Raw genomic sequence first — 109,695 nt, 5'->3', positions numbered from 1 at the left:
GTGACAGCGCTTCCAGGGCTTCGGCGGCCCCTTCCAATATTCTGATCGCCTCGGCCTGTTTTTCAGCCGGCGCATCGACGATGTCACCGAGGGCTGCGCGCAGCCGGTGGCGCACTGCGCGGAATTCGTCGCGCTTTTCCGAACGGCCTCGGCCGCGCCGTCCGCCATCCTCGCCATCGTCGTTCCAGCCGAACCAGTCGCGCGCCTTTGCCATCTTGCGGCCGAAACGCTCGAGATGGTCGAGCACATGGTCGATCATCTCGCGATTGTCGTTGAGATGCGCCTGCCCTGCCTCGGTAATCGAAAACACCTTCTTGTTGCCTTCCGCCGACGAGACGGCATAGCCGGCCTCTTCCAGGAACGTCAGCGTCGGATAGACCACCCCCGGGCTCGGGCTGTAGACGCCGCTGGTGCGCTCCTCCAGCGCCTTGATGATGTCGTAGCCGTGGCGCGGAGCCTCGGCCAGCAGCGACAGCGTGATCAGTTTGAGATCGCCGTCGGCCAGCATGCGTCCGGCGCGGAACATGTCGCCCGGCCCGCCGCGGCCGCCGCCCCTCATGCCGTGGCCAAATGGGCCGAAGCCGCCGCCACGGCCGCCGAACTTGCCGGCCATATGCATGAAAACGCGCTCGGCGCGCTCCCCGAAATGATGATGTCTGTGCATTGTCTGCTCCTTGAGTTATGTCTTACGATATATCTTAATTAGGCGTGTGAGACGATTGAATCAAGATATATCTTACGATGTAACTTAATTCCGCGCCGCAGGATTGAAGGCGCGCATTTGCGGCCCGGAGTCAGTTCCGGCCTTTCGATGAAGGATGTCTGTGCCGGCTACCAGCGACCCTTGCGCCGGTTCCAGGCATAGAGAAGATCGGCGAAGCGATCATAGGCATAGCGCGTCAACGGCAGCGCGACGCGGTTGCCGAACAGCGCCGCCAGCCAGCCATCGCCCGGTGTTGCCAGCCAGACGGCAATTGCGACGTCGGCGCCGACCAGCAGTTTGCCGTCCGCATCGGTTGCATGCAGCCGGCGGCGGATGTCCTCCAGCGACACGCCGTATCCGGCCAGCGCCGACGGCTCGGCATTGATGTCGCGAAACGCTATCCGCCCGGCCTTGATCGCCTCGACCAGCCGCCGCTTCTGCCTGACGATGCCGGCATCGCAAACCGGACAACGGGTGTTGTACCAGATGGTCAGCAGAGGCTTGGGCATGTGTTTAGCGACCTGAAGGGCTGCGCTGACTATCCGGGAAATGTCCTCGCCCCGCAACGTCCGGACCAGCCTGGCCGTGACGCGGCATCTTGCCGACGAATTGCGGTCTGAAAAGTCAGAATTTGTAGCCGAAGCGCTCGAAATCCCTGAAATAGAGCCGTCGCACGATGCTTTTCGCCTCGTCATCGTAGACCGCGCGATAATCGTAAGGTGTATTGACGTTTGACCGGGGAAGCTTCACCTCGCCCGGCAGATCGAGTCGTTCGACCAGCGCATTAAATTGCTCGGCCAGTGTTTCAAACCGCAAAATCTCGTCGATGATGAGGTTTCCGTGCCTGTCCGAAATCCAGCTCGTCTGGTCCACCCGCACAAGCCGGTTCTTGCGTTCGAGATAGCGCAGGAAAGCCTTGAAATCCAAGACCCTGGCTCTGTGCCAGCGCCGGCCGGAGAGATAGTCGCGGCGGAAATAATAGGTCGAGACCGCAAGTTCGAAAGGGTTGCGCACGACGGCGAATTTGTAGGCGCTATCATAGATCTCCGCCGGCAGCTTGTGCTTCACCCAGCTTGCTTTGTCATGCTGCCTGAGGAACGCATTTTGAGGCGTTTCGCGCACGGGAAGATGTGACAGCAGGCGACGCCATTGCGTTCGCTGCGGTCTCAAGCTCCACGGACTTAGCGCACGGGTGAGCGAGGTCCCGGCGGTCTTCGGGATATGGATGAAAATGAAGTTCTTTTCGAGCGAAAGCAGCATTCTTCCTCATGATCGGCGGATCGGGCGCCGTCAAGCGGCGCCCGACCTTCCGATATCAGGAACTCGGCCTTGCGCGGGTCTGTAGCCGCGCAGCGTCTCACCCGAGCGAGGCGATGATCTCGCGATAGGCCAATTCCGGGAAAGCCTTGAGCGTCCGCGTCCTCACGTTACCGCCTGACGCCAGCATCAGCGAGAAACGAGCGAGCACCGCGTCGTCGGGCGCTTCGACGATCGCCACCATATCGCATTCGCCCATGGTGAGATAAAACGCCCTGAATGAGCCGCCCATGTCTCCCAGCAGCTTCTTGGCGGCATCGAGCCGCTTCGGCGACTCGCGCACATTTTTGGCGCCCTGCTCCGTCCAGTTGATCAGCACGATATAGTTCGTCATGCACACCTCCCTCCGGGGCCTCGGAGCACGGCGTCACTGCCGGGGCGGGCATCCGGGTTTGTCGCCCAGAAAATGCATCCGACACGAGATTATCCTCCCACAGCAGGTGTGCTGCAAGAACAACCGCACCGTCTGCGAGACAATCTCTGTGCCGCGAACGAAAAAGGGCGCCGCAGCGCCCTTCAAATTGCTTATCCGGTACCCCGGCATCAGCTGTCGAGGAAGCTCCGCAGCTTGCGCGAGCGGCTCGGGTGCTTGAGCTTGCGCAGCGCCTTGGCTTCGATCTGGCGGATACGCTCGCGGGTCACCGAGAACTGCTGGCCGACTTCTTCCAGCGTGTGGTCGGTGTTCATGCCGATGCCGAAGCGCATTCTGAGCACGCGCTCTTCGCGCGGGGTGAGCGAAGCAAGCACCCGCGTCGTCGTTTCGCGCAGATTGGCCTGGATCGCCGCATCGATCGGCAGGATCGCCATCTTGTCCTCGATGAAATCACCGAGATGCGAATCCTCCTCGTCGCCGACCGGCGTTTCGAGCGAGATCGGCTCCTTGGCGATCTTCAGCACCTTGCGCACTTTTTCCAGCGGCATGGCGAGCTTTTCCGCCAGTTCCTCCGGCGTCGGCTCGCGGCCGATCTCGTGCAGCATCTGGCGCGAGGTGCGTACGATCTTGTTGATCGTCTCGATCATGTGCACCGGAATGCGGATAGTGCGCGCCTGGTCGGCGATCGAACGGGTGATCGCTTGCCGGATCCACCATGTCGCGTAGGTCGAGAACTTGTAACCGCGCCGGTATTCGAATTTGTCGACCGCCTTCATCAAGCCGATATTGCCTTCCTGGATCAGATCGAGGAACTGCAGGCCGCGATTGGTGTATTTCTTGGCGATGGAAATGACGAGGCGCAGATTGGCCTCCACCATTTCCTTCTTGGCGATCGCGGCTTCGCGTTCGCCCTTCTGCACTTGGTTGACGATCTTGCGGAACTCGAGGATCGAGATCGCCGTTTCGGTAGCGAGGTTCTGGATCTCGGCGCGCAGGTCGCGGATCGCATCCTTCTCGTTCTTGGTGAATTCCTTCCAGCCGCGCGAGGTCAGATTGCCGATCGAGCGCGTCCAGTTCGGATCGAGCTCCGAGCCCTGATACTCCTTCAGGAATTCCTCGCGGCGCACGCCATAGCTTTCGGCCAGCCGCAACAGCTTGCCTTCATTCTGCACCAGGCGCTTGTTGATGTCGTAGAGCTGCTCGACCAGCGCCTCGATGCGCGCCGTGTTTAGGGATAGCGACTTCACCGCCTTGATCAGCTGGTCCTTCAGCTCCTTCAGCCGGCGGTCCTGGCTGGGCGACAGCGTGCCGGCTGCGGCCAGCCGGTTCTCGACCTGCTGGTCCTGCAGCTTGCGCAACTTCTTATAGGTGTCGGCGATGACGTCGAGCGTCTCCATCACCTGCGGGCGCAGTTCCGCTTCCATCGCCGCCAGCGACAGGCTGGCCTCGTCCTCGTCTTCCTCGTCGTCATCAGTCAGACCGCGCGTGTCGGCGCCGACATTGGTGATGTCGTCCTCGTCCTCGCGTGAACGGCGCGGCTTTTCCTCGGTCTTGGCTTCCTCAATCCGCTCGACCACCGGCGCCTGCTTGGCCTCCGGACCGGCATAGGTCGCTTCGAGGTCGATGATCTCGCGCAACAGGATCTTCGATTCATTGAGCTCGTCACGCCAGATGATGATGGCCTGGAACGTCAGCGGGCTTTCGCACAGGCCCGCGATCATCGTCTCGCGGCCGGCCTCGATGCGCTTGGCGATCGCGATTTCGCCCTCGCGCGACAGAAGCTCGACCGAGCCCATCTCGCGCAGATACATGCGAACCGGATCGTCGGTGCGATCGGTCGGCTCTTTCTTGGTGGTCGTCGCGGCAACGGCGGTGCCGGTCTGCTCGGCCAGCTCGTTGGCGTCTTCCTCGGCGTCGGCAGCCGCATCGGCGGCTTCGGGCTCCTCGCCCTGCTCGTCGTCCTCGACCACGTTGATGCCCATGTCGGAGAGCATGGCCATCGTGTCCTCGATCTGCTCGGAGGTCACTTCCTCCGAGGGCAGCACCGAATTCAGTTCATCCATGGTGACATAGCCGCGCTTCTTGGCGGCCTTGATCATCTTCTTGACAGCATCGTCGGAAAGGTCGAGCAGAGGGCCATCGGTGGCGCCTTCGCGTTCGGTCTCGACCTCTTCCTTTTCTTTTGTCGCCATTCTTTATTTTCTCCAAGCGGCTAAGTATCAAGCCGCGTAAGCTGCCGTACCGGTTAAATCAGATGCGCTCGCTCTTGAGCGCGCTTCCCCGGGCCAGTAACTGCATCTCTCGTTAAGTCCAGATTAACCCTGGTATCTGTGGCAGGCCGAATGCCTGTCCAGTGACCGGTACCTCACATCGCTGCACTTCCCGTCGACGCCGGCGCGGGTTAACGTTTCGAATCGTCCTGATTCCGTCATTCTGCCAGAAGGTCAAGCGCCTCTCGCATGATTCGCATGAAAAAAGCGAATCAATTACCCGACTTAAAGCGCCCCGGCTGATTCGACGCGCAAGCACGGTCCTGCACTTTCACCCTTTCGTAAGCTTCGACCTACGCCCGCCCGGCCCTGCCCGAGGACACACCGAACCCTTCGATCAGCGCTTCCGTTGCTTGCACGTCACGAAATTGCGCCTGGATCTCGATGAGATGCCGGTAGTTTTCATCCGTGGGATCGCTGGCGAGCGCCGCTTCCGCCTGTTTCAGCTCCTTATGTAAGGTGCGCGCGCTGCGCTGCAAGTGGAGAGCCTGGCTGAAGGCGTCGCGGGCATCATCAAGTCCGGCGGTTTCCAGCGCCGGCCATTGCCGCGCCCGCTTGATCAGCGCCACCGCGCGCGCCCAGATTTCGCCGCAGCCGGCCCGTTCGATCGTCGCGATCACCGCGTTGCGGTCGTTGGCCATGTCATGGGCCATCGCGTCGAGAATGGCCGCGTGCAATCGCTTCAGATCGGCGTTGGCGAGGTCGAGGAACTCGACATGGGCGAAATTCTCGTCGATCAGTGCTGGATGATTGACAAGAGCTGCAATGATCGTCGCCTCGCGCACCGACATTCCCTCGCTGCTGCGCTTGACCAGCGCCGAACGGCCGAGGCTTTCGGTGATCGCGGTACGTCCACCGCCGCCGCGTGCGAACTGTCCGCCAGGAGCTGAGCCCTTGCCCTGAAAGCGCTCGCCGGGCCGCCCATCTTGACGACGCTCTTGGCGCCCGCGCTGGGCACCAAAAAAGCTTAGCACCCGCTCGCGCATTTCCTGTTGGTAGTGGTAGCGCAAGCTCTCGTCGCGGATGCGGCTGGTCAGTTCGCGCAGCGTCTTTTCCAGTTCCGCCCGCCGCTCCGGCGTGTCGAAGATGCCGCCGGCCGTTTCGCGCACCCACAAAAGGTCGGCGAGCGGCCGCGCCTCGGAAAGCACCGCGCGAAACGCGTCCGGCCCATCGGCCTTGACCAGATCGTCGGGGTCCTTGCCTTCGGGCAGAAGAGCAAAGCGCACCGAGCGGCCTGCCTGAACCGCCGGCAGCGCCATATCGGCGGCGCGCCATGCCGCCTTCAGTCCGGCCTGGTCGCCGTCGAAGCACAGCACCGGCTCGCCGGCCATGCGCCACAGGAGCTCGAGCTGGTTTTCGGTCAAAGCGGTGCCGAGCGGCGCCACGACATTTTCGAAACCGGCCTGCGCCAACGCGATCACGTCCATATAACCTTCGACGGCGATGACCGTGCCGCCCTTGGCCAGCGCCCCCTTTGCCAGCGCTTGGCGCGCACGGGCGAAATTGTAGAGCACACTGCCCTTGTGGAAGAGCTCGGTGTCGGGCGAATTCATGTATTTGGCGAGCGCATCGGCTGCCAGCGCCCGCCCGCCAAAGGCGATTATCTTGCCTCTGGAATCCGGGATCGGGAACATGATGCGGTCGCGGAACCAGTCATAGGAAACCGGAACGTCGTCGCCATGGCGCACCAGCCCGCATGCCTCGATGTCGGCTTTGGGCACGCCCTTGGCGGCAAGATGCTCCTTCAGCGCGTTGCGGCTGTCCGGCGCATAGCCGAGCCGGAACGATTGCTGCGTCGCCGGCGTCAGCCCTCGGTCGCGCAGATAGGCGCGGGCTTTTGCGCCTTCCGCGCCCTGCAGCCGCTCCTGGAAGAAGGCGGTCGCCATTTCCATGACATCCGTCAGGCTGGCGCGTTCCTTTTCGCGCCGTTCCTCCTGGGCATCGCGAACCGGCATCGGCACACCGGCCATGTCGGCGATCTTCTCGACCGCTTCGGGAAAGCTCATTCCGTCGAGTTCAGTCAGGAACTTGAAATGGTCGCCCGAAACCGAGCAGCCGAAGCAATGGTAGCGGCCCTTCTTGTCCTCGCAATGGAAGGACGGGCTCTTCTCGCCATGGAAGGGACAGCACGCCCAATAGTCGCCGCGCGGCGCGTTGGTCTTCTTCCTGTCCCACGCCACGCGCTGGCCGATCACCGATGAAATCGGCACGCGGTCGCGTATCTCGTCGAGGAAGGCAGGTGGAAAGCGCATCGGGAACGGCTCGTTTGGCCTCCATATAATCACGCCGGAGAAACCCGACGACTCCTAATGCGGAACCATACCCGGTTTTCACAGGGCACAAAGAAGGCGGCCTCTGCGGGCCGCCTTCTTTTTTTCATGTGTCCGGCACAGCGCCAGTCAGCCGTTCCGCAGTCAGTGCGTAGCGATCGCGCCGAAGATGATGCCGGAGACGACGCTGACCAACAGATAGTCGTTGCCGACGCGGATCCATTCCTGGCCACGGCCCGGACGACGCAGGCCATAGTGGCGATAGTCGCGGATCGGCTGGTGGCGCTTCCAGCTGGAATATTTCTGGCCGTTGCGCCAATGGTTCCTCTTTACGACGACTTTCTTCTTCACCACGACGCGCTTCTTCACGTCGACATGCTTGCCGGGCTTCTGCCAGTCAACCTGGCTGTAGGTCGACTGCGGTGCATTCGGCGTGTTCAGCGGCGCTGCCTGGCCCTGCAGCGACGTGGCAGCCAGCATCGAGAGGGCGACTGCGGAAAGAACGATGCGTTTCATGACGGGTACTCCTTGGTTGTCGATGCCTGAGGAATAGAGCCCGAAGAATGAACCGGAACTGAACGTTCAGATTACGTTTTCGTAATGATTTCTTATATTTAGACTACCTAATTCAACACCCTGCTCAAACTGGATCTGAAGGTGTCGCCTGCTCTTGACCGCGCGGCCGTCCGCAAGCCGGCCGGCAATGCAACCATTTTGCGATCCATCCATTTCCGACACGCCCTGTCGCGCGCCAACAGCCACCCGAATTAGGCAAAATTTATTATCCGGCTAAAAGTAATCGGAGTAGTATCAACCCTTGCAATGTCCTTGATTCGCACCCTCTTTTGCCCCTTTGCCATCACGATGCCCGCATCGCTGGCGCGTCGGATTGCGAGCCTGATATGAGCGGCTCCGTCGTTTTGCTGCATCTTGCCGGCGCGGTGGCGCTGATGCTGTTTGCCACCCGCCTGGTGAAGACAGGTGTCGAGCGCGCCTATGGCGATCTGCTGCGCCACAAGCTGCGCGCCACCATGCGCAATCCTTTCATGGCGGTTCTGGCCGGCTGCGGCTTGGCGATCGCGCTGCAAAGCTCCACCGCCGTCACCTTGCTGGTCGGCTCCTTCGCCGGCGCCGGCATCGTCAGCGGCATGTCGGGCCAGCTTGCCGTGCGCGGCGCCGAGATCGGCTCGGCGCTGGTGGTCAAGCTGCTCACCTTCGATCTGTCGCTGCTCGTGCCGATCTGCCTTGTCGCCGGGACTGTCATGTTCATGGCCACCGAGCGCCGCGACTGGCGCCAGTTCGGCCGTATCCTGGTCGGCATCGGCCTGCTGGTGTTGTCGCTGGAAATGATCGGCCAGGCGTCGGAGCCGCTGCGCCAGAGTTCGCTGATGCCGGTTATCGTCGACTACTTCTCCGGCGACCCGGTCACCGCCTATCTCCTGGCGGCGCTGGTCACCTGGCTGTTCCATTCCTCGATCGCCGCCGTCCTGCTGATGGTGACGCTGGCCGGCCGCGGCTTCATCCCGCCCGAACTCGGCATCGTGCTGGTGCTCGGCGTCAATCTCGGCTCGTCGATCATCGCGCCGCTGCTCACCCGCAACGCGGAACCGGGTGTGCGTGTCGTTCCGATCGGCAATCTCCTGATGCGCGGCATGGGCTCTCTGGCCATGCTGATCCTGTTCCTGTGGTCGAAGCCGCCGGTTGCCTTTCTCGGCGCCACCGTGCCCGACCAGATCGTCAACGCGCATATCCTCTTCAACATCCTGATCCTGGTTGCCGGCCTGCCCCTGGCCGGTCTCGTCTACCGCGCTTCGGAAAAGATCGTGGCGCTCGGCACCAAACCGGCGCCGGCCGACGCGCTCGACGTCGTCGAACTGTCCGCGCTCAACGACAGCGCCCTGGACGTGCCAAGCCAAGCGCTGGCCAACGCCACCCGTGAAGTGGTGCGGGTCTGCGAGACGGTCGAGATCATGTTGAAGCGCATCATCGAGCTCTATGAGAGTGCCGACGCCGACAAGATCAAGGCGCTGGCCGCGCTCGACGACCGCGTCGACAAGAAGCACGCCGCGATAAAGCTCTATCTGGCCAAGGTCACCAAGAACCCGCTGAGCGAAGACGAGGCGCTGCGCTGCCAGGAGCTGATCGGCGCCTGCGTCAAGCTCGAACAGGTCGGCGACATCATCGTGCGCAACATGCTGGTGCATGTCAGGAAGAAGCTCGAGCGCGGACTGGAATTCACGCCCGAGGGCTGGCGCGAGCTTAGCGCCTTCCACGCTTCGGTGCTCGCCAACGCACGGCTTGCCTTCAACGTGCTGGTCTCGCGCGATCCCGAGACCGCCCGCCAGCTGGTGCTGGAAAAGGACCGGCTGCGCGACCGCGAGAAGGAGACCAGCGCCAGCCATTTCGTGCGGCTGCGCGACGGCACCGCCAAGAGTGTCGAGACCAGTTCCATCCATCTCGACACCATCCGCGACTTGAAGCAGATCAACTCGCTGCTCGCTTCGATGGCCTATCCCGTGCTCGAGGAACGCGGCCTGCTCACCGGCTCGCGGCTGAAGGCCGGATAGGCGTTGACGCTGTTTCCTCTCTCCCCTTGTTGTTGGGAGAAGGAAAAACCGCCGCAACCGCCCCCGATCAAGAAAACCTAAAGCGGCGTCGACAATTTCTGGATTGCCGGCGGCTCTCGTTCGTGATTTGAGGCTGTCCCATCCAAGGATCGCCTTCCCGCGCCATGCTTCCCCTCATCGCCCTGTTCATCGCCGCATTCGCGTTCGGCACCACCGAGTTCGTCATCGCCGGTGTGCTGCCGCAGGTGGCGGATGGCCTTGGCGTTTCCATCCCGACTGCCGGCTACCTTGTCTCGGGCTACGCCGGCGGCATCGCAATCGGCGGACCGCTGCTGACGCTCGCCACCAAGGCGATTTCCCGCAAGGCCTTGCTGCTTGGCCTTGCCGCAGCCTTCACCATCGGCCAGGCCGCCTGCGCACTTGCACCCGACTTCGCCTCCATGTTGCTGTTGCGGATTGCGGTGGCCGTGGCGCACGGCGCCTATTTCGGCGTCGCGATGGTGGTGGCGGTCGGCCTGGTCCGCCAGGACCAGCGTGGAATGGCCGTTGCGCTCATCCTGTCGGGCCTGACGGTCTCCAATGTCATCGGCGTGCCGGCCGGCACGGCGATCGGCAATGTCTGGGGGTGGCGCGCGACGTTCTGGGTGATGTGCGCGCTTGGCATGGTATCCATCGCAGCAATCACCGCCCTGCTGCCGCGCAAGACGGGTTCGTCGCGCCAGTCCGTCAGCTTCGGCAGCGAGGTACGCGTGCTCGCACGCCAGCAGGTCTGGACATCGCTGATCCTCATGCTGATGCTGATGATCGGCCAGTTCGGCCTGTTCACCTACATCACACCGACGCTGCTTGAAATCACTGGCCTCGACGAGGACCTGGTGCCCTGGGTGCTCCTGCTCAACGGGGTCGGCGCGACGATCGGCGTCTTTCTTGGCGGGCGGCTCGCCGACTGGAAACTAATGCCGTCGCTCATCACCATGCTTTTCATGCAGGCGGTGACACTTGCCGTCATTTACGCCGTCAGCCCGTACCCGGTGCCGATGGTGGTGGCGATCATTATCTGGGGCGGTCTCAGCTTTGCCATCGGCACGCCGATCCAGACCCGTATCCTGACCTGGACGGCGGATGCCTCCAACCTCGCCTCATCGCTCATCCCGGCCGGCTTCAATGTCGGCATCGCGCTGGCCGCCTCGCTCGGCGCCGCCATGCTCAATGCCGGTTATGGCTATCGCAGCCTGCCGGTGGTTGGCGCCATGGCCATGCTGGTCGCTGTGGTAGTCGCGTTTGCCTCGCATATCCAGGAGTGGCGCAGCAGTGCGACACCACCTCTACCGGCCGCTGCCGAATAGGCGGCGCCACGCCTAGTAGAAGACAAACGTGCCTCGTCAGTTCGTCTCTTTCAGCACATCGATGAAGGCGCGCAGGGCCGGCGGCACGAGGCGATGACCGGGATAGTAGAGGAATAGGCCGGGAATCGCCGGACACCAATCCTCCAACAGACTGACGAGCGCTCCCTGTTCGATGTAAGATTGAGCAGATTTGTCGGAAATATAAGCGACACCCAAACCACCGACCGCTGCCTCAGCCATCAGTTCCATATGGTCGAGCGTAAGCACGCCCGGGACATCGATGGAGATTTCCTGGCCGTGTTTCTCGAATTCCCAGCGGTAGGGCTTGCCACTCGGCAGGCGGAATCGGATGCAGGTGTGATTCCTCAGATCGTCCGGCACCCGAGGAACTTTGCGGGTGGCGAGATAGGTCGGCGAGGCGACGGCAATGAAGCGCGTCGCCCCGCCTAAGCGTACCGCAACCATGTCCTGTGGCACGGCCTCGCCAAGGCGGATGCCTGCGTCGAAGCCTTCGGCCACAATATCGACCAGCCTTCCCTCGGTAACGAGATCGAGCGAAACCTGCGGGTAGCGCGCAAGAAACGCCGGCACCGTGGATTTAAGCAGCAGTCGGGCTGCGATCTCGCTGGAATTGATCCGCAGCGTACCTGCCGGGAGGTTGCGGAAGTTGTCCACCTCCGCAAGAGCCGCATCTATATCCCGCAGCAGCGGCTGCAAGCGCGCGACGAGCCGTGCGCCTGCCTCTGTCGGTGCCACGCTGCGCGTGGTGCGATTGAGCAGGCGCACGCCCATATCCCGTTCCAACGCCCGCATCATGTGACTGAGCGTCGAGGGCGATAGTCCGAGATCGTCCGCCGCCTTGCGAAAGCTGCGGTGGGAGACAATTGCGGCAAGCGCGGTCAGCTCGGGAAGCCCGGGTCCACTCATGGGAAATCTTCATCAGCTCGTGCAAGATTGGGTGGATAGTACCATGAATTGGAAGGGATATCTTGCGTGGAGATAGCCGCGATCACGCGGCTTGGCGAATAAGGACTTCTCCCATGACCAAGATTTCTCCCGCAACCAGGACATGGTTCATCACTGGCACTTCCTCCGGCTTCGGGTGGCTCCTGACGGAAACGCTTCTGGCCCGCGGCGACCGGGTGGCCGCGACTGTGCGCAAGCCGGAGGCGCTTGCCGGCCTGAAGGCAGATTATGGCGATCGCCTTTGGATCGCCTCGCTTGACGTAACCGACACCGGCGCAATGCGGCGGACGATCGACAAGGCTTTTCACGATCTGGGCCGCATCGATGTCATTGTCAGCAATGCGGGCTATGGCCTGTTTGGCGCGGCGGAAGAATTGGACGACGACCAGATCCGCCATCTGATCGATACCAACCTCATCGGCTCGATCCAGCTCATCCGCGCCGTGCTCCCGCATCTAAGAAAACAGAGCGGCGGCCGGATTCTGCAAATCTCCTCGGAAGGCGGACAGATGGCATACCCTGGTTTCAGCCTCTATCACGCCACCAAATGGGGTATCGAAGGCTTTGTCGAATCCGTTCGACAGGAGGTGGCGCCGTTTGACATCACCTTCACCCTTGTCGAGCCAGGGCCGACGCGGACGAACTTTGCAGCCGGTTTGGTTAGTGCCAAGCCTACGGACGCTTATGTGAATACGCCGGTCGGTGACCTCCGCCGGGCTTTTGCCGAAGGCTCCTTCGAGGTAAAGGGCGATGCGCAGAAGATGGTCGAAGCGATGGTAGCCTCAGTCGAACAGAACCTCGCTCCTCCGCGGTTGACGTTCGGCGCCGCCGCCTATGCCTCGATCAGCAGCGCGCTCCAGGGCAGGCTCGCCGAACTCGAAGCCCAGAGGGATACTGCATTGTCGATGGATTTCGACAGCTGACGGATGAGGTCAGGTTGACTTGCCAACGCTGCGGCAGCGTTGGCTGAAAACCTGCGGACCAGATTTTACAAATCGATCCGGTAGCGCAGGCTTTCGGCACCGCCATAGGCAGCGTCCTCGAAGAAACGCCCGACGAGCCGGCCGCCATTGACCAGCACCACCTTCTGCGAGGCGAGATTACCCGGCTTGGCGGTGATCTCGACGAAGGGCAGGCCGAGCGCCCTCGCCTCGCCGAGCATCAGCCGCAGCGCCTCGGTCGCATAGCCGCGCCGCCGCTTCCACGGCACCACCGCGTAGCCGATATGGCCGAGCACATGCGGCGGCAGCTCGGCGGTGCCGCGTTGCCAGCGAAAGCCGATCGAGCCAGCGACTTCGCCGTCCCAGATCCAGCGCCGGAACCCCGGCAGGCGTGGCACTTTCGTCCCATCGGGCAAGGTGATCGGACCAGCCCTGGCCTCGGGGTCGTCGAAACCGGCGAGGAAAGCCACTGGATCCTTTTCGATGGCCGCAAGCTGCTCGCGCACCGCCTCCATCAGCCGCACATTGTCCGGCGACCAGCCGCGCTCAAGGGCGGCCTTGTAGGACGGCAGATGTTCAAGCGCCGGTTTGACGAGTTCGATCATGACGTGCGACCGATCCGCTGGGCGTCCCCAGTCATCCAAGTCGATTCCCTGGCAAGAGCATAGACCGCTCGCCGCCGACAGGCATCCCTCCGCGACGTCTGCTTTTTGGAGGAGAAGCCTCCGCCGCTGCGTGCTTATCGATTTGGGCGGAGATCAATCGGAGTAGGAAGTTGACCTTCAGAGGCAGCTTTCTAAAATCAAGCATTATCGACTAGGTCTACCAATTGGAGTGAACACAATGGCCGGCAACACGTCTGAGAAGTCGGCGAAGGCCGCCGAGCGGGTCGCGACGAAGCCGACCCTCCTCTCGGGCGGCAACCCTCAGATCCCGAAGGGCTACGGCGATGCTCCCGTGCAGGCCTACATCGTGGCCATGCCGGGGTGGAAAAGCGATGTGGGGCGGCGCCTCGACGCGATCATCGTGCGCACCGTCCCCGGCGTGCACAAGGCAGTCAAATGGAACTCGCCTTTTTACGGCATCGAGGGCCAGGGCTGGTTCCTGTCGTTCCATGTCTTCACCCGCTACGTCAAAGTGACCTTCTTCCGAGGCACGTCGCTGCGCCCGGTTCCTTCCGGCGAGTCCAAGCACAAGGAAGTGCGCTACCTCGACGTCTATGAGGACCAACTCGACGACGCTCAGTTCGCGGCCTGGGTGAAGCAAGCCAGCCAATTGCCCGGCGAACGACTGTGAGATGCGAATTGGCCAAGGGCGTCCGCAAGCACCTCATTCAAGCGTTTGAACGCGGTGGACTCGTCTGGCGCGTGGGCCGGATTGACCTCCGTGATGGTCAGGCCGCGCCATCGCGGCAGGGCGGTCAACCGCTTCAGCACGAAGGCGGCTTGCTCCAGTTTGAGACCGTCGCAACGGCGCACATTCTCAGCAATCGGAAAATCGACAAAGGAGAGTACATCGACATCGAAGTGAATGAGCACGCAGTCAAAGCGCGCCGCCCATTCGGCCGCGCGCGTCGCCGCCGCGTCGATATCGCTCAACGCTTCCTCGCGCGATATCGCCTCAATCGCATAATCCCTCATCGTGATGGCTTCGGGCGCAGTGATATTCTCAACACCGAAATAGAGAAGCTGCCGAGGCACGAGCATCGGATGGGTCGGGCCGAGCCTGGCGAGCGCAGGCTCGCATCCGGGAATGTCGAGCAGATGAGCAACACCCGTCCAGTCCAAGGCGCCATCGCTCGTGTCGGGCGTGTTGAGATCGGTGTCGAAGTCTATGTAGACGAGTCCAATCCGCGCGCCGGCGGCGTTCGCTCCGGCGACGGTTCCCAGCTCCACAGTACAATCGCCGCCTAAAACAAGCACGTCTTCCTGCGCTGCGATCGCCGTCGCCACGTGGCTTGCGACCAAATCACAGGCATCGCGCACGGCCTCCAGGTTCATCGCCTGCGGCCGCGAGGGATCCGGCCGCCATCTAAACGATGCAACATCACCATCATCCGTGATGGTTCTGCCTCGGCTCGCAAGCGCCTCTGCAAGCCCGTGCCGCCGAAAGGCCGCGGGGGCTTGTTCCTGCCCCGGCGAATAGGCGCCGGCGCTGGTGGCGGCACCGATAATGTTCAACAAACGCGCTGCCAAATCGAAGCTCCATTTTCGGATGATCCTCGTTGCAAAACGTGCCCGGAGGGAGGAAGGTTCCTGCTCGACGTTGAGAGTTTGGCGCCGGAATTGGCATCAGGCCGAATAGGCCAGGCGTTTCGCGCCGGAATGGCAAACGGCTTGCACGTCGATGCCGTCGAGAGACGCCAGACGCCGAGCCTGCACAAAACCACCGGGACCTAGTACAATCATGACCAAAGCGACAACAGCCATGAAGAAGAGCGGCTCGAAGGAAGGAGAAAACACTCCCTCTCAGTTGATAGAAGCGAGAATCAACGAGCTGAGCGATTGGCGGGGCGAGGTGCTCGCTCGGGTCCGAGCCCTCATCAAGCAGGCCGACCCCGAAGTGGTCGAGGAGTGGAAGTGGAGAGGGGTTCCGGTGTGGGAGCACGCCGGAATAATCTGCACCGGTGAGACGTACAAGAATGTCGTGAAGATGACCTTCGCCAAGGGCGCCTCGCTGGAAGACCCTGCAGGCCTTTTCAACTCCAGCCTCGAAGGCAACACCCGGCGCGCCATCGATATCCATGAGGGCGACAAGATCGATGAAGAGGCGTTGAAGGCGCTCATTCGCGCCGCCGTGGCACTGAACATGTCGGTGCGAGCTACCGCCCGCCCTCAGAAACCAAAGAGCGCTTGAGGATCATCCGCATCCAGCCAGACTCACTCCTCGCGGTCGCCTCCCTCAAGGCCTTACGAGCATCGCTCCAGCGGGAAAAATCCCTACTGCAGCAGTCCCTTGACCATGCCGCTCGCCTTGGAGAAATCCATCTGGCCGGCATATTTCTCCTTGAGCACGGCCATCACCTTGCCCATGTCCTTGACGCCGCTGGCGCCGGTCTCGGCGATGGCGGCGCGGATCGCCGCTTCGGTCTCGGCCTGCCCCAGTTGCATCGGCAGGAAATCGCGGATGATAGCCATCTCGTCGCGCTCCTGCGCGGCAAGCTCCGGCCGCTTGCCGTCGTCGAACGCCTTGGCCGACTCCTCGCGCTGCTTCACCATCTTGGCCAGTATCTGCAGGATCTCGTCATCGCTGGCCGGCTCCTTGCCGGCGCCGCGATTGGCAATGTCGCGATCGTGAATGGCCGCCTGGATCAGCCGCAAGGTCGGCAGCCGGCGCTTGTCCTGCGCCTTCATCGCGCTCTTCAGGGATTCAGCGATTTTGCCGCGCATGATGCTTTCTCCTTCGATCCGGCGCGGACAATAGCCTTGCCCAAAGCCCAAGGCAAATTCGACACCGACCGGCAAATGCCTGATATCGTTCAATGAAATAAATCGATGCCGTTCGGGATGGCCGCATTGACCGCTCTGGCGCCTTATCCTATGTACTGGGCCTTGCATGAGCTGAATTTTTGTTGCGCGCGCTGGCTGCGAAATCGCAGCTGCGCGCGGTTTGCTGCGCAGAGTGGTCCGCCGGACCGATTGAAGGGCGCAGCCTTTTAGGAGTGCCGCCATGGCAACGATGACCGCTGCGTCGACCCCCCCTTGGGCCACCGAAAAGCCGACCGCCTTGCTGGTGCTGGCCGACGGCACCGTCATCGAGGGTCGCGGTCTTGGCGCCACCGGCTCCGCCGTTGCCGAGGTTTGCTTCAATACCGCGCTGACAGGCTATCAGGAAATCCTCACCGATCCGTCCTATGCCGGCCAGATCGTCACCTTCACCTTTCCGCATATCGGCAATATCGGCACCAATGACGAGGACATCGAGGATCTCAACCCGGTTGCCCGCGCCGGCGCCGTCGGCGCCGTATTCAAGGCCGACGTCACCAACCCGTCCAGCTATCGCGCCGCAGCCGGTCTCGACCAGTGGCTGAAGAAACGCGGCATCATAGCGCTTTCAGGCATCGACACCCGCGCGCTTACCGCGCTGATCCGTGAAAAGGGCATGCCCAACGCCGTCATCGCCCACGTGCCTGACGGCATCTTCGACATTGACGATCTGAAGCGCCGTGCCGCCGCCTGGTCCGGCCTGATCGGGCTTGATCTGGCCAAAGACGTCACTTCCGGCCAGTCCTCGGTCTGGCGCGAGACGCCCTGGGTCTGGGACGAGGGCTTTGGCGAACAGATCGATCCGTCCATGCATGTCGTCGCCATCGACTACGGCGTCAAGCGCAACATATTGCGCCTGCTTGCCGGTCTTGGCGCCAAGGTCACCGTGGTGCCGGCCAACACCGGCGCCGAGGAGATCCTCGCCATGCGGCCCGACGGCATCTTTCTCTCCAACGGTCCCGGTGATCCGGAAGCCACCGGCGACTACGCCGTTCCGGTCATCCAGGACCTGCTGAAGACCGACATCCCGGTCTTCGGCATCTGCCTGGGCCACCAGATGCTGGCGCTGGCGCTGGGTGGCAAGACCGCCAAAATGCATCAGGGCCATCACGGCGCCAACCATCCGGTCAAGGATCACACCACCGGCAAGGTCGAGATCGTCTCGATGAATCACGGCTTTGCCGTCGATGCCGACTCGTTGCCGAGCGGCGTCGAAGAAACCCATGTCTCGCTGTTCGACGGCTCGAATTGCGGCATCACTCTGACAGGCAGGCCGGTCTTCTCGGTCCAGCACCATCCCGAAGCCTCGCCCGGCCCACAGGATTCGCACTATCTGTTCCGCCGCTTCGTCAATCTCATCCGCGAAAAGCGCGGCGAGGAATTGCTGGCGGAGCGGGCTTAGCGGCAGACCAGCCAAGCAGTGGAAGGACCGAAGCGCGCGTCGCGCCGTTCAAGCCATGTCAGTCACCGCTTCCTGTGCATGGATGCGCTCGGCTTCCTTCGGCGTCGGTTTGGCCACTTTCGTGATGAAGACGATGAGCGCCAGCGTCAGGAAAATCGCGCCGAGCAGATAGGGCGCGCCGCCGAAGGTCACGGGCGCGTTCGGCCCCGTGAACCAGGAAAAGATCGCCGTATAAAGCAGCGGCGTGATGATCGAGGTGATCGAGAAGATTGAAGTCATCGCGCCCTGGAGTTCGCCTTGCGCCGAAGGCGGCACTTTGGCGGCGGCGAGGCTCCTGAGCGGCGGATCGGCCAACGCTTCGAGGCAGCCGACGACGATCACCGCATAGATCATCCAGCCTTGCCAGGCGAAGGCGTAGCCGAAGGCGCTGAGGGCGGTAAACGCCAGACCGATTACCGCCGTCCTCCACTCGCCAAGCTTGGGGATCACGCGCGGCAGCACCGTCGCCATGACGATCGCCCCGCAGAGGCCGAAGGCGCCAAGCGAGAAGCCGATCTGCTGTTCGCTCCAGCCATAGCGGTAATTGGAAACGAACGACCAGACCGCCGGATACATCATGTGCCCAAGCGTCATCAGGAAGAAGACAAGGCCGATCCAGCCGATGCCTTCGTAATTGCGCATCTGGATGAGCGTGCCAACCGGATTCGCGCGTTTCCAGTCGAAGCGGCGACGGTGCTTGTCATCAAGCGTTTCCGGCAAGAAAAACAGCGCGATCAGGAAGTTAACGAAAGCAAGCCCGGCAGCGAAATAGAACGGCACGCGCGGCCCGAACGTGCCGAGCACCCCGCCCAGGACCGGCCCGATGACGAAGCCGACGCCGAAGGCGATGCCGAGCAGGCCGAAATTCTTCGCCCGGTTCTCATCGGTCGAGATGTCGGCGATGAAGGCGGATGTCGTCGAATAGCTGGCACCGCTGATGCCGGCCAGCACCCGGCCGATGAACAGCATCGGGTAGGACCAGGCGATGGCGCAGATCAGATTGTCGATGGAGAAGGTGAGCACGGAGGCGAGCAGGATCGGCCGTCGCCCGAACCGATCGCTCAACCCGCCCATCACCGGTGCGAAAACGAACTGCATCGCCGCATAGGCGAACAACAGCCAGCCACCTTCGATCGCCGCTTCGCTAACGTCGACGCCAGTCAACTCCCTGAGATAGGCCGGCAGCACCGGCATGATCATGCCGAAGCCGATAATGTCGAGCAGCAGCGTCGTGAAAACGAGCGCAAGACCCCGCTTGGCGGTTCTGGGATCGATCATGATGATATCTCCTCGGGCCGCCCGGGGCGAAGGCACCTTATAGGTGAGTGCATCGCCTGGAACAATAAGGGAACGCCGAGGATGTTTCCATCCTGACATCCCCTGACGGCAATGCCGCCGTCAGATCAGCGAGAAAACCAAGCGCTTCAGATCGGGGTGTTGAACGTATCGCAATCAGAGAGCTTGCCGCTCCTGTAGCCGCGCGCCAGCCAGGTCTGCCGCTGCTGCGACGTGCCATGGTTGAAGCTTTCCGGAATGACATAGCCCTGCATCTTCTTCTGCATCGTGTCGTCGCCGATCTGCTGGGCGGCGTTCAGCGCCTCTTCCATGTCGCCCTGTTCCAGGATGCCTTTTTGCCCGGTGAAATGCGCCCAGACGCCGGCGAAGCAATCGGCCTGAAGCTCGACCTGCACCGACATATGGTTGGCCTGGGCCTCGCCCATCTGCTGGCGCATCTGGTTGAACTTGGGCAGAATGCCGGTGAGGTTCTGCACGTGGTGGCCGACTTCATGCGCGATCACATAGGCCTGGGCGAAATCGCCCGAAGCGCCGAACTGCCGGTCAAGCTGCTGGAAGAAAGTGGTGTCGAGATAGACCTTGTGGTCGCCGGGACAGTAGAACGGACCGGCGGCCGAAGAGGCAAAGCCGCAGGCCGAGCGGATCTGTCCGCTGAACAGAACCAGCTTCGGATCCTCGTAGGTCAGGCCGTTGGCCTGGAAAATGCCGCTCCAGGTATCCTCGGTCTCGGCCAAGACCGTCGAGACGAACTGCTTCATCTCGTCGGAGGCCGGCGCACCTGTGCCCTGCGCGCCGCTGTTGTCGGTGATCTGGCCGCCACCGCCCGGCAGCAGACCGCCGTCGCCGCCGGCCAGGATCTGCAGCGGGTCGATGCCGAAGGCCTTCAGCCCGAAATAGAGGACCACGAGAATGACGATGGTCGACAATGACATTCCGCCGCCGGAGCGGCCGCCGATCGGGATACGGAACCGGCCGGGCCCGCCGCCAGGCAGGCCGCCACCGCTCTGGCTGCGTTCGTCCTGGACATTATCACTCTGACGACGACCCTTCCAGAGCATGGCAACTCCCCGTGGTGCAAATTCCGGTTGATCGGTCTTATCTCGGCCGATCAGACCCAATAACAATTATCCCAACGGTTGCACCAAGTCACAGCATTTTTCGCAAAGGCACCGGCTCCGCAGCGCTGCAGCAGCCAAGGCTGGCGGATCGCAACATCGTGGGTCTTGGCATCAAGCGTAACCGTGAGACGCAGCTCCGGCATCGTGCTCGTGTACAGGTCCATGCCAGCACCGTCGCCATGCTCCCTGCTGCTGCTCGCCGCCTCCCGGCGGTTACGCTCAGATCTTCTGCTTGGTACCCGTGCTCTTGCCGTCCGAGCTTTTCGAGCGCTCCTCGAAGCGGGCCGCACTCTTTTTGAGCGGGCGACCGGTATCCGCTTCCGTCTTGCGCTCGTCCTTCGCCGCAGCTTGCTTCAATCCCTTGGCCGCTTGCTTGCCCTTCGGTGTCGGTGCCTGTTCAACGCCCATCGTATCCTCCTCGGCCTCGCGCCAATCGCGTGGCACGATCTCAAACGCAGCGGCAACGCGGCGGTTCCGGCAGGACTGTCGACAATGGCGGTAGACTTAGCGTGTCGCCGTCATCGCCTTGCGAAACGCTTCAAGCGTCTCGGCGCTGACATGGTGCTCGATGCCCTCGGCATCGATGCGCGCCGTCTCGGCGCTGACCCCGAGCGAGCGCAGGAAGGCTTCCACCGTCTGGTGGCGAATGCGGCTCTCTTCCGCGACCTTCCGACCGGCATCGGTCAGGAACACGCCCCGGTAGGGTTTCCTCGAGACGAGCCCGTCAGCGCACAGTCGCGTCAGCATTTTGGCGACGGTCGGCTGGGCGACGCCGAGGCGCGCCGCGATGTCGACCTGGCGCGCCTCGTTGCCGTCCTCAATCAGGTCGGCGATGAGCTCGACATAGTCTTCGACCAGCGCGCTGCGGCGCGCTTCGCGCGTTTGCCTAAACCCCGCCGAGTGACTTTCGGCGTCAGGCAGCGGCTTTTCGCGTGGAACCGGTCTGTTCTTCAGCGCCAATACGCGCTCCTCCTCGACTGTCTGCGGATAGGCCGGCATTTATACATTCATAGCACGGGCTTCCATTCTTCTGGCCCTTTATTTGCATTCGACGGCAGGCGCAACCAGCCTTTCCGATTCACCCGCGCTTCGCCAGCAGGGGGCACTATTCAAAAGCATAAACAATGAAACATAGCATATTGCATAATGTTCAGCCCTGACATAGATAGGATGGCAACGTAGCCGATCCAGCGGAAATCCCCCCATGTCAGAAGCCGAAGCCGGAACAGCATCCCGAACCATGTGGCGATTTGCCCGGCCGGAAGAGGACGAGCAGCCAAGCCTGCGCGAGGTCAACGCCTCGATCGCGGTACCGCAGTCCGGCGTTTGGTTCCGCAGGCTGTTCGCCTTCATGGGGCCGGGCTACATGGTTTCGGTCGGCTACATGGACCCCGGCAACTGGGCTACCGACCTCGCCGGCGGCGCCCAGTTCGGCTACACCCTGCTCTTCATCATCATGTTGTCGAACCTCATGGCGATCCTGCTGCAGGCGCTCGCCGCCAGGCTCGGCATCGCCACCGGGCGTGACCTCGCCCAGGCCTGCCGTGCCTATTATCCGCGGCCGGTCAATTTCATGCTGTGGATCGCCTGCGAGCTGGCGATCATCGCCTGCGATCTGGCCGAAGTCATCGGCACGGCGATCGCTCTGCAGCTGCTGTTCGGCATTCCGCTGATCGGCGGCGCCGTCTTGACCGCCCTCGACGCTTTCCTCGTTCTGCTGCTGATGAACAGGGGCTTCCGTTACCTCGAGGCCTTCATCGTTGCGCTTTTGATCATCATCTTCGGTTGCTTCGCCATCCAGATCTTCGCCGCCGCTCCCCCGGTCGGCTCGATCCTGCATTCCATGTTCGTGCCGTCGTCGGAGATCGTCACCAACCCGGCGATGCTCTACATCGCCATCGGCATCATCGGTGCCACCGTAATGCCGCATAATCTCTATCTGCACTCCTCGATCGTGCAGACCCGCGCCTATGAACGCACCGAAGCCGGCAAGCGCGATGCCATCAAATGGGCAACGATGGACTCGACCATCGCCTTGATATTGGCGCTGTTCGTCAACGCCTCCATCCTGATCGTCTCGGCGGTGGCTTTCCATGGCACCGGCCATCACGACGTCGCCGAGATCGGCCAGGCCTTCGAGCTTCTCTCGCCGCTGCTCGGCCTCGGCATCGCTTCGATCCTGTTTGCCGTGGCGCTGCTTGCCTCCGGCCTGAATTCCACGGTGACGGCGACGCTCGCCGGCCAGATCGTGATGGAGGGCTTCCTGCGCCTGCGCATCCCGCAATGGGCGCGACGCCTGCTGACGCGCGGCATCGCCATCGTCCCGGTGGTGGTCGTCACCGCGCTCTATGGCGAGAAGGGAACCGGCCAGCTCCTCGTCTTCAGCCAGGTGATCCTGTCGATGCAATTGCCCTTCGCGGTGATCCCACTCGTGCAGTTCGTGTCGGACAAAAAGAAGATGGGCAATCTTGCCATTCCGCGGGGCGTCGCCGCGCTTGCATGGGTGGTCGCCGCTCTCATCCTGGTGCTCAACTTCAAGCTGCTCTACGACACCGTCGCCGGCATTGGCTGAAAGTTTCTCTCAGCCAGGACGGACGCGACAAATCGTCAATCCGCGCTATCTTGCCAGGCCATGACGCGGATTGCCGAAGCCCGAAAATTCTACGCGCGACTGATGGCTGCCAATGCAGGTTCGGCCGATCCGCGTCTCGAAGGCGTGTTCGCCGCGGTCCCGCGCGAAGCCTTTCTCGGCCCTGGGCCGTGGACGGTCGTCGCCGGCAACGGCAAGGTCGAAACGCCGAGCGCCGATCCCGTACACATCTATCAGAACGTGCTGGTAGCGCTTGACGCCGATAAGGGCATCAACAATGGCGAGCCGTTTCTGCACGCCATTTGGATCGGCAAGGTGGCGCCAAAACCCGGCGAGATCGTGACCCATGTCGGCGCAGGCACCGGCTATTACACAGCTCTGCTGGCCCAGTTGATTTCGCCGGGCGGCGCAGTCATAGCCTTCGAACTGGAACCCAGTCTCGCCGACCGCGCGATAAAGAATCTCGAAGCTTATGACGGGGTGACCGTCATCCATGGCGATGCGGTCATAAGCGGCCTGCCACCGTCCGACATCATCTACGTCAATGCCGGCGTCGCGGCACCACCGGCCAAGTGGCTGAAGGCGCTAAAACCCGGCGGCCGCATGATCTTTCCGTGGCGTCCGTCCGAGCGCGTTGGCCTCGCTGTGATGGTGACCCGCACTGAACAGGGTCTTGCCTGCGATCCGTTCATGCGGTCATGGTTCATCCCTTGCATCGGCGCCTCGCTCGCAAGTTCCGCGACGAAAATCCCCAATCGCGAAAAGGCGGCGCGCAGCCGCTCGATCTGGCTGACGGCCGACAAGGCACCGGACCACACCGCCACTGCCGTCATCGGCGACGTCTGGTTCTCGTCGCGGAGCACTGGGCCTTCGTGAAACCGGAATGCCGGAAATTTTTCAGGCTCCTGTCGGACAGACGTCTGCTCGCACGTCCTTTGGCCGAACTCCGGCCCCGACGGCACGGATGATGAAAAAGGGAGAATCCAATGAGGAAGATCATCACTGCGACATTCGTCAGCCTCGACGGCGTCATGCAGGCGCCTGGCGGGCCGGAAGAAGACCCGGTCGGCGGCTTCGAATTCGGTGGCTGGACGTTCCATTACTGGGACGACGTCGGAGGCGCCTTTATTGGTGAGACCTTCGCAAAACCCTTCGCGCTGCTCCTCGGCCGCAAGACCTACGACATCTTCGCCGCGCATTGGCCGTACCAGAAGAGCGGTCCGATCGCCGACAGCTTCAACGCCGCCACCAAATATGTGGCAACGCACCGGCCCGATACGCTGTCGTGGCAAAACAGCCAGTGGCTCGGCGACGACGTCGTGGCCGCACTGCGCCAGCTCAAGCAGGAGGACGGCCCGGACCTGCTCATCCAGGGATCGAGCGAACTCATCCAGACCTTGCTCGCCAATGACTTGATCGACCAGATCAGCCTGCTGACCTTCCCGCTGGTGCTTGGCAAGGGTAAGCGGTTGTTCGGCAGCGGCGCAATTCCGGCGGCCTTCAAGCTGAGCCGCTCACAGGTATCGACCACCGGCGTCATCATGGCGACCTATGAACGTGGCGGTGAGATCAAGACCGGGTCTTTCGCCCAGGAACAGCCGTCCGAAGCCGAGATCGAGAGACGCCGAACCTGGAAATAGACGACCGCGCGCTGCGTTAACAACAAGGGGATGACCGACATCGGCCGTCCCTTTGCCATTTTGCCGATCACGCCGCCTGTTGCCGCCGCGCCAGCCCGTCGCGGATGCACGCGGCAAACTCCCGCGCCGCCGGCCCGACACCATGCTTCGGCAGATGCAAATTGATCGAGAAATTCGGCAAGGCCGGCAGCTCCGGATCGGCGGCCAGGATGTCGAGATCGCCCGGCACGGTGGAGGCCAGCCAGGTCGTGACGGCCAGGTCCGAACGCACAGTCGCCGTCGTCGCGTCGAGGTTGCCGTTCTCGAACACGGTCCGCCATTCCAGCCCATGCTCGTTGAGCGCCGCCAGCACCGCCGGGCGGAAGGCGCAGGTGTCGGCCACCATCGAAACCGGCAAAGGCCGCTTGCGGCGGGCTATGCCGCCTTTGGCGCCAACCCAGACCAGCCGGTCGATGACGAGACATTCGCCGGCTGACGGACCGACCGGTTCCTCGATCACGGCAAGGTCTATCGTGCCAGTCGCCAATGCCGCCGAAAGCTCCGGCGACGAGGCGCAGACCAGCGAAATCTCGACCTGCGGATAGGTCTCGGCATAGGTCTTCAGCACCGGCGCAAGCATGGTGCCGACAAGATCGTACGGCACGCCGAGCCGCACCTCACCAGCGACCGCGCTGGTCGCCATCTCGGCCCAGATCTCGTCGTTCAGGGAGAGCAGGCGCTTGCCCTTGCCGAACAGTCGTTCCCCGGAACGGGTCAGTCTCAGCCCGCGCCGGTCGCGCTCGAACAGGCTGCAGCCGAGAACCTCCTCCAGCCGCTTGATCTGCTGGCTGACGGCGCCCTGCGTCAGATGCAGCGCGTTCGCAGCCGCCGTCATGCTGGCCTTGTCGGCGACGGTGACGAAGGTCCTGACCAAGGCCGTGTCGAGATTGCGGATCATGGTTTGCATTATATTCTCTAATGCCAACCATAGCAAACATTGCATTTACTGATGCATAACAATGCTTAGCATGCTGGATTCTCAACAGAGGAAACAGCATGTTTGAGGCCATCCTTCCGCTCGTCCTGTTTGCGCTGGTCTCGACCTCCACGCCCGGCATGGCCACGACCTTGTCGACAGCGTCGGGGGCGCAGTTCGGCTTTCGCCGCTCGGTTCCGCTGATGGCCGGAAGTGCTGCCGGCCTGGCCACGGTGGCCGCGGCAGGTGCGGCCGGGCTCGCCGGCCTGCTGGCGGCGGCTCCGTCCCTGCAGCTGGCGATGAAGATAGCCGGATCGCTCTATCTGATCTGGCTCGCCGTCAAGATCGGCCGCAGCGGTCCACCCAATCTGGACGTGACCATGGCAAAGCCGAACAGCTTTTTCGGTGGCGCCGGCCTGCAATGGATGAACCCCAAGGGCTGGGCGATGGGATTGGGGGCGGCGGCATCTTTTGCCGCGCTCGCCAATGGACCGCTGCAGCTTGCCCTGCTACTCGGCGCGGTCTTCGGCCTGGCAGCGGCGCTGTCACTGTCGGCGTGGTGCGTGGCCGGCGCGCTGCTCGCCCGGTTGCTCAGAACCGAGCGGCAGTGGCGAATGCTCAACATCATGCTCGGCCTGCTGCTCGCCGCCTCGATCATCCCGATGTGGCGAACAGCCTAAACGCCTGAGTTCCTCTCCCCACCTCCGTGGGGGCGAGGAACCCAAATTTTGCGAGGGCGCCTATCCCTCCTCGGCTCTCAAGCCGCGTAGCGTGCCGCCGGTTTGTCAGCATGCAAGCTGCCATAGAAGGCTTGCCGAGCGCCAAGGAAGATGTCCAGCTTGGCCGCATCGGCAAGCGCCGGTGCGGTGACGGCTTCACCCCTGGCAAGGCCGACGAGTGCTGCATCCACCAGATCGTCGGCCGTCATGATGATCTCCTTCGGGAGGCTGTCGATATCGCTGCCCGCAAGTTCCCAGAACTCGGTTCGCGTGGCCCCTGGCAGCACCACCTGCGCCTTCACCCCGGTGCCGGTGACTTCGCGCTGCAAGGCTTCGGTGAAGTTGACGACATAGGCCTTGGTGCCGCTGTAGATACCGCCGAACGAGGTGTCGAAGGCCAGCACCGAGGCGATGTTGACGATGGCGCCGCGGTTGCGCGACAGCAGTCCCGGCAGCACCGCGCGCGTCAGCCGGGTCAGCGCCACGACATTGACCTTGATCATCCGCTCGGCCACGTCGGCGTCGGCCGTTGCCACGAGTTGCGCACCGCCAAGGCCGGCATTATTGACCAGTAGCGTCACGCTGTCGTCGGCCGATATCACCTGCTCGACGCGGCGCACATCGTTGTCGTCGGCAAGATCGGCGCTGATCACGCCGACCTTGCGGCCGTATTCGGCGCGCAGCTTGCCGGCCAGTTCCTCCAGCCGCTCGGCGCGCCGCGCCACCAGCACCAGATCATAGCCCTGCCCCGCCAACCGGTCCGCATAAACAGCGCCGATGCCCGACGAGGCGCCGGTGACAACCGCCGTGCCCTTGTTGTTCTGTCCACTCATTGTCCTGTTCCTTTTTTCGGTTGATCTGCTTCGCTTCGAACCGGTGCAGGCACTGTGGGGACCGCCCTCGCCTTGCCGGCAAAGCCGTGCGATTCAATTAGTGGCGTATGCCACTTTCTGCGAAGTAGGTATATGCCACTATCTTGTCAATGATTGACGCGGGGATTATTTGTGAGGCAGCGAACGGACATCATGTTGCCGTCGCCAAGGACCCATCATGTCGAAAGACGCCCTTCCCGGCCTGACCCTTTGCAACAACGCCGTGCTGCGCCGCGCGACGCGCAAGCTTGGTCAGTTCTACGACGATGTGGTCGCCCCGTCGGGCCTGAAGGCCACTCAGCAAGGCCTGCTCTACCAGATCCATATCGGCGACGAGCCGGCCATGGGCGCCATTGCCGCGGCCCTCGTCATGGACCTGTCGGCGCTCGGCCATACGCTGAAGCCGCTAATCCGCGACGGTTATGTCGAGACTTTCACTGATCCGGATGACCGCCGCATCAAGCGCGTGCGGCTGACGCCTCAGGGCCTGATCAAGCTCGAAGAGGCCATGAAGCTGTGGCGCGTCGCCCAGCAGCGTTTTGAGGACATGGTCGGCAAGGAGCAGGCGGCAATGTTGCGCGCGGCGCTGGACGACATCGCCGCGCTGGATTTCGGTATACCGCCGGCAGCGCAATCAGCCTAAGGCCGCATTCGCTAGGAGTCTGCAAGCAGATTCCCAGACTTTATTCCGCCGGCATGGCCACCGCCCGGGCGGCACGGTGGCCGGCCAGCATGACGCCAAGACCCAGGATCGGGAACACTGCTGCGACCAGGCCGAGATCGACCGGCGCGCCATAGCGCAGCACCGCGCCGCCGACCACGGCGCCCAGCGCCACGCCGAGATAGAGCGCCGAGCCGTTGAGCGACAGCACGATGGGTGCTGCGTCGGGCGCCAGCCTGATGATGCGGCTCGCCTGCGCCGGCGGGAACGCCCAGCCGACGATACCCCACGGCACCATCATCGCCATCAGCGCCGGCCCGGCAATGCTGTGCGGCAGGAATGCCGGGATGACCGAAAGCATGACCAGCATGACCGCGCTCAGCGCCAGCGACCAGCTGACGGTGCGCGTCGCGCCGAAGCGGTCGGCCGCCTGCCCGCCGGCAATGTTGCCGATGACGGCGCCGACACCGAAGGCAAGCAGCATGCCGGACAGCGCGATCGGGCTCAAGCCCCCGCCTTCGATGGCTAGCGGCGCGACAAAGGCAAAGACCGTGAAGGCGCCGGTGAGCGCCAAGAGCGTGGTCAGCAGGATCGATGGCACGCCGGGGCGAAGGGTTGCGGCCAGCCGCTGCCTGAGCGGCAGCTTGGTGCCGACGATGCCGCGCGGCAGCCGGTACCACAGGATGGCGCCGGCCAGGGCGCCGAGCCCGGCGATGGCAAAGAACGTGCCGCGCCAGCCGGCAACTGTCGCGACAAGCGCGCCGAGCGGCGCGCCGACCGCCACCGCCACCGTGGTGCCGCCGACGACGACGGCAATGGCGCGGGCGCGGTGATGATCATCGACAAGCGCCACGGCCGTCCCTTGCGCCGTTGCCGCGAACAGGCCGGACGACAACGCCATGACGATGCGCGCGATCAGCAGTAATTCGAACGACGAACTCAGCGCCGCCGCCAGATTGCCCAGCACGAAAAACACCAGCGTCCACAAGATGACGCGCCGCCGGTCCCATTCGCCGGTGAGCGTCGCCAGGATCGGCGTGCCGAGCGCATAGGCGAGCGCGAAGGCGGTGATCAGCGTCCCGGCGAGTGGAACGGAGATGGCGGCATCGGCTGCGATGTCCGGCAACAGGCTTGAGATGACGAAGCCTTCGGTCGCGATCGTGAATGATCCGAGCGCAAGCCAGATGAGGCGCTTGTCCATAGCAACAATCCTTAGTTCAAAAGTTATTGAACAATTGAACATAACAGGGCATGATGTCAATGAGTTCTCGCATACTAATCGAAGCCTGCTGACAGCCCGATGTCAGGACAGGCATGAATGGCGTCAAAAACCGCCTAGCCCGCCAAGGAGGAGACGCGTTGAAATCAACCCCGATTGCGCTTAATTCCTGGGCATGACTTTGCCCCATCCCACCGCCGACCAGATCAGCCTGCCGAACGTGCTTGCCGTGCTCGGCGATCCCACGCGGCTGGCCATCGTGCGCTATCTCGCCAGCAAGGAAGGCGTGCCGCTGAACTGCAGCCAATTCCTCGATCTCGGCTCGAAGACCAATCTGAGCTATCATTTGGCCAAGCTGCGGGAGGCCGGCGTTACCCGCGCCGAGGTGGTCGGCACCAGCCGGCTGATTACACTGCGCCGCGACGACCTCGATGCCCGTTTTCCGGGCCTGCTCGACAGCGTCATTGCGGCTACCGTCAACGATACGGCGCTGCCCGCAGTCGGCGCCAACGAGACCAAAATCCAAGCATAGCCGTCTCCCGGCACCCGCCAGTACCGAGCACAACTCGCCAGGATTGGTTGGTGTCGTGGCAGTCCTCCTGCTATGCCGTGCTTCGACCCAACGGAGTTTCCCATGCGCATTGCCGTCCTCGCCGATATCCACGGCAACGTCCTCGCCCTGGACGCAGTGCTCGACGATCTGCGGCAACGCGGCGGCGCCGACCTCGTCGTCAATCTCGGCGATTGCGTCTCCGGCCCGCTCTGGCCGCGCGAAACCATGGAGCGGCTAGAAGCGCTCGCCCTGCCGACGGTGCGCGGCAATCACGATCGCCGCGTCGCCCGCGACACCGCCGATGAAACCATGTGGCCGTCCGACCGCTACGCGCAGGAACGGCTGACATCGGCGCAGCGCGAGGCGCTGTTCGCCTTGCCCCTCACGCTGGAGATCACCCCTGGCGTGATCGCCTTCCATGCCCGGCCCGACCATGACGAAAAATATCTTACCGATACGATAGCCGATGGCCGGCTGGTGCGCGCACCGATGGCCGCCATCAAGCGACGGCTGACCGCGCTCGATCCCGCTTGCCGCATCGTGCTGTGCGGCCACAGCCACCGCAGCGAACTGATCCGTATCCCCGACGGCCCGGTCGTCTTCAATCCGGGCAGCGTCGGCTGTCCCGCTTATGGCGACGACACCCCGCCGGCGCATGTTTCCGAGCAAGGCTCCCCGCACGCACGCTACGGCATCGTAGAACTGGGCGAGCCGGGCCGCCCCGACCGCTTCGAGGCCATCGCCGTTGACTATGATCACGAGGCGGCGGCGCGGCAGGCCGAACAGGCGGGACGGCCGGAATGGGCCCACGCGCTACGCACCGGATTTATGCCAGGCTGAACGCGGAACGCGTTCATGCCTCAGGCTGAGCGAGGCACGAGCTCATGCCCGGCTGAACCGTCTTCATGCCAGGGTCGCATTTTCGGGCTTACATAGCGCCATGTCGTCCCTTATAAAATCGAGCTGGCGTCCGGTGGCGTTTCCGTACCTGGCCGCGCCTTCGGTAATGCATCTATCGCCCACGGCCAAAATGATGAGGCGCACAGTTACGCTCCGAACGACGCTGTACGCGCTGATTGCCGCCTCTCTCCTGCCGGCGGCGCTGCCGGCCACGGCCGAGGAGGCGCCGGTCGTTTCCATCGTGACCGACCTCGCTCCAGGCGATCTCCTAAACGTCCGCGCCACGGCATCGGCGATGGGCAAGATCAAGGCTCGACTGCCGAATGGTACGAGCGTGAACAATCTCGGCTGCAACGACGTCAATGGTTACCGCTGGTGCAAGGTCGCCGAAATCGACAACCCGCAACTAACCGGATGGGCTCCCGCGCGCTACCTGAACCCCGAGAATCCTGCGGCCGTTGCGGATGCCGATACCGAAACGGCCGGCGAAGGCACGGCCCCTGCATCCGAGGCCTCGAACCCGGCAACTGCAGATCAGCCGCTGCCAGACCTGACAGCGCGCCTGGGCGCGGCCGGTCAGGAAACCACGATGACGGCGGCTGAGGCAATCGGCAGGGCCGCCATAGAGGATGCCTTGGCGCTCGCTGCCAGCGGAAATCCTTCGACGGGGGAGATGCAGGTGTCCGCAGCGGCGGAGCCCGTCCAGAGCCGCGCCGCCAATACGGCGCCTCCGGCCGACGCCCAAACCGTTGCGCGGCTGCAGCCGCCAGGGCCGCCAGTCCCTGGTGCCCGCAACGAGATTCCTTGCGCGCGCTATGTCGGCCAGCCGATGACCAGATGCGGAGCCAATGTCGAGCGGCTGGCCGACGGCAAAGCCAATGTGACGGTGACCTGGCCCGACGGCGGCACGCGCGTCATCAGCTTCGCCTCCGGCCTGCCGACCAGTTCCGATGCATCAGGCGAATTCCGCTACACCCGCGAGGGCAGCCTGAACCTGATCCGTGTCGGCGTCTCCGAACGCTTCGAGATTCCTGATGCTTTGGCGACCGGAGGCTAGGCAGATTCGAAACGCTGGAGGGACAGCGCCCCCCTCTGTCCTGCCGGACATCTCCCCCACGAGGGGGGAGATTGGCTGTTTCGCCGACAGCGCCTCTTTTTCGAGGTTGGCTGTTGGCGAAATCAAAGATGAGGCCGATCTCCCCCCGTGTGGGGGAGATGTCCGGCAGGACAGAGGGGGGCGCGAAGGAATGAGGCACTTGTTTGCTCGGTTGGAGCAAGCCGCGCTTAAACCCGCATTTTAGGGGGTTACATCAGGCAAAACTCTTCCCTATAAGGCCCTCCTAGCCTGATACCAGAATCGCGAGCACAACCGGCCGGGTCTTCCCGTCCGGTTTTTCGTGCAAAGCCGCCTGCCGAACGGACCCTCGATATGCCAAGACGCACCGACATCAAGTCGATCCTGATCATCGGGGCCGGCCCCATCGTCATCGGTCAGGCCTGCGAGTTCGACTATTCCGGCACCCAGGCCTGCAAGGCGCTCAAGGAAGAGGGTTTTCGCGTCATCCTGGTCAATTCCAATCCGGCCACCATCATGACCGACCCGGAGCTGGCCGACGCCACCTATATCGAGCCGATCACGCCGGAAGTGGTGGCCAAGATCATCGCCAAGGAGCGGCCCGACGCGCTGCTGCCGACCATGGGCGGCCAGACTGCGCTCAACACCGCATTGTCGCTGCGCCGCATGGGCGTGCTCGAACGCTACAATGTCGAGATGATCGGCGCCGACGCCACGGCAATAGACAAGGCCGAGGACCGCGCGCTGTTTCGCGAGGCGATGAAGAAGATCGGCCTGGAAACGCCGAAATCGATGCTGGCCAACGCCACCGACGTCAAGAACGCCGACCGCAAGACGCACGAGGCCGAACGCGCCGCGCTGAAGGCCGAGAAGCCCGAAAACCTCGACGCAGCGCTCGACGCGCTGGAAACGCGCTGGAACCTCGGCGAGGGCGACCGCAAGCAGCGCTACATCAGCCACGGCATGGCTATCGCCGCGCAGGCGCTCGACCATGTCGGCCTGCCCGCCATCATCCGCCCGTCCTTCACCATGGGCGGCACCGGCGGTGGCATCGCCTACAACCGTGCCGAATTCTACGAGATCGTCCAGTCCGGCCTCGACGCCTCGCCGACCACCGAAGTGCTGATCGAGGAGAGCGTGCTCGGCTGGAAGGAGTATGAGATGGAGGTTGTTCGCGACAAGGCCGACAACTGCATCATTGTCTGCTCGATCGAGAACATCGACCCGATGGGCGTGCACACGGGAGACTCGATCACCGTCGCCCCTGCCCTGACGCTGACCGACAAAGAGTATCAGATGATGCGCAACGCCTCGATCGCGGTGCTGCGCGAGATCGGCGTCGAGACCGGCGGCTCCAACGTGCAGTTCGCCGTCAACCCGGCCGACGGTCGCCTGGTGGTGATCGAGATGAACCCGCGCGTCTCGCGCTCGTCGGCTCTCGCCTCCAAGGCGACCGGCTTCCCCATCGCCAAGATCGCGGCAAAACTCGCCGTCGGCTACACGCTAGACGAGCTGGAGAACGACATCACCGGTGGCGCGACACCGGCCTCCTTCGAGCCGTCGATCGATTACGTCGTCACAAAAATCCCGCGCTTTGCCTTCGAGAAATTTCCCGGCGCCGAGCCGACGCTGACCACGGCAATGAAGTCGGTCGGCGAGGTCATGGCCATCGGCCGAACGTTCCAGGAATCGCTGCAGAAGGCGTTGCGTGGGCTTGAAACCGGCCTGACCGGTCTGGACGAGATCGAGATCCCCGGCATCGCGCACGGCGCGGCCAGCCACGCCGACGACCGCAACGCCATCCGCGCCGCGCTGGGCACGCCGACGCCCGACCGGCTGCGCATGGTGGCGCAGGCGATCCGCATGGGCACCTCGCTGGAAGACGTGCATGCCATGTGCAAGATCGACCCGTGGTTCCTCGAACAGATCGCCGGCATCCTGGCCATGGAGGACCGCATCCGCGAGCACGGCATTCCTGAGGACCCCGCCAATCTGCGAATGCTGAAGGCGATGGGTTTTTCGGATGCCCGCCTCGCCTCCCTGGTCAGGAAGGACGTCGAAGAGATCCAGAAGATACGCGACAAGCTCGACGTTCATCCGGTTTATAAGCGCATCGACACCTGTGCGGCCGAGTTCGCCTCGCCCACCGCCTATATGTACTCGACCTATGAGGTGCCCTTCGCCGGCGCGCTCGCCAACGAGGCGCAGGTCTCGTCGCGGAAAAAAGTCGTCATCCTCGGCGGCGGCCCGAACCGCATCGGCCAGGGCATCGAGTTCGACTATTGCTGCTGCCACGCCGCCTTTGCGCTGCGCGACGCCGGCTTCGAGGCGATCATGGTCAACTGTAACCCGGAAACCGTGTCGACCGACTACGACACGTCGGACCGGCTCTATTTCGAGCCGCTGACGCCGGAGGATGTGCTGGAGATACTACGCGCCGAACAGGCCTCAGGCGAGCTGGTCGGCGTCATCGTCCAATTCGGCGGCCAGACGCCGCTGAAGCTGGCGGATGCGCTGGAGAAGGCCGGCATTCCGATCCTCGGCACCTCGCCCGACATGATCGATCTGGCCGAAGACCGTGACCGCTTCCAGAAACTCTTGCACAAGCTCGGCCTCAGCCAGCCGAAGAACGGCATCGCCTATTCGGTCGAGCAGGCCCGCCTCGTCGCCGGCGAGCTCGGCTTCCCGCTGGTGGTGCGCCCGTCCTATGTGCTCGGCGGCCGCGCCATGCAGATCATCCACGACGAGAGCATGCTGCAATCCTACCTGCTCGACACCGTGCCCGGCCTGGTGCCGGAGGACATCAAGCAGAAATACCCCAACGACAAGACAGGCCAGATCAACACGCTGCTCGGCAAGAACCCGCTGCTGTTCGACACCTATCTCTCGGGCGCCATCGAGGTCGACGTCGATTGCCTGTGCGACGGCAAGTCGACCTTCGTCTCCGGCATCCTGGAACATATCGAAGAGGCCGGCATCCATTCGGGCGACAGCGCCTGCTCGCTGCCGGTGCACTCGCTGCCCTCGGAGCTTGTCGACGAGTTGGAGCGCCAGACGGCGGCGCTTGCCCGCGCGCTTAACGTCGGCGGCCTGATGAACGTGCAGTACGCGATCAAGGACGGCACCGTCTACGTGCTGGAGGTCAACCCGCGGGCATCGCGCACCGTGCCTTTCGTCGCCAAGACCATCGGGCGTCCGATCGCGAAGATTGCCGCCCGCATCATGGCCGGCGAGAAGCTGGAAGACGCCTTCGCCCATTACGGCGCCATGCCCGACCCCAGAAATCCCGGCCACATCGCGGTCAAGGAAGCAGTCTTCCCCTTCGCCCGCTTCCCCGGCGTCGACATATTGCTCGGCCCGGAAATGCGCTCGACCGGCGAGGTCATGGGCCTCGACCGCGACTTCGCGCTTGCCTTCGCTAAGAGCCAGTTAGGGGCGGGTGTCGATCTCCCCCGCGCGGGCACGCTGTTCGTCTCGGTGCGCGACGAGGACAAGAAGGGCATCCTGCCGGCGGTCAAGCGCCTTGCCGGCCAGGGTTTTAAAGTGCTGGCCACATCAGGCACCGCGCGCTTCCTCGCCGAAAACGGCGTCGCCGCAGAGAAAATAAACAAGGTGCTGGAAGGCCGCCCGCACATCGAGGACGCCATCCGCAACCGCCAGGTACAGATCGTCTTCAACACCACGGACGGCCAGAAGGCGGTATCGGACTCAAAGTCGCTGCGCCGCGCGACGCTGATGCAGAAAGTGCCGTATTACACGACGTTGTCTGGCGCGGCTGCGGTGGCGGAGGCGATTGCAGCGTTGAGAGCGGGGAGTTTGGAAGTCAGGCCGCTGCAGGAGTATTTTGCGTAGGCGATTAGCCAATCTCCCTCCTTGTGGGGGAGATGGCCGGCAGGCCAGAGGGGGGCGCTGTCCCGCCGACGCTGCGATCCCTATAGCACCTTGGTTCTTTCGTGCCGATCCGCCTTCCCCGAGAGGGTGAAGAGGCGTCCTTGCCCGCCCGAGATTGACCGCAAAACAGCTAACGTTGCTGTCGCTCGGCTCAGTTGAGAAACCCAATAAACCGTCCCGCGAACAGCACCGACGTCCACAGCACCAGCGAAAGCACCGCGAGGATGGTGACGGTCCCGCCGGCCGGCTCGTCACCGCCTTTTGCGCGGCGCATGAAGACGAGGAAGTTGGCGCCGGCGAGGAGGATGAGTGTCATCTTGGCGAGGAAAATCGGCATCGCCGCATACTCCCTCGCCCTGACTGAAAAGAGCAGCGATCCCGTGACAAGCGCGCCGGCGAACGCGGTAAATGCGGTGCAGCGCAGCAACGCGACGAACGCCGCCTGCGGCAGTGAGCGGAAGGCGCCGAGGACTCTGAGGTCCATGAGCCAGACGCTGGTCAGCAGCGCGCCGATCGACATGATGTGGAGCGCATTGACTATGGGGTAGGCGACGAATGAGGCCTTCAATGCCCGCACGAAGGCGAGTTGTTCGATGCCGGCGAGGAACTCGTCCATTCAAGCCGGCGGCACACGGTCGGGATAGACGTCATAAGCCTTACCGTTGACAATGACGCGGGCTGCTTTCATGCGCTTTTCGGCCTCGTCGAGCGAGCGGTGGCCGATCGCGGTCACCTCGTCGCCGATCTTGGCAACCTCCTCCGTGAAGCCGGCGGCAATGGTTCGGGACGGCGGCGCCATCTCCACCCTCCAGACCTCTCCCTCTGCGTCGACATCCAGCGTGGCGTGCGGATTGCCGATATAGATGGCCGTGATTTTGCCCCGGAGTTCGAAAAACCCGTCCTCGGTCCACGACCAGCCGTGATGGGCGTAAGCCGCGGTGCCGGCGGCAAGGATCACTGCCGCTGCCAGCGTGACGTTCCGAATCCCGTTGAAAGGTGACTGCATCGCTCGCCTCCTCGGCTCATCCCGTCAGTATTCGAGAGTAGGTCGCGGCGCGGTAACGTCAAATCACATCGGTGCGAAGGGCAGTTGGCGGAGCTGCCGATCTCCGGGGAGATGCCCGGCAGGACAGAGGGGGGTGCTGTCCCTCCGGCCTGTCAGCCCATCGCAGCCAAGCCCTCCGGCTGATTCCCGGCTGGGAATGGCTGAAGTTGGAGATCCGTCCCACCCCCCTCTGTCCTGCCGGACATCTCCCCCGCAAGGGGGGAGATCGGATGTGAGGGCGCAGCGCCAACCTGGAAGCGATTGTCCCGCGGAATGAACGGTCCGGTCTTGCTTATGACGTATATGCACGCCATGTTCGGCCCGCCGCTCTTCTTCTCCATCGGATGAAGGTCGGAGACTTAACACCTGAACGAGGCAAACCATGAGCAGTATTAGAGACCGTCAGGAAGGCTTCGAAAAGAAGTTTGCGATGGACGAGGAGACGAAGTTCAAGGCCATGGCGCGCCGTAACAAGCTGCTCGGCCTATGGGCCGCCGAAAAGCTCGGCAAGACCGGCGAGGACGCCGACGCCTATGCGAAAGAGGTGGTGCGCGCGGACTTCGAAGAGGCCGGGGACGACGACGTGTTCCGCAAGATACGCGCCGATCTCGACGCAGCCGGCGTCGCCCAGTCGGACCATCAGATTCGCAGCGCCATGGCCGAACTGTTGGTGACTGCGGTCGAGCAGATCAAAACCAGCTGAACAGCGTCAACTTAAAGCGCGTCGCGACGCGCTTTAAGTTCTTGTTTTATGCATGTCGTTATCCCAAAACCGCTGCGCACTTTTGGGCGACATGCACTAGCTGTGGGCGGCCACCAAATCCTTTATGCGCTCTTCGTGCATCCGCAGCGTCGGTAGCGTCTTCTTGGCGAATTCCTTCAGCGCCGGGTCTTCGCCTGACCGCGCATAGGTGGAAAACAGCGCCAATGCCTGCTTGTGCGCCTCGGTCTGCAGGATGATGTATTTCGCCTGGAATTCATCGCCGTCGAGGGTCTTTAGCTGGTCCAGCATCGCCTGGTCTTTCGGCAACAAAGCGGGGCCGCTCGGTGTCACCGAGGCGGTGGTCTGGCTCTGTTCGAGAGCTGCCTTGAAGTCCTCACCAGCCTTGGTGTGATCTTTGACCATCAGCGAGGCGAAATCCTTCACATCGGCGGCGACATTCTTTTGTTCGGCCAGCTTGCTGCTTTCAATCTCGAACCGGTTGGCGCTGGGGACCGTTTTGGAGAAGGTCTCGGTGTCGATCTTGGTTTCGCCGACAGCGGGTATATCGGTCGGCGTGGTGGACTGGGCGAAGGCCGCCGGCACGCCGGCAAGCAAAGCAAGCATAGCTATTGCGAGATGCGGTCTCATTGGAACCTCCGGGGTTTCATGTGTCCTCGGAGTTCCAACGCGACTCAAGCGGCGAAGTTGCGCGGAGATTGGAGCGTCCTCCCTTCTCCCCCTGTGGGAGAAGGTGGCCTCGCGCAGCGAGGTCGGATGAGGGGTGTTCCAGCTTGGCGTTACGCCCACTCACAACCGCCCATCAACGCCGAGAGGACGCACAATTGCCAACGCCTCATTTCTTCCAGCACCCCTCATCCGTCTCGGCGCTGCGCACCGATCCACCTTCTCCCACAAGGGGAGAAGGGAAGGCCCGCCTCAGTGGCAGCACGCACCGTCATACTGCAGCTGCTCGTCCCAGTTCGGCCGGCCCTCCGGCGTGAAATCCATCAGGTTCCACAAGGGCTCGCAAGTGCCGATAGCGCGCGGGTCCTGGCCGGGTTCGGACGGCGCGAAGCCAAGCTCGGAACTCCAGAAATGGCGGATGCCGTCGGCATCGCGATGGAACACCGACAGCATCGGCAACTGCGCGCCGTCGTCGGCCTCGGCGTGGTAGTCGCGCTTGAAGCTGTTGCCGGCCGAGGAGACCAGCCGCATGTTCGTCCAGCCGCGGTCGCGGCCAAGCGTGATCAGGTTTTCGAGCGCGGTCTTGCCCACCACGGCGAAATTGAAGCCGGCGGCCTCCAGATGGCCAATGGCGCCATCGAACTGGTCGAGCAGCGCCGTGCAGGACGGGCATGGCTGGTCGGCCCGCGCGAGCTTGGCCGTGCCGCCGCTTGTCGCCACATCGCGCGTCTCCTGCGGATGGCGCGGAAACATCATCGAGTAGACGATCAGCGTGTCCTTGCCAGGCGAGAACAGCTCCGACAGTTTTATGCGGGCCGGCTTGGCATCGCCGCCAAGCCCGTCGAACACATAGTCCTCAGGCACCAGCCCGCCCTTGGGCAGCGCGCGGCGGGCGACGGCCACATCCTCCATGGCGCGGCGCAGCTCGATCTCCTTCTGCAAAAGGGTTTCGCGGGCGGCGCGGTATTCCTGGGATTCGTTGGGAAAGGTGATCATCGTCATCTCCATCTGTCGGGATTTTGACGACGCGCGCCAAGGTTCCGGCAACGCGCCTTGCCTCTCAAGGACGCAGGGCGAAGGACGGTTCCGACATTTGCGCCGGTCGCGATGCGATAAAATCTGGGCTGCCGCTTCAGCTACGGCGCTGTCGGCACCGGGCAGCTCGTGTCGCCCTCCTGGCAGCTGAGATAGCCCTGGAAGTCCTTCAGCCGGTCGTTGGTGAGGCTCTCCTTGCAACCGGCGACCACCATCGGATACATGCTGCCGGCCATATCGGGCGGGCCGCCCTGGAAAGCGCATTCGGAATCGCGGAAGGCGACCCAGGCGCGCTGCGCGCCTACCAGCAGCTTCTTCGTCGCCGCATCGTCCTTCAGCCGCTCCTCGATCTGCCTGTAGGCGTGGTTGAGCTTCTTGTCGGCTTCGGTGAACGACTTGCCGGCGCATTCGTTCATGGTCGCCTGGTCCTGCGCGTTGGCGCAATCGTCGGCACGCGCCGCATTGGCAAGCAGCGGAACGGCGAGGAGCAAGGTGGCGAGGCCGGTTTTGGCCAGACCCGTTTTGGAATGCAAAAGCCGCATCGTGTTTCTCCGAATTCGAAAGCCCCCGCTGTAACAAAGCTTAACCGTGAGACGAATACAGGCAAGACGCAGCCTGTCGCCTTGGTGGACAGTTCCTTTCAGGCCGGCTCCGACGGCTGCGAAGCAATAGTGTTGCGGGGACGGGATGCATCTCACTGCATTCTTCGTTCAGGACTATAAGTCCATATCGGAAAAAACCATGCGCGAAGCCGACAATGACGAAATCGACCTGTGCTGCCCGCAGATCGTCGCAGACAATGCCGCCATGGGCCTCAGGCTGCGCGGCATATTTGGCCGCGGCGGGACCGAGATCGGCGTGGCGCGGGCCACCCAGCTCAAGAATCGACAAAAGCTTTCGCCCTCCACCGTTCGGCGCATGGTCAGCTATTTCGCTCGCCATAAGGTCGACAAAAACGGCCGCAATTCCGGCAATGAGGAGGATCCGTCGGCCGGCTATATTGCCTGGCTTTTATGGGGTGGCGACGAAGGCCGCGCCTGGGCGCTCGGCGTCAAGCAGAAGATCGGCAACGCGCCCGACATCTGAACGGCAAACAAAGCAGGTTCGTCTCGGGCTCTAGCCTTCCCAGTCGACTTCGAACATCCCCAGCCGCTCGTAGAGCCTGACGGCGGCGGCATTCTCAACCGTGTGGGTTTTGAGATCGACATGCGCAGCGTCCCGTGCGTGAAAGGCGGCGAAGACGTGCCACATCAGCGCTTCGGCGATGCCTCGGCCGCGCGCCTCGGGGTGGACGGCAAGGTCTTTCACGAACGCCCTCGTCCAGCACAGCGCCGCGCCCGCCAGCCGACCCTTGCTGTCGATGACCAGGAAACACAAAGCGGGGTCGAATTCCGCGTCGCTTGAAATGCGCGGCCACCATTCGTCGAACGGCCCATCGGCGCCATCGTCGAACACGGTGGTCAGCAGCGCATGCAAAGCGAGCGCGTCGGCGGCCTCGAAGCCGCGCATGACGAAGCCTTCCGGCCAGCGCGGTGGAGCAAGCGTGTCGTCGAGGATCTTGCGCAGCCTTATGTCGTTTGGCGCCGGCGGGCGCGGCTCAGGCATGGTGGTCAGGCATCGGGCTGCAGGCGACGCCGAGCGCGGTCGCGGCCAAGGCCGGTTTCTTCCAGCATGCCCTTGCGCTTGGCGTCGTAATAATAGCCGCTCTGGTAGAGCCGGTCGGCGCGGTTGGCGTTGCCGCCGGCCACCAGCCAGGCGCCGCGCAGGTATTTCACCGCATATTTCAGATTGGTCTCGGCGTCGAACAGCCCGCTCGCCGGCCCGACATAGCCCATGCCGCGCGCCGTCGCATGCTTGATCTGCATCAGCCCCCAATGGCCGCGATTGTAGGCTTTGGGATTGAAGGTGCTCTCGCGCTTGACGACGCGGCGCACCAGATCGACCGGCACCTCATAAAGGGCGGCATATTTCTCGATCAGTCGCTCGATCTCGCCGCGCGGTCCCGTCGCGTACTCCTTGGCAGGGCTGGTCGAAAGCAGGGCGGACGGATCTTCAGGCACGACATAGGCGGCCTGCTGCACGCCGGGCATCGTCTTGCTTGTTTCGCCAGTGACCGGCATGGCCACAGCGGCCGTCGCATGGACAGGTGGCGTGGCGTCGCCCGCCAAGGATGCAGGCGCAGTTGCGGCCAACGGGGTCGGGCCGGCGAAGGCGGCTGGCTGGGCAGGCGTCGCGGTGGCGTCGACAGCCAGCGCCGCCGTCTGGACAGGCACGACGCCGGATGATTCCGGCAGCACCGAAACCGTGTCGGGCAGCACCAGCGTAAAGCCGGCGTCAGCGCCCGCGGCGGCAGTTTCAGTCAGGGAAGGCACCGGCTTCGTCTGCGAGGTCGAGGTGCAGCCGCTGAGGCCGGCCGCAGCGAGCATCACGCCGATCGCGGGAAAGATGATTTTTGCTGGCAAGCCGCGCTCGGGTCCGGTTCTCTGTTAAGAAAATCCTTACACCAGCGCCTTTGCCCCGGCAATCCGCAGCCTGTTGTGGACTTCGGATGGTTTTCGGGTGGCAACAGCAACCTGAAAATGCGATATCTCGTTCTCGATATGTACTGGATTGCCGTCCGTTTCTTCGGAAAGGAGCACATCATGGAAAGCACCTCTCAAGCCACCGCCGGCCACGCGGTCTTCGACACCGTGATGGGCTTCATGGGCATCGCCTGGAGCGAAGCCGGACTGACAAGGCTCTGCCTGCCTCAGCGCAACCGCGACGCGGTGGAACGCCGGCTCTTGCATCATGCCGGCAGCGCCGCTTCAAGCGCCCAACCGCAATGGGTTGCCGAGCTGATCGCATCGATAAAGGCCTATGCAGCCGGCGAAGACGTCGATTTCTCCGGTGTGCCGGTCGATCTCACCGGCGTCGACGATTTCCGCCTCGCCATCTACGACGCGGCGCGCAAGCTCGCCTTCGGCGAGACCACCACCTATGGCGAACTGGCCAAGCGCGCCGGCCATGCCGGTCTGGCGCGCGAGACGGGCGCCGCACTCGGCGCCAACCCGGTGCCGCTGGTCATCCCTTGCCACCGCATTCTTGCCGCCGGCGGCAAGATCGGCGGTTTTTCCGCGCCGGGCGGCTCGACCACCAAGGAAAAGATGCTGGCGATGGAAGGCGTGCGCGTCGGCCCGCCGCCGCCCGCACAGGTCTCATTCGGCTTCTAGGGTGTTAGTTCGGAAAGATGCGCCGGCGGAAACGCCGATCAGTGTCCACCCGCTTGCATTTGTAGACGATACAGGACTTCGTGTCGGCGCTCGGCACCGACGCTCGTGCCCTGACCTCACCCATGTTGCAGAAACGCTGGCTCCGCACATAGCGGTCGTAGAGCGGCAGCCCCTGCGTGCGCGTCGACTGGTAACGCAGGATGACGGCACCTTCCCGCGCAATCGTCGCCTGCACCCCGTCGCAGCTCATGCGGGTCGGGTCATAGCGCGAGATCGCCTGCGCCTCGGCGGCCACCAGCATCAGGCAGGCGGCAAGCAGAACAGTTTTCATGGTCCTCTCCCAAAACAGGACCGGACGCTCGAAGGCGGCACGATCCTTCCCCGCAGCGTGCGCGATAAGCGATACGATCCTCCGCAACGCGCGACGTTACAAGGCTTTCACGCGATTGGGGCGGCCGTTGGGCAGCGCCGCGTCAGCGCCTTTTTTCGCGCAGTCTTGTTTTTTGCGGAGAAGCGGACTATATGAGGTCCATTGATATTTCGGCCGATCGATCCGGGCCTCGCGATATTCGCGTTTGCTGACGTCTATCTCCAAAATCTCGATACAAACCGGCTGGACTTCGGTTCGGTCAAGCTAAAGCAAACGTAATAAGGACTATCGAAATGGCAACAGGTACGGTCAAGTGGTTTAACTCCACCAAGGGTTTCGGCTTCATCCAGCCTGACAGCGGCGGCGCGGACGTTTTCGTGCACATCTCCGCAGTCGAGCGCGCTGGGCTCTCAACCCTGGTCGAAGGCCAGAAGATCAACTTCGAGATCGAGCAGGACCGCCGCACTGGCAAGTCGTCCGCTGGGTCTCTGAGCAAGGCAGCCTGATTTTGCGAATGGCGCGCGCCGGGCGACAGCTCGGGGCGCGCGGCAAGTCACGGATGTACTGACGGTCGCGCGAGAAGCGCACCGGAGCGGAAAGACCCCGACAAGCCGAAGCAGCAGATTGCTGCCGGCCCGGACCGAACGCTCCCGATCAGGCTACCAAGCATGGGAAGGCGGGATTTTGTCCCGCCTTTTTGCTGTGTGCTTTCCAGTGAACCGCTGCCTCGGCCCTATAACAGTACCCACTCGTGGTACTTTTAACCCACTTATGGTACCATTAATCTATGAGCAAGCTTGAACAGATTGAGAAATCCGTCGCCGAACTGAGCCTGAAGAGCTGAAGGCGTTTGCCGCTTGGTTCGAGGCGCTGAAAGCGGACATCTGGGATCGGCAGATCGAAGCCGACGCCAAGGCTGGCAGGCTGGATAAACTTGCCGAGCAGGCCTTGGCTGACCATCGCGCCGGCCAGACCCGCTCCCTCTGAATCACACCCACTGCGCCTCACCCAATCCGAATACGCGTCGCGGCCGAAGGCCGCAAAGCCGACCGGGCGTCGCGCCTCGTGGCGCGCCCCGTCCGGAACGAGCCGCGAAGCGGCGACGAGCGTGAGGACAGAATTAAGGCAGCCATTCCATCGGTACGTGCCCCGGATCGGCCTCGACCCGTTTTAGCCAGGCCGCCACCGCCGGATAGGCGTCGAGCTGAAAACCGCCCATCTCGGCCGTATGCGTATAGGCGTAGAGCGCGATGTCGGCGACGCTCAATGTATCACCAGCAAAGAACGCACTGCCCGCCAGATGCTTGTTCATCACGCCGAGCGCCTTGTTGCCGCGCTCCAGCGTCACCGCCAGCCGCTCCGGAGTCGCGTCCTTGGCCCGTTCGGGAAAGGTCAGCAGCGCCTTGCGCACTGCGATATAGGGCTCGTGGCTGTACTGCTCGAAGAACAGCCACTGATAGGCCAGTGCGCGCTCGTATTTGTCGGCGGGCAGGAACCGCGTGTCTTCGGCGAGATAGAGCAGGATGGCGTTGGATTCGGCAAGCCGCCTGCCGTCGTCGAGCTCGAGCAGCGGCACCATGGCGTTCGGGTTCTTGGCGACGTAGTCGGGCTTGCGCGTGTCGCCGGTATGCGAGCTCACCTCGACATTGGTGAAGGCCATGCCGAGCTTGGCCATCAGAAGGCGCGGTTTGTAGCAATTGCCGCTGTCGATCATTCCATAAAGTATGGTCATCTTTGCTCCCATCGCTCGTGCAACGACAGCCCAGGCTCTATCCCGGTGTCAACGACTTGATCCAGTGATTTGTTTTGGCGCAACCATCAGCGCCGCTGATAGATCACCCAAACAACGGCACGACGTTGTTGTCCATGCCAAGCAGCCGGTCGATGGGCAGCGGCTCCTCGTCGAAGACCGTGCCGGCCAACACCGGCCGCGCCAGATGGTAACCCTGCAAAAGGTCGACGCCGCCGTCCAGCGCGACGCGCAAACGAGTGGCATTCTCGATTCCTTCGACCAGCACCTTGGTGCCGCGGTCGTGCAGCGCGGAGACCAGCGGCCGGAAAAATCGTTCGGCGGCGGCATGGCGACAGAATTCCGCAAACCAGGTGCCGTCGATCTTGACGATGTCAGGCCGGACAAGGGCGACCCGTTCTTCCGTCGAATGCCCGGTGCCGAAATCGTCGATGGCGATGCGAATGCCGTCACGCCGCATCTCGCGCACCAGGCTGACGAGCACCTTGTCGTCGGCTGCCTGCTCGGTGATCTCGCAGACCAGCATGCCGGGGTGCAGGTCGAGCTCGGCGAGATGCCTGGTCATCAGCCTGATCTCAGCCAGCGCTCGCCCGGGGTCATCATTGATCAGCGGATTGTAGTTGAAGAACAGGTCGAGCCCGTCGACACCGATGTTGCGGAAGTTCCGGAGATGCAGCACCCGGCACATCGTCTCGACGAACAGGCGATCCGGCAGGGGCACGCCCTCGAAAAACACGGGTGGTGCGACCGACCTGCCGGCGCGGTGCGGCTCAATCAGGCCTTCGACCGCTACGGCCGTCAAAAACCTGCCGCGTGGCGCAAAAATCGGCTGGTAGGCGCTCCTCAGCCGGAACGCGCCATAGACGCCATATTCGATCCCGACCTCGTCGGCGAAGATCGCCTCGCCGACATTGCGCCGCCTGTCGTGCCGTCCGGTCATGGCGCCACCTTGCGGCCGAAAGCCCGTTTCGGCCGCAGCGAGGACGATACAGTCGCAGGCGCATCGCCGGCATTGGACACTGCCGCGGGCATCTGCCTGTCCTTGCCGAAAACGTGAAAGCTGGTCGGCGCAAGCTCCGGGCGCGCCAGCGCGAATCCCTGCACCATCGAGGCTCCCGATTTCTCGGCCAATTCAAGCTGCCAGCCCTCCTCGATGCCCTCGAACACCGTGCGGATGCCTTGCTCTTCGAAACTTGCCACCATGGCGGTCAGCAGCGCGAAGCCGGCGCCGGACTCCATCAGTTGCATGATCCAGCGTGCGTCGAACTTGACGATATCAGGCCTGAGCTCCTTGATGCGGTTGATGTCGGACTCATCGGCACCATAGTCGTCGACGGCGATGCGAAACCCATTGGCCCTGAGCGCCTCGACGAAATCGTAGAGGGTTTCCTGCGACGCCGATTTCTGCTCGGTCACCTCGCAGACGACGCGGTTCGCATCGATATCGGCCTCATGCAGCACCAGCCGCATGTCGCGCAGCGCCTTGTCGGCGATGCTGCGATCGGTGAACACGGACGGGTCGAAATTGATGAAGATGGACGCCTCTGGCGGCAGGCTGGCACCGGCGTTCAGAAGGTGCAGCGTCCTTGTCAGCGCCTCGATATGCAGGCGGTCGACCGTCGGACAGGTGTTGAAAAAACTCATCGGCGACTGCGGCTCGCCATCGCGGAACGGCCGGATCAGCCCCTCGAATGCGGTGACCGACAATTTTCCGTTGCTGAAGGCGAAGATCGGCTGGAAAGCGCTCTGCAGCGTATGGGTGCCCCAGACACCGCTGGCGGTGCCGTCGTCATGACGGACGATATGGGCAAGCCCGATGCTGCGCGACACGGTTCCTCGCTTTGCGAGACTGGCGGAATGGGTCGTGATCCAGCCACTCGGGGTTTTACCGCCGGTAAGTGAATTTATTGTTGCCGGATTTGCCGGGGATTTGAGATCTGGCTCATCCGACAGTGCTTGCGCTTGGCGGAATGATGCGACATGAGATGCGCCGCGGTTGGATGGACCGCCTGCATCCCAAAGGAGACAATATCGTCATGGCCTTTCTTGCCGACGTCCTTTCCCGCGTTAAGCCTTCCGCGACCATCGCAGTGACGCAGAAAGCGCGCGAGCTGAAAAACGCCGGCCGTGACGTGATCGGGCTGGGTGCCGGCGAGCCGGACTTCGACACGCCGGACAACATCAAGAACGCAGCGATCGACGCCATCCGCCGCGGCGAAACGAAATATCCGCCGGTTTCCGGCATTGTGCCGCTGCGCGAGGCGATCGCGAAAAAATTCAAGCGCGAGAACAATCTCGACTACCGGCCGGAGCAGACCATCGTCGGCACCGGCGGCAAGCAGATCCTGTTCAATGCCTTCATGGCGACGCTGAATCCCGGCGACGAGGTCATCATCCCGAGGCCGTACTGGGTCAGCTATCCCGAGATGGTGGCGATCTGCGGCGGCACCTCGGCTTTTGCCGACACCTCCATCGAGAACGGCTTCAAGCTGACGGCGGCGGCGCTGGAAAAGGCGATCACACCGCGCACCAAATGGCTGTTGATGAACTCGCCGTCGAACCCTTCGGGCGCCGCCTATACCGAGGCTGAATTGCGCGATCTGGCCGACGTGCTGTTGAAGCATCCGCATGTCTGGGTGCTGACCGACGACATGTATGAGCACCTGATCTATGGCGACTTCGTCTTCAAGACCATCGCCGAGGTCGAGCCGAAGCTTTATGAGCGCACGCTGACCATGAACGGCGTGTCGAAGGCCTATGCCATGACCGGCTGGCGCATCGGCTATGCGGCCGGGCCGGTGGCGCTGATCAAGGCGATGGACATGATCCAGGGCCAGCAGACGTCCGGCGCCTGCACCATCGCGCAGTGGGCGTCGGTCGAGGCGCTGAACGGTCCACAGGATTTCATTGCAAAAAACAAGGCGATCTTCCAGGCGCGGCGCGATCTCGTCGTGTCGATGCTCAACCAGGCGCGCGGCATCACATGCCCATCGCCCGAAGGCGCCTTCTATGTCTATCCGTCCTGCGCCAAGCTGATCGGCAAGAAGACCAAAGCCGGCAAGGTGATAGACAGCGACGAGACCTTCTGCTCGGAGCTGATCGAGGCGGAGGGCGTGGCGGTCGTGTTCGGCTCGGCTTTTGGCCTCGGCCCGAACTTCCGCATCTCCTACGCCACATCCGAGGCGTTGCTCGAAGAGGCCTGCACGCGCATCCAGCGCTTCACCGCCTCGCTGACCTGATCAGGGCATCCCGAACGCCAAAACCCGGCCGCGAGCCGGGTTTTCGAGGCGATAGGCACCAGCCTCATCCCTGCTGATTGGTTTCGCGCGCCGAACGCGCCTCGGCCGGCGCCAGAACCGTGACCAGAAGCCCGGCCGTGACGAACGAGACGATGGCCGCCGTCAGCATCGCCGCATGGAAGCCGCCGGCATAGGCGGCTGCGAACAGAGCGCGCAGGCCGTCCTCGCCCATCGCCGCATCGGCTGCGAAATCGTGTCTTGAAACGGCGGCGCGGGCCACCGCTCCAGCATTGGCGACCCCAGCATTTTCAAGATGCGCCGTCAGCAGGGTTGTTGCCCGCATGCTCATCAGGGCGCCGAGCAGCGCGATGCCGATGGCGGTACCGCCCTGGCGGGTTGCGTTGATCACCGCCGACACCATGCTCGACCGCTCGCGCGGCGCAAACGACATCGCGGCGGCGCTGCCGGTCGGGATCGACAGCGCGTTGCCGAGGCCGCCGACGGCAAACAGCAGGCCGATCGTCACATAGGGGCTTGAGGCTCCAACCCAGCACATGCCCAGCATAGAAAACCCGCTCGAAAGATAGCCGGCGGCCATCAGCGCCGAATGTCCGTAGCGCTGACTGAGCCTGCCGATCGCCGGCGATACGACCATCTGGACAAGGAACAGCGGCGCCATGCGCAAGCCGGTCTGTGTCGGCGACCAGCCCTGTGCCTGCTGCAGGAACATCGAATAAAGGAAGACGCCGGTGTAGGAGGTGAGGCCGAGCGCGAACGATGCGACATTGGCGACGGCAAAGCGAATGTCGCGGAACAGGCCAAGCGGCAGCATCGGCCGCGGCGTGCGCGCCTCGAAGGCAAGGAAGACTGCAAAGCCGGCCAGGCCGGCAACAACGGCCGTGACCGTCCGCGGATCTGCCCAACCGTTTTCACCTGCCGATATCAGGCCAAAGGTCAGCGCGCCCAGCCACAGAATGCTGAGCGCCAGGCCGACAAGGTCGAGATGAGCATGCTCGGGATGGGAAGTCTCTACGATCGAAGCTGCACCCAGCACGATCGTGGCCAGGCCGAGCGGCAGGTTGATCAGGAAAATGCTCTGCCATCCGGCGGCTTCGACCAGGATGCCGCCGACGACGGGGCCGGCGAGCAGCGAGATGGCGGCAAACGACGCCCAGCCGCCAATGACGCCGGCGCGCTCGCGGGCATCGGGAAACGCCTGCGTCAGGATCGACAGCGCGCCCGGAATGATCAGCGATCCGGCGATCCCCTGCACCACCCGGCCTGCCAGCAGCACCGGCAGGTTGGGCGCGATTGCACAGATGGCAGAACCAGCCACGAAGATGCCGATGCCTGCCAGCCAGGAGCGCTTGCGCCCGTAGCGGTCACCGATCAGGCCTGCCGACAGCATGAAGGCAGACAGGCAAAGCGTGTAGGCGTCGATCACCCATTGCAGCCCGGCGAAGTCGATGCCGAGCGCAATCTGGATCGTCGGCAGGGCGACATTGACGATGCTGATGTCGAGCAGCGCGACGAATGTGCCGAGATAGACGGCGGCAACAAGAGGCAAGCGACGATTCGACATGACGACTCCAAACCTGAGTGTTGAAATCACCTATAATGATCAGACGCGACGCGCTTTAGAACCGATCAAAAGCGCCCGGCTCAGCCGCCATACTGCTCGTCCGTCACCTTCTCCAGCCAGTCGGCATGGACGCCGTCGGGCGCCTCCTGCATGGCGATATGCTCCATCGCCGATTTCGGGGCAGCGCCGTGCCAATGCTTTTCATCAGGCGCAAACGAGATAACGTCGCCGGCCCGGATCTCCTGTATCGGCCCGCCCCAGCTTTGCGCGAGGCCGGCGCCTGATACGACGTAGAGCGTCTGCCCAAGCGGATGCGTGTGCCAGTGGGTACGCGCGCCGGGCTCGAAACTGACCATGATGGCGCGCAGACGCGCCGGGGCTTCCTTCTCGATGATCGGCGTCTGCAACACACGGCCGGTGAAGTACTTTTCCGGCGCAATGACGGTCGGCACGCTGCCGCAGGCAATGATCTTCATCGTCGCGAATCCTCAAGCTGATGGCGGACCGGTCGGCGACGGCCGTTCCTTTTTTGTCGCAAGAAACGGGCACTTTCGTCCGATAACCATCATGGCGCAACCGCTTTTGCGGCTGTTCGGTGACGGCTCGGTCGCGGGATTTGATGGGGAACCTAGGCTCGCACCCGTCGGCCCCACCGATCACGGCTCAGCATCCGCAACGTCAGGCAGCCCTCAAATCCCTTGCCCTCCCGGCTAACCCGTGGGACGATGCTTTTGGGCAGGTGGCGAACTGAAAAAGAGCCCCGCCCGCGACGGTCGACAGGCCGGCCGCCGCTCCCAGGGAAACGCCTGAGTGGAGGTCAGTCATGGGAACTCGCGCCGGAGGACGACGCACGGGACCGAAATGCATTGCCATAGTCGGTCCCTTTGCAAGCGGTAAGACGACACTTCTCGAAGCCATATTGGCCCGCACGGGCGCCATTCCCCGCCAGAATCCCGTTTCCTCGGGAAACACCGTTTCCGACCATTCGCCCGAGGCACGCGCCCACGCCATGAGCGTCGAGGCAACCTTTGCCACCACCGAATTCATGGGCGAGCAACTCACTTTCGTCGATTGTCCCGGCTCCATCGAATTCTCCTTCGAGGCAGAGCCGGTGCTTGCCGCCTGCGACATCGCGGTGGTCGTCGCCGAGGCCGACGAGAAGAAGATTCCTGCTCTGCAGCTGATCATGCGCAAGCTCGACGATCTCGGCGTGCCGCGCATCATGTTCCTCAACAAGGTCGACAAGGCGATATCAGGCGTGCGCGACACGCTGAAGATGCTGCAGCCGGCAAGCTCGGTGCCGTTGCTGCTTCGCCAGGTTCCGCTGCGCAAGAACGGCGTCGTCATCGGCTCGATCGATCTCGCTCTGGAGCGCGCCTACATCTATCGCGAATATGCCGAAAGCGAGGTGGCCGAGATTCCGGGCGACGACAAGGCGCGCGAGTTGGAGGCTCGCTTTTCCATGCTGGAGACGCTCGCCGATCATGATGACCAGTTGATGGAGCAGCTCCTCGAAGAGATTGAGCCGCCGAAGGACGCGATCTTCGACGATCTCGCCGCCGACCTGCGTGACGGCGCGGTCACCCCCGTGCTGATCGGCACTGCGGAGAAGGGCAACGGCGTGCTGCGCCTGTTGAAGACGATCCGCCACGATGCGCCCGACATCGAGGCGACCCGCAAGCGCCTTGGCGCACCGGACGGAAATGCGACCGTGGTCCAGGTGATGAAAACCATTCACACCGCGCATGGCGGCAAGCTGTCGGTCTCGCGCATCCTTTCCGGCCAGCTTGCCGACGCCTCCGAGCTCTTCCTTTCGAATGGCGCCACGGCAAAAGTCTCCGGCATCTACAGAATGCTCGGCAAGGATCAGTCCAAGCTCACCTCGGCCAAGGCCGGCGACACGGTCGCGCTCGGCAAGCTGGACGACGTCACGACCGGCCAGACGCTGAGCTCGGCCAAAGGCGGCATCAAGCCGCTGGTAACGCTGGCGCCGCCGCAACCGGTCTTTGCCTTCGCGTTGCGCCCGAAGGAACGCAAGGACGAGGTGAAGATGTCGGCGGCCATCCAGCGCCTTGCCGAGGAAGACCCCTCACTCAGCCTGCGCCACAATCAGGATTCGGCCGAAACCGTGCTGTCGGGCCATGGCGAGATGCATCTGCGCGTCGTGCGCGAGCGGCTGGAAGGCAAGAACCAGATCCCGATCGAAGGCCATCCGCCGGCCGTGCCTTATCGCGAGACGATCCGCAAAACGGCGCAGCAGCGTGGCCGCCACAAGAAGCAGTCGGGCGGCCATGGCCAGTTCGGCGACGTCGTGATCGAGATCAAGCCGCTGCCGCGCGGCTCCGGCTTCCAGTTCACCGACACCATCACCGGCGGCGCCGTGCCGAAAACCTATATCCAGTCGGTCGAGACCGGCGTGCGTGATTATCTGAAATCCGGCCCGCTCGGCTTTCCGGTGGTCGATGTCGCCGTCAATCTGTCCGACGGCTCCTATCACGCCGTCGATTCATCAGACATGGCCTTCCAGATGGCGGCGAAGCTGGCAATGAAGGAAGGCATGGCGGCCTGCTCGCCAGTGCTGCTCGAACCGGTCATGAAGGTCGAGATCGTCACGCCGTCCGACGCGACGTCGAGGATTATCGCCCTGATCCCGCAACGGCGCGGCCAGATTCTCGGCTACGATGCGCGGCCTGGCTGGCCGGGATGGGATGTGGTCGAGGCGACCATGCCGCAGGCCGAGATCGGCGACCTGATCATCGAGTTGCGTTCGGCCACCGCAGGCGTGGCCAGCTATCGTGCCGCCTTCGACCATATGGCCGAACTCACCGGTCGCTTGGCCGACGAGGCGTTGAACGCCAATGGCAAGGCCGCCTGACACTGGATTTGGCGCCAGTATCGCAGGCTGCTGAACACAAGGAAACGGCGTCCGGAATGATCCGGACGCCGCTCTCTTGCGGACCGTCTTCGTGGGAGGCGAAACGGCAGGTCCGCCGCACATGCCGCCAGCGCCTGACGGCCTCAGCGGAAGAATGGTTCGGACGCGGTAGCCGCCTGAGCCCGGATCGTCCGAGTGATGCCCCCATCTCCCGCACGAACCACACCGCGTCCTATGATCTGCTTAGTCGATGCTGGGCGCCTGTGACAGGTTACCTGAGGTTACATGTCACTGTTACGTGACAATTTCGGTCGGCTTTCCCTCAGCGCCAGCAGGTTTCGGGCAACAAAAAAGCCGGATCAATGAAGATCCGGCTGAGTTTGATTGGAAGTGCCTGTTAGGGCTAACCTCCAGAGGGGAACACTCGAGGGCGCTAATGGGAGGAGAACGCGCCCAGGAGATGATCTATATATGTGCTCATCATGCCCAAGAAACAAGCATCTATTTTGCAACACACGCATGCAAAATGACACAGGCTGTGGTCTAATCCATTCCTTGCCCTCGTAGGACCAGCAAAATCGTCGAAATGCGATGCACAGCCAGGAAAAAAATCGACGCGATATAGCGAATCAGAGCCGATTTTCGCTCCAAATGCAGAAGACAACGAATGACGTCGAATCAGGCAGCATGCGTTTATTTTTGCAGCAGCCGCGTATCGGCCCGAAATTGGAATCGATTTTTCGCTGCGCTGACCTTCGGTTCGAAACGCACGACGCGTAGACTCCAAGCGCTAGAGTGTACTTTGTGCGTCCAAGTGGAAGCACTCCACTCTAGAAGGAAGCTCAATGAGGACACGTCAGGCGATCGCCGGCAGCGCGTTATTCTTCATTGCAGCGCCCGGCGTGGTCGCGGGATTGCTGCCCTGGCTGTTGACCGATCGCTATCGTCTGCCATGGTCTACCCTGCCCGGCTTGGTGCCGGTCGGCTGGGTCCTGATTGTCGTCGCAGCGGCCTTGCTGCTTCATGCCTTCGCCCGTTTTGCCTTCGAAGGCCTGGGCACGCCCGCCCCGGTCGCGCCGACCGAGCAACTGGTTATCGGCGGCATCTACCGCCATGTCCGCAACCCGATGTATCTGGCGGTGCTGTCGATCATCCTTGGCCAGGCACTGCTGTTTTCGAGTTGGACTCTCATCGCCTATGCCGCTATCGCCGCCATCGCCATGGTCTCGTTCGTGAAGCTCTACGAGGAACCGACGCTTGCCCGCCGCTATGGCGCCGACTACGAGGCCTACCGCCATGCCGTTCCAGGCTGGCTGCCCCGCCTGACGCCATGGCGCGGCCAGTAAGAGATGATCGTCCGCGGTGCAAGGCAGGAAGCGACGTGCAGAAGGGTTAGAACGACCAGCTGCGCGCCTTGGCGATAATGAAATCGCGGAAGACGTGGAGTTTCGCCTGGTTCTTCATCGCATCGGGATAGGCGAAATAGGTGTCGAAGGACGGCACTTCGGTCTCCGGCAGCAACTGCACCAACCCTGAGTCCTTGCTGACCACATAGTCGGGCAGCATGGCGATGCCGGCGCCGCCCTGTACCGCGCGCTTGATCGACAATATGTCGTTGATCTGCAGCGTCGGCACCCTTTGCCCGCCTTCGAAATCGCCAACCGTTTCCAGCCAGTTCAATTCCGACAAATGCGCCGGCACCGGCACGCCGAAGGTGACGATGCGATGGGCCTTCAACTCGGCGATCGACGCCGGCTTGCCATACTTGTTGACGTAGGAGGGCGCCGCGTAGAGATGGAAATGCACGGTGAACAGGCGGCGCTGGATGAGATCAGGCTGCTGCGGCTGGCGCAGCCGGATCGCGCAGTCCGCCCGGCGCATGGTGAGGTCGAGCTCCTCGTTTGCCAGGATCAACTGCAGGCTGATCTCGGGATAGAGCTCGATGAATTCCTGCACGCGCTCGGTCAGCCAGCCGGCGCCAAGCCCCACCGTGGTCGTCACCCTGAGCACCCCGGAGGGCCGGTCCTTGGCCTCGGTCAGCCGCGACTTGATCGTCTCCAGCTTCATCAGCACGTCATGCGCCGTGCGGAACAGCATCTCACCTTGCTCGGTCAGCACCAGGCCGCGGGCATGGCGATTGAACAGCGGCACGCCGACGTCATGTTCGAGCGCGCTGACCTGCCGTGAAATCGCCGATTGCGACAGATGCAGTGTCTCGGCGGCATGGGTGAACGACCCAGCTTCCGCGGCAGCGTGAAACACGCGTAGCTTGTCCCAGTCCAACGCCATGATGCCCCTCGTTCTGTTTTTGGCGTCTGAATGAAAAATCAGGCTTTTACGCGGCTTTTCTCGGCCGCTTCCCTACTCCGCTGCTTCGCGGTGAACTTCGATCCCGGCAAGGTACTTCTCCGCCTCAAGCGCGGCCATGCAGCCGAGCCCCGCCGCCGTCACCGCCTGGCGGTAGATGTCGTCGGTCACGTCGCCGGCGGCGAACACGCCCGGCATGTCGGTGCAGGTCGAATCCGGCGCCGTCCACAGATAGCCGTTCGGCTTCTGCTTCAGCTTGCCGGCGAACAGCTCGACCGCCGGCGCATGGCCGATCGCCACGAACACGCCGTCGACCGTCAGATGCATCTCCTGGCCGGTCACCACATTGCGCAGCTTCAGCCCTTCCACCGACGGCGGCAGCGGCATCTTGCCGGACTGGCCGGTGATCTCGTCGACAACGGTGTCCCAGATGATGCGGACATTGTCCTTCTTGAACAGCCGCTCGCTCAGGATGCGCTCGGCCCGGAAGTCGCTGCGCCGGTGGATGACCGTCACGCTCTTTGCCAGGTTGGAAAGGTAGAGCGCCTCCTCCACCGCCGAGTTGCCGCCGCCGATCACCGCGACATCCTTGCCGCGATAGAAGAAGCCGTCGCAGGTGGCGCAGGCCGACACGCCGAAGCCCATGAAGGTCTGTTCGCTCGGGATGCCCAGCCATTTCGCCTGCGCGCCGGTGGCAATGATCAGTGCGTCGGCGGTATAGGTGGTGCCGGAATCGCCCTTGGCGCGGAACGGCCGCACATTGAGGTCGACCTCGGTGATGATGTCGTTGATGACGTCGGTGCCGACATGCTCGGCCTGTTTCAACATTTGTTCCATCAGCCACGGACCCTGGATCGGATCGCCAAAGCCCGGGTAGTTTTCGACATCGGTGGTGATCATCAACTGACCGCCCTGCTGCAGACCGGCGACCAGCATCGGCTTCAGCATGGCACGGGCGGCGTAGATTGCCGCCGTATAGCCGGCGGGACCGGAGCCGATGATGAGAACGGGTGCATGCTTGGTGGTCATAGCAGGGCTTTCACAACAACCGGACGCGAATGAAGCGTCCGGCACAGGGATCGATATCGGCCCTAATCTAGGTGTTGCAGGCGACGCCAGCAAGACGACCTGGCCTTCGTCCCCGGAAAGCTTCGGCACAAACAGACGATCCATGAACATCTTGCGCAGTGACTGTCCGAAAATCACCGGCTGAAGGGATGGAATGGACACCAAAGTCGTTTAATTACAAAATCACGAAAGATTCTTGCGTGAAGCGCCGAAGGTATCCATGCCGCTCAAAGCCGATCTCGACGCCATCGACTGGAAGATCCTGCGCGAGCTTCAGCACGACGGCCGCATGACCAATGTCGAGCTGTCCGGCCGCGTCGGCATTTCGGCGCCGCCATGCCTGCGCCGTGTCAGGCGGCTGGAAGAGACCGGGATCATCCGCGGCTACCGCGCCTTGCTCAATGCGCCGGCGCTCGGCCTGGACGTCGTCGCCTTCTGCCTCATCGGCCTGCATCACCAGGCCGACGCCGAGCTCAAAACCTTCGCCGAACGCACCCGCGGTTGGCCGATCGTGCGCAACGCCTGGATGGTGTCGGGCGAATCCGACTTCCTGCTGCATTGCGTGGCGAGCGACCTCGGCGCCTTCCAGACATTCGTCATCGAGGAGCTGGCCTCGGCGCCGAATGTCGACACGGTGCGGACGGCCCTGACCATCCGCCGCGTCAAGGACGAGGGCTTGGTGGCTTTCAGCGAAGTGAGAACTTAATCCCGGCCGAGTTCGGCGATGGCGTCGCAGAGTTTGCTGTGATCGTTACCGGTCGTCAGTTTGCGCGTCGTGAACGTACTATCGCCAGCGACTCGATTGAATTTGCCGCGCACCAACCAGCCCTCGCAAAGCCCGGCTCGCCGTCCGGCTTCCATGTCATCGGCCTTGTCGCCGACGATGATTGATCGGCTGATATCCACGCCCAGCAGATCGCGGGCACGCAGAAGCATGCCCGGATTTGGCTTGCGCATCGGATGGTCACCTGCTGCCAGTTCACCCGTCCCGCTCGAATGGTAGGCGCAGGCGAGCACCAGATCGATCCGGCAACCCTGTGCTTCGAGAAGCGCCAGCAGCCGAGCATTGACTGCGGCGAAATCCGGCCAGCCGAAATAACCGCGAGCTATGCCCGACTGGTTGGAGACCACGATCGCAGGAAGGCCAACGAGGTTGGCCGTTCGGATCACCGGCAGCATCTCCGGCCGCAGCACGATGTCAGCTGGATCGCTGGGATAGCCGGTATCGACATTGACGGTGCCGTCACGATCGAGGAACAGCGCCGGCGTGCCGGCTGGAAAGACCGAGGTACCGATCCGCTCGACCCACAGGCCCGGCTCTTCGAGCGGGTATGGATTCGACCTCACGACAGGGCCGATGTCAGCCATCGCAGAGGCGCGCTTCGACCATTTCGCACAGATGATGATAGAGGCATAGATGCCCCTGCTGGATGATCGGCGTCGAGGTCGAGGGCACGTTGAGCAGGATGTCGGAGAGCGGCTTGAGCTTGCCGCCGGTGTCGCCGGTCAGGCTGATCACCGTCATGTCCATCATGCGCGCCTGTTCGGCGGCGGCGAGGATGCTGGCCGAGTTGCCGCTGGTCGAGATGGCGAGCAGCACAGCACCCGCCGCGCCATGCGCCTCGACCTGGCGTGAAAACACCGTGTCGAAGCCGTAATCATTGCCCCAGGCGGTCAGCACCGCCGCATTGGCCGGCAGCGCGATCACGTTGTAGGCCTTGCGCTCCTTCAGGAAGCGGCCGACCAGTTCGCCGGCGATGTGGATTGCGTCGCTCGCCGAGCCGCCATTGCCGCAGATCAGCAGCGCCTTCCCTTGCGAAAGTGCGGCGACGACAGCGGTAACCGCCCGCTCCATCTCGCTGCTGAGGTCGCGCTCGACCATCGCGGTGATCGCGGCCGCCGAGCGGACCAGGTAATCGTTCAGTTCGGACATGAAACCCTCAGTTTGTATTGCCGGCGCGCAACTTGCCGATGGTGCCGGTGGTGCTCTTGCCGGCGACGAGATCGACCAGCACAACGCGGCCGCCCGCCTTCTGCACCACTTCGGCGCCGACCACCTGATCGATCGTATAATCGGCGCCTTTGACCAGTATGTCGGGCTTCAGCGCCTCGATCAGGCCGAGCGGCGTGTCTTCCTCGAAGACGACGACGGCATCGACCGAGGCAAGCGCCGCCAGCACGCAGGCGCGGTCATGCTCGTCGTTGACCGGGCGCCCCGGCCCTTTCAGCCGGCGCACCGAGGCATCGCTGTTGAGGCCGAGAACCAGCCGGTCGCACTGGCTGCGCGCCGCATGCAATAGGCTGACATGGCCGGCGTGAAGGATATCGAAACAGCCATTGGTGAAGCCGACGCTCAGGCCTTCGTCCTTCCACGTCGCCACCAGCCGGGCGGCGGCGGCGGCATCAAGGATTGCATCCTTGTGGGCAATCGGTCCGTGCGAGCGAAACAACGCGCCGGTGAGTTCCTCGACCGTCAGCCGCGCGGTACCGCGCTTTCCCACCACCACGCCACCCGCCGCATTGGCGATGGCGGCGGCCATGATGCGGTCGGCGCCCGCGGCAAGAGCCAACGCAAACGTCGCAATGACAGTGTCGCCGGCGCCGGAAACGTCGAACACTTCCCGCGCCTGCGTGGCGATGTGCCGGGCATCGTCCGCGCCGACGACGCTCATGCCCTTTTCGCTGCGCGTCGCGACGACGAAATCGAAGCCATGTGCAGAGATCAGCTCGCGCGCCGCGGCCACGATCTCGTCATCGGCAAACACCGCGCGTCCGACCGCTTCGCCAAGTTCTTTGCGATTGGGGGTGATCGCCGTCGCCCCGGCATAGCACGCATAGTCACGGCCCTTGGGATCGACCAGCACCGGCTTTCCCGCTTCGCGGCAGATCGAGATCAGCTCGCCGGCGACGCCGTCTAGCAACATGCCCTTGCCGTAGTCGGATAGGATGACGATGTCGGCTTGCGCGAGCGCGGTGCGGAAATGTCGGACCAGCGTCGCCCGCTCCGCGTCGCCCAGCGGCTTGATTTCCTCTTCGTCGAAGCGCAGCACCTGCTGGTTGAGCGCGCTGAACCGGCTTTTCGACGACGTCATGCGGCTCGCGTCCTGCGCCAGGCCGCCGGTGTCGACACCAAGCTCGGCGAGCATTCGCATGAGATTGTTCCCGGCATGATCGTTGCCGATCACTGAGACCGGTATCGCCGCAGCGCCGAGCGAGACGATGTTGGAGACGACATTGCCGGCGCCGCCCATCGCCGACGTTTCGCCACGCCCGCGCAGCACCGGAATAGGCGCTTCAGGTGAAATCCGCTCGATGACGCCGTTGACGAAACGGTCGAGGATGAAGTCGCCGACCACCAGCACGGTGACGCTGCTGAACCGCGAGATGGCACGGTGAAGGGGTTCGGGAGAAGGCAGGTATTGCTCGCTCATGTCATCCGCGACGTGCAATGGGAACCGGTCCCGGTGCTGCGAAAGCACTGGACTGGCAGGGCTGGTCGTTCATGGCGAAGCCGATATACCGCAATTCGGCCCAACGCAACGGCGGGCGCCGAGCGGATCAGAGTCAACGCCGGTTGGCGGATCAGCTTTTCTGCAAAGCCACATGAACGCCCAATCCGACGAGCACCGCACCGCCCGCACGCCGCATGAGGCGCTGCGCGTGGCTCGAGCGCCGCAGCCTGGTGATCAGCGCGCCTGCCAATACCACGCACATGACATCCGCCGAGGAGAACATCAAATTGACGATCGTCCCGAGGACGAGGAATTGAAGCCAGACGGGAAATGTCGCCGACGCGTCGATGAATTGCGGCAGGAACGCCATGAAGAAGATCGCCGTCTTGGGATTGAGCACCTCGACGGTGATGCTCTCGAAAAAGGCGCGGCTGGCCGATTTCGGCACAATGCCCGGGATGACGGCATCGTCTTGCGCCCTGGCGCGGAACAGCGAGACACCCAGCCAGATCAGATAGAGCGCGCCGGCCAGCTTGACCGCCACGTAGAGCGTCGGCACCGCGTGGAAAAGCACGGACAGCCCGGCAGCAGCGGCGATGACATGCGCATAGCCGCCAAGATGAATGCCCAGCGCCGCCGTCAGGCCGGACCAGCGGCCGCGCGCCATGGTTTGCGCAGCAGCGTAAAGCATCGCCGGACCGGGAATGTAGGCAAAGATCGCCGTGGTGGCGAAGAAGGCGATAAGCAGTTCGGTCGACGGCATTGCCTTGCTCCTGTCGCGCTTCGCCGGTGAGTCGCCGACTGAAGCGATTGCTTTGCGGCGGCACTGTGACGCTCACCCAGCCGCCGGATTGCGACCTGCTTTATCGACAGCCTCGCCAGCCTCCCCTATAAGGGCCGGAATCGGCACAAGATACCAGAGGCTTTCATGATCATCGTCACGGGCGGCGCCGGCATGATCGGCTCCAACATCGTTGCCGCTCTCAACGCCGAAGGGATTAGCGACATCCTCGTCGTCGACGACCTGACCGACGGCCACAAGATCGCCAATCTCGCCGATCTGCAGATCGCCGATTATCTCGACAAGGACGATTTCCTGCCGCGGATGGAGGCGGGGGACCTTGGCCGCATCGAGGCCGTCTTCCACCAGGGCGCCTGCTCGACCACCACCGAGTGGAACGGCAGGTTCATGATGGAGGTCAACTACGCCTATTCGAAGCGGCTGCTGCATGCCTGCCTCGCGCTGCGGGTGCCCTTCCTCTACGCCTCCTCCGCGTCGGTCTACGGCGGTGGCGCCGAGTTTCGCGAGGAGCCGGAATGCGAACGCCCACTCAATGTCTATGCCTATTCAAAGAAGCTGTTCGACGACTATGTCCGCCGCACCGTCTTCGATACCGATCATTCGCCGGTGGCGGGCCTGCGCTATTTCAACGTCTACGGACCGCGCGAGGCGCATAAGGGCGCCATGGCCTCGGTCGCCTTCCACTTGTTCAATCAGGTCGAGCAAGGCCAGAACCCGAAGCTGTTCGGCGCCTATGAAGGTTTCGGACCCGGCGAGCAGAGCCGCGATTTCATCCATGTCGGCGATGTCGCCGACGTCAATCTGTGGCTGTGGAAACGCGGCTTAAGCGGCATCTTCAACTGCGGCACCGGCCTTGCCCAGCCGTTCCGCGCCATTGCCGAAACGGTGATCGGCGCGCTGGGCAAAGGCGAGATCGAGTTCATCGACTTCCCCGACCACCTCAAGGGCAGCTACCAGAGCTTTACGCAAGCTGATATGTCCCGGTTGCGCGCCGCCGGCTACAATGGTCAGTTTCGCACAGTGGAAACCGGCGTCAGAGACTATGTCGAATGGCTGAAAGCCCAACGATCCTCGTGATCGGCCCACGCTGGGTGGGCGACATGGTGATGGCGCAGTGCCTGTTCTCGGCGCTGAGGGACCTTCACCCGAACGCCGCGATCGACGTGCTGGCGCCGGCATGGGCGGCGCCACTGGTCAAGCGCATGCCCGAAATACGCCAGCAGGTCGAACTGCCGCTGAAATCCGGCGCGCTGGAATTCCGCACCCGAAGGCGCTTCGGCCGCCTGCTGCGCGGCCACTACGACATCGCCTATATCATGCCTGGAAGCTGGAAGTCGGCGCTGGTCCCGTTCTTTGCCCGCATTCCGCGCCGCATCGGCCATCTCAAGGAGATGCGCTACGGGCTGCTGACCGATATCGTCCCCTTGCCCGACCATGTGAAACGGCGCACGGCGCAGGCCTTTTTCGGCCTCGCGCAAGGGGGCACGTTCCGCGCTCCCAAGCTCGCTGTCGATACAGAAAACCAGGCGACATTGCTGGGCCGCTTCGGGCTGGAGGCGAAAAAATTCGTCGCGCTGATGCCCGGCGCCGAGTTCGGGCCGGCCAAACGCTGGCCGAGTGAACGCTATGCCGGCCTTGCCCGCGACATGATGGCGAAAGGTTTTGCGGTCGCGATGTTCGGATCGAAGAACGACGCCGAGGTGACGGCGGAAATCGCTACGCTTGCACCAGGCGTTGTCGACCTCGCCGGCCAGACGCGGCTGGAGGACGCCATCGACCTGATCGCCGCGGCCAGGCTTGCGGTGTCGAACGACAGCGGACTGATGCATGTCGCCGCCGCGGTCGGCACGCCGATCGTTGCCGTCTACGGCTCGACCTCGCCGCAGAACACGCCGCCGCTTGCCGAGCAGCGCGAACTGGTCTGGCTCGGCCTGTCCTGTTCGCCCTGCCATCGGAAAATCTGCCCGCTCGGCCATCTCAATTGCCTGAAGACGCTCGAGGTGGCGCAGGTCGCAGCGGCAGCGGAACGGCTGCTGGAAATGCCGGCCGCCGCATGAGGGTGCTCATCGTCAAGACATCCTCGATGGGCGACGTCATCCACACGCTTCCGGCCCTCGAGGATGCTCGCCGCAACCGGCCGGACGTATCGTTCGACTGGTGCGTGGAAGAAGCCTTTGCCGGCATCGTGGCCCTACATCCGGCGATCGCAACCATCCACACTGTGGCGATCCGGCGCTGGCGCACGCGTCCGCTCGGCCGCAGCACATGGCGCGAGGCGGCAAGATTGCGTCGCGCCTTGCGCGATTGCCGCTACGATCTCGTCATCGATGCCCAAGGATTGCTGAAATCGGCCCTGGTGGCGAAACTGGCCGCGGCGCCGATCGCAGGCTTCGACCGCTCGAGCGCCCGCGAGCCTTCGGCGACTTTGTTCTACGACCGCCGCTATGCCGTGCCGCGCGATCTGCACGCCATCGAACGCACAAGGCGGCTGTTCGGGCTGGCGCTCGGCTATGAACCGGATTTTTCCAGGCTTGAGTCCGGCATCGTGCCGCCGGCCAGCGTTTCGACCTTTGTCGGCGGAAAAACCGCCTTCCTGCTGCACGGCACCAGCCGCGAGGACAAGAAATGGTCGGCCGGCGACTGGATCGAGACTGCCCGGCTTCTCGCGGAGAGAGGAATGACGCCGGTCACCACCTGGTCGAACGACAGAGAAAAGGCGGTTGCCGAAGCGATCGTCCAGGCCGTTCCGCAAACAGTGCTGGTGCCGAAATCACCGCTTGCCGAGATCGCCGCGATCATCGGCCGATCGGTGCTGGTCATCGGCGCCGACACCGGCCTCACCCACCTCGCCAGTGCCTTCGGCCTGCCGACCGTCGCCGTGTTTCTGGCGACAGAACCCGGCCTGACCGGCCCGCGCGGACCGTTCTCGTCAACGCTACTGGCCCCGCCCGGCGGTCACGTCGCGCCTGTGGAAGTGGTGGCGGAGGCCGAGAGGCTTATGGCGCTCAAATCGCAAGCACCGACGTAGGGCCTTTTAGGAATTCGCTCCGGTGAGTCGGATGGCGTGGTTTTCGAGAACCGGAGCGGAGCGTACATTTGGGTACGTGAGCACCGGAAGCGCAGAAAGCCGCGTTAGCCGGCCGCCGGAGTAGAATTATCAAAAGGCCCTAGATGAACTGCACCTGGACGATCTCATAGCCCCGCGCACCGCCCGGCGCATTGACCTCGATCGCATCGCCGACTTCCTTGCCGATCAGCGCCCGCGCGATCGGCGAGGAGATCGAGATGCGGCCGGACTTCACGTCCGCTTCCTGGTCGCCGACGATCTGGTAGGTCTTCTTCTCTTCCGTGTCCTCGTCGACCAGCACCACGGTGGCGCCGAACTTGACCTTTTCGCCGCTGAGCTTGGTGACGTCGATCACCTCGGCTCGCGCGATGAAGTCCTCAAGCTCGTTGACGCGGCCTTCGTTGAGGCTCTGCGCCTCTTTCGCCGCGTGGTATTCGGCATTTTCCGAAAGATCGCCATGCGAGCGCGCTTCTGAGATTGCTTCGATGATGCGCGGCCGCTCTTCCTGCTGGCGCCAGCGCAGTTCTTCCTTCAATGACGCGAACCCCTCGCCTGTCATCGGGACCTTGTTCATAATGCCTGACCTTTCCTGCCGCCGCCCCCGCATTCCGGGAACGACCTTGTCGATGGGTACAAAAAGAAAACGGTCCGGCAGCCTCGGGCCAACGGAACCGTCTCACCGCAATTTCCCCCAATATAGCAATCTTCGCGGGTTTTTCACGCCAAAAAAATCGGTTTTGAAAAATTCACCCGCCATCTGTGGAAATGCCGTCACGGCAGCACGGTTCGCAGGGCAGGCGTAACAAAAAACCGGCTGCGATTGCTCGCAGCCGGTTTGAGGAGCGTTGGAGGGTCGAATCAGCTCTTCATGAAACGGTCTATCTGCTCAGACAGCATGCCGTATTCACGAGATCCCTTGCCGGTGCGCTTTTCGATCTCTCGGAGCTGTTTCTGGGCGCCGGCGAGATCGCCGATCTGCAGATGCGCCTCGCCGAGATATTCACGCACCAGCGTGTAATCAGGATCGATGCGCAGCGCTTCCTCGTAGTAGCCGAGGCCGACGGTGACGCGCCCGGAATGGCGATGCGAGTAGCCGAGATAGTTGAGGATGCGTGGGTCCTGCTTGTTGGCGGCCAGGCTGAGCACGGCGATAGCCTCATCATAACGTCCGGCCATCGCCAGCGCGTGGCCGGCTTCATAGATGTTGTCGTCGTCCAGCATGCCCTGCTTGGGTGCAACGCACTTCTTCAGCTTCTTGTCCCAGACCGTGCCTTTCTTGCACTGGGTGGTGGTCTGGTCGCTCCCGCCCCCACCTTCACCGGCCGAAAACACCGGAACAGCAAACAGCGGCAAGGCGGCAACCGCCAGAACCTGAATCAGCAATCGTCTGCGCATCGAAGCCTCCTTGAAGCATGACAATGCAGGACTAACGCCGGGCAAAAGCCGTTTCATCCCGGAAAAACTCGTGGCCTGCTGAAACGTTTTGGAAACGGTCCGTGCCGGCCGCAAAAATTGAAGAGCCGAACATGACGTGACGAGCGCTGCAAATTCGCTATCATCCAACATACGGCAAACGGCAAACGGAGTATACGGAGAATGCCAGTGCGGCGGCCTCTTGAAAAGGAATGGGAGCTTTCGATCGGTCCCGACACGGTGCGCCTGTTCATCCTCAAGGCGAAGGCGCTGAGCGCCGCCATCAACGAAGACTATGCCGATGGCGCCGAGCACGAGGTAGAGCTCGACGGCCAGGCGCACGACAACCACCACCATGACGGTCTCGTCGAGGAAAGCTCCGAAAACCTCACCGAAGAAGAACTGCGCGAGCTGATCAACGACCTCAACGTCGATGAGGCGGCCGAACTCGTAGCACTCGCCTGGGTTGGCCGCGGCGACTACGACGCCTCGGAATGGACGGACGCGTTGACGGCCGCACGCGAGCGCGCCAATAAGCGCACGGCGAAATATCTGCTCGGCATGCCGCTGCTGGCCGACTGGCTGGAGGAAGGGCTGGAAGCGATCGGTGCGTAACGCCGCGGTTACCGTTCGTGATCGGCCAAACCCTCATTCAGGGCAACTTCCGCATTCGCCCGCCGTTAAGATCGAATGGCGGCGCTCACCCTTCCCGGATTACTCAGATTGGCGCTGCCTTTGGCGGCGGCGATACTGTTCGCAGGAGCGGCGCTGGCCCAAGCTCCGGAATTGCCTGAAACCGTGCCCGTCCCGGAGCTCAATCGATCGCAATCGGCGCAAGAAGCCGCACCTGCCGACGTGCCGGTTCCCGAGCCGCGCCCTGATGTGCCAAAGCCTCCTGCGACCGACACGCTGAACCAGCAGAAGTCGGACCAGCCTAAGGAAGCCCGGCCGGAGCCGCCGGCAATCGCTCCAACGCCGCGCCAAAAGCCGGACGAGGCGGAACCGCCGGCCACCGCCCCGAAACCGCCGGAGAAGCCGGCGCAAGCGCAGGAGAAAGAAATCCCTCCCGACCCGCGCTCGGCCTCTGTGCCGCAGGAGAAAATGCCGGAGGAGGAACTTGCCTGCCGCAGGCGGCTGAAGTCGATGGGCGTCGACTTCGAGGAACGCAAGGCCGAGCACGATGCGGCGGTCGGCTGCTCGATCCCCTATCCGATCGCGCTGAAGACGCTGGGCAAGTCATTGGATATCAGCCCCGAAACCGAGCTGAACTGCCAGATGGCCGAGGCCGCCGCGCGCTTCGCCACCGATATCATCCAGCCGGCGGCCAAAGCCGAGCTCGGCGCCAATCTCAAGTCGGTTAGCCAGGCGTCCGCCTTTGTCTGCCGGCCGCGCCACGGCGGAGGGAAACTGTCTGAGCATGCTTTCGGCAACGCGCTCGACATCGCCAGCTTCACGCTTTCGAACGGCAGAAAGATCGACGTCGGCCCGGTGCCGCCGGAAAAGGACGCGAAATTCCTGAACGCGGTGCGCAAGGCAGCTTGCGGACCGTTCAAGACCGTGCTTGGCCCGGGCAGCGATGCGGATCATTCGCTGCATCTCCATCTCGATCTCGCCCCGCGTCGCAACGGCGGCACCTTCTGCCAGTGACATGATCCCGGACCGGCATGCGCGCCGCAATTTGGCCGCAGCCGTAAACGCGGCCGCTGATTTTTCCTTTACTCTTGGCGGTTAAGCTCTGTCTCATCTGATCATGATCCCGAAAAGTGGGATCCGGTTTTCGGAGAAAGATCAGGATCAAACAATTAGGCAGAGCCTGATCGGGATCAGGCTCTGGGACAGGGATCTTGTCGATGGCCGGGATATTTCGCGCCGCGTTTGTCGCCGTGCGGCAAACCAGACGCGCGCGCATGATTGCTGGCGCGCTTGCGATCGCGGCGATCTCAGCCTGCACCACAGGCAGCGTGCTTTCGCTGGAACCGGCCGTCGATGTCGGCAGCCAGACATCAGCTGTCCCGAAATATGCCGGCATGCAGAGCCTCGTCCCGTCCAACCCGTACATGACCGCCGCCTACCCACGCATGGACGAGCCGATGGCGCCGACCGAACAGATGCCGGCCAGCGAGATCGACTGCCGCAAGGAGTTGAAACGCCTGGGCGTCGTCTACACCGACCTTGCGCCGATCCATGAAGGCCAGTGCGGCATCGACTATCCGGTCAAAGTCTCGGCCATCGGCAGCATCGGGATGAAGCCTGCCGCGACGCTGACCTGCGACATGGCCGCCACCTTCGCCGGCTGGACCAGGAATGAACTGGTTCCGTCCGCCCGCTGGCGTTATTTCTCCGGCGTCAAGACCATTCGCCAGGGCTCGAGCTATTCCTGCCGCAGGATCGCCGGCGAAGGCGTGCTGTCGGAGCACGGCAAGGGCAACGCCCTCGACATCATGAGCATCGAGCTCAGCAATGGCAACGACATCGACGTGCGCAAGCCCGGGCTGTTCGCCTTCCGCACGCGCGGCTTCCTCAACACTGTGCGCGCCGACGGCTGTCAGTATTTCACCACGGTGCTTGGTCCCGGCTACAATTACGACCACCGCAACCATTTTCATTTCGACATCAAAAACCGCAAGAACGGCTACCGCGCCTGCCGCTAGAGCATCGGACCCAAAAGTGGATACCGGTTTGGGATAACCCGATGATCCAAACAACATGACACCGAGCGCATGCCCACTGCCCAAGGTCTGCCCCGCCGCGTAGAATGATGCCACATAAAGTGATGCCATATCACCGGGGTGGTACCTCGTGAGCCGACGAAGTCTTCGACGACGCGCAACGACCTGGCTGGTAGCATTCTGTGCCGGCTATCTCGTGCTCGCCTATTTCGCCGCGCCGGAATTCTGGACCCTGCGGGACCGCAACTTCCGCACACAGCGCTTCGAGATGGTGACGCACACGCCGCAAGGCATTGCGGGCGATCCGATCAATGTCGGCCTCGTCGGTACCAAAAAAGAGCTGGTCCATGCCTTCGCGGTCGCCGGATGGGACACGGCCGACGCCATCACGCTGAAGACCGCGATCGAGATCGGCGAAAGCGTGCTGTTCGATCGGCCCTATCCCGACGCGCCGGTCAGCCGGTTGTTATTCGAAGGCCGTGCACAGGATCTGGCCTTCGAGAAGCCGGTCGGCGACAGTGCCGACCGCCGTCATCACGTCCGCTTCTGGCAGACCGACGCGACCGGAGACGATGGCCGGCCGCTCTGGCTGGGTTCGGCAAGCTTCGATCGCGGCGTTGGGCTCAGCCACGACACCGGCGCGATCACTCACCATATCGGTCCCGACATCGACGCCGAGCGCGATTTCCTGATCCGCGACCTGTCTGCCGCAGGCATGCTGATCTCGACCAGCGAGATACCAGGCATCGGTGCGACAAAGGCTGGGCGCAATGGCGGTGGCGACCCTTACTTCACCGACGGCAAGGCGGTGGTGGGCGTGCTCAGGCAGCTGCCGTAGGCGCGTCGCTGGCGATCCTTGGCCGGCCCGATCACGTCAGCGCGGTGCGGCTTCCGCTTTCGGCTGCTCTCTCGATCGCGGCGATGATGCGATGCACTGCGACCGCATCCTCGAAGCTCGGCGCCGAGCGGGTACCCTCGCGCAGATCCTGGGCCATCCTGGCATAAACGCGGGCGACGTTCCCCGGCTCCACATCCTCCGGCCAGCCGGAACGGTATGAGGCGGGGACCTCCAGCGGCCGGAACACCTTCTCCCCGTTCCGCGCGCCTTTGAGGGAAAGCTGCACCATCTGCGTGTGGCCGGAAGGACCCGATATCAGGATATCGCCTTCCGTGCCGTTGATCTCCCAGACCAGGCCGTCGTCATATCGAGCTGCCCCGCCTCGATAATGGATGGACAGGGGCGCGCCACTGGCGAGGACCCCGCTGACCAGCACCTGGTCAGGGGCGGACACGGGCAGCGTTTCCCCGGTATCGACGGCGAGCGCCGTGGGCCGCCGCGTGGCCAGCACCGCGGATACCTCCGCGACTTCGCCGAGCACATCCCTGAGCGCCGCCAGCGTGTGCCCCACCGGGATCGTCAGCATGGTGGCGCCGTTGGCGCGATCCAGCAGATAGGCGTAGATCTTCTTTTCGGAGATGGAGCCTCCCCAGCCGCCGCCCCGCGCTACCAGGGTGGTCGACAGCACCTCGCCGACGAACCCGTCGGCGATCAGATGTCGCAGATACTCAATTTCGGGAGCAACGCGCGCTTGGGTTCCGACCACGCCCAGGACGCCCTTGGCCCGGGCAAGCGCGGCGAGTTCCTCAGCCTCGGCCAACCCGTTGCCAAGCGGCCATTCGCAGTAGACGTGTTTGCCCGCGCCGATCGCCGCTTTCACGATCTCCAGGTGAGGAGGCACCTTCACCGTAACAGTGACGATGTCGATCTCCGGCGCCGCGATCAACTCGGCAACGCTGGCGAAGGCCCGCGGCAGTCCGGTCGCGCCGGCCGCCTTCTCGGCGCTGGCCAAGTTGGTGTTGGCGACGCCGACGATCTCGAAGCTCTCCGATAGTGCATTGAGCGCAGGAATATGGGCCCGTGCCGCCCAACTCCTGCCCGGTTGCAATCCGACAATACCGACCCTGAAGCGTTGTCCTGGCATGGTGTTCTCCTTCACGCAGCTTTGGCTTTGCCGTTAGGATCGCGAGACCGGCCGTTCCGGAATCCTGCCCGGACAGGCTTCGACCTGGACAGTCCGAATTCGCCCGTCTGCCAGGATCTGTTGATGCCGGACCTGCTGATATCGAGGCTCATCTCGTTCCGTGCTCCGCGTTTGGTGACTACGCCGGACATCTATGCGGTTTCGCTATGGAATAAAACTCTCCGGTAGTGCATATTTGGAAACAGATTGACGAGAAAAAATATACAAACGGAGAGCGGCGTTGGAACCAGCCGGCCTGCAAGGCATTCTCGCATTCGTTCAGGTGGTCGAGGCCGGCAGCTTCACCGATGCCGGCAGACGGCTGCATGTGACGAAATCGGCGGTCGGAAAATCGATCGCGCAATTGGAACAGCGACTGGGCGTTCGCCTGCTCAACCGCACGACCCGCAGCCTGAGCCCGACCAGTGAAGGCTTGGGCTATTATGAAGCCTGCGTCAGGGCACTGTCCGAAATCGAAGCCGCCCAGTCATTGCTTGCCGCACGCCGGCTGGTGCCTTCCGGCCGGCTTCGCGTCGACGTGCCCCTGGCCTTCGGCCGCAGATGCGTGGCACCCGTGCTCTTCGAGATATCCAAGCGGTTTTCGGATCTGACGATCGAAATCTCGTTCAACGACCGGCGCGTCGACCTGATCGAGGAAGGCATCGATCTGGCGGTCCGCATGGGCGACCTGGATGACAGCCTGTCGCTCGCCGCGCGCCGCATCTACGCCCAGCGCTCGGCCATCTGCGCGGCGCCCTCCTATCTCGAAAAATACGGCAGGCCGCGATCGGTTGATGATCTCGCAAACCACGGCGTCATCGGCTACGGCCGCGACGGCGTTGTCCGGCCCTGGACCGTAAAGCATGCCGACGGCCATGTTGGAAAATTCGTGCCAAGGGCGCGGCTTGTCCTCGGTCACGGCGAACCGATGCTGGATGCAGCCCTTGCCGGGTGCGGCATCGTCTTTCTGCCGACCTGGCTGGCGGCCGACAGCCTCAAGAGCGGCGAACTCGAGACGGTCCTGTCGGACTGTCTCGTCGAAGACATCGTGGTGCATGCCGTCTGGCCGGTGACACGCAGCCTGACGCCAAAGGTCCGTGTCGTCGTCGACGCCCTGATCGAGCATTTTTCGTCGCCGACATGGGACGCCGCATGAGATGGTTGCCCCCGCCGCCATGAAAAATGACGTCCATCTATTTTCGAAGACCTCGCCGCAATGCTATTGACCCCTCATGCTTTACGTTGAAATCGCTATCGTGGTCGTCCTCATCTGCGTGAACGGCCTTCTGGCAATGTCCGAGCTTGCCATTGTCTCGTCGCGGCCTGCCCGTCTCAAGGCAATGATCGACCGCAACGTCACGGGTGCCGGCCGTGCCTTGGCGCTCGGCTCCAATCCCGGCAAATTCCTGTCGTCGGTGCAGATCGGCATCACCCTGGTCGGTGTTTTATCAGGCGCGTTTTCCGGCGCCACGCTGGGCGAGCGGCTGTCTGTGTTCCTGGAATCGACGGGTGTGCGCGAAAGCCTTGCCGACCCGATCGGCGTCGGCATCGTCGTCGCCCTCATCACCTACTTCTCGCTGATCATCGGCGAACTGGTGCCCAAGCAGATCGCGCTGCGCGATCCCGAGCGCGTCGCCGCCAAAGTTGCTCCGGCGATGACCATCCTTGCCACCGTCTCGGCACCGCTGGTGTTCCTGCTCGACATCTCCGGCCGCGCCATGCTGTGGCTGCTCGGCCAGCGCGGTGAAAGCGAGGAGAAGGTCACCGACGAGGAGATCAAGATGCTGGTCGCCGAGGCCGAACATCACGGCACCATCGAATCGGACGAGCGGCGCATGATCGCCGGCGTCATGCGGCTCGGCGATCGAGCCGTCCGCGCGGTGATGACGCCGCGCACCGAGGTCGACTGGATCAACCTGCAGTCCGACGACGCGGCGACCCGCAAGCTCCTGATGGAGACGCAGCATTCGCGCCTCCCAGCCGGCGATGGCAGCGTCGACGCCATGATCGGCGTCGTCCAGACCCGCGACGTGCTGGCCGCGATGCTTGGCGGTCGCGCGCTCGACCCGCGCCAGCACGTGCGCGCCGCTCCCATCGTCCATGACCAGGCCGACGCGCTGGATGTCCTTTCGACACTCAAGGAATCCAACGTGCCGATGGCGCTGGTCCATGACGAATACGGCCATTTCGAAGGCATCGTCACCCCGGCGGATATACTGGAGGCCATCACCGGCGTCTTCCGGGCGGATCTCGACGCCGGCGACGAGGAGAACGCCGTCAAGCGCGAGGACGGCTCATGGCTGCTCGCCGGATACATGCAGGCCGACGAGATGGCAGACGTTCTCGGCATCGACCTGCCCGAGAACCGCGACTACGAGACCGTCGCCGGTTACGTGTTGTCGCACATGCACCATCTGCCGGCGACCGGCGAATGCGTCGATGCGCAGGGCTGGCGCTTCGAGGTCGTCGACCTCGACGGCCGCCGTATCGACAAGCTCATCGCCACGCGCCTGCCCGGCGGCCATCGCGAAATCGTGCGGTAACAATCAACACGATTGTAGGCCTGTTCGAGTGTCAGCTCTGTGGCCGCATAGCGGACAGGCAGCTTCTAGTGTGAGATGTAAGTGAGCAGACATTCAGCTCGGCGCAGGCTCGGGCCTAATCTTGACTCGAGTCGACCTTCATCAACACATTTTGCTATCGGATAACCGACATTCGCGGCAACCAGCGCTGATGTCCCGTTGCGGACTTTCCATTGCGGACTTCCCATATCTCGCACGAAAGAGCTGGACTTGATTGAAACTCTACCGTTCGAGCAGATCAGCCACACGACCTAGCCTGCCAAATACCAGACATTGCGCCGTCGCTTCGGCATGGGAACGCGCGAGCCGGAGAAAATTCGGTGGTCGCGCAGCCGCATCATGCAGACCTATTGGATTTAGGACCCTAGAGGATCGATTCGCAGCAGTTTCTGCTTGCCGACCGAGAGTTAACGGAATGCATAAAGAGTATGCAAAGGTTCGAGGCAAAGGAATGCATATGGACGATCCGCTTAGATCCATGAATCGGCCCGGTCTTGGACGTGCAACGATGGGCTACCAGCCGGCCGAGAGTGACTTGCTGAGCGAAGTTCTGCGCGACTTGCGTCTTGCCCATGCTCGATATGGCCGCAGCGAATTGACGGCGCCCTGGGGCATCGCCGTGCCGTTCAGGGAGGGTGTACGTTTTCATGCGATGCTGGAAGGTCATTGCTGGATACAAGCCAAGAGCTTGCCGCCGCTGCTGCTCGAAAAGGGCGATGTGCTTCTTCTGCCCCATGGAACAGAGCACACCATGTCCGACCTGCCCAAACGGCGAGCCTTGCCGCTTGCGGATGTCAAACCGGCGTTGATTGGGAACGGAACTTACGAGTTGAAGTCTGGCGGCAGCGGTGCGCGATCGTTGATCGCATGCTGCACGATCGGCTTTGAGGGGCCGACGGCAAATCCGCTGCTGGAACTGCTGCCTCCGGTGATGCATATCCGTCATGCCGAGCACGGCGATACCGACCTACCAATCCTCGTTGCGATGATGGCGCGCGAGGCTGAAGGGCAAAGAATCGGCTCGGCAACGGTAATGGCGCGCCTCGCCGATATTGTCATGACGCAGGTAATCAGAACCTGGGTCGAGACGTGTTCGAACGATCTGACCGGTTGGCTGGCGGCCGTGCAGGATCCACAAATCGGGGCGGCGCTTGCAAGAATCCATCGCTCCCCCGGGGAAGACTGGCCAGTCGATCGCCTGGCGGCATTGTCTGGGCTGTCGCGATCAAGGTTTTCGCAGCGATTCAAGAGTCTATTATCCGTATCCCCCGCCCGCTATCTCCTGCAATGGAGGCTTAGGCTGGCGGAATCCCGGTTGCGGAACGGATATATGTCGCTGTCACAGGTCGCGTCGGAGTTGGGATATGAGTCCGATGCATCCTTCAGCAGGGCATTCAAACGCTTCATAGGCGTCTCGCCAGGTGCGGTCCGAGATTCCGGCCGCGGGTGAGCATAACAGAGACGACATCGGTCCTGCATATCGCCTGATCCGACCCACAGCCGATGTAATCGGCGCGACAAACGGCCAGACATTCAAGCGTTTCTGCCATAGCGGCGCCGCACCAGGATCTGCAAATTCCCAAATGCCGTAACCACTTCGACCGATTCGCGAGCCAGCAACGACCGTCGCGGTGGATTATCGAAGGAGCAATAGCCGGCACTCGCATGCGCCATGAACGCATGACGCGTGAATGCAGAATACCTCCTAGGCCGCTACCAGAAGGAGACTCATATGGCGTTGGTGTTGCCTGATCTTCCCCCACCAGCCACTGGCGAACACACGCCCTATTGCATTATCGCCAAGCATCGCGCCGCTCCTGGTCAAGGCGAAGCGCTCGTTACCCGGATGCTTGAGGATCTCGAAGCGACGAGATCAGAAACGGGCTGTCTACAGTTCCACATCCATCGTGATCGATCTGACCCTGATCTCATCGTCATCTACGAAGTCTGGCGCAGTATCGCTGCACTCAAAAGTCACTTCGGCGAGGCCTATGTCCAGAGGTTCGTCGCCGATGCCGGCGAATATGAGCCTGGCGACATGGAGACGCAGTGGCTCGAGATGCTGAGCCCATATGCCAGCGGCAGAGATCCGCGATGATCGGTGACGCGCAGCCTCTTCTGAATCAGCGCGTCGTGATCGTTGGCGGCACAAGTGGCATGGGTATGGGGGCGGCCCGGGCAGCCTCTCAAGCAGGCGCCGAGGTCATTGCGCTCGGGCGGCGCCCGTCGGCGAAATTGTCTGCAGAGCAAAGCGCCCACGGTTCGATCACGTTCCAGTCGCTGGACATGACCGATGATGCGGCGGTCGAGCAAGCGTTCGAAACACTGGGAGCGCTCGACCACCTTCTCATCACCGCAACTCCACCGAGTCCTGGAGGAACCTTCCTCTTCCAAACGATGGCCGACGCGCAGGCCGTTCTGTCTGGCAAGTTCCTGGGCAGTTGGTCTTGCGCGCGGCACGCGGCGCCCAAGATGCGGAAAGGCGGTTCGATCACATTCACTACTGGTGGCTTGGTGACCAGGCCTCGCATAGGCGCTTCGATGATGATGGTCGCGTTCGCTGCTCTGGAGGCGCTGACACGAGCCCTTGCGCTCGAACTCGGTCCGATCCGCGTCAACACAATCCGTCCAGGCGTCATAGACAGTGAGATGTGGGCCGGCATGCCGCAAACCAAGCGCGAGGCGTTTTTCGCGTTGGTACGCGAGCGCTTCCCAGCGGGTCGGGTTGGAAAGGTCGACGATATCGGCAAGGCCGCACTTTTCCTGATGACTAATGATTTCGTGACCGGCGCTATTCTAGAAGTGTCAGGAGGCGAAACACTGGTCAGCATCGAATGATCTAACAGATTAAGTCTCAGGGGTTAAGAGATCAGTATCCATCGGATTCATGCGGCAAGTTCACAACGGTGACCATCAATCAAGCGCGTTACTGACATTTCAAATAAACAAATGGACCGCAGATGAAAAGAATCATTGAGACACTACACGTTGCCCTATTTGTCGTTGCGTTCGCCCTGCCCGTTCCTTTCGGCGCATTGGCTCAAGATGGCTCGGCCGCGGCCGCGCCCCCGACGCAGTCCGAGTTGCCGAAATGGCTTAGTCGCGGATTGCCGGGTCAGGCGCATGAGGTTTTGGCGCCACTAGTTGGCACCTGGCGGGTCCAGTTGAGCTTCTACGGCACGCTCGGCCGCAGCCCCGATCAGCCGCCGCTCGTGACGGACGATCTCATGAGCCGTCGGCAGTGGTTGGCAGGCGAGCGTTATATCGAAGATACGATGGAGGGGACGCTGGACGGAGCGCCAATCTGGCGCAAAGGCTGGCTCGGCTACAGCATCATGGACGACCGATACGAGTGGATCACGATCGATCCTGTCAATACAACCATGATGTACTACAAAGGCGCCGCCGGATCGGGAAATCAAAGGCCGATCAGCATGTCGGGGGCCTTCACCGACCAAGGCGTCGCGGGCGAAGACACGGTCGGCAAGTCGGTCGGCATGCGCACAGTAATCAAAATCGAGAACAACGATCGCCATGTCTTTGAGCTCTATTTCACACGTCCCGGACAGCAAGAGGCCTTGGCCACGCGCGGCGTCTATACACGGCTGAAAGAGTGAGCGTCCGCTCGAGGGCGGCCCGGCGTCTCATTAGCTCGCTCGGTGCTTGACGGCGCCGGGTCTGAACCATGGAGCCGAGAGTTTGTATGCAGATAGCGGCAAAATACCCGCAAGGCCAATAATTGTCGAACCGGCAGCAATGTCCAGGTTCACGTCCTGAACCCCTGATTTAGAATGTGTGAGCGGGGGGTTCACCAACATCTAAACTCAGGATGCATCATGCCTAGGACTGTTCGCTATTTGACCCATCCGCAGGTTCGGATCGAGCCCGAGAAGACCGTGCCAAACTGGTCGCTGAACGAGATCGGCGCGGGGCGGGTCGTCGCCTTGGCATCGCGTCCTGGATTGCTCGCCCTGACACGGCGGGTAGTTTGTAGCAACGAAACCAAGGCGATCGAGACCGCGCAACCGATTGCAAATGCTCTCGGCGTTGATCTGGAAATGCGCCCTCGCATGCACGAGAATGACCGCAGCGCGACCGGCTTCCTCCCTCCAGAAGAATTCGAGAACACCGCAGATGCCTTCTTTGCCAACCCGTCGCAAAGCGTTCGCGGCTGGGAGACGGCTCAGGATGCGCAGCGCAGGATTGTGGAAGAGGTCGAGACCTGCCTCTCCAGCCCGGGGGTAGGCGATGTGCTGTTCGTCGGGCATGGCGGCATCGGCACGCTCTTGTTTTGTGCCTTATCGGGCTTTGCCATTGATCGCCGGTTCGACCAGGGACCGGGCGGTGGCGGGTGCTGGTTTGAGTTTGAAATTGAGAAGCGCAAACCGTTGGGCGGCTGGCAGCCAATGGAGGTACTGTCGAGGATTCCTAGCCCCTGATATCGCGTCCAGTGGCTGACTTCCGCCCAGATATGCCGCCATCGAGGAGACCAGACCAATGCCAATCATCACCGTCCGATACGCAACAAGCCACGAGGTGAGACCCGAGGACGTGGCCAGTGCGGCGTCGGCAGCATCCACCAGCTTTTTGCGCAAGCGCGCTGACCTGACAGCCGTCATCGCCGAGCCCGTAGATCAATCTCGGTGGTTCATTGCTGGCAAAAGCCTTGCAGAGCACGCGCTGGCGAGCTTCTGGCTAGAGATCCGGATCGTTGAAGGCACCAGCACCAAAGAAGAGCGGGAGCGCTTCATAACCGGCATTTTCGAGGCGATGGGCCAACTGCTGGGACCCCTCCATCACGAAAGTTACGTGCATGTCCATGAGGTCAGGGCCGATGCCTATGGTTTCGGCGGCCGCACGCAGGAGCGGCGCTTCATCGAGGCGCGACCGCTCCCTGCAGTCCCTGGGGCGGACTGATGGTGTCTCCGGCGCCATTTAAACGGAATTGCCAAGTTGATGCACACTCTTTGAACATCTGCACAATCGCGTAGGCCTGTGTCGACGGCTCTGTCGCTCAGGATGCGCCAGCGGCGGCATGCTCACCGCAGGAGATATATGCAATGGCCGACACGACAACACCCCATACCGCGCTTCTCACGGCCCTCGCGACAGAGCATTTCGTGCAGCAATCGGCGATCAGCGCAACCATCAGCGAAATGGCGTCGCGAACGACCATCTACATCATGTCTCTATCGAGCGCTCTAGTGGCGACGGGCTTTGTCGCGCAGTCGCCTGAATTCCTTCAGCCGTTTCTCCTAGCCGTGCTGCCATCGCTCTTTTTGCTGGGTAGCTTCACCGTCCTAAGGTTGATCGATATAGCCGCCGAGAACATGCAGGCCCATATCGGCATCGCCCGGATCAGAGCCTACTATCGAACGCTGGGGGACGATGCTGCTTTTCAGTTTTCCAAAGAGTTCGGCCGCTGGCCAGAAAACGACGCCGAACCGTCGCTGCGTTCCGGGCCGCTCCTGGCGCATCTCACCACAGCCGCGACGATGATCGCTTTCGTAAATGGCATTGTCGCGGCGGCGGGCGTGACCCTTCTAGCACTATATATCGGATCAGCGTTGGCGCCTGCACTGTGCCTTGGTGCCGGCACAACAACCGGCTTGATGATACTTTTCTATTGGTACCAACGCCTTCGAACGAAAGGCATGGTCCGTCTCGCCAAAGCTTATGGCCCTGCAAAGAGCGTTCTTTGAGCGGGAGGTCAATGCAGTATTGGCGCAACCACGACTTCCAGCGCGGTGACCGGCGCTGTCTGCTTCCAGGAATCAGCAAAGCTGATCTTTACGGCCGACATAGACAAATTCCAACGTGTGGCAATTTAATTGACTACGATACTAAGGTATCAACACGACCTTGCCGGTCGAGCGGCGCTTGTCCAGAACCCGGTGTGCTTCGCTGGCCTGGTCGAGCGCGAAGCGGCTGCCTGTCGTCACCAAAAGCTCTCCGCTGGCGGCTAGATGGAAAAGCTCTGACAGGCTACCGCGGAGCACGTCTGGAGAAAGCAGCGGCAGCAGGGCAAACCCTCTCAGCGATTGGTTTCGATTGATCATCGCCTCCAGATCGGAGGCGCCGAGCGCGTATCTGCCCAGGGCGGCAAACACCAGTTCGCCGCAAGGCGCAAGCGCGGCGAGCGTTGCCGCCGTCATCGAGCCGCCGACAGTATCGTAGACGATATCGACGCCAGCGCCGCCTGTTGCTTCCCGGACCCGCGCTACCCAATCCACACTGGAATAGTCGATGCCCGCATCGGCTCCAAGCGACAGGGCAAGATCGAGCTTGGCCCGGCTGCCGGCGGCAGCGATCACTGCGCCGGCGCCTTGGCGCTTGGCCAGTTGGACCAGCAACGAGCCAACACCGCCGGCGGCGGCAAGGACCAGCACCGACTTGCCCTTTGGCGGGCTTTGCCGCAGCAGATGGAAGGCCGTCAGTCCCTGCACCATCAAGGCCGTCGCGGCTTCGAATGAGAGCGTGTCCGGCAGAGGCACGGCCAGCTTTGCGTCGATCGTCACATAGTCGGCATAGCCGCCAAAGGGACGCGTTGAAGCGAACAGCGGCGCCGCGACGCGTCTCCCGGTCAGCGACGTGTCCACTCCTTGCCCGACCGCCTCCACGATCCCGGCAGCCTCGACGCCGAGGACCATCGGCAAGTCCGGTGTCACCGCGTAGCGATCCGCGCGCATCAGCACTTCGAAGAAATTCACGCCGGCTGCATGAACGCGGATCAGCACCTCGCCTGGTTGCGGCTCAGGCTTCGGCATTTCGACGACGTCGAGGACGTCGGGAGCGCCGAAACGATTCAGTTGAATGGCTCTCATGGCATGCACCCATCGCTATGGCATCGGCTGCTGTTTGCCACTATCTGCCTGATCGCGACTACACACTCATTTGTCCGCTGCTGACCAGAAGGTGACCATGGCCAAGCTGACCAAGAAGCTGCCAACCAAAAGACTGCCGATGCTGCCGGCGGAACGCGCTTTGAAAGTGATCTCGGGCCGATGGAAGGCTGTCATTCTCTACCATCTCTTCGACGGCCCCCGGCGGCTGTCGGTGCTGAAGACGCTGGTGCCCAACATCACGCAGAAAGTGCTGATCCAGCAGCTTCGCGAAATGGAAGAACACGGCCTTATCAGACGCGAGATCTTTGCCGAGGTTCCCTCACGCGTCGAATATTCGGCGACGCGCCTCGGCCTCAGCCTCGAGCCTATCCTTCTGGCGCTCTGTGAGTGGGGCCAGCACCACGCAGATGAGCTAAATGAGGTGGACCGCCTTGCCGACTGCATCATCAGGCCACGGCAGGCACAGCAGGTACATCTCGGTTCCAGGAACTGAAAAGGGCGGCGCAAGCGCCGCCCCATATCCTTGGGAGGATAATCTCGAATCAGCGGCTCACGCCGCCTTGACTTCGTCGGCCACGGCATCGGCCCGGCGGGCTGCCTTCAGGACCTTGGCCCACCAGGCAACGTCGTTGACGAGCGCGGTGGCCGCCTGATTCAGGTGCTCTAGTTCCTCGAGCTTCTTGTCACCTTGCCGGACAGCAAGGAAATCGCCCCACGCAATGTGGACGGCGGACTTGACCGGCGCCATCTGCAATTCCACGGCATACAATCTAAGCTGCTCGACTGCGCGCGAGCCACCGACGCTGCCATAACCGACGAAACCGGCAGGCTTCTTGTTCCATTCATTGGCAGCGTAGTCGATGGCGTTCTTCAGCACGGCAGTCGGGCCATGATTGTATTCGGCGGCGGTGAAGATGAAACCGTCGAATTCCGCAACCTTCTTCTGCCAGCGCAACGCCACTTCATTCTGCGACGGCGCCCAGGCGGACGATGCGACCTCGTCGAAGAACGGCAGCGGAAAGTCGCGCAGGTCGACCACTTCCACATCGATGTCGGCATGCGACTTGGCGATCTTGGCGATCCACTGGGTCGGAACGTCGGCAAATCGTGCGGCGCGGGTCGAACCGACGACAATGGCGATTTTGGGCTTGGACATAGAGGGGCTCTCCTTTAGGCAAATTTCTGGTATCGTTTAGATACCTGAGCTATATGAGTGACCGAGCTCACGACGCGCAAGGAGGCACCTTTTTGTTACCAAGGCACCCGCACCGCACCGAGGACTGCCGCGCCATCTCGGAAATCCTGCAGCGCGTAGGCGACAAATGGACCGTGCTGGTCGTCGGCAAGCTCGGTGACGGGCCGCTGCGCTTCAACGAGCTGCGCAGCGCCGTTGGCGGTATTTCGCAGAAGATGCTGACCACCACCTTGCGCGGGCTGGAGCGCGACGGCTTCGTCACCCGGACCGTGTTTCCGACCATTCCGCCGCGCGTCGATTATGAGCTGACCGATCTTGGCTACGAGCTTCTTGTGCCGGTCGGTGCGCTCGGCGAATGGGCGCGCAAGAACACCGATCGCGTCAAGGCCGCGCGGGCGAGGTTTGATGGGATTCATGCCTGAAACTCTTGCGCTGCAAGGGTTTGCGCGCGGCGCGTAGCGCAGACGAATTCTTCGGCTGCATCTGCATTCCGGCCCGCAGACGGCTTTCGGTGCGTTTCGACTTCGGGCCCGATTGACCACCCTGCATGGCGCAGGCCGCCTCTTTGCCGTCACCGCGCCGGTGTCCAACGTCGTTGCAACGCGGATTCCGCTCCTGATCACTTGCCGCTTGAGAGTGTGGTTTTCGGAGGCGCCACTGGCTTCGGCCTCGTCTCGTTTGATCTCGGTTTAGGCGGTTGCGGCGAACAGGTCGAACAAGGCTGCAAGCGCCTCCCAATGCGCCGTTCAGCAATCGTTGACGCATTGTCTTTTCCCTCATGCCCTGCCGGACATGGTCACGGAAACGTGCGAACGCGAAGCATCACACAGCATCGCTATTCGCATCTCTTTGCGGGAGGCTGGCAGCGGCGGTGCCGTTGACTTCCAGCTGACTACATCCAGCCGGTCAGCCTTCCGCCGGAACCGCCTTCGGCTTGCCTTCGCCGTCCAGCGCCACCATGACGAAATCGGCATGGGTGACCTTCTCCATCAGGTCGGAGAGGTAGCGTTGCGCCCATGCCTCGACCTTGAGCGTCATCGAGGTACGGCCGACGCGCTCGACATGCGTATAGATGCACAGCGTGTCGCCGATCTTCATCGCTTTGGCGAACGACATTTCCTTCACCGCTGCCGTCACCACGCGGCCCTTGGCGCGCTCGGCGGCGCGGATGCCGCAGGCAAGGTCCATCTGCGCCATCACCCAGCCGCCGAAGATATCGCCCGCCGCATTGGCGTCCGAAGGCATGGCCAACGTCCTGAGCGTCAGATCGCCGATCGGCCGTCCATCCGCATAATGCACCATGCGCCAAATTTCCCTCGATATCGATCTTCTCCCGATCCCGTATCGGGATGGCAACGGTGCGTCAACGCGCCGCCAGCCGGCAATGTCGCAGTTTGAAGCTCGGCTATTGGCGTCCGTTGCCAATGAGCGCGTAGCGGATGGAGCCGACCGCGGGAGGTCTCGGCGCTTGTGCCACCGGATTCGCGCGTCGCCCGCCAGGATGATTTCCGTGATTGTTTCAAGTGGTGAACGCCGGTTGTCGGGGAGCACCATCGGTGGTTACCTTGATGGCAATTTGGGAGGACAGCCTCATGCCCGGCAAGCGGGCGAAACGATGAGATTGGAGGAGACGATGCCAGGCGTTGAAACCGCGATTAGGGAACTGCTGGAGCGTCGATCGGCCGCCATGGGCGCCAAAGACATCGAGTGGCTTATGTCCCTGTACTCCAACGACATAGTCTATTTCGACCTCGTACCGCCGCTTCGATATGTGGGATCCAACGCCCTTCGCGAGCGGTTCTTAGATTGGTTTCCCCGCTGGTCTGGTCCGATTGGCCAGGAGCTTGGCCAACTGGATGTCGCGGCCGGCGACGCGGTTGCCGCCGCATGGATGCTTATCCGAGCGCATGGCGCCCTGAAAACAGGCGCGAAAGTCGACTACTGGGTGCGCGTGAGCAATGCATTTCGTCGATCTGGAGACAGATGGACGATCACGCACGAGCACGTTTCCCTCCCCGTCGACATGCGGAGCAGGACAGCAGTCTTGGACTTGACCCCATAGTATCGCTGGGAAGCTCAGTGACGCCGGACGAATGCGCCGTCTAGGATAGAGCCTGAGTTCCGAAGCCCGCCCGCGTCTATCATGCAAACCTGTGGTTTCATCGTGAAGCACCTGACATGAAGCTTACTTTTCAGCCTCTGACGCCTGATCTATGGCCCGCGCTCGGGGACCTGTTCGGTGAGAGCGCCGTCTGCAGTCGCTGTTGGTGTATGTATGGGCGTATCGGCAGTTCTTATCGAAAGCGACCAGGTGAGGAAAACAAGGCCGCGTTCCGGCAAGCCGTCGAGAATAGTCCCTCCCCAGGCATGCTTGCTTTCGACGGCGAGACTGCTGTCGGCTGGTGCCAGGTGACACCGCGAGATGCCGTGCCTTGGCTCGATCGGCTGTGGCAGCTCAGGCGGGTGGATGATGCGCCGGTCTGGTCCTTGTCCTGCCTCTACGTGCGAAAAAGATACCGCCGGCAGGGCGTCACGTCCCACCTGATCGCAGCGGCGCTGGAAGTTGTAAGGCGCACAAATGCCCCTGCGCTCGAAGCCTATCCTTTTGATGCCGATGTGTCGCCGAGCGCTTCCGGCTGCGGATACGCCTCCACCTTCGCTCGCGCCGGGTTCAGGGTCGTCGCCCGCAGGGTGCCAGCCCGCCCGATCATGCGTTATGATTTCAAGTTAAATGCTTGATGATGGCGTGCGATGCTTGGACCGCTTGCCCACGAGGCAAAGGCCGCTTCGGCCAGGACCCCGAAGGCAAACGATGTGCCGGTCGCTTTTTTCACAAGCGATGCCGGAAGCTCCGGTGATCGCGGCGGCTTGCGGCGTCTAGGTTGAGCAAAAATCCGGAGCCGTCGCGCATCCATCATGCAGACCTATGATTTCATCGTCGTCGGCTCCGGCTCGGCCGGCTCGGTTCTGGCCGAAAGACTATCGGCCTCGGGCCGCTTCTCGGTGTTGGTGCTCGAGGCCGGCGGCACCGACCGGCGCTTCTACGTCCAGATGCCGCTTGGCTACGGCAAGACCTTCTTCGACCCGGCCGTCAACTGGAACTACAAGGCCGAGCCGGACCCCGGCCTCGCCGGCAACGTCGATCACTGGCCGCGCGGCAGGCTGCTCGGCGGCTCGAGCTCGATCAACGCCATGGTCTGGATCCGGGGCGCGCGCGAGGATTTCGACGCTTGGGCAGCGGCCGGCAATCCCGGCTGGGGCTTCGACGACCTGCTGCCTGCCTTCAAGGCGCTCGAGGACAATCAGGCCGGCGCCGATCAATGGCGCGGTGGCGGCGGTCCGTTGCACATCACCGATTGCTCTAAGGCTGTCCACCCGCTGACCAAGCGCTACCTCGCGGCTGCCAGCCAGGCCGGCCTGCCGTTCAACCCGGATTTCAACGGCGCGTCACAGGAAGGCGTCGGCATCTATCAGATCACCACCAGGAATGGCCGCCGAATGTCGGCCGCCCGCGCCTTCCTGCGCCCCGCCATGAAGCGCAAAAATGTCCGCGTCGAGATCAACGCGCTAGCGACCAGGATCCTGTTCGAGGGCAAGCGCGCCGTTGGTATCGAATATCTCCAGAACGGCGAAACGAAGACCGCGCGCGCCGGCCGCGAGGTCATCCTGTCGGGTGGCTCGATCAACTCGCCTCAATTGCTGCAGCTTTCCGGGGTCGGCCCGTCGGCCCTGCTCGGCGCTGTCGGCATTCCCGTCGTCCATGCCAATGAGAATGTCGGGGCGAACCTGCAGGACCATGTCGGCATCAACTACACCTTCAAGGGCAGGCTGCCGACGCTCAACCAGATCCTGCGCCCTTGGTGGGGCAAGCTCATGGTCGGCATGCAATACATCCTCATGCGCTCCGGCCCGCTGTCGCTGTCGATGAACAATGCCGGCGGCTTCTTCCGCACCGACCCGGCGGCGGCACGGCCCAACATGCAGCTCTACTTCCAGGCGTTCTCGACCGTCATCCCGAAGAGCGGTGAGCGCCCTATCCTGACGCCCGACCCGTGGCCGGGCTTTTCCATCGGCCTGTCCAACTGCCGACCGTCGAGCCGTGGCGAGATCATGATCCGCTCCAGCAATCCGCTTGACTATCCGAAGATCTTCGCCAACGCCTATTCGACCGAGGCGGACGTGGCCGAAATGCTGGCGGCAGTGAAGTTCGTGAGGAAGATCGCCTCTATGCCGGCGATGGCCGACATCATCGAGGAAGAGGTGTTGCCAGGTCCGTCAATCACCTCAGACGCCGATCTCATTCAGGATTTCAGGAAGCGCTCCGGCACCGTCTACCACCCGGTCTCGACCTGCCGCATGGGGCCGGACGCTGCCCAAGCCGTCGTCGACCCGCGCCTGCGGGTTCACGGCCTCGCTGGCTTGCGCGTCGTCGACGCCTCGATCTTTCCCGATAACATCACCGGCAACACCAACGCCGCCTCGATCATGACCGGATGGAAGGGCGCCGAATTGGTTCTGGAGGATCAAAAATGAAAATCACCGACGTCAAAACCTGGGTCGTCGGCAATCCGCCGCCCGGCATCGGCGGCAAGTATTTCATCTTCGTCAAGCTCACCACCGACGGCGGCGTCGTTGGCTATGGCGAGGCCTATAACGCCACTTTCTCCGCGCATGTCACCGCCAGGATGGTCGAGGATATGGCCGAGCGCTATCTCGTCGGCCGCGATCCGCACGACATCGAGAACTTTTTCCGCCGTGCCTATTCCTCCGGCTTCACCCAGCGTCCGGACGTTTCCGCGATGGGCTGTTTCTCGGCGCTCGAAATGGCCTGCTGGGACATTATCGGCAAGGAAGCCGGCAAGCCGGTCTACAAGCTGCTCGGCGGGCAGGTGCACGAGACGCTGCGTTCCTACACCTATCTCTACCCGCACACCGGCAGCGTCCATTCGGAGGATGCGCGCGGCAAGAACGTCTACAACGATCCCGACCTGGCGGCCGAATGCGCGCTCGAATATGTCGAGCAGGGCTTCAATGCCGTCAAGCTCGACCCGGCTGGCCCCTACACCGCCTTTGACGGTCATCAGCCGCGCCTCGTCGACATCGATCTCTCCGTCCGCATGGTCAAAGCGATCCGTAAGGCGGTCGGCACAAGGGCCGACATCCTGTTTGGCACGCACGGCCAGTTCACCGCATCGGGCGCGCTGCGCATGGCCCGCGCCATCGAACCCTACGACCCCCTGTGGTTCGAGGAGCCGGTGCCGCCCGATATGCCAGAAGTGATGGCGCAGGTGGCGCGCGGCACGTCGATCCCGATCGCCACCGGCGAGCGGCTGACGACCAAGTTCGAATTCGCCCGCGTCATCGAGAACCGTGCCGCCACCATCCTGCAGCCCGATCTCGGCCGATCCGGCGGCATTCTCGAAACCAAAAAGATCGCCGCCATGGCCGAGGCCTATCACATCCAAATCGCGCCGCACTGCTATTGCGGGCCGATCGTCGGTGCAGCCAACATCCAGCTTGCGGTGACCTTGCCCAACTTCCTCATCCTGGAATCGCTGAAGCAGTGGGACGGTTTTCACGAAAAGCTGCTGAAGAAGAAGATCGAGTGGCAGGACGGCAACGTCATTCCGTCGAAGGAGCCAGGCCTTGGCGTCGAGCTCGACGAGGCCGTCTGCGAGGCGCATCCCTGGACCGGCACGGACCTGCATTTGCAGATGATGCAGACGCCGTTGATGCCGTGATCGCGCGAGAGCTATGCCTTCATCGCACGCCGGGTTTCCGGCTAAGATCGAGTTCTGCCATCAGGTAATTGCCACGCAATTCCAGCATGTTGGCCGGATCGCCGGAATCACGCCCGAAAGGACTTGAATCAGTCTCTCAACACGTTGATTCAATATCTGAGCGTCAGCGCGCCGGGCAGGATCTCGAAGGTCGCTGGTATGCGCCCCGGCGATTCACCGTCTATGTCGACGAGCGCGGCGTTCTTTTGCACATCGCCGAGCGGTTCGACAACCACTTTCTTGCCGCGCAAAATGGTGATTGCCGGATGGTCGCGATGCCGCCCGCCATAGAGCAGCCGGATGTCCCAGATCAGTTTCAGCTTGCCCGCCGCGCGCAGGATGACGATGTCGAATAGTCCATCGTCCATTTCGGCATCCGGCGCGATCATCATGCCGCCGCCGAAGAATCTTCCGTTGGCCACCGCCACCAGCGCCACCCGCGCCTCGACCGGGACGCCGTCGTCGACGGTGATCACAACGTCCTGAAACCGGTAGCGCATGAATTCCCACACGGTGCGCCAGTAGAACAGCGCCTTGGCCGACACCCTGCCCTTGCGCTTGTCGGCGTTGACCGCGCGGTCGGTGGCGCCCGAAAGCCCGAGGCTGGCGATGTTGATGAAATGGCGGCTGGCCAGCGCGCCATGATCGTCGACATAGGAGATGCGGCCGGCATCGACCTTGCGAGCTTTGGCCTGGGCGATACGCTTCAGCGTCAGGTCGACCTCAGCAGGCAGGCCGAGCCCGCGGGCGAAATCGATGCCGGCGCCGCAAGGCAGCAGGCCGAGCTCGGCCGTCCGGCCGCTTTCTGCGAACGCCTGCAACAGCCCGTCGGCCACTTCGCTGGCGGTGCCGTCGCCGCCCGCCGCGATCACCAGGTCGAAGCCGCTGGCGGCAAGGACGAGCGCCAGCCGTTCAGCGTCGCCGGTCGCCTGTGTTTCGCGCAGCTCGAAATCGCCGAAATGTCTCTTGAGCGAAGCATTGACCTCGGGCCAATGCCGTTTGAGCCGGCCGCCGCCGGCAATCGGATTGAGAATCACCCCGACCTTCAAGAACGTCCTCCCCAAAGGCCAGCAACGACACTGCTGTCCTAAAAGCCCTTTGCCGGCATTGAAGCCCGCGCCGCTCTGTGGAGCAAGGGCCGAATGTCTGATCATGCTGCTCGCCGCAGATCAGGGCGTGTCCGGCCCCCCTGCATCTCGTCCAAAAAAACGCTGCGCCGCCGAGCTCAGTCCCCGATAATCCCGCTATTCACAGGCTCGTCGCTGTTTCGCCGAACGCTTATCCCCCGTATATTAAACCCATCTCAGGCGGCTACCGATCGCCAAGTCGAAAGGCAAGGCGAAACGGCGGATTTCCTGAGGCCCGTACGGCCCCGAATGAAGGCAGGCTTGCCTGTTTTGAGGAGGGATGCCGAGACCTACGGGGCCGCGGAAAGCGTGCGAACGCCTACGGCGGACCGATGCTGCCATGAAGGACGGCAAAAACCTTCGATGGCGCGCTGGACGAAGCTCGCAAGGGTAGAGACTGGCGAGGTTCCGAACGGACGCTGCCCTCGGGCAGTGGCTGGCAGGACCGTCAACATCAAGGCCGGCATGGCGCGACGTCTTTACGGAAGTTGCTGCCGCGACCGTGTCCTGATCTGACAGGGAGGCGCTGGGAGAAATCCCGGCGCCGACTGTTTTTGGGCTCCTGTCGCTATCCGACCGTCTGCTTCACTTGAACCAGCCGTCAGGTTCGAACACGTCTACGATTGGTGAGACCTTTCGGCCACAGTCGGCGACCGTGAAAAATTGCGTGGCGCCCGTCACGCTCATTCCACAATCGCGGCCAAATCCCGCCTTGATCCACAGCGATTGATGAGCTTTCAGCGTCGCGTGTCCTTTTCGGCCACGCGAACGATCCCAGTGATATTTGGCAGAGCAACTCAAAAGGCATAAAACCGTGATCAAGACCGCCCTTGTCGCGATGACCATCGTCGGTTGCGACTGCGACGCCAAGCTTTGCGAATATATCGGTGAGACGCCGGCCAAGTGGTCGACCATCGCCGATTGCGAAGCGGCCATGAAAAGCCAGATGCTGCACCAGCGTAATTTCAACTATCCGCTCGTCTCCGGCATCTGTCGCACGACGCAGACGCCGTCGTCACAGCTTGCCACGACGGCCTCCACGCCTGAGTTGACGACGGCAACGCAGAACGCCACCGACCCGCTCCCCTCAGAATTGAGCCGTCGCCCCAGCGTTGCGGTCGGGGCGCAGGCAACGGCGATGGAAACGGAGGCTGCCAGGCCGGTTGCCTATGAAGCGGCGGTCGATGGCGGTCGCGCCGTGCTCTATCGCACGAAGACCGGCTACGCCGTGGTCAAGACCGACCTCGGCCGCGCCGCATCCGCAACGATCGGCCTGGCGAAGCGGTCGGCTGACTGGCTGGCGGCCAAGATGCCCAGCGGCTAACTCGCCGCCTCGTCCCTTGCGCCGATCTTGCGCACCAGCGCGGCCGTCGCCAGCATCGTGCCCATGTCTGATATCATCGGCGCGACATGCTTGGCGTAGTCGAGCGGCACGGACATATCAGGCAGCTCGAAGAAGTCCTTCGTCTGCGGCAACAGCAGAAAACCGTCGCTGCCATTGAGCGCAACCCGCGCCGGATCATCAGGCCGTGTCTCGCTAAGCCATGTCAGTGCCTGCGCCAGCCGGCCGCTTACCAGTGGCTGCGCCGCCTCGACATTGTCGGTGCGGAAGTCGTAGGCGGCATCGAGCTCGGGCACGCCGCATGACAATTCCTGCATCTTGCTAGCGAACATGCCGCGGAAGAAGCCGACGGCCATGTTGGCCCGCCGCGCCGCCACCAATATGCCGGGAAACGGCACGACGGTCTCGAAGGCGACGACGACGCCCTTGAATGCTATCGTTCCGCTCTTGCCCGTGCCTTGCCGGAGATCCGCTTCGTAAAGCTCGAATGGAAATCCCTCGTAGCGGCCGGATATGACGTCGTCGAAGCGCTTGCTGTTGAACGTGCCGATCGTCTCGCGCGGCAGCCGATCGAACGAATTCGGAGTCACGTCATGCTCGTAGCGCATATCCCTGATGAAACCGAAGATGATCGGCAGCAGTGTCTTGCGGAACGATTGCTGCAACGTGCTCGTCGGCTTGACCGCCTGGAAATAGAGCAGGATCGCCGCCACGAACCCGACGACATAGAGCAGCACATGCGGCGTCGAGAACCATCGCTCGTAGGGATCGGCGACCATATTGAAGAGCCAAGCCATAAGCGCCACGAACACCAGCACCAGGCCGACGAACAACGGCACCCGCCAGCGGACTTGCCGGTAGGCAGAAGCCCGCCTGGCCTCATAGGCCTCGAGATTCCTTTTGATGTCGGCGATGTCAGTTTCGTCAGGCATGAAATCCGCTGCTTCCATCGCCATCCCCGTCGAAAGACCGATCACCCAGCTCGGACAATAGCTGATTTTGCCGAAAGTCGCGCGACTACAGCGGTGGGATGGTGAGCCCGCACGATTTGTCTGAGCCACCAGTCAACACAGCCATCAATTCCCGTTACCAAAAACCGTATCCAGACGCGCCAAAACCTTTTGCCTTAATGCACCCTCCAGCGCCTCGACTGGAACCAGCCGCTCGTGGTCACCAGCCCGCAGCCGCATGAAGGTATGCAGCCGGTAGGCGACAATGGCGCCACGCGTGCCAGCATCAGCGCTGATATCCACGGTCAGGATGCCCCCGATGCGGCCGGGCCAGGGCTGGCGCGCAAAGGCGGTGCCAAGAAAATCGCCGAGCCCATAGGCGACGAGCGCCTTGCCGATCCGCTCCACCGGCTGCAAGACGTGGGCATGGTGGCCGGCTATCAGCCCGACGCCTTGCGCGGCCAAATGCTGTGCCAGTGCCCGTGTTGCGGCCTGGGGAAAGTGCCGGAACTCCCAATCCCAATGTGGCACCGCGCAGGCGAGGTCGACGGCGGCGCCGCGCGGCCATTGTGCCGGGTCGCCTTGCATTGACACACGGCCCGCGAACGCAGCCGCGCCGGCATTGCGCCACAGCGTGAAAGCGGCAAAGCCTATTGTCAGCGGCCCGACCGCAAGGCGCTCGACCGGACCGGCGACGGCGGTACCGATGCTGCGGATGCCGAGACGGTTCAGCGCCGCCACGGTCTTGTCGAAACCCTCGACGCCCTGGTCGAGCACATGATTGTTGGCGAGCGACAAAACCAGCTTCTCATGCGAGATGCCGGCGGCCGCCAGCGCCTCGGCGAGAAACCGCTCGGTCATGGCATGATGGGTGCCAAGCTTCGTGCCCATCGCCGCGCTCGGTCGCTCCACCACCGGGCTTTCGCAATTGCCGACCACAAGGTCGGCGGAGGCGAGCAGCGCCTTGATAGCCGGGTCGCATTGCGGCGCTGTTCGATTGGCCACCGCCGAGATATCACCGACAAAGGCGAGCTGCACCGTTCGCGCCGGTGGCGGCTCGATCATCGTTCCTGCCGCTGGCGCAAAACCATCGCCGTCGCCACTAAGCGTCGGCTTCAGGAAACGTGGCAGCCAAGACAATTTGTAGGAAAGCGGATAGTTCGACACGCGCAGCCTGCACCGGAATGAACGGCCACGGTAGACGATGAGCCCGATATAGCGAAGCGCTTCCGTTCGGATTCATATGGGCGAGGCGCCTGCGACAGGCGCGACACGCGAAATGCATGTATGGTCGGCATGAAGCCCTGGAGGACCAAGATGACGCGATTTTCGAGCCTGCTGGCATTCGCCCTTATTCTGCTGCTGCCGGTTGCTTCCGCTGATGCCGCATCCCCCGAACCGGCCGCCCTGTTCGAGGCAAAAACCGTAGCGGACCGCAACAGCACGCTTACCGCACTCGAAGCCGCCGCGCCCGGTGATCCCGCGTCGGCTTACGCCGCCGGCGCCGGCCAATTCTTCACCGCGCTGGAGATCCTGGCCGGCGGCCTGCATCGCCATGGTTTCGAGAGCCCGCAATCGTTCATGCTGCCGCTGATGCGGCTGCCGGTGCCGGACAATCCCAATCCCGAACCGCTGACTTACGATGACTTCCGCGCCATCCTGGTCGCCTTCCGCGACCGGCTGCAGAAATCCGCCGCCACACTTGGGTCCGTGCCTGCCGGTGCCGATATCGGCATGGAGGTCGACCTCATGCGTCTCGGCATCGATCTCAACGAGGACGGCCAGATCGCGCCGGACGAAAGTGCCGCCGCGATCATGGCGTCTCTGTCACGCGGCGGCGGTGCGCCATACGCGGCCGCACCTGCCCTCACCTTCCGCTTCGACCGCGCCGACGGCTACTGGGTGCAGGGCTATGCCGAGTTCCTGATGGCGCAGGCGGACTTCTGGCTGGCGCATGACTTCAGGACCATGTTCGACGGCTCCTTCCACATGCTATTCCCACGCGCCAAGCTGCCGCTGCAGGACACGCTCGTTCCGCCGGACGGCGGCATGGGCGGAAGCATGTTATCGTCCGAATGGCGCTTGGCCGATTTCATCTCGCTGGTGCATCTGGTTAACTGGCCGGTGGTCGAGCCGGAGCGCCGGCAGGCGGCACGCCGCCATCTCATGGAGATGATCCGGCTGTCGCGCGAGGACTGGAAGGCGATCCGCGCCGAGACCGACAACGACCGTGAATGGCTGCCCGGGCCGCAACAGAAAGGTGCCAGCCCGCTCACCGGCCTGGAGGTCGGCGAGGAGCAGGTCCAAGCCTGGCACGCCGCGCTTGATATGGCCGAGGATCTGCTCGAAGGTCGCACCTTGCTGCCGCATTTCCGCATCGCCGACAAAGGCATCGACATGAAGCGCTTCTTCGACGAGCCGAAGCCCTTCGATCTGGTGCTGTCGATCACCGGCCCGGCGATCGCACCCTATCTCGAAAGCGGGAAGATCCTCACCAGCGAGGAATTTGACCAGATCCAGCGCCAGTTCGGCGGCGCCGGGTTTTTGACGTTTGCGCTGTGGTTTAACTGAGGGCGTGTTTCAACATCGCTCCTGACACCCTTGTGTCAGCAGCTTAAGTTCGTCCCGCGCCCCTCGTCACTCCGCTCTTTCCATTTCGGCCGATACCTCCCATATTCGGGGCATGGCCAAACTTCCTGACAAAAAGACGCCGCCGCCGGCGCGTGATGATCGCGCTTCGCCGCCCAAGCGGCGCAGCCCGCTGACCGATTTCCTCGATGCATCGGAGCCGTTGCACAAGGGCGGCTTCGCCGAGGCGCCGCAGGCCGAATTCTCAGGCACGCCGCTGACCGGCTCGATCGCCGATTGGGCCGAGCAGATAGAGCAGGAAGCCGAGCGCCAAATCTCCCCCCTTGAGGGGGAGATGTCGCCGAAGGCGACAGAGGGGGTCGGCAAAGGAAGTGCTCAGCATAAGGAACCGTCGAGCCCGGCCGCACCGACCCCACCCGACGGCTCCGCCGCCACCCTCCCCTCAAGGGGGAGGGAAGGCGCCAAGGCGAAAAAAATCCCCGAGCGCTCCTCCTCCCCCGGCCGCACGGCGCGAGGAACCTCGATGGGCGGCGCGGCTTCGGCCAGGGAGCGCACCGCGGCCGGCCTCAATCCGGTCGCCGGCCTCGATGTTTCGCTGGAGGAAGCCGAGACGATGGCCTCCGGCGGTGTCACCGCCACTGTCGCCGCGCTGTCGGCGCTGATCGAATCCGGCAACCCGCTGCACAAGGACGGCGTGCTGTGGACACCGCACCGCCCGGCCCGGCCCGAAAAATCCGAAGGCGGCATCGCCATCAAGATGGTGTCGGATTTCGAGCCGGCCGGCGACCAGCCGACGGCGATCAAGGATCTTGTCGAAGGCGTCAACGACAATGACCGCACCCAGGTGCTGCTCGGCGTCACCGGCTCGGGAAAAACCTTCACCATGGCCAAGGTGATCGAGGAGACGCAGCGTCCTGCTCTGATCCTCGCCCCCAACAAGACGCTGGCCGCACAGCTCTATTCCGAGTTCAAGAAATTCTTCCCGGAAAACGCCGTCGAGTATTTCGTCTCCTACTACGACTACTACCAGCCGGAAGCCTATGTGCCTCGGACGGATACCTTCATCGAGAAGGAATCGTCGATCAACGAACAGATCGACCGCATGCGCCACTCGGCGACGCGCTCGCTGCTGGAGCGCGACGACGTCATCATCGTCGCCTCGGTGTCCTGCATCTACGGTATCGGCTCGGTCGAGACCTATACGGCGATGACCTTTCAGATGCAGATCGGCGACCGGCTCGACCAGCGGGCGCTGCTCGCCGACCTCGTCGCTCAGCAATACAAGCGTCAGGATATCAACTTCGTCCGCGGCTCGTTCCGCGTGCGCGGTGACACGATCGAGATTTTTCCGGCTCACCTTGAGGATCGCGCATGGCGCATTTCGCTGTTCGGCGACGAGATCGAGGCGATCACTGAGTTCGACCCGCTGACCGGCCAGAAGACCGGCGAGTTGAAGAGCGTCAAGATCTACGCCAATTCGCACTATGTCACGCCGCGCCCGACCCTCAATCAGGCCATCAAGTCGATCAAGGAAGAGCTCAAGCACCGGCTGGTCGAACTCGAACGGTCCGGTCGCTTGCTCGAGGCGCAGCGGCTGGAGCAGCGCTGCCGTTTCGATCTGGAGATGCTGGAAGCGACCGGCTCCTGTGCCGGCATCGAGAACTATTCGCGCTATCTCACCGGCCGCCAGCCGGGCGATCCGCCGCCGACCCTGTTCGAGTACATTCCCGACAATGCGCTGGTCTTCATCGACGAAAGCCATGTCACCGTGCCGCAGATCGGCGGCATGTATCGCGGCGACTTTCGCCGCAAGGCGACGCTGGCCGAATACGGCTTCCGTCTGCCGTCCTGCATGGACAACCGGCCGCTGCGCTTTGAGGAGTGGGATGCCATGCGCCCGCTCTCCGTCGCGGTTTCGGCGACGCCCGGCGGCTGGGAAATGGAGCAGTCCGGTGGCGTCTTTGCCGAGCAGGTCATCCGACCGACCGGCCTGATCGATCCGCCGGTCGAGGTGCGTCCGGCCAAGACCCAGGTCGACGACGTCGTCGGCGAAATCCGCGACACGACAAAAGCCGGCTACCGCACGCTGGTCACAGTGCTGACCAAGCGCATGGCCGAGGACCTCACCGAATATCTGCACGAGCAGGGCATCCGCGTCCGCTACATGCACTCCGACATCGACACGCTTGAACGCATCGAGATCCTGCGCGACCTGCGCCTCGGCGCCTTCGACGTGCTGGTCGGCATCAACCTTTTGCGCGAAGGCCTCGACATCCCGGAATGTGGTTTCGTCGCCATTCTCGATGCCGACAAGGAGGGCTTCCTGCGCTCGGAAACCTCGCTGATCCAGACCATCGGCCGCGCCGCCAGAAACGTCGACGGCAAGGTCATCCTCTACGCCGACCAGGTCACCGGCTCGATGGAGCGGGCGATGGCGGAAACCAACCGCCGTCGCGAAAAGCAGATGGAGTGGAACGCCGCCAACGGCATCACCCCGGAATCGGTCAAGTCGCGCATCTCCGACATCCTGGACTCGGTCTACGAGAAGGATCATGTCCGCGCCGACATCTCGCAGTTCACCGACAGCGCCGGCGCGATGATGGGCAACAACCTGAAAGCCCATCTCGACGCGATGGACAAGCAGATGCGCGACGCCGCCGCCAATCTCGACTTCGAGAAGGCCGCCCGCATCCGCGACGAGATCAAGCGGCTGCGCGAGATGGAGCTGTCCATTTCCGACGATCCCCTGGCCAAATATGCCGACATGGAAAGCCCGGTTTCGGGCCGCGAGAAGGGCAAGCACAACAAGGGCGTGGCCAAACATCGTACAGCAGAGGAACAGGAGCGTTTCCGCAAACTAGACGCGGCACGTGCCGCCGAAGAGGCGGCCCGACCCAACCTCTTCCACAAGCCGGCGCTCGACGAGATGGGCGCCGACGGCGCCGTGCCGGTGAAGAAGCCGCTGTTTTCGAAGCCGTCACTGGACGATATGGGGCCTGGCACCGACATGACGACGCCGTCAGGCGCAGTGTCCCGTTCGCTGTTCAAGAAGCAGTCGGCGCAGGAGGCGCACGGCTCCGATTTCGGTATTCCCGGCGAACCGGCCAAACCGCTGTTCAAGAAGAACTCGCTCGACGAGATGACGGTGCGGCGCACGGAAAAGCCGGTCGAGGGAAAAGTACCGGCCAAGCCGCAGCCGATCTCCCCCCAAGTGGGGGGCGATTCCGCCAAGCCGATCGTTCGCCAGCGCGCCGGCATCGGTTCCTACGAAGACCCCGCTGACGCCCGCCGCGAAAAACGCCGGCCGGGCAAGACAGGGCGGCCGGGAAAGTAGCGTCTTCCCTTCTCCCCCTGTGGGAGAAGGTGGATCGGCGCGCAGCGCCGAGACGGTTGAGGGGTGTTCCAGCGGAGTGAGACGTTTGCGTTCCCTGGAACACCCCTCATCCGACCTCGCTTTGCGAGGCCACCTTCTCCCACAAGGGGAGAAGGGAAGGACTCCACTGTCATCGCTTGAATCAGTCCGCTTGCCACCAGCCCCGCCTTTGGTGTAATCGCTCCGCACACTCGAACGTCTTGAAAGGAGGGCTGCGTGTCTTTCGACCACCACCGTCAGCGCGGCCCTGTCCCTGCCCTGCGAGCTTGCTTGCAGGGCTGACCAGAGACGGTCCGGGTTCTCCCGCTTCGATTTTCTTGGTGTGCCCTTCGTGGTGCTGCAACGCCTGTTCTAATGGCCGGCCTGCGCACCGTCAAAGTGCATCGAACCGGAGTTTTCCTCCGGGCAGACCAGAGAAACCAACATGGCCCTGATCAGCCTCAAATCCCTCGGCGTCACCATGAGTGCGCCGCTCTTCTCCAACCTTGACCTCACCATCGGCACCGGCGATCGGCTCGGCATCGTCGCCGCCAACGGCCGCGGCAAATCTACCTTGCTGAAGTGCCTGACTGGCGAAATGGAGCCGACATCAGGCGACATCACCCGCACCCGCGGCCTCCGGGTCGGCTATGTCGAGCAAGCCGTTCCCACAGCACTGGCCGAGCGCGGCTTTCAGCAGGTGGTGGCCGACGCCTTGCCGGCCGAGCAGGCCGAAAGCGAGCAATGGCGCGTCGATGTGGTGCTCGGCTCCCTCGACGTGCCTGAGCCGATGCGCGAGCGGCCGATGCGGGCGCTGAGCGGCGGCTGGCAAAGGCTGGCGCTGATCGCCCGAGTCTGGGTCACCGATCCCGATGTCCTGCTTCTCGACGAGCCGACCAACCATCTCGATCTCGCCAAGATCAGCCAGCTCGAAACCTGGCTGAACGCGCTGCCGCGTGAGGTGCCGGTGGTGATCGCCAGCCACGACCGCGCCTTCCTCGACGCCACCACCAACCGGACGCTGTTCCTGCGCCCTGAACAGTCGCCGGTGTTTGCGCTACCCTATTCCAGGGCACGCAACGCTTTGAGCGAAGCCGACGCCTCGGCCGATCGAAAATTCCAGCGCGACATGAAGGTGGCGCAGCAATTGCGCCGGCAGGCGGCCAAGCTCAACAATATCGGCATCAACTCGGGCAGCGACCTGCTGACGGTCAAGACCAAGCAGCTCAACCAGCGCGCCCAGCGCCTCGAGGAGGTCGCAGCACCCGCGCACCGCGAAAAATCCGCGGGCGCGATAAAGCTCGGCAATCGCGGCACCCATGCCAAGGTGCTGATCACGCTCGACGACGTGGCGGTCGAAACGCCTGACGGTACGCTGCTGTTCAGGACCGGCAAGCGCCATATCTGCCAAGGCGATCGCATCGTCCTGCTCGGCCGCAACGGTGTCGGCAAGTCGCGCCTCATCAGCCTGATCAGGAATGCCATCGTTGAACCGGATATGGCCGCGCAAGGCGTGAAGGTGACGCCGTCGACGGTGCTCGGCTACAGCGACCAGGCCCTGTCGGGCATCAGCGGCGAAGACACGCCGCTGGCGATGCTCTCGCGCAGCTTCGATGTCGGCGAGCAACGCGCCCGCTCGCTGCTCGCCGGTGCGGGCGTCAGCATCGACATGCAGGAGCGCAGGATCGGCGTGCTGTCGGGCGGACAGAAGGCGCGGCTGATGATGCTGGCGCTGAGGCTCGCCAATCCCAACTTCTACCTGCTCGACGAGCCGACCAACCATCTCGACATCGACGGCCAGGAAGCGCTGGAGGCGGAACTGCTCGCCCATCAGGCAAGCTGCGTGCTGGCCTCGCATGACCGCTCCTTCATCAGGGCGATCGGCAACCGCTTCTGGCTGATCGAGAAGCGGCGGCTGGTCGAGGTCGACAGCCCGGAGGATTTCTTCCGATCGGTGGCAGAAACGGGCGGTTGAAGCTTTGCTCCAAAAAATTCTAACGGTCTGTCGGATCATGTCCGCGCGCCACGTCCTTGGGATGCCGACACGGTGATGCCGGCGCCAATCGAGGAGAGAGCATCATGTCTATTCTGTCATCCGTAGGTCGTATAGCGACCCGTTACTCGGCGGCTCGCGCCCGTTACCGCAGCGAGCGTGCCATCCTTTCGTTGCCGATCGAACTGCGCAAGGACATCGGCTGGCCCGAAATCGTCATCGACGCACAGAACAGCCCGCGGATTGGCCTGGCTCCTTGATAAGGGGGCTCCTTGACAAGGGGGGCTCCTTGACAAGAACCGGCCGTCGCACGCTCGGCATCAAAAAAGCACATCGGCCATGTAGGATCGCCGCTGCCTCATCCGTCCTGTGTTTCGCAACGCCCAACCAAAGAGGAGCAAGACATGAACGATCAGCCCCAGACCCAACCTGCCGCGAAAGTCCTCGGCGGATTGACGCCCTATCTTCAGCTGGACGGCGCCTTCAAGGCTTCAGAATTCTATCAAAAGGCCTTCGGCGCCGAGCAGGTCTTCTTCTACCCGCCGGACGAGCAGGGCCGCACGATGCATATCCATCTCCACATCAACGGTTCGACCTTGATGATTTCCGACTTCTATCCCGAGCACGGAATGGCCGCGGTGAAGCCGCAGGGCTTCACAATGCAGCTGCATCTCGGCAGCGACGACATCGACGCCTGGTGGCAGCGCGCCGTCGACGCAGGCTGCACCGTCGGCACGCCGTTGCAGGTGATGTTCTGGGGCGACCGCTGGGGCCAACTGACTGATCCCTTCGGCGTGGAGTGGGCGATGAACGCGCCAGTGAAGGCGGCGTAGCGGCTTCCTTCCTTCTCTCCTTGTGGGAGAAGGTGGCCGAGCGAAGCTCGGTCGGATGAGGGGTGTTCCAGATTGCAATGACGGCACTCCGTCCAACACCCCTCATCCGTCTTGGCGCGCTTCTCGCCAATCCACCTTCTCCCACAAGGGGAGAAGGAAAACCCTAGCCAACCCAAGGAGAACCACAATGTCCTATGTCGATGGCTTCGTTCTCGCCGTGCCCAAGGCAAATCTCGATGCCTACAAGAAAATGGCGCAGCTCGGCGGCACCGTCTGGAAGGAGCATGGCGCGCTCGCCTATGTCGAATGCATCGGCGACGACGTGCCCTATGGCGAGATCACCTCGTTCCCTCGCGCCGTGCAGGCCAAGGACGACGAGGTCGTCGTCTTCTCATGGGTCGTCTATGAATCCAGGCAGAGCCGCGATGTGGTGATGGCCAAGGTAATGGCCGACCCACGCCTGAACGGAGAGCTATCGGCGATGCCCTTCGACAGCAAGCGCATGATCTTTGGCGGCTTTCAGCCCTTCATTGAGCTGTAGGCCCGCAACGCATTACGCTAGCCGGTCAAGCAGCGGCTTGAGCCGGTCGCCGTAGCGCTTCCACAGATCGACCGAGCCCTGGTACATCGGCTGGCGCACCTGCGCCGCCGAGGCTGTGCGCACGGGACGGTCGGTCTCGTGGAACGACAGCACTCTATCGTCCCACGGCAGGCCGAGACGAGCGATCAGCGCCCGCGTCTGCCCTTCCTGGTCGGCGACGAAATCCTCATAGCGCACATCGTGCACGACACCGGGCAGCACGCTGTGCCAATGCGCCATGATGTCGGTGTAGAGATTGTGGAAGTCGGCGAGCTCGCCGAGATCGTAGCCATAACGGTGAGTGTCGCCGCGGAAATGCACCTTGTAGATCGACAGGCAGGTCGCCGCCGCATCGCGCACGCAATGGATGATCCTGGCCTTCGGCAGCATCAGACGGATAAAGCCGATAAACAGAAAGTTGCCTGGCATTTTGTCGGTGACATGGCGGACATGCGGATAGCGGGCATGCAGCATATCGAGGTAGGCCTGCCCGGCATCGGCAAAATCCGTGTCGGGTACATCGGATACGCCCCAGGGAAAGCCACCTGGCATGGTTGACGGAAACTGCTTGCCGACCACCGTCTTCAAAATACTGAGCTCGCCGGCGCCATAGACCTGGGGATGGCTGGCGATGATCTGTTCGACCAGCGTCGTGCCCGAACGCGGCATGCCGACGATGAAGATCGGCGCATCGTCGGCGGTTGCGCTTGGCTTATGCTTTTCGAAGAAGCTGGCATCGAACACCGATTTCATCGCCTCGAATTCGGCCCGCGTCCTCACCGGATCATAATCGATGCCCTTGCGGCGGATGGCATTACCTTCGGCGAAATAATCAAAGGCGCGCGGGTAATCTTTCAGGTCGTCATTGGCTTTGCCGAGGCCGAAGGCAAGCTGCATGCGCGCCAGGCTGTCTTGCGGCGCCTTGGCATGCTGCGCCTCCATGCCGGCAAGCTCGGCGTCGCGCTCCTTCTGGCGCTTGACCTGCGTCAGCATCAGCCAGGCCCGGGCCATGCCGGGATTGACGGTCAGCGCCTGGCGGAACAAGTCAGTCGCTTCGTCGAGCTTGCCCTTTTCCATCAGCCCGACGCCCAGCCCGTGCAGCAAGTCGGCATCCTTAGGCCGGATCGTCAGCGCTTCCCGAAAGACGGCAAGCGCCTCATCGAGCCGCCCGGCCTCCTGCAGCGTTTCGGCAAGCCCGATGCGGGCGCGAACATGGAACGGGTTGCGACCGAGGGTGCCGCGATAGATCTCCTCTGCGTCCTCGAACTGTCCCATCTGCCTTAGCGACGAGCCGAGATTGTCGCGCGCCGCAAGCTGGTCCGGGCGCAGCGCCACCGCGCCACGGAAGAAATCGACGGCTGCACTGACACGGCCGAGGTCCCGCATCACCGTGCCAAGGTTGTTGAGGAAATCCGGATTCTTGGGTTGCAGGCGCACCGACTGTTCGAGGAGATCGAGGCCTTCGGCGCTGCGCCCGGTCTGGTGCAGCAGAAGCCCGAGAAAATGCGCCGCCGCCGCGTGATTGGCCTTATGCGCCAACACCTGCCGGTAGAGCATCTCGGCTTCCTGCCGGCGCCCCGCCTGATGCAATTGCAGCGCCTGCTGCACACGCTGGTCGAGCCCCAGCGGCGGCTGTCCGCCTGAGCCGAAATTGGCGCCCGCGCCTGCCGGTCTTCTCGGATCTCTGTTGATGGGAAACCTGCCGTGTTTTGTCCGCCTGCCGCGATCTAGGCCATCGGCGCGACAGGTTCAAGGGGTCGCAGGCCAGCTTACCGGAAATCGGCCCGGGTCAATACATACATGTTCCTGCGGCCGTGCGAATAGGCTTCGCGCGCGACATCCTGGATCGACGAGCGCTCCGCATCGAACGCGCTGAGATACTCGGCTTCGGCTCCGCTCGTGGCCGTTGCCGCCGAAAGCGCTGCAATCTCCACAAAGAACGGCACTTCGAACATGCCGTCATGGCCGACGAAACGAATGCGCTTGGCCGCCGCGTCGTAGGAGCGGCTGCGGTTGGGAAAATTGAGCGTCACACTCAAGCTCCTTGATTAGTGGCAAAGCCGGCCATGTCAGATCAGGCGGTGGGTTTCGGCGAGCTGACGCGCCCGCCGCACCGTGCCGTCGGTGTCGGCAATCCTGCGCCTTGCTGCCTCGTCACTTCTTATCGTCAGCCGCGCGGATATGACTTTTGTGGGCTTGATGATCGGCTTGATTGTTACGGTCGAGCCATCAGGCGTTTTCACGGAAACCATGGATTTTCCTTTCAGACATAAATAAAAATTAATACCGGGATGAAATTTTCCAGCACAATTTCAGACAATTCTTGTGAAGAGTTTGGACCGTATCATCATTCTACAAATATCACTAGAAAAGTAATTTCGCCGCAAGATCGGCACCGGGCATGAATCTTCTTGAATAAACCGCAATTTCGGATTAATGAATTGAGATCGTTTTTTGGGCCAAGCTTGGCATCTCGCGGCGTCAGAGGTTCTCGACCCGCCAAACTCATTCCAGATCGCCGATACCCAAATTGCCGATACAGGGACGCACGATACTTTAAGTCCCGATGCCGCAAAGCGGGCACTACTTTATCGGAATCACGCCGGGAACGAGACTTCGAGGCACGAGAATGTCTGGCCGAACTACCCATTCCATCGCGCATTTCGAGGCGCCCTTCATGCTTGGCGGCCTGGAGGGAAAGTTGCCGGCCGGCGACTACGACATCGACCACGATGAGGAGCTTATCGATGGCATGTCATGGCTTGCCTGGCGCCGTGTCGCCACCTTCATCCATCTGCCGGCGAGAACGGTGAAAAGCCAGACCAGCCAATTGGTCGCCATCGACCTCGCCGACCTCGAAACCGCGCTGAGGCGCGACCAGGAGAATGCCGCATGATCCGCTTCCAGCAGAACGCGCGCCCGCGCACCGATACGCCCGCGCATCTTTTCGCAATCGGCCAGACCGTTCGCATGAAGAGCCGCACCGGCCTTGTCCAGAAGACCGCGGAGCTGTTCCAGATCAAGAGCAAGCTGCCGGTCAAGGACGGCTCGCCGCAATACCGCATCCGCAGCGACGAGGAGACCCATGAGCGGGTCACCACGGAAGACAATCTCGAAGTGGCCGACAATCCGAGCGCCTAGGCCCTCGTCGACCGCCACCACCACGTTCATCAATCACGAGGACCAAGAAATGGCCAAGGGTCAACAGCGCAGCAACCGCGAGACACGCAAGCCCAAGAAAGACAAGGCGGCGGCAAAGCCGGCCTCGCCCTTCGGCTCGGCCGTCAAGCAGGCGGAAGCCGGTTTGAAGCCGAAGTCCAAGGGCTAGCGCTCCGAAGCGCCGCGCGCGCCTCACCATGCTTGTGCACCTGAGCGGCTTTGGTGCACCCGCAGGACTGCGTCGCCGCAACACGGAGGCGTGCTTGAACTTCGTTGTCGAGTTCTATCGATCGCGCGACGCCGACGAAGCGATCCTCGACAGGGTATCACTCGAGGCGCCGAACCTGCGCGCCGCCCTGCAGGGCGCCACCGAGCTGTTCCGCTCGCTGGCGATGCCGCAGATCCCGGACCGCCTGCGCATTTCCGACGAAGACGGCAGCGAGCTCTATGCCGGCCCGGCCGATGGAGCGTATCCAGCGCACGGATGAGCAACACTGCATTCATTCAGCCACTAGCGGTTCTGCTTTTGATAGAATCGCCGAACCGCTCTAAGTATTTGTTTTTACGCAATTCCCCAGGGAAAGCGCTACGCGCTTTTCCCGGGAAAACCGCCACGCACCTTTTCCTGGAATTGCTCTAGCGGATCCAATTAAAGATCACGTAACGTCAAAAGCCATATAAGGTCCGCTGGAACCGGGCCCGATCACGGTTGGCTGCCCGGCAGGCCGCGCACGAAATCGTCGCTCGCAGCCGAAGGCAGGGAGGCGCACATGGACAGGCCGCGCATCATCGTGACTGCGGTGGTGTTGGCCTTGCTCGGCGCCATCGTGCCTATCGCGGCGATGTTCCACTTTTCATGGGTTCTGGCGGTTCAAGAAGAACATCGACGGCTGGATCTGTTCGCCAACCGCGCGATCGCCAGGGCCAGCATATCGCTCAAGGATGCAACCGACGCATTGCGTGAGATCGACCGGTTCACCGGCGACCGCTGTTCGGTGGGCCACATTGCCCGCATGCGGCAGCTCACCATCAACACCCGCTCGATCGAAGAGATGGGCTATTTCGAAACCGGACTGCTCAAATGCACATCCTGGGGCTCGACCGAAGGACGCGTTGCGCAAGCCGCACCGGATTTCACCACCGCAGACGGCGTTGCCGTCACTGCCCGGATACAGCCCCTGGCCGACCAGGCCCATCCGCTGATGGCCCTGCACTACAAGCACCATAATGTCCTTGTCGATCCTCTGCGCTTTGTCGACATTGTCGTCGATCCCGACATTCAGCTTGCCCTCGCGACCGACACCGGCGTCCTGCTCAGCGCGTTGAACGGGCCTGATCCCGCCCGCATCGCCAAGATCATCGCCACCCCGGGCAAAGGCCTGGATGACGGTCATCTGTTTGCCACAGCGCGCGGGACGGACTGGATCGCCGTCGCCACCGAACCGGAAAGCCAGATCGTGGACAGCGTGCGCAGGCGGCAATTGCTGTTGCTTCCTCTCGGCGTTTTCATTGCCGCCTTTATCATCGGCATGGTTGCCTGGTTGTCGCGGCGGCGGCTGTCGCCGCTGGGAGAATTGCAGATTGCCGTTCGCAAGCACGAATTCATCGTCCACTATCAGCCGATCGTCGAGCTCAGGACCGGCAATTGCGTGGGGGCCGAAGCGCTGGTTCGCTGGAGACGGCCCGACGGCTCGCTGGTCCGGGCCGATCTTTTCATCCCGCTGGCAGAAGAGAGCGGCCTGATCGCGGCAATCACCGATCAGGTCATAGCCCTTGTCGTTTTGGACCTGAAAAAGCTTCTTGTCGCCAATCCTTCCCTCCACATCGCGATCAATCTCAGCCCGGCCGACGTCAGAACGGCAAGGGTCCTTCCGGTCATCGAAAAGGCCTTGCAGCACACCGGAATTCAGCCTCGGCAGATCTGGCTGGAGGCGACGGAGCGCGGTTTCGTCGACGTCGATTCAGCGCGCTCGACCGTCATTCGCGCCCGCGAGCTTGGCCACGCGGTCGCAATCGACGACTTCGGCACAGGCTATTCCAGCCTGTCCCACCTCGAAGGCCTGCCGCTCGATGCGCTGAAGATCGACAAATCGTTCATCGACACGATCGCCACGGATTCCGCCACCAGTTCCGTAACGCCGCATATCATCGACATGGCCAAGACGCTGAAGCTGAAGATCATTGCCGAGGGCGTGGAGACGCAGGCACAGGCCGACTATCTGATGGAACGCGATGTCGACTATGGTCAGGGCTGGCTGTTTGCCAAACCCATGCCCGCAGCCGAGTTCATCGCCTATTGCCGCAAGGCGAGGCTGTCGGCGTAGAGGCAAGTGGCGCCAGCTGCCCTTCGCCCGCCTATGTCCAGTTGATAGATGGGCCCCTCCCCGTCGCCGGACGGGGAGGAAACCAGCCCTTAGCAGGGGCCGTCTTCGACGATGCGATAATCGGCGGCGCGGGCCTCGCATGCGTTGGGGAAGGTGCGCAGGTCGCCACGGCGGCGTGCGCAGACAGGGGCATACTCGCGGGTGCAGAATGTCTGCTCCTCATCACCACCGCCACCGCCGTCACGGCACTGGCCGTCGCGGATGATGCGATACCCGGCTCGCTCGGCAAGGCAGGCATTGGCGAAGGTCTGGCGGTCGCCGCCACGCCGGGCGCAGACCGGATCATATTGCTTGGTGCAGAATTGCGGCCCGGGCCTTGGCGGACGGTACCCCGGTCCTTCGTCCACCACCACCGCGGTGCAGGCCGCAAGAACTGCCGACAGCAACAGGATGGCAAAACCCTGCCGCGAGAAGATTGCCGCAAGAAATTTCATGACTATACCTCCCTCAAGCCCCGCTCCAATGCATGTCGCCCAAAGCATGCCCACGGGCCTGATCCGAGGGTGCGCAGCGGTTTTGGGATAACGACATGCACAAGAAAATGCAAAACGCGCTCTACTCCAAGCCGATCCTCGCCATTCCACCGCCAAATGCAACCCCTGTTTGCAAGCTCTCAGCCCGCTGGACCATGCGTGGGCGGGCACTGGCCGATGACCGGACGAGCACCCCAGCCTATCGGTGCCATGCGTCGGAATGCGCCCGTCGGGAGGCCCGCGGGCGCTACCTTGCAACGATCACCTTTCCGTGCGATAAATTTCGTGTTCGGGCATTTGCGACCCGGAGAGCGGAACGTTTTGGACGACCTTTCCCCGATACTGTGAATCTCTGACGGCCCCGTTTTTCGGCGGGGGGTTTTGACCATGCGCCAATGCATGACTGCCGAAGCAACCACCGGGACTTGCCCACGGCGTCAGGCGGCGGGCAAACCACAAGACTGACACGGGTGAAGGAGTTTCCCCAATGGCCCAGACCGGCACCGTTAAGTTCTTCAACGCAACCAAAGGCTTCGGCTTCATCACGCCAGATGACGGCGCCAAGGACGTGTTCGTCCACATCTCCGCGATCGAGGCTTCGGGCCTGCGCACGCTCGTTGATGGCCAGAAGGTCACCTTCGATGTCGAGCCGGACCGGATGGGCAAGGGGCCGAAGGCGGTCAATCTCCGCGCCGACTGAACCGTCGCGCACGTCCGCTCGGACGTGCTCAGGGACTGTGCCTGAGGTCTCCACAGGCCTTGTGCCGGCTTTCAGCGCCGGATCCGAGTTTTCGAAGGCGCGGCGGTTTTCGTCGCGCCTTTTTTCGTGCCCGGGTGGGCAAGCCAATGCGCGCAAAACTTTCTCTTGCCGATGACGCTAAAATAAACGACAAATTTCCACTCGGGCATTTGCCGGCCCGAGACTGGACTTGATGGGATCAAAGGAGCTTCCCATGCCGCAGACCGGCACCGTCAAATTCTTCAATCATGCCAAAGGCTTCGGCTTCATCACGCCGGATGATGGCGCGAAGGATGTCTTCGTCCACATTTCGGCCGTGCAGGCGTCGGGTCTTCCCGGTCTTGAGGATGGGCAGAAGGTAACATTCGACACCGAGCCGGACAAGCGCGGCAAGGGTCCGAAAGCCGTCAACCTGTCGATCGGCTGAGCCGGAATCGAGACAGCATCGGATTCCGCAGGGCAAGTCCGCTCCTTGTTGAGCGTGCGATATTTGTGGCTCGCGCCAAGCCTGATCGATGAATGTCGACTGCTCCCAGCCCGCCAATTTCGTTCAGCCCCCGTTCAGCCACGGTCGCCTACTAGTCTTCGATAAGCCGGACCGCATCCCCAAATTACCCGGGCCGGCACGAAGGAGACCGACATGAACCGAATTTTCAAGACCGCCATCCTGTCCGCCGCGATTGTCGCGACCACGCTCGCGACCTTGCCCGCGGCCAGCGCCGGCGACTGGCGCCACCGGCACCACCATCGTGGCAATGGCGACGCGATCGCGGCAGGCGTCCTTGGCCTCGCAGCCGGCGCCCTGATCGTTGGTGCGCTCAACAACCCGCAGCCCAGCTATTACGATCCCGGCTATGATGATTATGGGCGTTATCCACGGCCAGCCCCGGTGCGCCGCTACTACGCGGAACCGCGGGTCGCCTATAATGATGGTTACGCCGAGCCATGGACCCGTGGCTGGTATGAATATTGTTCGGATCGCTATCGCTCGTTCAACTCCCGGACCGGCACGTTCACCGGCTATGACGGCGAACAGCATTTCTGCACCGCCAACTAATACATGTCGCCCAAAAGCATGCGCACGGGCCTGACCCCAGGGTGCATAACGGTTTTGCGATAACGACATGCACAAAGACAAAGGCCTTAAAGCGCAAAGCGCCTTAAGGCCTCCCCAGCCCTAAAAAAGCGCTGTCCGCATGGCCAGCGCTTTTTTGTTGTCGGCATGCGCAAGACAAGGGCCTGACGCGCATCGCATGAGGCGCCTCAGATGCGACGCGCTTTAAATCAGGAATGGATTGCTCCGGCGCTCCTCACCGAAGCGACCGCCGGGACCATGGCCGCAGATGAAGCCGACGTCGTCGCCGAGTGGCAAAAGCTTGTCCTTGATCGACGCGATCAGCGCGGCGTGGTCGCCGCCCGGCAGGTCGGTGCGCCCGACAGACCCACGGAACAGCACGTCGCCAACATGGGCGAACTTCGCAGCGCGATTGTAGTAGACGACATGGCCGGGCGCGTGGCCCGGGCAATGAAAGACCTCGAACGCGTGCTGGCCGAACGAGACGGTATCGCCTTCGCTGAGAAAGCGGTCGGGCATGCAATTGCGCACCGGATCGGTGATGCCGTAGAGTTTTGCCTGGTTCTCGAGGTTAGCAAGCAATGGACGGTCGGCCTCATGCGGGCCGATGATCTGGACGCCGAGCGCCTCCTTCAGCTCCATGGCGCCGCCGGCATGGTCGATATGACCATGCGTGATCCAGATCGCGCCGGCGTTGATCGCGTTATCCTTTAGCACCGCCAGCACCTTGTCGATGTCGCCGCCCGGATCGACGACGACGCCTTGTCTGTCGTCCATGTCGAAGAGGATGGTGCAGTTTTGCTGGAAGGCCGTGACCGGCACGATACTGGCATTGAGCTGACCCATGATCGTCCTTTCGCTGTGTCGCCCCTGATGTAGAGACACATGCAAACGGCGTCCACCGTTGGCACGGACACAAAAGAAATGGGCGGCCGAAGCCGCCCATGCGAAAGCCCGAAACCGCCAAGCTTACTTCTTCATCGCATTCATGACCGCGCCGATGATGGCCGTCAGAATGGCGCCACCACCGGCACCGCCGACGATGTTTTGCAGATTCAGCGCGCTGCCCAATCCGCTAGTTGCCGCTGCGGCTGCAGCCGGATCGATCGTACCGCCGCCGAGCAGGCTGCCGAGGATCGCCGCGCCGCCGACGCCGCCAACGGCGCCGCCCAGAATTTTGGGAAGCTGACCCATTGCCGCTGTCTTGATCGCCGCGCCAACCGCCTGACCACCGATGATACCCGTAATCACCTGAATAATGATCGGAAGAAGCGTGTTCATGTCCATGTTACCAGTCCCTCCATAGCTGCCAGCCTCCCGGGCCGACACCATCATGAGACGCCGAATTGGACGAAAGTCAAATGCAGAAGTGCTTAAATAAAAGGGGCAGCCCGAAAACTGCCCCTACTTGTTAAAAAAGCTGTGACTTTCGTTATTCTGCGGCGATCGCATGCTTGGGTTGAACGGCCGCAGAATAGTCGTTCATCAGAGTCTTGGCGATTTCACCCACCTCGAATCGGTATTGACCGATCTCTGAAACGGGCGTCACCTCGGCCGCGGTCCCGGTGAGGAAGCACTGCTGGAAGCCTTCGAGCTCTTCCGGCATAATGGTGCGCTCGATCACCTCAAAGCCGCGATCCTTGGCAAGACCAATGACTGTACGGCGGGTGATGCCGTCGAGGAAGCAGTCGGGGGTGGGTGTGTGGATCTTGCCGTCCTTGACGAAGAAGATATTGGCGCCGGTTGCTTCCGCAACCTGGCCGCGCCAGTCGAGCATCATGGCGTCGGCATAGCCCTTGGCTTCGGCGGCATGCTTGGACATGGTGCAGATCATGTAGAGGCCGGCAGCCTTCGATTTCGACGGCGCAGTGCGCGGATCGGGGCGGCGCCATTCGGCCAGATCGAGACGGATGCCCTTCAGCTTCTGTGCCGGATCGAAATAGCTCGGCCACTGCCAGATGGCGATGGCGCAGTTGATCCGGCTGTTTTGCGCCGAAACGCCCATTTGTTCGCTGCCGCGCCAGGCGATCGGCCGGACATAGGCATCCTGAAAGCCCTGCTTCTTCAACAGCGTGCGGCAGGCGTCGTCGATCTCGGCAACCGAATAGGGAATCTTGAAGCCGAGCAGGCGTGCCGATTCATGCAGGCGCTCGCTGTGGTCGGTCAGTTTGAAAATCTCGCCGCCATAGGCGCGCTCGCCCTCGAACACCGCGCTGGCGTAGTGCAGGCCATGGGTCAACACGTGGATCTTGGCGTCGGCCCATTTGACGAACTCGCCGTTCATCCAGATAAAGCCGTCCATTTGGTCAAAGGGAACGGATGCCATGGTAACCTCCCGCGGGCGGCCGCCCGCACATCGTTGTGTCGTTGCGCGTTTCTTATCAGCCGCACCGGGCGGCCGGTATCTCGAAGCGTAGGCGGATATATAAGGTCTGGCAAACACAGGAAGTTCCGGAAAAACGGCTTTCCCTTGCCTTTTCGTTCGCAATCCGCCGAAAAGCTTGTCAAAAATTACCATTGCCGGGAAATTACGTCAATAGTACTGACATAATTTCCCTTTCGCACGGAGAAAAGATGACGGATCGCAGCCACCCAGCCGGAAAGCCGATCAGGACGGCGGTCACCGACGAGGACGGCATCGACTTTGCCATCATCGAATTGTTCTTCTTCGCCTATCGCGATTTTACCTCCGATCCGGACCAGATCCTGTCCGATTATGGCTTCGGCCGCGCCCATCACCGGGTTCTGCATTTCGTCAATCGCAGGCCGGGCCTGACGGTCGCCGAACTCCTCGACGTGCTGAAGATCACCAAGCAGAGCCTGGCACGCGTGCTCAAGCAACTGATCGACACCGATCATGTCGTCCAGTTGCAGGGCCCGCGCGACCGCCGCCAGCGCGAACTCTATCCGACGGCCAAGGGCCGCGCCTTGGCGCTGGCGCTGGCACGGCCACAGTCGCGCCGCATCCATGCTGCATTGGAAGATTTCGGAGCCACCGAACGCGCCTTGATCGAACGCTTCCTGGAAGCGATGGTCAATCCGGAACTAAGGGCGCAGATCGACATTGTGCCCGCAAAAATGTCAGGGAAAAGCCATGGAGACCATTGAAAGGGTTGATCAACCGGCAGCACCGGATGATGATGCGCCGCATCTGCTGGTGATCGATGACGATACCCGTATCCGCAATCTTCTCAAACAATATCTGACCGAAAACGGCTTTCGCGTCACCGTTGCCGGAAATTCCGGCGAAGCGCGGCGCAAGCTCGCCGGCCTCGATTTCGACCTGCTCGTGCTCGATATCATGATGCCGGGCGAAACCGGCGTCGACCTCGCCAAGGCGCTGCGGGCGACCAAGAACGTGCCGATCCTGATGCTTACCGCGCTTTCCGAGACCGACAGCCGGATCACCGGGCTCGAGGCCGGCGCCGACGACTATCTGCCGAAGCCTTTCGATCCCCGCGAATTGATCCTGCGCATCAACAACATCCTGCGCCGCGGCGGTCCGGCAACGACGCCCAAGGTCGAGCAACTGGTCTTCGGCCCTTACACCTTCCAGATCGCCAGGCGGGAGCTCAAGCGCGGCGGCGAGGCTCTGAAGCTGACGGACCGCGAGCAGGAGATCCTGGCGATCTTCGCGGCGCGGGCCGGCGAAACGATACCGCGCCATGAACTTGTCGGCGACGAGTCCGAAGTCGGCGAGCGCACCATCGACGTCCAGATCAACAGGCTGCGCCGCAAGATCGAACGCGATCCGTCCAACCCGGTCTGGCTGCAGACCGTGCGTGGTATTGGGTATCGGCTCAGCGTGGAATAGACTGCCGCAATGCATGTCGCCGAAAAGTGCGAAGCGGTTTTGGGACGACGACATGCATAAAGTCGAAAATTGCAAGCGCAGCACTGCGCTTGCGGGTCCCTTGTTGAGCTGCAGATGGGCAAAAAGGGCGAATGGCGACCACGCAACTGGAACGGCCGGAAGATAGCGGCTTGAGCGCTCGCGCCAGGCGGGCGCTGAAGGCGGTGCCGCTTGCCTGGAAACGGTTCTGGCGCCTCGTTTCGCTTTACATGCCGAAGCGGCTCTATGCCCGCTCGCTGATCATCGTCATCGCACCGATGATCCTGCTGCAATCGGTCCTCGCCTTTGTCTTCATGGAACGCCACTGGCAGACTGTGACGCAGCGCCTGTCGCAGGCCACGGTCCGCGACATTGCCGCGATCGTCGACCTGGTTGAAACCTA

The 109,695-nt window shown here is 62.7% G+C and carries 116 protein-coding genes and 1 pseudogene (2 of these 117 cut by a window edge); 64 read left to right on the top strand and 53 right to left on the bottom strand.

What is annotated here, in order from left to right; all coding sequences use genetic code 11:
* The 7 genes from EJ075_RS19435 to EJ075_RS19405 all read right to left on the bottom strand — a co-directional run.
* Window positions 1-664 carry the 5' portion of a PadR family transcriptional regulator gene (locus EJ075_RS19435; protein WP_095488946.1) on the bottom strand. 8 nt of this gene lie to the left of the window's left edge, so 664 of the gene's 672 nt are visible here — the first part of the coding sequence; it begins with the start codon at window positions 662-664; its stop codon lies beyond the left edge, outside the window.
* A 167-nt stretch (window positions 665-831) separates the two neighbouring features.
* Window positions 832-1,212 (bottom strand): DCC1-like thiol-disulfide oxidoreductase family protein, encoded by a 381-nt coding sequence (locus EJ075_RS19430; RefSeq protein WP_206437496.1) that lies wholly within the window; start codon window positions 1,210-1,212, stop codon window positions 832-834.
* A gap of 115 nt (window positions 1,213-1,327) precedes the next feature.
* Window positions 1,328-1,963: a sulfotransferase family 2 domain-containing protein gene (locus EJ075_RS19425; RefSeq protein WP_095488945.1), complete on the bottom strand. Its 636-nt coding sequence runs from the start codon at window positions 1,961-1,963 to the stop codon at window positions 1,328-1,330.
* A gap of 97 nt (window positions 1,964-2,060) precedes the next feature.
* A complete protein-coding gene (locus EJ075_RS19420; protein ID WP_095488944.1) occupies window positions 2,061-2,354 on the bottom strand; it encodes a GYD domain-containing protein in 294 nt (97 codons plus the stop codon).
* A 209-nt stretch (window positions 2,355-2,563) separates the two neighbouring features.
* Window positions 2,564-4,585, bottom strand: a complete 2,022-nt coding sequence (rpoD, locus tag EJ075_RS19415; RefSeq protein WP_095488943.1) for an RNA polymerase sigma factor RpoD — start codon at window positions 4,583-4,585, stop codon at window positions 2,564-2,566.
* Between the two features lie 371 nt (window positions 4,586-4,956).
* Window positions 4,957-6,915 (bottom strand): DNA primase, encoded by a 1,959-nt coding sequence (dnaG, locus tag EJ075_RS19410; RefSeq protein WP_126105361.1) that lies wholly within the window; start codon window positions 6,913-6,915, stop codon window positions 4,957-4,959.
* A 162-nt stretch (window positions 6,916-7,077) separates the two neighbouring features.
* Complete coding sequence (locus EJ075_RS19405) at window positions 7,078-7,449, bottom strand: RcnB family protein (RefSeq protein WP_126105360.1); 372 nt, start codon at window positions 7,447-7,449, stop codon at window positions 7,078-7,080.
* 386 nt (window positions 7,450-7,835) lie between these two features.
* Here EJ075_RS19405 and EJ075_RS19400 point away from each other — a divergent pair, with 386 nt between their 5' ends.
* Window positions 7,836-9,500 carry a Na/Pi cotransporter family protein gene (locus EJ075_RS19400; protein ID WP_126105359.1) on the top strand — a complete coding sequence of 555 codons (1,665 nt, stop codon included), beginning with the start codon at window positions 7,836-7,838 and terminating at the stop codon, window positions 9,498-9,500.
* A gap of 164 nt (window positions 9,501-9,664) precedes the next feature.
* Window positions 9,665-10,846: an MFS transporter gene (locus EJ075_RS19395; protein WP_126105358.1), complete on the top strand. Its 1,182-nt coding sequence runs from the start codon at window positions 9,665-9,667 to the stop codon at window positions 10,844-10,846.
* Between the two features lie 36 nt (window positions 10,847-10,882).
* On the opposite strand, the gene EJ075_RS19390 is transcribed toward EJ075_RS19395, so the two are convergent.
* The gene (locus EJ075_RS19390; protein WP_126105357.1) at window positions 10,883-11,773 is read right to left on the bottom strand and encodes a LysR family transcriptional regulator; all 891 of its coding nucleotides are present in this window, start codon (window positions 11,771-11,773) and stop codon (window positions 10,883-10,885) included.
* Window positions 11,774-11,886: 113 nt separating this feature from the next.
* On the opposite strand from EJ075_RS19390, the gene EJ075_RS19385 reads away from it, so the two are divergent.
* Entirely contained in the window at window positions 11,887-12,735 is an 849-nt protein-coding gene (locus tag EJ075_RS19385; RefSeq protein WP_126105356.1) for an SDR family oxidoreductase, read from the top strand.
* A 65-nt stretch (window positions 12,736-12,800) separates the two neighbouring features.
* Here the strand turns inward: EJ075_RS19385 and EJ075_RS19380 are convergent, their stop codons facing one another.
* Complete coding sequence (locus tag EJ075_RS19380; RefSeq protein WP_126105355.1) at window positions 12,801-13,358, bottom strand: GNAT family N-acetyltransferase; 558 nt, start codon at window positions 13,356-13,358, stop codon at window positions 12,801-12,803.
* 238 nt (window positions 13,359-13,596) lie between these two features.
* Between EJ075_RS19380 and EJ075_RS19375 the strand changes: the two genes are divergently transcribed.
* Window positions 13,597-14,049, top strand: a complete 453-nt coding sequence (locus EJ075_RS19375) for a DUF1801 domain-containing protein (protein WP_126105354.1) — start codon at window positions 13,597-13,599, stop codon at window positions 14,047-14,049.
* Here EJ075_RS19375 and EJ075_RS19370 read toward each other — a convergent pair.
* Entirely contained in the window at window positions 13,995-14,948 is a 954-nt protein-coding gene (locus tag EJ075_RS19370) for an arginase family protein (protein ID WP_164547139.1), read from the bottom strand. The genes EJ075_RS19375 and EJ075_RS19370 overlap by 55 nt on opposite strands.
* Window positions 14,949-15,159: 211 nt before the next feature.
* On the opposite strand from EJ075_RS19370, the gene EJ075_RS19365 reads away from it, so the two are divergent.
* Window positions 15,160-15,609: a DUF1801 domain-containing protein gene (locus EJ075_RS19365; protein ID WP_126105352.1), complete on the top strand. Its 450-nt coding sequence runs from the start codon at window positions 15,160-15,162 to the stop codon at window positions 15,607-15,609.
* 83 nt (window positions 15,610-15,692) lie between these two features.
* Here the strand turns inward: EJ075_RS19365 and EJ075_RS19360 are convergent, their stop codons facing one another.
* The gene (locus tag EJ075_RS19360) at window positions 15,693-16,142 is read right to left on the bottom strand and encodes a GatB/YqeY domain-containing protein (protein ID WP_126105351.1); all 450 of its coding nucleotides are present in this window, start codon (window positions 16,140-16,142) and stop codon (window positions 15,693-15,695) included.
* 280 nt (window positions 16,143-16,422) lie between these two features.
* Between EJ075_RS19360 and carA the strand changes: the two genes are divergently transcribed.
* Window positions 16,423-17,640, top strand: coding sequence for a glutamine-hydrolyzing carbamoyl-phosphate synthase small subunit (gene carA, locus EJ075_RS19355; RefSeq protein ID WP_126105350.1), 1,218 nt, complete (start codon window positions 16,423-16,425; stop codon window positions 17,638-17,640).
* A gap of 48 nt (window positions 17,641-17,688) precedes the next feature.
* Here the strand turns inward: carA and EJ075_RS19350 are convergent, their stop codons facing one another.
* The 4 genes from EJ075_RS19350 to mntR form a co-directional block, all read right to left on the bottom strand.
* Window positions 17,689-18,957 carry a TCR/Tet family MFS transporter gene (locus EJ075_RS19350; RefSeq protein WP_126105349.1) on the bottom strand — a complete coding sequence of 423 codons (1,269 nt, stop codon included), beginning with the start codon at window positions 18,955-18,957 and terminating at the stop codon, window positions 17,689-17,691.
* 146 nt (window positions 18,958-19,103) lie between these two features.
* Window positions 19,104-20,033: a neutral zinc metallopeptidase gene (locus EJ075_RS19345; protein ID WP_126105348.1), complete on the bottom strand. Its 930-nt coding sequence runs from the start codon at window positions 20,031-20,033 to the stop codon at window positions 19,104-19,106.
* A 279-nt stretch (window positions 20,034-20,312) separates the two neighbouring features.
* On the bottom strand, window positions 20,313-20,501 hold the full coding sequence (locus EJ075_RS19340; RefSeq protein ID WP_126105347.1) for a hypothetical protein: 189 nt from the start codon (window positions 20,499-20,501) through the stop codon (window positions 20,313-20,315).
* Between the two features lie 96 nt (window positions 20,502-20,597).
* Complete coding sequence (gene mntR, locus EJ075_RS19335) at window positions 20,598-21,053, bottom strand: manganese-binding transcriptional regulator MntR (protein ID WP_164547295.1); 456 nt, start codon at window positions 21,051-21,053, stop codon at window positions 20,598-20,600.
* 244 nt (window positions 21,054-21,297) lie between these two features.
* Here mntR and EJ075_RS19330 point away from each other — a divergent pair, with 244 nt between their 5' ends.
* The 3 genes from EJ075_RS19330 (at window position 21,298) to EJ075_RS19320 (ending at window position 24,323) form a co-directional block, all read left to right on the top strand.
* Entirely contained in the window at window positions 21,298-22,665 is a 1,368-nt protein-coding gene (locus tag EJ075_RS19330) for an Nramp family divalent metal transporter (protein ID WP_126105345.1), read from the top strand.
* A 60-nt stretch (window positions 22,666-22,725) separates the two neighbouring features.
* Window positions 22,726-23,559 (top strand): protein-L-isoaspartate O-methyltransferase, encoded by an 834-nt coding sequence (locus EJ075_RS19325; RefSeq protein ID WP_126105344.1) that lies wholly within the window; start codon window positions 22,726-22,728, stop codon window positions 23,557-23,559.
* Window positions 23,560-23,669: 110 nt separating this feature from the next.
* Window positions 23,670-24,323 (top strand): dihydrofolate reductase family protein, encoded by a 654-nt coding sequence (locus tag EJ075_RS19320; RefSeq protein WP_126105343.1) that lies wholly within the window; start codon window positions 23,670-23,672, stop codon window positions 24,321-24,323.
* A 67-nt stretch (window positions 24,324-24,390) separates the two neighbouring features.
* Here the strand turns inward: EJ075_RS19320 and EJ075_RS19315 are convergent, their stop codons facing one another.
* Window positions 24,391-25,260 carry a LysR substrate-binding domain-containing protein gene (locus tag EJ075_RS19315; protein WP_126107377.1) on the bottom strand — a complete coding sequence of 290 codons (870 nt, stop codon included), beginning with the start codon at window positions 25,258-25,260 and terminating at the stop codon, window positions 24,391-24,393.
* Window positions 25,261-25,358: 98 nt separating this feature from the next.
* On the opposite strand from EJ075_RS19315, the gene EJ075_RS19310 reads away from it, so the two are divergent.
* The gene (locus tag EJ075_RS19310; RefSeq protein ID WP_126105342.1) at window positions 25,359-25,958 is read left to right on the top strand and encodes a LysE family translocator; all 600 of its coding nucleotides are present in this window, start codon (window positions 25,359-25,361) and stop codon (window positions 25,956-25,958) included.
* A 77-nt stretch (window positions 25,959-26,035) separates the two neighbouring features.
* Here EJ075_RS19310 and EJ075_RS19305 read toward each other — a convergent pair whose 3' ends face one another.
* Window positions 26,036-26,830: an SDR family oxidoreductase gene (locus tag EJ075_RS19305; RefSeq protein ID WP_126105341.1), complete on the bottom strand. Its 795-nt coding sequence runs from the start codon at window positions 26,828-26,830 to the stop codon at window positions 26,036-26,038.
* Window positions 26,831-27,047: 217 nt separating this feature from the next.
* On the opposite strand from EJ075_RS19305, the gene EJ075_RS19300 reads away from it, so the two are divergent.
* On the top strand, window positions 27,048-27,512 hold the full coding sequence (locus EJ075_RS19300) for a MarR family winged helix-turn-helix transcriptional regulator (RefSeq protein WP_126105340.1): 465 nt from the start codon (window positions 27,048-27,050) through the stop codon (window positions 27,510-27,512).
* 40 nt (window positions 27,513-27,552) lie between these two features.
* Here the strand turns inward: EJ075_RS19300 and EJ075_RS19295 are convergent, their stop codons facing one another.
* Window positions 27,553-28,731: an MFS transporter gene (locus tag EJ075_RS19295; protein WP_126105339.1), complete on the bottom strand. Its 1,179-nt coding sequence runs from the start codon at window positions 28,729-28,731 to the stop codon at window positions 27,553-27,555.
* 193 nt (window positions 28,732-28,924) lie between these two features.
* Between EJ075_RS19295 and EJ075_RS19290 the strand changes: the two genes are divergently transcribed.
* The 4 genes from EJ075_RS19290 to carB all read left to right on the top strand — a co-directional run bounded on the left by EJ075_RS19290 (window position 28,925) and on the right by carB (window position 35,129).
* Entirely contained in the window at window positions 28,925-29,281 is a 357-nt protein-coding gene (locus EJ075_RS19290) for a helix-turn-helix transcriptional regulator (protein WP_126105338.1), read from the top strand.
* 102 nt (window positions 29,282-29,383) lie between these two features.
* Complete coding sequence (locus EJ075_RS19285) at window positions 29,384-30,142, top strand: metallophosphoesterase family protein (protein ID WP_126105337.1); 759 nt, start codon at window positions 29,384-29,386, stop codon at window positions 30,140-30,142.
* Between the two features lie 190 nt (window positions 30,143-30,332).
* Window positions 30,333-31,259, top strand: a complete 927-nt coding sequence (locus EJ075_RS19280; protein WP_348627331.1) for an SH3 domain-containing protein — start codon at window positions 30,333-30,335, stop codon at window positions 31,257-31,259.
* A gap of 372 nt (window positions 31,260-31,631) precedes the next feature.
* On the top strand, window positions 31,632-35,129 hold the full coding sequence (gene carB, locus EJ075_RS19275) for a carbamoyl-phosphate synthase large subunit (protein WP_126105336.1): 3,498 nt from the start codon (window positions 31,632-31,634) through the stop codon (window positions 35,127-35,129).
* 190 nt (window positions 35,130-35,319) lie between these two features.
* On the opposite strand, the gene EJ075_RS19270 is transcribed toward carB, so the two are convergent.
* Window positions 35,320-35,784: a DUF6644 family protein gene (locus EJ075_RS19270; RefSeq protein WP_126105335.1), complete on the bottom strand. Its 465-nt coding sequence runs from the start codon at window positions 35,782-35,784 to the stop codon at window positions 35,320-35,322.
* Window positions 35,785-36,174 (bottom strand): DUF6152 family protein, encoded by a 390-nt coding sequence (locus EJ075_RS19265; RefSeq protein WP_095488914.1) that lies wholly within the window; start codon window positions 36,172-36,174, stop codon window positions 35,785-35,787.
* Between the two features lie 421 nt (window positions 36,175-36,595).
* Between EJ075_RS19265 and EJ075_RS19260 the strand changes: the two genes are divergently transcribed.
* Window positions 36,596-36,916: a DUF1476 domain-containing protein gene (locus EJ075_RS19260; RefSeq protein WP_126105334.1), complete on the top strand. Its 321-nt coding sequence runs from the start codon at window positions 36,596-36,598 to the stop codon at window positions 36,914-36,916.
* Window positions 36,917-37,012: 96 nt separating this feature from the next.
* Here the strand turns inward: EJ075_RS19260 and EJ075_RS19255 are convergent, their stop codons facing one another.
* The 3 genes from EJ075_RS19255 to EJ075_RS19245 all read right to left on the bottom strand — a co-directional run bounded on the left by EJ075_RS19255 (window position 37,013) and on the right by EJ075_RS19245 (window position 39,177).
* Window positions 37,013-37,564 carry a DUF4142 domain-containing protein gene (locus tag EJ075_RS19255; RefSeq protein ID WP_126105333.1) on the bottom strand — a complete coding sequence of 184 codons (552 nt, stop codon included), beginning with the start codon at window positions 37,562-37,564 and terminating at the stop codon, window positions 37,013-37,015.
* 288 nt (window positions 37,565-37,852) lie between these two features.
* The gene (locus EJ075_RS19250; protein ID WP_126105332.1) at window positions 37,853-38,596 is read right to left on the bottom strand and encodes a DUF899 family protein; all 744 of its coding nucleotides are present in this window, start codon (window positions 38,594-38,596) and stop codon (window positions 37,853-37,855) included.
* A gap of 140 nt (window positions 38,597-38,736) precedes the next feature.
* Window positions 38,737-39,177, bottom strand: coding sequence for a lysozyme inhibitor LprI family protein (locus EJ075_RS19245; RefSeq protein ID WP_126105331.1), 441 nt, complete (start codon window positions 39,175-39,177; stop codon window positions 38,737-38,739).
* Between the two features lie 199 nt (window positions 39,178-39,376).
* Between EJ075_RS19245 and EJ075_RS19240 the strand changes: the two genes are divergently transcribed.
* Window positions 39,377-39,721: a hypothetical protein gene (locus EJ075_RS19240; RefSeq protein WP_126105330.1), complete on the top strand. Its 345-nt coding sequence runs from the start codon at window positions 39,377-39,379 to the stop codon at window positions 39,719-39,721.
* 30 nt (window positions 39,722-39,751) lie between these two features.
* On the opposite strand, the gene EJ075_RS19235 is transcribed toward EJ075_RS19240, so the two are convergent.
* Both EJ075_RS19235 and EJ075_RS19230 read right to left on the bottom strand, forming a co-directional pair.
* Window positions 39,752-40,240, bottom strand: a complete 489-nt coding sequence (locus tag EJ075_RS19235; protein ID WP_126105329.1) for a GNAT family N-acetyltransferase — start codon at window positions 40,238-40,240, stop codon at window positions 39,752-39,754.
* Window positions 40,241-40,245: 5 nt separating this feature from the next.
* The gene (locus EJ075_RS19230; protein WP_126105328.1) at window positions 40,246-41,097 is read right to left on the bottom strand and encodes a lytic transglycosylase domain-containing protein; all 852 of its coding nucleotides are present in this window, start codon (window positions 41,095-41,097) and stop codon (window positions 40,246-40,248) included.
* Window positions 41,098-41,277: 180 nt separating this feature from the next.
* Here EJ075_RS19230 and EJ075_RS19225 point away from each other — a divergent pair, with 180 nt between their 5' ends.
* Complete coding sequence (locus tag EJ075_RS19225; protein ID WP_126105327.1) at window positions 41,278-41,847, top strand: methylated-DNA--[protein]-cysteine S-methyltransferase; 570 nt, start codon at window positions 41,278-41,280, stop codon at window positions 41,845-41,847.
* 4 nt (window positions 41,848-41,851) lie between these two features.
* Here the strand turns inward: EJ075_RS19225 and EJ075_RS19220 are convergent, their stop codons facing one another.
* A complete protein-coding gene (locus tag EJ075_RS19220; protein ID WP_126105326.1) occupies window positions 41,852-42,178 on the bottom strand; it encodes a hypothetical protein in 327 nt (108 codons plus the stop codon).
* Between the two features lie 332 nt (window positions 42,179-42,510).
* Here EJ075_RS19220 and EJ075_RS19215 point away from each other — a divergent pair, with 332 nt between their 5' ends.
* Both EJ075_RS19215 and EJ075_RS33760 read left to right on the top strand, forming a co-directional pair.
* On the top strand, window positions 42,511-42,723 hold the full coding sequence (locus EJ075_RS19215; protein ID WP_023678332.1) for a cold-shock protein: 213 nt from the start codon (window positions 42,511-42,513) through the stop codon (window positions 42,721-42,723).
* A 281-nt stretch (window positions 42,724-43,004) separates the two neighbouring features.
* Window positions 43,005-43,204 (top strand): annotated as a pseudogene (locus tag EJ075_RS33760) (hypothetical protein).
* A gap of 133 nt (window positions 43,205-43,337) precedes the next feature.
* Here the strand turns inward: EJ075_RS33760 and EJ075_RS19205 are convergent.
* The 3 genes from EJ075_RS19205 to EJ075_RS19195 form a co-directional block, all read right to left on the bottom strand.
* Window positions 43,338-43,949 (bottom strand): glutathione S-transferase family protein, encoded by a 612-nt coding sequence (locus EJ075_RS19205; protein ID WP_126105325.1) that lies wholly within the window; start codon window positions 43,947-43,949, stop codon window positions 43,338-43,340.
* A 103-nt stretch (window positions 43,950-44,052) separates the two neighbouring features.
* Window positions 44,053-44,907, bottom strand: coding sequence for an EAL domain-containing protein (locus EJ075_RS19200; RefSeq protein ID WP_126105324.1), 855 nt, complete (start codon window positions 44,905-44,907; stop codon window positions 44,053-44,055).
* Entirely contained in the window at window positions 44,904-45,797 is an 894-nt protein-coding gene (locus EJ075_RS19195; RefSeq protein WP_126105323.1) for an EAL domain-containing protein, read from the bottom strand. The genes EJ075_RS19200 and EJ075_RS19195 overlap by 4 nt, the downstream gene beginning before the upstream one ends.
* Before the next feature lie 206 nt (window positions 45,798-46,003).
* Here EJ075_RS19195 and EJ075_RS19190 point away from each other — a divergent pair, with 206 nt between their 5' ends.
* Window positions 46,004-47,206, top strand: a complete 1,203-nt coding sequence (locus EJ075_RS19190) for a pyridoxal phosphate-dependent aminotransferase (protein ID WP_126105322.1) — start codon at window positions 46,004-46,006, stop codon at window positions 47,204-47,206.
* A gap of 64 nt (window positions 47,207-47,270) precedes the next feature.
* On the opposite strand, the gene EJ075_RS19185 is transcribed toward EJ075_RS19190, so the two are convergent.
* Together EJ075_RS19185 and EJ075_RS19180 are read right to left on the bottom strand one after the other, a co-directional pair.
* Complete coding sequence (locus tag EJ075_RS19185) at window positions 47,271-48,788, bottom strand: MFS transporter (RefSeq protein WP_126105321.1); 1,518 nt, start codon at window positions 48,786-48,788, stop codon at window positions 47,271-47,273.
* 80 nt (window positions 48,789-48,868) lie between these two features.
* Window positions 48,869-49,264, bottom strand: a complete 396-nt coding sequence (locus tag EJ075_RS19180) for a cupin domain-containing protein (RefSeq protein ID WP_126105320.1) — start codon at window positions 49,262-49,264, stop codon at window positions 48,869-48,871.
* A gap of 347 nt (window positions 49,265-49,611) precedes the next feature.
* Between EJ075_RS19180 and EJ075_RS19175 the strand changes: the two genes are divergently transcribed.
* Window positions 49,612-51,663, top strand: coding sequence for an elongation factor G (locus tag EJ075_RS19175; protein ID WP_126105319.1), 2,052 nt, complete (start codon window positions 49,612-49,614; stop codon window positions 51,661-51,663).
* Window positions 51,664-52,508: 845 nt separating this feature from the next.
* On the top strand, window positions 52,509-53,009 hold the full coding sequence (locus EJ075_RS19170) for an isoprenylcysteine carboxylmethyltransferase family protein (RefSeq protein ID WP_095488900.1): 501 nt from the start codon (window positions 52,509-52,511) through the stop codon (window positions 53,007-53,009).
* 46 nt (window positions 53,010-53,055) lie between these two features.
* On the opposite strand, the gene EJ075_RS19165 is transcribed toward EJ075_RS19170, so the two are convergent.
* A complete protein-coding gene (locus EJ075_RS19165) occupies window positions 53,056-53,952 on the bottom strand; it encodes a LysR family transcriptional regulator (protein WP_126105318.1) in 897 nt (298 codons plus the stop codon).
* Window positions 53,953-54,024: 72 nt separating this feature from the next.
* Window positions 54,025-54,999, bottom strand: a complete 975-nt coding sequence (trxB, locus tag EJ075_RS19160) for a thioredoxin-disulfide reductase (protein WP_095488898.1) — start codon at window positions 54,997-54,999, stop codon at window positions 54,025-54,027.
* A gap of 259 nt (window positions 55,000-55,258) precedes the next feature.
* Between trxB and EJ075_RS19155 the strand changes: the two genes are divergently transcribed.
* Window positions 55,259-55,744 carry an Lrp/AsnC family transcriptional regulator gene (locus EJ075_RS19155; protein WP_126105317.1) on the top strand — a complete coding sequence of 162 codons (486 nt, stop codon included), beginning with the start codon at window positions 55,259-55,261 and terminating at the stop codon, window positions 55,742-55,744.
* On the opposite strand, the gene EJ075_RS19150 is transcribed toward EJ075_RS19155, so the two are convergent.
* From EJ075_RS19150 to EJ075_RS19135, 4 genes are all read right to left on the bottom strand, one after another.
* The gene (locus tag EJ075_RS19150; protein ID WP_095488896.1) at window positions 55,741-56,406 is read right to left on the bottom strand and encodes an HAD family hydrolase; all 666 of its coding nucleotides are present in this window, start codon (window positions 56,404-56,406) and stop codon (window positions 55,741-55,743) included. The genes EJ075_RS19155 and EJ075_RS19150 overlap by 4 nt on opposite strands.
* On the bottom strand, window positions 56,399-56,971 hold the full coding sequence (locus EJ075_RS19145; protein ID WP_095488895.1) for an SIS domain-containing protein: 573 nt from the start codon (window positions 56,969-56,971) through the stop codon (window positions 56,399-56,401). The genes EJ075_RS19150 and EJ075_RS19145 overlap by 8 nt, the downstream gene beginning before the upstream one ends.
* 7 nt (window positions 56,972-56,978) lie before the next feature.
* Window positions 56,979-58,469: a D-glycero-beta-D-manno-heptose-7-phosphate kinase gene (gene rfaE1, locus EJ075_RS19140; protein ID WP_095489221.1), complete on the bottom strand. Its 1,491-nt coding sequence runs from the start codon at window positions 58,467-58,469 to the stop codon at window positions 56,979-56,981.
* Between the two features lie 151 nt (window positions 58,470-58,620).
* On the bottom strand, window positions 58,621-59,253 hold the full coding sequence (locus EJ075_RS19135; RefSeq protein WP_095488894.1) for a LysE family translocator: 633 nt from the start codon (window positions 59,251-59,253) through the stop codon (window positions 58,621-58,623).
* A gap of 165 nt (window positions 59,254-59,418) precedes the next feature.
* Here EJ075_RS19135 and rfaD point away from each other — a divergent pair, with 165 nt between their 5' ends.
* The 3 genes from rfaD to waaC are packed head-to-tail and all read left to right on the top strand — an operon-like array spanning window position 59,419 to window position 62,320.
* The gene (gene rfaD / locus EJ075_RS19130) at window positions 59,419-60,369 is read left to right on the top strand and encodes an ADP-glyceromanno-heptose 6-epimerase (protein ID WP_126105316.1); all 951 of its coding nucleotides are present in this window, start codon (window positions 59,419-59,421) and stop codon (window positions 60,367-60,369) included.
* Window positions 60,342-61,349, top strand: a complete 1,008-nt coding sequence (waaF, locus tag EJ075_RS19125) for a lipopolysaccharide heptosyltransferase II (protein WP_126105315.1) — start codon at window positions 60,342-60,344, stop codon at window positions 61,347-61,349. The genes rfaD and waaF overlap by 28 nt, the downstream gene beginning before the upstream one ends.
* On the top strand, window positions 61,346-62,320 hold the full coding sequence (gene waaC, locus EJ075_RS19120) for a lipopolysaccharide heptosyltransferase I (RefSeq protein ID WP_126105314.1): 975 nt from the start codon (window positions 61,346-61,348) through the stop codon (window positions 62,318-62,320). The genes waaF and waaC overlap by 4 nt, the downstream gene beginning before the upstream one ends.
* A 139-nt stretch (window positions 62,321-62,459) precedes the next feature.
* On the opposite strand, the gene greA is transcribed toward waaC, so the two are convergent.
* Both greA and EJ075_RS19110 read right to left on the bottom strand, forming a co-directional pair.
* Window positions 62,460-62,933, bottom strand: a complete 474-nt coding sequence (gene greA / locus EJ075_RS19115) for a transcription elongation factor GreA (RefSeq protein WP_065012064.1) — start codon at window positions 62,931-62,933, stop codon at window positions 62,460-62,462.
* 284 nt (window positions 62,934-63,217) lie between these two features.
* The gene (locus tag EJ075_RS19110) at window positions 63,218-63,754 is read right to left on the bottom strand and encodes a tetratricopeptide repeat protein (protein ID WP_126105313.1); all 537 of its coding nucleotides are present in this window, start codon (window positions 63,752-63,754) and stop codon (window positions 63,218-63,220) included.
* Window positions 63,755-63,961: 207 nt separating this feature from the next.
* On the opposite strand from EJ075_RS19110, the gene EJ075_RS19105 reads away from it, so the two are divergent.
* The 4 genes from EJ075_RS19105 (at window position 63,962) to EJ075_RS19090 (ending at window position 67,279) form a co-directional block, all read left to right on the top strand.
* Window positions 63,962-64,387 (top strand): DUF3775 domain-containing protein, encoded by a 426-nt coding sequence (locus tag EJ075_RS19105; protein WP_126105312.1) that lies wholly within the window; start codon window positions 63,962-63,964, stop codon window positions 64,385-64,387.
* Window positions 64,388-64,462: 75 nt separating this feature from the next.
* The gene (locus tag EJ075_RS19100; protein WP_126105311.1) at window positions 64,463-65,419 is read left to right on the top strand and encodes an extensin family protein; all 957 of its coding nucleotides are present in this window, start codon (window positions 64,463-64,465) and stop codon (window positions 65,417-65,419) included.
* A gap of 203 nt (window positions 65,420-65,622) precedes the next feature.
* Window positions 65,623-66,423, top strand: a complete 801-nt coding sequence (locus EJ075_RS19095; protein WP_126105310.1) for an extensin family protein — start codon at window positions 65,623-65,625, stop codon at window positions 66,421-66,423.
* A gap of 148 nt (window positions 66,424-66,571) precedes the next feature.
* A complete protein-coding gene (locus EJ075_RS19090) occupies window positions 66,572-67,279 on the top strand; it encodes an LssY C-terminal domain-containing protein (protein ID WP_095488887.1) in 708 nt (235 codons plus the stop codon).
* A 31-nt stretch (window positions 67,280-67,310) separates the two neighbouring features.
* Here EJ075_RS19090 and EJ075_RS19085 read toward each other — a convergent pair whose 3' ends face one another.
* Entirely contained in the window at window positions 67,311-68,423 is a 1,113-nt protein-coding gene (locus tag EJ075_RS19085; RefSeq protein WP_095489219.1) for a Gfo/Idh/MocA family oxidoreductase, read from the bottom strand.
* 280 nt (window positions 68,424-68,703) lie between these two features.
* On the opposite strand from EJ075_RS19085, the gene EJ075_RS19080 reads away from it, so the two are divergent.
* The 9 genes from EJ075_RS19080 to EJ075_RS19040 all read left to right on the top strand — a co-directional run bounded on the left by EJ075_RS19080 (window position 68,704) and on the right by EJ075_RS19040 (window position 76,746).
* On the top strand, window positions 68,704-69,618 hold the full coding sequence (locus EJ075_RS19080) for a LysR family transcriptional regulator (protein WP_126105309.1): 915 nt from the start codon (window positions 68,704-68,706) through the stop codon (window positions 69,616-69,618).
* Between the two features lie 76 nt (window positions 69,619-69,694).
* On the top strand, window positions 69,695-71,005 hold the full coding sequence (locus EJ075_RS19075; protein WP_126105308.1) for a hemolysin family protein: 1,311 nt from the start codon (window positions 69,695-69,697) through the stop codon (window positions 71,003-71,005).
* Window positions 71,006-71,501: 496 nt separating this feature from the next.
* Window positions 71,502-72,494 carry an AraC family transcriptional regulator gene (locus EJ075_RS19070; RefSeq protein WP_206437494.1) on the top strand — a complete coding sequence of 331 codons (993 nt, stop codon included), beginning with the start codon at window positions 71,502-71,504 and terminating at the stop codon, window positions 72,492-72,494.
* 282 nt (window positions 72,495-72,776) lie between these two features.
* Window positions 72,777-73,142, top strand: a complete 366-nt coding sequence (locus EJ075_RS19065; RefSeq protein ID WP_126105307.1) for a putative quinol monooxygenase — start codon at window positions 72,777-72,779, stop codon at window positions 73,140-73,142.
* A complete protein-coding gene (locus EJ075_RS19060) occupies window positions 73,139-73,882 on the top strand; it encodes an SDR family oxidoreductase (protein WP_126105306.1) in 744 nt (247 codons plus the stop codon). Before EJ075_RS19065 ends, EJ075_RS19060 begins: the two co-directional genes overlap by 4 nt.
* A 122-nt stretch (window positions 73,883-74,004) precedes the next feature.
* Entirely contained in the window at window positions 74,005-74,661 is a 657-nt protein-coding gene (locus tag EJ075_RS19055; protein WP_095488882.1) for a DUF1579 family protein, read from the top strand.
* Window positions 74,662-74,880: 219 nt separating this feature from the next.
* The gene (locus EJ075_RS19050) at window positions 74,881-75,483 is read left to right on the top strand and encodes a histidine phosphatase family protein (RefSeq protein WP_095488881.1); all 603 of its coding nucleotides are present in this window, start codon (window positions 74,881-74,883) and stop codon (window positions 75,481-75,483) included.
* 58 nt (window positions 75,484-75,541) lie between these two features.
* Window positions 75,542-75,961 (top strand): tautomerase family protein, encoded by a 420-nt coding sequence (locus EJ075_RS19045; RefSeq protein WP_095488880.1) that lies wholly within the window; start codon window positions 75,542-75,544, stop codon window positions 75,959-75,961.
* Window positions 75,962-76,104: 143 nt separating this feature from the next.
* Entirely contained in the window at window positions 76,105-76,746 is a 642-nt protein-coding gene (locus tag EJ075_RS19040; RefSeq protein ID WP_126105305.1) for a hypothetical protein, read from the top strand.
* Between the two features lie 141 nt (window positions 76,747-76,887).
* Here EJ075_RS19040 and EJ075_RS19035 read toward each other — a convergent pair whose 3' ends face one another.
* Window positions 76,888-77,868, bottom strand: coding sequence for a zinc-binding dehydrogenase (locus EJ075_RS19035; protein WP_126105304.1), 981 nt, complete (start codon window positions 77,866-77,868; stop codon window positions 76,888-76,890).
* A 97-nt stretch (window positions 77,869-77,965) separates the two neighbouring features.
* Between EJ075_RS19035 and EJ075_RS19030 the strand changes: the two genes are divergently transcribed.
* Window positions 77,966-78,382, top strand: a complete 417-nt coding sequence (locus EJ075_RS19030) for a helix-turn-helix domain-containing protein (protein WP_126105303.1) — start codon at window positions 77,966-77,968, stop codon at window positions 78,380-78,382.
* A gap of 57 nt (window positions 78,383-78,439) precedes the next feature.
* Here EJ075_RS19030 and EJ075_RS19025 read toward each other — a convergent pair whose 3' ends face one another.
* Window positions 78,440-79,045 carry an NADPH-dependent FMN reductase gene (locus EJ075_RS19025; protein WP_126105302.1) on the bottom strand — a complete coding sequence of 202 codons (606 nt, stop codon included), beginning with the start codon at window positions 79,043-79,045 and terminating at the stop codon, window positions 78,440-78,442.
* 92 nt (window positions 79,046-79,137) lie between these two features.
* Here EJ075_RS19025 and EJ075_RS19020 point away from each other — a divergent pair, with 92 nt between their 5' ends.
* Complete coding sequence (locus tag EJ075_RS19020; protein ID WP_164547138.1) at window positions 79,138-79,506, top strand: helix-turn-helix domain-containing protein; 369 nt, start codon at window positions 79,138-79,140, stop codon at window positions 79,504-79,506.
* 484 nt (window positions 79,507-79,990) lie between these two features.
* On the opposite strand, the gene EJ075_RS19010 is transcribed toward EJ075_RS19020, so the two are convergent.
* Window positions 79,991-80,386, bottom strand: coding sequence for an acyl-CoA thioesterase (locus EJ075_RS19010; RefSeq protein WP_023761257.1), 396 nt, complete (start codon window positions 80,384-80,386; stop codon window positions 79,991-79,993).
* Window positions 80,387-80,594: 208 nt separating this feature from the next.
* On the opposite strand from EJ075_RS19010, the gene EJ075_RS19005 reads away from it, so the two are divergent.
* The 4 genes from EJ075_RS19005 to EJ075_RS18990 all read left to right on the top strand — a co-directional run bounded on the left by EJ075_RS19005 (window position 80,595) and on the right by EJ075_RS18990 (window position 84,825).
* Window positions 80,595-81,146: a nuclear transport factor 2 family protein gene (locus tag EJ075_RS19005; protein WP_164547137.1), complete on the top strand. Its 552-nt coding sequence runs from the start codon at window positions 80,595-80,597 to the stop codon at window positions 81,144-81,146.
* A gap of 116 nt (window positions 81,147-81,262) precedes the next feature.
* Window positions 81,263-81,823 carry a GNAT family N-acetyltransferase gene (locus EJ075_RS19000; protein ID WP_348627330.1) on the top strand — a complete coding sequence of 187 codons (561 nt, stop codon included), beginning with the start codon at window positions 81,263-81,265 and terminating at the stop codon, window positions 81,821-81,823.
* A 177-nt stretch (window positions 81,824-82,000) separates the two neighbouring features.
* A complete protein-coding gene (locus tag EJ075_RS18995; protein ID WP_126105298.1) occupies window positions 82,001-83,617 on the top strand; it encodes a GMC family oxidoreductase N-terminal domain-containing protein in 1,617 nt (538 codons plus the stop codon).
* Window positions 83,614-84,825 (top strand): mandelate racemase/muconate lactonizing enzyme family protein, encoded by a 1,212-nt coding sequence (locus EJ075_RS18990; protein WP_126105297.1) that lies wholly within the window; start codon window positions 83,614-83,616, stop codon window positions 84,823-84,825. The genes EJ075_RS18995 and EJ075_RS18990 overlap by 4 nt, the downstream gene beginning before the upstream one ends.
* A 149-nt stretch (window positions 84,826-84,974) precedes the next feature.
* Here EJ075_RS18990 and EJ075_RS18985 read toward each other — a convergent pair whose 3' ends face one another.
* A complete protein-coding gene (locus EJ075_RS18985; protein WP_126105296.1) occupies window positions 84,975-85,913 on the bottom strand; it encodes a diacylglycerol kinase family protein in 939 nt (312 codons plus the stop codon).
* 892 nt (window positions 85,914-86,805) lie between these two features.
* Here EJ075_RS18985 and EJ075_RS18980 point away from each other — a divergent pair.
* Window positions 86,806-87,315: a hypothetical protein gene (locus EJ075_RS18980; RefSeq protein ID WP_126105295.1), complete on the top strand. Its 510-nt coding sequence runs from the start codon at window positions 86,806-86,808 to the stop codon at window positions 87,313-87,315.
* Here the strand turns inward: EJ075_RS18980 and EJ075_RS18975 are convergent.
* Both EJ075_RS18975 and EJ075_RS18970 read right to left on the bottom strand, forming a co-directional pair.
* Window positions 87,312-88,283, bottom strand: a complete 972-nt coding sequence (locus EJ075_RS18975; RefSeq protein WP_126105294.1) for a DUF3137 domain-containing protein — start codon at window positions 88,281-88,283, stop codon at window positions 87,312-87,314. The two genes, EJ075_RS18980 and EJ075_RS18975, sit on opposite strands and share 4 nt — an antisense overlap.
* A gap of 126 nt (window positions 88,284-88,409) precedes the next feature.
* Window positions 88,410-89,450 carry a CapA family protein gene (locus EJ075_RS18970; RefSeq protein WP_126105293.1) on the bottom strand — a complete coding sequence of 347 codons (1,041 nt, stop codon included), beginning with the start codon at window positions 89,448-89,450 and terminating at the stop codon, window positions 88,410-88,412.
* Between the two features lie 150 nt (window positions 89,451-89,600).
* Between EJ075_RS18970 and EJ075_RS18965 the strand changes: the two genes are divergently transcribed.
* The 6 genes from EJ075_RS18965 (at window position 89,601) to EJ075_RS18940 (ending at window position 97,591) form a co-directional block, all read left to right on the top strand.
* Entirely contained in the window at window positions 89,601-90,854 is a 1,254-nt protein-coding gene (locus EJ075_RS18965; protein WP_126105292.1) for a hypothetical protein, read from the top strand.
* A gap of 112 nt (window positions 90,855-90,966) precedes the next feature.
* Window positions 90,967-94,206 (top strand): excinuclease ABC subunit UvrB, encoded by a 3,240-nt coding sequence (uvrB, locus tag EJ075_RS18960; protein ID WP_126105291.1) that lies wholly within the window; start codon window positions 90,967-90,969, stop codon window positions 94,204-94,206.
* 463 nt (window positions 94,207-94,669) lie between these two features.
* Window positions 94,670-96,199, top strand: coding sequence for an ABC-F family ATP-binding cassette domain-containing protein (locus EJ075_RS18950; protein WP_126105290.1), 1,530 nt, complete (start codon window positions 94,670-94,672; stop codon window positions 96,197-96,199).
* Between the two features lie 104 nt (window positions 96,200-96,303).
* Window positions 96,304-96,477, top strand: coding sequence for a hypothetical protein (locus EJ075_RS33185; protein ID WP_164547136.1), 174 nt, complete (start codon window positions 96,304-96,306; stop codon window positions 96,475-96,477).
* Between the two features lie 144 nt (window positions 96,478-96,621).
* The gene (locus EJ075_RS18945; RefSeq protein ID WP_126105289.1) at window positions 96,622-97,050 is read left to right on the top strand and encodes a glyoxalase/bleomycin resistance/extradiol dioxygenase family protein; all 429 of its coding nucleotides are present in this window, start codon (window positions 96,622-96,624) and stop codon (window positions 97,048-97,050) included.
* A gap of 187 nt (window positions 97,051-97,237) precedes the next feature.
* On the top strand, window positions 97,238-97,591 hold the full coding sequence (locus EJ075_RS18940; RefSeq protein ID WP_126105288.1) for a DUF1428 family protein: 354 nt from the start codon (window positions 97,238-97,240) through the stop codon (window positions 97,589-97,591).
* A 12-nt stretch (window positions 97,592-97,603) separates the two neighbouring features.
* Here EJ075_RS18940 and EJ075_RS18935 read toward each other — a convergent pair whose 3' ends face one another.
* The 3 genes from EJ075_RS18935 to EJ075_RS18925 form a co-directional block, all read right to left on the bottom strand.
* Window positions 97,604-99,187, bottom strand: a complete 1,584-nt coding sequence (locus tag EJ075_RS18935) for a tetratricopeptide repeat-containing sulfotransferase family protein (RefSeq protein ID WP_245457951.1) — start codon at window positions 99,185-99,187, stop codon at window positions 97,604-97,606.
* A gap of 212 nt (window positions 99,188-99,399) precedes the next feature.
* A complete protein-coding gene (locus EJ075_RS18930; protein WP_095488861.1) occupies window positions 99,400-99,663 on the bottom strand; it encodes a DUF1488 domain-containing protein in 264 nt (87 codons plus the stop codon).
* Between the two features lie 36 nt (window positions 99,664-99,699).
* Window positions 99,700-99,882: a hypothetical protein gene (locus EJ075_RS18925; protein WP_095488860.1), complete on the bottom strand. Its 183-nt coding sequence runs from the start codon at window positions 99,880-99,882 to the stop codon at window positions 99,700-99,702.
* 377 nt (window positions 99,883-100,259) lie between these two features.
* Between EJ075_RS18925 and EJ075_RS18920 the strand changes: the two genes are divergently transcribed.
* From EJ075_RS18920 to EJ075_RS18905, 5 genes are all read left to right on the top strand, one after another.
* Window positions 100,260-100,526, top strand: a complete 267-nt coding sequence (locus EJ075_RS18920; RefSeq protein ID WP_126105286.1) for a hypothetical protein — start codon at window positions 100,260-100,262, stop codon at window positions 100,524-100,526.
* A complete protein-coding gene (locus EJ075_RS18915) occupies window positions 100,523-100,771 on the top strand; it encodes a hypothetical protein (protein ID WP_095488858.1) in 249 nt (82 codons plus the stop codon). Before EJ075_RS18920 ends, EJ075_RS18915 begins: the two co-directional genes overlap by 4 nt.
* Window positions 100,772-100,820: 49 nt before the next feature.
* A complete protein-coding gene (locus EJ075_RS33180; protein ID WP_164547135.1) occupies window positions 100,821-100,958 on the top strand; it encodes a hypothetical protein in 138 nt (45 codons plus the stop codon).
* 94 nt (window positions 100,959-101,052) lie between these two features.
* Complete coding sequence (locus EJ075_RS18910) at window positions 101,053-101,277, top strand: hypothetical protein (protein ID WP_126105285.1); 225 nt, start codon at window positions 101,053-101,055, stop codon at window positions 101,275-101,277.
* 282 nt (window positions 101,278-101,559) lie between these two features.
* Window positions 101,560-103,113: an EAL domain-containing protein gene (locus EJ075_RS18905; RefSeq protein WP_126105284.1), complete on the top strand. Its 1,554-nt coding sequence runs from the start codon at window positions 101,560-101,562 to the stop codon at window positions 103,111-103,113.
* A gap of 89 nt (window positions 103,114-103,202) precedes the next feature.
* Here EJ075_RS18905 and EJ075_RS18900 read toward each other — a convergent pair whose 3' ends face one another.
* On the bottom strand, window positions 103,203-103,607 hold the full coding sequence (locus EJ075_RS18900) for a Kazal-type serine protease inhibitor (protein WP_126105283.1): 405 nt from the start codon (window positions 103,605-103,607) through the stop codon (window positions 103,203-103,205).
* Window positions 103,608-104,133: 526 nt separating this feature from the next.
* Between EJ075_RS18900 and EJ075_RS18895 the strand changes: the two genes are divergently transcribed.
* The 3 genes from EJ075_RS18895 to EJ075_RS18885 all read left to right on the top strand — a co-directional run bounded on the left by EJ075_RS18895 (window position 104,134) and on the right by EJ075_RS18885 (window position 105,442).
* Window positions 104,134-104,346 carry a cold-shock protein gene (locus EJ075_RS18895; RefSeq protein WP_023799871.1) on the top strand — a complete coding sequence of 71 codons (213 nt, stop codon included), beginning with the start codon at window positions 104,134-104,136 and terminating at the stop codon, window positions 104,344-104,346.
* A 253-nt stretch (window positions 104,347-104,599) separates the two neighbouring features.
* Window positions 104,600-104,812, top strand: coding sequence for a cold-shock protein (locus EJ075_RS18890; RefSeq protein ID WP_006202521.1), 213 nt, complete (start codon window positions 104,600-104,602; stop codon window positions 104,810-104,812).
* Window positions 104,813-105,025: 213 nt separating this feature from the next.
* Entirely contained in the window at window positions 105,026-105,442 is a 417-nt protein-coding gene (locus EJ075_RS18885) for a BA14K family protein (protein ID WP_126105282.1), read from the top strand.
* A gap of 222 nt (window positions 105,443-105,664) precedes the next feature.
* On the opposite strand, the gene EJ075_RS18880 is transcribed toward EJ075_RS18885, so the two are convergent.
* From EJ075_RS18880 to EJ075_RS18870, 3 genes are all read right to left on the bottom strand, one after another.
* Window positions 105,665-106,306 (bottom strand): MBL fold metallo-hydrolase, encoded by a 642-nt coding sequence (locus tag EJ075_RS18880; RefSeq protein WP_095488853.1) that lies wholly within the window; start codon window positions 106,304-106,306, stop codon window positions 105,665-105,667.
* A gap of 123 nt (window positions 106,307-106,429) precedes the next feature.
* On the bottom strand, window positions 106,430-106,747 hold the full coding sequence (locus EJ075_RS18875) for a hypothetical protein (protein ID WP_095488852.1): 318 nt from the start codon (window positions 106,745-106,747) through the stop codon (window positions 106,430-106,432).
* 145 nt (window positions 106,748-106,892) lie between these two features.
* Complete coding sequence (locus EJ075_RS18870; RefSeq protein ID WP_095488851.1) at window positions 106,893-107,786, bottom strand: branched-chain amino acid aminotransferase; 894 nt, start codon at window positions 107,784-107,786, stop codon at window positions 106,893-106,895.
* Window positions 107,787-108,034: 248 nt separating this feature from the next.
* Here EJ075_RS18870 and EJ075_RS18865 point away from each other — a divergent pair, with 248 nt between their 5' ends.
* The 3 genes from EJ075_RS18865 to EJ075_RS18855 form a co-directional block, all read left to right on the top strand.
* On the top strand, window positions 108,035-108,568 hold the full coding sequence (locus EJ075_RS18865; protein ID WP_164547134.1) for a MarR family transcriptional regulator: 534 nt from the start codon (window positions 108,035-108,037) through the stop codon (window positions 108,566-108,568).
* Window positions 108,555-109,274 carry a response regulator transcription factor gene (locus EJ075_RS18860; protein ID WP_036261013.1) on the top strand — a complete coding sequence of 240 codons (720 nt, stop codon included), beginning with the start codon at window positions 108,555-108,557 and terminating at the stop codon, window positions 109,272-109,274. The genes EJ075_RS18865 and EJ075_RS18860 overlap by 14 nt, the downstream gene beginning before the upstream one ends.
* A gap of 131 nt (window positions 109,275-109,405) precedes the next feature.
* On the top strand, window positions 109,406-109,695 hold the 5' portion of the coding sequence (locus EJ075_RS18855; protein ID WP_126105281.1) for an ATP-binding protein. It continues 1,123 nt past the right edge of the window; the window shows 290 of its 1,413 coding nt (coding positions 1-290); its start codon is at window positions 109,406-109,408; the stop codon falls past the right edge of the window.

This window comes from Mesorhizobium sp. M6A.T.Cr.TU.016.01.1.1 (assembly GCF_003952585.1).
GTDB classification, from domain to species: domain Bacteria; phylum Pseudomonadota; class Alphaproteobacteria; order Rhizobiales; family Rhizobiaceae; genus Mesorhizobium; species Mesorhizobium mediterraneum.
This window is presented reverse-complemented; position numbering and strand designations above follow the sequence as displayed.

Bases quoted from the DNA above. Each gene is read 5' to 3' on its own strand.
- EJ075_RS18995 (WP_126105298.1), top strand. From the start codon at position 82,001: ATGCAGACCTATGATTTCATCGTCGTCGGCTCCGGCTCGGCCGGCTCG.
- EJ075_RS18860 (WP_036261013.1), top strand. From the start codon at position 108,555: ATGGAGACCATTGAAAGGGTTGATCAACCGGCAGCACCGGATGATGAT.
- EJ075_RS19395 (WP_126105358.1), top strand. From the start codon at position 9,665: ATGCTTCCCCTCATCGCCCTGTTCATCGCCGCATTCGCGTTCGGCACC.
- EJ075_RS19000 (WP_348627330.1), top strand. From the start codon at position 81,263: ATGAAGCTTACTTTTCAGCCTCTGACGCCTGATCTATGGCCCGCGCTC.
- EJ075_RS18895 (WP_023799871.1), top strand. From the start codon at position 104,134: ATGGCCCAGACCGGCACCGTTAAGTTCTTCAACGCAACCAAAGGCTTC.
- EJ075_RS19310 (WP_126105342.1), top strand. From the start codon at position 25,359: ATGTTTGAGGCCATCCTTCCGCTCGTCCTGTTTGCGCTGGTCTCGACC.
- uvrB (WP_126105291.1), top strand. From the start codon at position 90,967: ATGGCCAAACTTCCTGACAAAAAGACGCCGCCGCCGGCGCGTGATGAT.
- greA (WP_065012064.1), bottom strand. From the start codon at position 62,933: ATGAACAAGGTCCCGATGACAGGCGAGGGGTTCGCGTCATTGAAGGAA.
- EJ075_RS18940 (WP_126105288.1), top strand. From the start codon at position 97,238: ATGTCCTATGTCGATGGCTTCGTTCTCGCCGTGCCCAAGGCAAATCTC.
- EJ075_RS18915 (WP_095488858.1), top strand. From the start codon at position 100,523: ATGATCCGCTTCCAGCAGAACGCGCGCCCGCGCACCGATACGCCCGCG.
- EJ075_RS19285 (WP_126105337.1), top strand. From the start codon at position 29,384: ATGCGCATTGCCGTCCTCGCCGATATCCACGGCAACGTCCTCGCCCTG.
- EJ075_RS19135 (WP_095488894.1), bottom strand. From the start codon at position 59,253: ATGCCGTCGACCGAACTGCTTATCGCCTTCTTCGCCACCACGGCGATC.
- EJ075_RS18875 (WP_095488852.1), bottom strand. From the start codon at position 106,747: ATGGACATGAACACGCTTCTTCCGATCATTATTCAGGTGATTACGGGT.
- EJ075_RS19100 (WP_126105311.1), top strand. From the start codon at position 64,463: ATGGCGGCGCTCACCCTTCCCGGATTACTCAGATTGGCGCTGCCTTTG.
- EJ075_RS19420 (WP_095488944.1), bottom strand. From the start codon at position 2,354: ATGACGAACTATATCGTGCTGATCAACTGGACGGAGCAGGGCGCCAAA.
- EJ075_RS19170 (WP_095488900.1), top strand. From the start codon at position 52,509: ATGAGGACACGTCAGGCGATCGCCGGCAGCGCGTTATTCTTCATTGCA.
- EJ075_RS19245 (WP_126105331.1), bottom strand. From the start codon at position 39,177: ATGCGGCTTTTGCATTCCAAAACGGGTCTGGCCAAAACCGGCCTCGCC.
- EJ075_RS19255 (WP_126105333.1), bottom strand. From the start codon at position 37,564: ATGAGACCGCATCTCGCAATAGCTATGCTTGCTTTGCTTGCCGGCGTG.
- EJ075_RS19235 (WP_126105329.1), bottom strand. From the start codon at position 40,240: ATGCCTGAGCCGCGCCCGCCGGCGCCAAACGACATAAGGCTGCGCAAG.
- EJ075_RS18975 (WP_126105294.1), bottom strand. From the start codon at position 88,283: ATGGAAGCAGCGGATTTCATGCCTGACGAAACTGACATCGCCGACATC.
- EJ075_RS19215 (WP_023678332.1), top strand. From the start codon at position 42,511: ATGGCAACAGGTACGGTCAAGTGGTTTAACTCCACCAAGGGTTTCGGC.
- EJ075_RS18945 (WP_126105289.1), top strand. From the start codon at position 96,622: ATGAACGATCAGCCCCAGACCCAACCTGCCGCGAAAGTCCTCGGCGGA.
- EJ075_RS18865 (WP_164547134.1), top strand. From the start codon at position 108,035: ATGACGGATCGCAGCCACCCAGCCGGAAAGCCGATCAGGACGGCGGTC.
- EJ075_RS19305 (WP_126105341.1), bottom strand. From the start codon at position 26,830: ATGAGTGGACAGAACAACAAGGGCACGGCGGTTGTCACCGGCGCCTCG.
- EJ075_RS19375 (WP_126105354.1), top strand. From the start codon at position 13,597: ATGGCCGGCAACACGTCTGAGAAGTCGGCGAAGGCCGCCGAGCGGGTC.
- EJ075_RS19330 (WP_126105345.1), top strand. From the start codon at position 21,298: ATGTCAGAAGCCGAAGCCGGAACAGCATCCCGAACCATGTGGCGATTT.
- EJ075_RS19425 (WP_095488945.1), bottom strand. From the start codon at position 1,963: ATGCTGCTTTCGCTCGAAAAGAACTTCATTTTCATCCATATCCCGAAG.
- EJ075_RS19150 (WP_095488896.1), bottom strand. From the start codon at position 56,406: ATGGCTGACATCGGCCCTGTCGTGAGGTCGAATCCATACCCGCTCGAA.
- EJ075_RS19145 (WP_095488895.1), bottom strand. From the start codon at position 56,971: ATGTCCGAACTGAACGATTACCTGGTCCGCTCGGCGGCCGCGATCACC.
- EJ075_RS19155 (WP_126105317.1), top strand. From the start codon at position 55,259: ATGCCGCTCAAAGCCGATCTCGACGCCATCGACTGGAAGATCCTGCGC.
- EJ075_RS19165 (WP_126105318.1), bottom strand. From the start codon at position 53,952: ATGGCGTTGGACTGGGACAAGCTACGCGTGTTTCACGCTGCCGCGGAA.
- EJ075_RS19295 (WP_126105339.1), bottom strand. From the start codon at position 28,731: ATGGACAAGCGCCTCATCTGGCTTGCGCTCGGATCATTCACGATCGCG.
- EJ075_RS19025 (WP_126105302.1), bottom strand. From the start codon at position 79,045: ATGTCCAAGCCCAAAATCGCCATTGTCGTCGGTTCGACCCGCGCCGCA.
- EJ075_RS19040 (WP_126105305.1), top strand. From the start codon at position 76,105: ATGGCCGACACGACAACACCCCATACCGCGCTTCTCACGGCCCTCGCG.
- EJ075_RS19075 (WP_126105308.1), top strand. From the start codon at position 69,695: ATGCTTTACGTTGAAATCGCTATCGTGGTCGTCCTCATCTGCGTGAAC.
- rpoD (WP_095488943.1), bottom strand. From the start codon at position 4,585: ATGGCGACAAAAGAAAAGGAAGAGGTCGAGACCGAACGCGAAGGCGCC.
- EJ075_RS19400 (WP_126105359.1), top strand. From the start codon at position 7,836: ATGAGCGGCTCCGTCGTTTTGCTGCATCTTGCCGGCGCGGTGGCGCTG.
- EJ075_RS19010 (WP_023761257.1), bottom strand. From the start codon at position 80,386: ATGGTGCATTATGCGGATGGACGGCCGATCGGCGATCTGACGCTCAGG.
- EJ075_RS19225 (WP_126105327.1), top strand. From the start codon at position 41,278: ATGGAAAGCACCTCTCAAGCCACCGCCGGCCACGCGGTCTTCGACACC.
- carA (WP_126105350.1), top strand. From the start codon at position 16,423: ATGGCAACGATGACCGCTGCGTCGACCCCCCCTTGGGCCACCGAAAAG.
- EJ075_RS19095 (WP_126105310.1), top strand. From the start codon at position 65,623: ATGGCCGGGATATTTCGCGCCGCGTTTGTCGCCGTGCGGCAAACCAGA.
- EJ075_RS18870 (WP_095488851.1), bottom strand. From the start codon at position 107,786: ATGGCATCCGTTCCCTTTGACCAAATGGACGGCTTTATCTGGATGAAC.
- EJ075_RS18880 (WP_095488853.1), bottom strand. From the start codon at position 106,306: ATGGGTCAGCTCAATGCCAGTATCGTGCCGGTCACGGCCTTCCAGCAA.
- EJ075_RS19050 (WP_095488881.1), top strand. From the start codon at position 74,881: ATGCCTAGGACTGTTCGCTATTTGACCCATCCGCAGGTTCGGATCGAG.
- EJ075_RS19055 (WP_095488882.1), top strand. From the start codon at position 74,005: ATGAAAAGAATCATTGAGACACTACACGTTGCCCTATTTGTCGTTGCG.
- EJ075_RS19385 (WP_126105356.1), top strand. From the start codon at position 11,887: ATGACCAAGATTTCTCCCGCAACCAGGACATGGTTCATCACTGGCACT.
- EJ075_RS33185 (WP_164547136.1), top strand. From the start codon at position 96,304: ATGTCTATTCTGTCATCCGTAGGTCGTATAGCGACCCGTTACTCGGCG.
- EJ075_RS19290 (WP_126105338.1), top strand. From the start codon at position 28,925: ATGACTTTGCCCCATCCCACCGCCGACCAGATCAGCCTGCCGAACGTG.
- EJ075_RS19180 (WP_126105320.1), bottom strand. From the start codon at position 49,264: ATGAAGATCATTGCCTGCGGCAGCGTGCCGACCGTCATTGCGCCGGAA.
- EJ075_RS19220 (WP_126105326.1), bottom strand. From the start codon at position 42,178: ATGAAAACTGTTCTGCTTGCCGCCTGCCTGATGCTGGTGGCCGCCGAG.
- EJ075_RS19405 (WP_126105360.1), bottom strand. From the start codon at position 7,449: ATGAAACGCATCGTTCTTTCCGCAGTCGCCCTCTCGATGCTGGCTGCC.
- EJ075_RS19085 (WP_095489219.1), bottom strand. From the start codon at position 68,423: ATGCCAGGACAACGCTTCAGGGTCGGTATTGTCGGATTGCAACCGGGC.
- EJ075_RS19365 (WP_126105352.1), top strand. From the start codon at position 15,160: ATGACCAAAGCGACAACAGCCATGAAGAAGAGCGGCTCGAAGGAAGGA.
- EJ075_RS18890 (WP_006202521.1), top strand. From the start codon at position 104,600: ATGCCGCAGACCGGCACCGTCAAATTCTTCAATCATGCCAAAGGCTTC.
- EJ075_RS19345 (WP_126105348.1), bottom strand. From the start codon at position 20,033: ATGCTCTGGAAGGGTCGTCGTCAGAGTGATAATGTCCAGGACGAACGC.
- EJ075_RS19280 (WP_348627331.1), top strand. From the start codon at position 30,333: ATGATGAGGCGCACAGTTACGCTCCGAACGACGCTGTACGCGCTGATT.
- EJ075_RS18900 (WP_126105283.1), bottom strand. From the start codon at position 103,607: ATGAAATTTCTTGCGGCAATCTTCTCGCGGCAGGGTTTTGCCATCCTG.
- EJ075_RS19350 (WP_126105349.1), bottom strand. From the start codon at position 18,957: ATGATCGATCCCAGAACCGCCAAGCGGGGTCTTGCGCTCGTTTTCACG.
- EJ075_RS19175 (WP_126105319.1), top strand. From the start codon at position 49,612: ATGGGAACTCGCGCCGGAGGACGACGCACGGGACCGAAATGCATTGCC.
- EJ075_RS19265 (WP_095488914.1), bottom strand. From the start codon at position 36,174: ATGCAGTCACCTTTCAACGGGATTCGGAACGTCACGCTGGCAGCGGCA.
- EJ075_RS19325 (WP_126105344.1), top strand. From the start codon at position 22,726: ATGACGCGGATTGCCGAAGCCCGAAAATTCTACGCGCGACTGATGGCT.
- EJ075_RS19320 (WP_126105343.1), top strand. From the start codon at position 23,670: ATGAGGAAGATCATCACTGCGACATTCGTCAGCCTCGACGGCGTCATG.
- EJ075_RS19240 (WP_126105330.1), top strand. From the start codon at position 39,377: ATGCGCGAAGCCGACAATGACGAAATCGACCTGTGCTGCCCGCAGATC.
- EJ075_RS19030 (WP_126105303.1), top strand. From the start codon at position 77,966: ATGGCCAAGCTGACCAAGAAGCTGCCAACCAAAAGACTGCCGATGCTG.
- EJ075_RS19070 (WP_206437494.1), top strand. From the start codon at position 71,502: ATGGACGATCCGCTTAGATCCATGAATCGGCCCGGTCTTGGACGTGCA.
- rfaE1 (WP_095489221.1), bottom strand. From the start codon at position 58,469: ATGAGCGAGCAATACCTGCCTTCTCCCGAACCCCTTCACCGTGCCATC.
- EJ075_RS18990 (WP_126105297.1), top strand. From the start codon at position 83,614: ATGAAAATCACCGACGTCAAAACCTGGGTCGTCGGCAATCCGCCGCCC.
- EJ075_RS19270 (WP_126105335.1), bottom strand. From the start codon at position 35,784: ATGGACGAGTTCCTCGCCGGCATCGAACAACTCGCCTTCGTGCGGGCA.
- EJ075_RS19205 (WP_126105325.1), bottom strand. From the start codon at position 43,949: ATGACCATACTTTATGGAATGATCGACAGCGGCAATTGCTACAAACCG.
- EJ075_RS19190 (WP_126105322.1), top strand. From the start codon at position 46,004: ATGGCCTTTCTTGCCGACGTCCTTTCCCGCGTTAAGCCTTCCGCGACC.
- waaF (WP_126105315.1), top strand. From the start codon at position 60,342: ATGGCTGAAAGCCCAACGATCCTCGTGATCGGCCCACGCTGGGTGGGC.
- waaC (WP_126105314.1), top strand. From the start codon at position 61,346: ATGAGGGTGCTCATCGTCAAGACATCCTCGATGGGCGACGTCATCCAC.
- EJ075_RS19185 (WP_126105321.1), bottom strand. From the start codon at position 48,788: ATGTCGAATCGTCGCTTGCCTCTTGTTGCCGCCGTCTATCTCGGCACA.
- EJ075_RS19045 (WP_095488880.1), top strand. From the start codon at position 75,542: ATGCCAATCATCACCGTCCGATACGCAACAAGCCACGAGGTGAGACCC.
- EJ075_RS19200 (WP_126105324.1), bottom strand. From the start codon at position 44,907: ATGACCGGACGGCACGACAGGCGGCGCAATGTCGGCGAGGCGATCTTC.
- EJ075_RS18885 (WP_126105282.1), top strand. From the start codon at position 105,026: ATGAACCGAATTTTCAAGACCGCCATCCTGTCCGCCGCGATTGTCGCG.
- EJ075_RS18905 (WP_126105284.1), top strand. From the start codon at position 101,560: ATGGACAGGCCGCGCATCATCGTGACTGCGGTGGTGTTGGCCTTGCTC.
- EJ075_RS19380 (WP_126105355.1), bottom strand. From the start codon at position 13,358: ATGATCGAACTCGTCAAACCGGCGCTTGAACATCTGCCGTCCTACAAG.
- rfaD (WP_126105316.1), top strand. From the start codon at position 59,419: ATGATCATCGTCACGGGCGGCGCCGGCATGATCGGCTCCAACATCGTT.
- trxB (WP_095488898.1), bottom strand. From the start codon at position 54,999: ATGACCACCAAGCATGCACCCGTTCTCATCATCGGCTCCGGTCCCGCC.
- EJ075_RS18935 (WP_245457951.1), bottom strand. From the start codon at position 99,187: ATGCTCTACCGGCAGGTGTTGGCGCATAAGGCCAATCACGCGGCGGCG.
- EJ075_RS18920 (WP_126105286.1), top strand. From the start codon at position 100,260: ATGTCTGGCCGAACTACCCATTCCATCGCGCATTTCGAGGCGCCCTTC.
- EJ075_RS33180 (WP_164547135.1), top strand. From the start codon at position 100,821: ATGGCCAAGGGTCAACAGCGCAGCAACCGCGAGACACGCAAGCCCAAG.
- EJ075_RS18950 (WP_126105290.1), top strand. From the start codon at position 94,670: ATGGCCCTGATCAGCCTCAAATCCCTCGGCGTCACCATGAGTGCGCCG.
- EJ075_RS19430 (WP_206437496.1), bottom strand. From the start codon at position 1,212: ATGCCCAAGCCTCTGCTGACCATCTGGTACAACACCCGTTGTCCGGTT.
- EJ075_RS18965 (WP_126105292.1), top strand. From the start codon at position 89,601: ATGACGCGATTTTCGAGCCTGCTGGCATTCGCCCTTATTCTGCTGCTG.
- EJ075_RS19065 (WP_126105307.1), top strand. From the start codon at position 72,777: ATGGCGTTGGTGTTGCCTGATCTTCCCCCACCAGCCACTGGCGAACAC.
- EJ075_RS19340 (WP_126105347.1), bottom strand. From the start codon at position 20,501: ATGGGCGTTGAACAGGCACCGACACCGAAGGGCAAGCAAGCGGCCAAG.
- EJ075_RS19260 (WP_126105334.1), top strand. From the start codon at position 36,596: ATGAGCAGTATTAGAGACCGTCAGGAAGGCTTCGAAAAGAAGTTTGCG.
- EJ075_RS19360 (WP_126105351.1), bottom strand. From the start codon at position 16,142: ATGCGCGGCAAAATCGCTGAATCCCTGAAGAGCGCGATGAAGGCGCAG.
- EJ075_RS18925 (WP_095488860.1), bottom strand. From the start codon at position 99,882: ATGGTTTCCGTGAAAACGCCTGATGGCTCGACCGTAACAATCAAGCCG.
- carB (WP_126105336.1), top strand. From the start codon at position 31,632: ATGCCAAGACGCACCGACATCAAGTCGATCCTGATCATCGGGGCCGGC.
- EJ075_RS19250 (WP_126105332.1), bottom strand. From the start codon at position 38,596: ATGATCACCTTTCCCAACGAATCCCAGGAATACCGCGCCGCCCGCGAA.
- EJ075_RS19390 (WP_126105357.1), bottom strand. From the start codon at position 11,773: ATGAGTGGACCCGGGCTTCCCGAGCTGACCGCGCTTGCCGCAATTGTC.
- dnaG (WP_126105361.1), bottom strand. From the start codon at position 6,915: ATGCGCTTTCCACCTGCCTTCCTCGACGAGATACGCGACCGCGTGCCG.
- EJ075_RS19060 (WP_126105306.1), top strand. From the start codon at position 73,139: ATGATCGGTGACGCGCAGCCTCTTCTGAATCAGCGCGTCGTGATCGTT.
- EJ075_RS19315 (WP_126107377.1), bottom strand. From the start codon at position 25,260: ATGATCCGCAATCTCGACACGGCCTTGGTCAGGACCTTCGTCACCGTC.
- EJ075_RS19035 (WP_126105304.1), bottom strand. From the start codon at position 77,868: ATGAGAGCCATTCAACTGAATCGTTTCGGCGCTCCCGACGTCCTCGAC.
- EJ075_RS19110 (WP_126105313.1), bottom strand. From the start codon at position 63,754: ATGCGCAGACGATTGCTGATTCAGGTTCTGGCGGTTGCCGCCTTGCCG.
- EJ075_RS19300 (WP_126105340.1), top strand. From the start codon at position 27,048: ATGTCGAAAGACGCCCTTCCCGGCCTGACCCTTTGCAACAACGCCGTG.